General features: G+C 37.5%; 104 protein-coding genes, 3 pseudogenes and 1 other annotated feature (2 of these 108 running past the window's edge). Of the genes and pseudogenes, 89 read left to right on the plus strand and 18 right to left on the minus strand.

What is annotated here, in order from left to right; all coding sequences use genetic code 11:
- From xseA to MHH33_RS08260, 10 genes are all read left to right on the plus strand, one after another.
- Positions 1-93: the 3' portion of an exodeoxyribonuclease VII large subunit gene (xseA, locus tag MHH33_RS08215; protein WP_342543510.1), read on the plus strand. Its footprint begins 1266 nt before the window's first position; only the last 93 of its 1359 coding nucleotides appear in the window; the start codon falls outside the window, past its left edge; its stop codon occupies positions 91-93.
- The gene (locus MHH33_RS08220; protein WP_016426974.1) at positions 90-332 is read left to right on the plus strand and encodes an exodeoxyribonuclease VII small subunit; all 243 of its coding nucleotides are present in this window, start codon (positions 90-92) and stop codon (positions 330-332) included. Before xseA ends, MHH33_RS08220 begins: the two co-directional genes overlap by 4 nt.
- A complete protein-coding gene (locus tag MHH33_RS08225; protein WP_342543511.1) occupies positions 329-1210 on the plus strand; it encodes a polyprenyl synthetase family protein in 882 nt (293 codons plus the stop codon). The genes MHH33_RS08220 and MHH33_RS08225 overlap by 4 nt, the downstream gene beginning before the upstream one ends.
- 79 nt (positions 1211-1289) lie before the next feature.
- Positions 1290-3194: a 1-deoxy-D-xylulose-5-phosphate synthase gene (gene dxs, locus MHH33_RS08230; protein ID WP_342543512.1), complete on the plus strand. Its 1905-nt coding sequence runs from the start codon at positions 1290-1292 to the stop codon at positions 3192-3194.
- On the plus strand, positions 3191-4009 hold the full coding sequence (locus tag MHH33_RS08235) for a TlyA family RNA methyltransferase (RefSeq protein WP_342543513.1): 819 nt from the start codon (positions 3191-3193) through the stop codon (positions 4007-4009). Before dxs ends, MHH33_RS08235 begins: the two co-directional genes overlap by 4 nt.
- A gap of 101 nt (positions 4010-4110) precedes the next feature.
- Complete coding sequence (gene argR, locus MHH33_RS08240; RefSeq protein ID WP_016426978.1) at positions 4111-4560, plus strand: transcriptional regulator ArgR; 450 nt, start codon at positions 4111-4113, stop codon at positions 4558-4560.
- Between the two features lie 15 nt (positions 4561-4575).
- Positions 4576-6270 (plus strand): DNA repair protein RecN, encoded by a 1695-nt coding sequence (gene recN / locus MHH33_RS08245; protein WP_342543515.1) that lies wholly within the window; start codon positions 4576-4578, stop codon positions 6268-6270.
- Between the two features lie 112 nt (positions 6271-6382).
- Entirely contained in the window at positions 6383-7342 is a 960-nt protein-coding gene (locus MHH33_RS08250; protein WP_016426980.1) for a SpoIVB peptidase S55 domain-containing protein, read from the plus strand.
- A gap of 260 nt (positions 7343-7602) precedes the next feature.
- Positions 7603-8394, plus strand: a complete 792-nt coding sequence (spo0A, locus tag MHH33_RS08255) for a sporulation transcription factor Spo0A (protein ID WP_342543519.1) — start codon at positions 7603-7605, stop codon at positions 8392-8394.
- Positions 8395-8835: 441 nt separating this feature from the next.
- Positions 8836-9561, plus strand: coding sequence for a glycerophosphodiester phosphodiesterase family protein (locus MHH33_RS08260; protein WP_342543520.1), 726 nt, complete (start codon positions 8836-8838; stop codon positions 9559-9561).
- 44 nt (positions 9562-9605) lie between these two features.
- Here MHH33_RS08260 and MHH33_RS08265 read toward each other — a convergent pair whose 3' ends face one another.
- A complete protein-coding gene (locus MHH33_RS08265; RefSeq protein ID WP_342543521.1) occupies positions 9606-9854 on the minus strand; it encodes a DUF2627 domain-containing protein in 249 nt (82 codons plus the stop codon).
- A 267-nt stretch (positions 9855-10121) separates the two neighbouring features.
- On the opposite strand from MHH33_RS08265, the gene MHH33_RS08270 reads away from it, so the two are divergent.
- The 13 genes from MHH33_RS08270 to MHH33_RS08330 all read left to right on the plus strand — a co-directional run bounded on the left by MHH33_RS08270 (position 10122) and on the right by MHH33_RS08330 (position 27356).
- Positions 10122-12173: a sigma-54-dependent Fis family transcriptional regulator gene (locus tag MHH33_RS08270; RefSeq protein ID WP_342543522.1), complete on the plus strand. Its 2052-nt coding sequence runs from the start codon at positions 10122-10124 to the stop codon at positions 12171-12173.
- A gap of 135 nt (positions 12174-12308) precedes the next feature.
- Positions 12309-13214, plus strand: a complete 906-nt coding sequence (gene yqiS, locus MHH33_RS08275; protein WP_342543745.1) for a phosphate butyryltransferase — start codon at positions 12309-12311, stop codon at positions 13212-13214.
- Between the two features lie 30 nt (positions 13215-13244).
- A complete protein-coding gene (gene bcd, locus MHH33_RS08280) occupies positions 13245-14339 on the plus strand; it encodes a branched-chain amino acid dehydrogenase (RefSeq protein WP_016426986.1) in 1095 nt (364 codons plus the stop codon).
- Positions 14340-14640: 301 nt separating this feature from the next.
- A complete protein-coding gene (gene buk, locus MHH33_RS08285; protein ID WP_342543523.1) occupies positions 14641-15729 on the plus strand; it encodes a butyrate kinase in 1089 nt (362 codons plus the stop codon).
- A gap of 16 nt (positions 15730-15745) precedes the next feature.
- Positions 15746-17176 carry a dihydrolipoyl dehydrogenase gene (gene lpdA / locus MHH33_RS08290; RefSeq protein ID WP_342543524.1) on the plus strand — a complete coding sequence of 477 codons (1431 nt, stop codon included), beginning with the start codon at positions 15746-15748 and terminating at the stop codon, positions 17174-17176.
- Positions 17177-17205: 29 nt separating this feature from the next.
- Positions 17206-18216, plus strand: a complete 1011-nt coding sequence (locus tag MHH33_RS08295; RefSeq protein WP_016426989.1) for a thiamine pyrophosphate-dependent dehydrogenase E1 component subunit alpha — start codon at positions 17206-17208, stop codon at positions 18214-18216.
- Positions 18216-19199 (plus strand): alpha-ketoacid dehydrogenase subunit beta, encoded by a 984-nt coding sequence (locus MHH33_RS08300; RefSeq protein ID WP_016426990.1) that lies wholly within the window; start codon positions 18216-18218, stop codon positions 19197-19199. Before MHH33_RS08295 ends, MHH33_RS08300 begins: the two co-directional genes overlap by 1 nt.
- A 20-nt stretch (positions 19200-19219) precedes the next feature.
- Positions 19220-20536 carry a dihydrolipoamide acetyltransferase family protein gene (locus MHH33_RS08305; protein ID WP_342543525.1) on the plus strand — a complete coding sequence of 439 codons (1317 nt, stop codon included), beginning with the start codon at positions 19220-19222 and terminating at the stop codon, positions 20534-20536.
- Positions 20537-20804: 268 nt separating this feature from the next.
- On the plus strand, positions 20805-22460 hold the full coding sequence (locus MHH33_RS08310; protein WP_342543526.1) for a methylmalonyl-CoA mutase family protein: 1656 nt from the start codon (positions 20805-20807) through the stop codon (positions 22458-22460).
- Entirely contained in the window at positions 22450-24603 is a 2154-nt protein-coding gene (gene scpA / locus MHH33_RS08315; protein WP_342543527.1) for a methylmalonyl-CoA mutase, read from the plus strand. Before MHH33_RS08310 ends, scpA begins: the two co-directional genes overlap by 11 nt.
- Positions 24603-25697: a methylmalonyl Co-A mutase-associated GTPase MeaB gene (gene meaB / locus MHH33_RS08320; RefSeq protein ID WP_342543528.1), complete on the plus strand. Its 1095-nt coding sequence runs from the start codon at positions 24603-24605 to the stop codon at positions 25695-25697. Before scpA ends, meaB begins: the two co-directional genes overlap by 1 nt.
- 62 nt (positions 25698-25759) lie before the next feature.
- A complete protein-coding gene (locus MHH33_RS08325; protein WP_342543529.1) occupies positions 25760-26200 on the plus strand; it encodes a BrxA/BrxB family bacilliredoxin in 441 nt (146 codons plus the stop codon).
- A gap of 166 nt (positions 26201-26366) precedes the next feature.
- Positions 26367-27356 carry an aromatic acid exporter family protein gene (locus MHH33_RS08330; RefSeq protein ID WP_036659647.1) on the plus strand — a complete coding sequence of 330 codons (990 nt, stop codon included), beginning with the start codon at positions 26367-26369 and terminating at the stop codon, positions 27354-27356.
- 24 nt (positions 27357-27380) lie between these two features.
- Here MHH33_RS08330 and prli42 read toward each other — a convergent pair whose 3' ends face one another.
- A complete protein-coding gene (prli42, locus tag MHH33_RS08335; RefSeq protein ID WP_016426997.1) occupies positions 27381-27476 on the minus strand; it encodes a stressosome-associated protein Prli42 in 96 nt (31 codons plus the stop codon).
- 126 nt (positions 27477-27602) lie between these two features.
- Here prli42 and mce point away from each other — a divergent pair, with 126 nt between their 5' ends.
- The 5 genes from mce to rnz all read left to right on the plus strand — a co-directional run bounded on the left by mce (position 27603) and on the right by rnz (position 33005).
- The gene (gene mce, locus MHH33_RS08340; RefSeq protein WP_342543746.1) at positions 27603-28013 is read left to right on the plus strand and encodes a methylmalonyl-CoA epimerase; all 411 of its coding nucleotides are present in this window, start codon (positions 27603-27605) and stop codon (positions 28011-28013) included.
- Between the two features lie 5 nt (positions 28014-28018).
- On the plus strand, positions 28019-29566 hold the full coding sequence (locus MHH33_RS08345) for a carboxyl transferase domain-containing protein (RefSeq protein ID WP_342543530.1): 1548 nt from the start codon (positions 28019-28021) through the stop codon (positions 29564-29566).
- 12 nt (positions 29567-29578) lie between these two features.
- Positions 29579-30703 carry a M20/M25/M40 family metallo-hydrolase gene (locus MHH33_RS08350; RefSeq protein WP_342543531.1) on the plus strand — a complete coding sequence of 375 codons (1125 nt, stop codon included), beginning with the start codon at positions 29579-29581 and terminating at the stop codon, positions 30701-30703.
- An 87-nt stretch (positions 30704-30790) separates the two neighbouring features.
- On the plus strand, positions 30791-32056 hold the full coding sequence (locus tag MHH33_RS08355) for a DNA polymerase IV (protein ID WP_342543532.1): 1266 nt from the start codon (positions 30791-30793) through the stop codon (positions 32054-32056).
- Position 32057: 1 nt separating this feature from the next.
- Positions 32058-33005, plus strand: a complete 948-nt coding sequence (gene rnz / locus MHH33_RS08360) for a ribonuclease Z (RefSeq protein WP_342543533.1) — start codon at positions 32058-32060, stop codon at positions 33003-33005.
- Positions 33006-33054: 49 nt separating this feature from the next.
- On the opposite strand, the gene MHH33_RS08365 is transcribed toward rnz, so the two are convergent.
- Positions 33055-33732, minus strand: a complete 678-nt coding sequence (locus MHH33_RS08365; protein ID WP_342543534.1) for a YdeI/OmpD-associated family protein — start codon at positions 33730-33732, stop codon at positions 33055-33057.
- A 172-nt stretch (positions 33733-33904) separates the two neighbouring features.
- Here MHH33_RS08365 and MHH33_RS08370 point away from each other — a divergent pair, with 172 nt between their 5' ends.
- The 6 genes from MHH33_RS08370 to MHH33_RS08395 all read left to right on the plus strand — a co-directional run bounded on the left by MHH33_RS08370 (position 33905) and on the right by MHH33_RS08395 (position 37578).
- On the plus strand, positions 33905-34090 hold the full coding sequence (locus tag MHH33_RS08370) for a hypothetical protein (protein WP_342543535.1): 186 nt from the start codon (positions 33905-33907) through the stop codon (positions 34088-34090).
- A gap of 105 nt (positions 34091-34195) precedes the next feature.
- Positions 34196-34606 (plus strand): hypothetical protein, encoded by a 411-nt coding sequence (locus tag MHH33_RS08375; protein WP_342543537.1) that lies wholly within the window; start codon positions 34196-34198, stop codon positions 34604-34606.
- Between the two features lie 38 nt (positions 34607-34644).
- A complete protein-coding gene (locus MHH33_RS08380) occupies positions 34645-35178 on the plus strand; it encodes a GrpB family protein (protein WP_342543747.1) in 534 nt (177 codons plus the stop codon).
- 17 nt (positions 35179-35195) lie between these two features.
- Positions 35196-35486 (plus strand): hypothetical protein, encoded by a 291-nt coding sequence (locus MHH33_RS08385; protein ID WP_342543538.1) that lies wholly within the window; start codon positions 35196-35198, stop codon positions 35484-35486.
- 119 nt (positions 35487-35605) lie between these two features.
- Positions 35606-37042: an FAD-binding oxidoreductase gene (locus MHH33_RS08390; protein ID WP_342543539.1), complete on the plus strand. Its 1437-nt coding sequence runs from the start codon at positions 35606-35608 to the stop codon at positions 37040-37042.
- Complete coding sequence (locus MHH33_RS08395) at positions 37039-37578, plus strand: MFS transporter (protein ID WP_342543540.1); 540 nt, start codon at positions 37039-37041, stop codon at positions 37576-37578. Before MHH33_RS08390 ends, MHH33_RS08395 begins: the two co-directional genes overlap by 4 nt.
- 134 nt (positions 37579-37712) lie before the next feature.
- Here MHH33_RS08395 and MHH33_RS08400 read toward each other — a convergent pair whose 3' ends face one another.
- On the minus strand, positions 37713-38105 hold the full coding sequence (locus tag MHH33_RS08400) for a DUF4181 domain-containing protein (RefSeq protein WP_342543541.1): 393 nt from the start codon (positions 38103-38105) through the stop codon (positions 37713-37715).
- A gap of 166 nt (positions 38106-38271) precedes the next feature.
- Here MHH33_RS08400 and MHH33_RS08405 point away from each other — a divergent pair, with 166 nt between their 5' ends.
- Positions 38272-38454, plus strand: coding sequence for a hypothetical protein (locus MHH33_RS08405; protein WP_342543542.1), 183 nt, complete (start codon positions 38272-38274; stop codon positions 38452-38454).
- A 217-nt stretch (positions 38455-38671) separates the two neighbouring features.
- Here the strand turns inward: MHH33_RS08405 and MHH33_RS08410 are convergent, their stop codons facing one another.
- Positions 38672-39928, minus strand: coding sequence for a TolB domain-containing protein (locus tag MHH33_RS08410; RefSeq protein ID WP_342543543.1), 1257 nt, complete (start codon positions 39926-39928; stop codon positions 38672-38674).
- Between the two features lie 280 nt (positions 39929-40208).
- Between MHH33_RS08410 and speD the strand changes: the two genes are divergently transcribed.
- The 6 genes from speD to tatC all read left to right on the plus strand — a co-directional run bounded on the left by speD (position 40209) and on the right by tatC (position 44939).
- Entirely contained in the window at positions 40209-41015 is an 807-nt protein-coding gene (speD, locus tag MHH33_RS08415; protein ID WP_016427012.1) for an adenosylmethionine decarboxylase, read from the plus strand.
- Positions 41016-41476: 461 nt separating this feature from the next.
- Positions 41477-42493: a multicopper oxidase domain-containing protein gene (locus MHH33_RS08420; protein WP_016427013.1), complete on the plus strand. Its 1017-nt coding sequence runs from the start codon at positions 41477-41479 to the stop codon at positions 42491-42493.
- Positions 42494-42507: 14 nt separating this feature from the next.
- A complete protein-coding gene (locus MHH33_RS08425) occupies positions 42508-43677 on the plus strand; it encodes a ZIP family metal transporter (RefSeq protein ID WP_342543544.1) in 1170 nt (389 codons plus the stop codon).
- Positions 43678-43697: 20 nt separating this feature from the next.
- Entirely contained in the window at positions 43698-43922 is a 225-nt protein-coding gene (locus MHH33_RS08430; protein WP_342543545.1) for a helix-turn-helix transcriptional regulator, read from the plus strand.
- Between the two features lie 59 nt (positions 43923-43981).
- Positions 43982-44173, plus strand: coding sequence for a twin-arginine translocase TatA/TatE family subunit (locus MHH33_RS08435; RefSeq protein WP_016427016.1), 192 nt, complete (start codon positions 43982-43984; stop codon positions 44171-44173).
- A gap of 37 nt (positions 44174-44210) precedes the next feature.
- Complete coding sequence (gene tatC / locus MHH33_RS08440; protein WP_342543546.1) at positions 44211-44939, plus strand: twin-arginine translocase subunit TatC; 729 nt, start codon at positions 44211-44213, stop codon at positions 44937-44939.
- A 312-nt stretch (positions 44940-45251) separates the two neighbouring features.
- Here tatC and MHH33_RS08445 read toward each other — a convergent pair whose 3' ends face one another.
- The gene (locus MHH33_RS08445; protein WP_342543547.1) at positions 45252-47360 is read right to left on the minus strand and encodes a heavy metal translocating P-type ATPase; all 2109 of its coding nucleotides are present in this window, start codon (positions 47358-47360) and stop codon (positions 45252-45254) included.
- Positions 47357-47734 carry a metalloregulator ArsR/SmtB family transcription factor gene (locus MHH33_RS08450; protein ID WP_016427019.1) on the minus strand — a complete coding sequence of 126 codons (378 nt, stop codon included), beginning with the start codon at positions 47732-47734 and terminating at the stop codon, positions 47357-47359. The genes MHH33_RS08445 and MHH33_RS08450 overlap by 4 nt, the downstream gene beginning before the upstream one ends.
- A 149-nt stretch (positions 47735-47883) precedes the next feature.
- On the opposite strand from MHH33_RS08450, the gene MHH33_RS08455 reads away from it, so the two are divergent.
- From MHH33_RS08455 to MHH33_RS08480, 6 genes and pseudogenes are all read left to right on the plus strand, one after another.
- Positions 47884-48429, plus strand: coding sequence for a copper resistance CopC family protein (locus MHH33_RS08455; RefSeq protein ID WP_342543548.1), 546 nt, complete (start codon positions 47884-47886; stop codon positions 48427-48429).
- Positions 48426-49523: a CopD family protein gene (locus MHH33_RS08460; protein WP_342543549.1), complete on the plus strand. Its 1098-nt coding sequence runs from the start codon at positions 48426-48428 to the stop codon at positions 49521-49523. The genes MHH33_RS08455 and MHH33_RS08460 overlap by 4 nt, the downstream gene beginning before the upstream one ends.
- Before the next feature lie 462 nt (positions 49524-49985).
- Positions 49986-50516, plus strand: a complete 531-nt coding sequence (locus MHH33_RS08465) for an HAD family hydrolase (RefSeq protein ID WP_342543550.1) — start codon at positions 49986-49988, stop codon at positions 50514-50516.
- Positions 50517-50542: 26 nt separating this feature from the next.
- A pseudogene (locus MHH33_RS08470) lies at positions 50543-50748 on the plus strand (TIGR03943 family protein); the annotation flags it as partial.
- A gap of 669 nt (positions 50749-51417) precedes the next feature.
- Positions 51418-51609 (plus strand): hypothetical protein, encoded by a 192-nt coding sequence (locus MHH33_RS08475; protein WP_342543551.1) that lies wholly within the window; start codon positions 51418-51420, stop codon positions 51607-51609.
- A 61-nt stretch (positions 51610-51670) separates the two neighbouring features.
- Positions 51671-51880, plus strand: a complete 210-nt coding sequence (locus MHH33_RS08480; RefSeq protein WP_342543552.1) for a hypothetical protein — start codon at positions 51671-51673, stop codon at positions 51878-51880.
- A gap of 119 nt (positions 51881-51999) precedes the next feature.
- On the opposite strand, the gene MHH33_RS08485 is transcribed toward MHH33_RS08480, so the two are convergent.
- Entirely contained in the window at positions 52000-52458 is a 459-nt protein-coding gene (locus MHH33_RS08485) for a hypothetical protein (RefSeq protein WP_342543553.1), read from the minus strand.
- 315 nt (positions 52459-52773) lie between these two features.
- Here MHH33_RS08485 and MHH33_RS08490 point away from each other — a divergent pair, with 315 nt between their 5' ends.
- From MHH33_RS08490 to MHH33_RS08500, 3 genes are all read left to right on the plus strand, one after another.
- The gene (locus MHH33_RS08490; RefSeq protein WP_342543554.1) at positions 52774-53238 is read left to right on the plus strand and encodes a DUF523 domain-containing protein; all 465 of its coding nucleotides are present in this window, start codon (positions 52774-52776) and stop codon (positions 53236-53238) included.
- A gap of 541 nt (positions 53239-53779) precedes the next feature.
- Positions 53780-54205, plus strand: coding sequence for a hypothetical protein (locus MHH33_RS08495; protein WP_342543555.1), 426 nt, complete (start codon positions 53780-53782; stop codon positions 54203-54205).
- 130 nt (positions 54206-54335) lie between these two features.
- Positions 54336-54767 (plus strand): hypothetical protein, encoded by a 432-nt coding sequence (locus tag MHH33_RS08500; protein WP_342543556.1) that lies wholly within the window; start codon positions 54336-54338, stop codon positions 54765-54767.
- A gap of 255 nt (positions 54768-55022) precedes the next feature.
- Here the strand turns inward: MHH33_RS08500 and MHH33_RS08505 are convergent, their stop codons facing one another.
- Positions 55023-55604, minus strand: a complete 582-nt coding sequence (locus tag MHH33_RS08505) for a TIGR00730 family Rossman fold protein (protein ID WP_342543557.1) — start codon at positions 55602-55604, stop codon at positions 55023-55025.
- 95 nt (positions 55605-55699) lie between these two features.
- On the opposite strand from MHH33_RS08505, the gene MHH33_RS08510 reads away from it, so the two are divergent.
- From MHH33_RS08510 to MHH33_RS08540, 7 genes are all read left to right on the plus strand, one after another.
- A complete protein-coding gene (locus tag MHH33_RS08510; protein ID WP_053589111.1) occupies positions 55700-56020 on the plus strand; it encodes a MazG-like family protein in 321 nt (106 codons plus the stop codon).
- A gap of 321 nt (positions 56021-56341) precedes the next feature.
- On the plus strand, positions 56342-57619 hold the full coding sequence (locus MHH33_RS08515) for an IS110 family transposase (protein WP_342541766.1): 1278 nt from the start codon (positions 56342-56344) through the stop codon (positions 57617-57619).
- A gap of 418 nt (positions 57620-58037) precedes the next feature.
- On the plus strand, positions 58038-58310 hold the full coding sequence (locus MHH33_RS08520; RefSeq protein ID WP_342543558.1) for a hypothetical protein: 273 nt from the start codon (positions 58038-58040) through the stop codon (positions 58308-58310).
- Positions 58311-58949: 639 nt separating this feature from the next.
- Complete coding sequence (locus MHH33_RS08525) at positions 58950-59459, plus strand: hypothetical protein (RefSeq protein WP_342543559.1); 510 nt, start codon at positions 58950-58952, stop codon at positions 59457-59459.
- A 141-nt stretch (positions 59460-59600) separates the two neighbouring features.
- On the plus strand, positions 59601-59933 hold the full coding sequence (locus MHH33_RS08530) for a hypothetical protein (RefSeq protein WP_342543748.1): 333 nt from the start codon (positions 59601-59603) through the stop codon (positions 59931-59933).
- 596 nt (positions 59934-60529) lie between these two features.
- A complete protein-coding gene (locus tag MHH33_RS08535; RefSeq protein ID WP_342543749.1) occupies positions 60530-62011 on the plus strand; it encodes a PLP-dependent aminotransferase family protein in 1482 nt (493 codons plus the stop codon).
- Positions 62008-62922: a D-alanine--D-alanine ligase gene (locus tag MHH33_RS08540; RefSeq protein ID WP_342543560.1), complete on the plus strand. Its 915-nt coding sequence runs from the start codon at positions 62008-62010 to the stop codon at positions 62920-62922. The genes MHH33_RS08535 and MHH33_RS08540 overlap by 4 nt, the downstream gene beginning before the upstream one ends.
- A 188-nt stretch (positions 62923-63110) precedes the next feature.
- On the opposite strand, the pseudogene MHH33_RS08545 reads toward MHH33_RS08540, so the two are convergent.
- Positions 63111-63317: pseudogene (locus MHH33_RS08545) on the minus strand (hypothetical protein); the annotation flags it as partial.
- Between the two features lie 451 nt (positions 63318-63768).
- Between MHH33_RS08545 and MHH33_RS08550 the strand changes: the two are divergent.
- The 8 genes from MHH33_RS08550 to MHH33_RS08585 all read left to right on the plus strand — a co-directional run bounded on the left by MHH33_RS08550 (position 63769) and on the right by MHH33_RS08585 (position 71139).
- A complete protein-coding gene (locus MHH33_RS08550) occupies positions 63769-64008 on the plus strand; it encodes a hypothetical protein (protein WP_342543561.1) in 240 nt (79 codons plus the stop codon).
- A gap of 417 nt (positions 64009-64425) precedes the next feature.
- Complete coding sequence (locus MHH33_RS08555) at positions 64426-65178, plus strand: hypothetical protein (protein WP_342543562.1); 753 nt, start codon at positions 64426-64428, stop codon at positions 65176-65178.
- A 153-nt stretch (positions 65179-65331) separates the two neighbouring features.
- Positions 65332-66198 carry a hypothetical protein gene (locus MHH33_RS08560; RefSeq protein WP_342543563.1) on the plus strand — a complete coding sequence of 289 codons (867 nt, stop codon included), beginning with the start codon at positions 65332-65334 and terminating at the stop codon, positions 66196-66198.
- A 321-nt stretch (positions 66199-66519) separates the two neighbouring features.
- Positions 66520-66870 (plus strand): hypothetical protein, encoded by a 351-nt coding sequence (locus tag MHH33_RS08565; RefSeq protein WP_342543564.1) that lies wholly within the window; start codon positions 66520-66522, stop codon positions 66868-66870.
- A 443-nt stretch (positions 66871-67313) separates the two neighbouring features.
- Positions 67314-67634: a hypothetical protein gene (locus MHH33_RS08570; RefSeq protein ID WP_342543565.1), complete on the plus strand. Its 321-nt coding sequence runs from the start codon at positions 67314-67316 to the stop codon at positions 67632-67634.
- A gap of 238 nt (positions 67635-67872) precedes the next feature.
- On the plus strand, positions 67873-68775 hold the full coding sequence (locus MHH33_RS08575) for a DMT family transporter (protein WP_342543566.1): 903 nt from the start codon (positions 67873-67875) through the stop codon (positions 68773-68775).
- A gap of 781 nt (positions 68776-69556) precedes the next feature.
- Entirely contained in the window at positions 69557-70114 is a 558-nt protein-coding gene (locus tag MHH33_RS08580) for a sigma-70 family RNA polymerase sigma factor (protein WP_342543567.1), read from the plus strand.
- On the plus strand, positions 70111-71139 hold the full coding sequence (locus MHH33_RS08585) for a DUF4179 domain-containing protein (protein WP_342543568.1): 1029 nt from the start codon (positions 70111-70113) through the stop codon (positions 71137-71139). The genes MHH33_RS08580 and MHH33_RS08585 overlap by 4 nt, the downstream gene beginning before the upstream one ends.
- A gap of 938 nt (positions 71140-72077) precedes the next feature.
- Here MHH33_RS08585 and MHH33_RS08590 read toward each other — a convergent pair.
- The 4 genes from MHH33_RS08590 to MHH33_RS08605 all read right to left on the minus strand — a co-directional run bounded on the left by MHH33_RS08590 (position 72078) and on the right by MHH33_RS08605 (position 75320).
- Positions 72078-72719 (minus strand): cupin domain-containing protein, encoded by a 642-nt coding sequence (locus MHH33_RS08590; RefSeq protein WP_342543569.1) that lies wholly within the window; start codon positions 72717-72719, stop codon positions 72078-72080.
- Positions 72720-73057: 338 nt separating this feature from the next.
- Complete coding sequence (gene namA, locus MHH33_RS08595) at positions 73058-74080, minus strand: NADPH dehydrogenase NamA (RefSeq protein ID WP_342543570.1); 1023 nt, start codon at positions 74078-74080, stop codon at positions 73058-73060.
- Between the two features lie 50 nt (positions 74081-74130).
- Entirely contained in the window at positions 74131-74943 is an 813-nt protein-coding gene (gene proC, locus MHH33_RS08600; protein ID WP_342543571.1) for a pyrroline-5-carboxylate reductase, read from the minus strand.
- A gap of 45 nt (positions 74944-74988) precedes the next feature.
- Positions 74989-75199: a binding site (T-box leader), on the minus strand.
- On the minus strand, positions 75174-75320 hold the full coding sequence (locus MHH33_RS08605; RefSeq protein WP_342543572.1) for a hypothetical protein: 147 nt from the start codon (positions 75318-75320) through the stop codon (positions 75174-75176). Its footprint overlaps the feature before it by 26 nt.
- A gap of 113 nt (positions 75321-75433) precedes the next feature.
- On the opposite strand from MHH33_RS08605, the gene MHH33_RS08610 reads away from it, so the two are divergent.
- The 17 genes from MHH33_RS08610 to MHH33_RS08690 all read left to right on the plus strand — a co-directional run bounded on the left by MHH33_RS08610 (position 75434) and on the right by MHH33_RS08690 (position 97355).
- Complete coding sequence (locus MHH33_RS08610) at positions 75434-76378, plus strand: MBL fold metallo-hydrolase (RefSeq protein WP_342543573.1); 945 nt, start codon at positions 75434-75436, stop codon at positions 76376-76378.
- On the plus strand, positions 76365-77117 hold the full coding sequence (locus tag MHH33_RS08615; protein WP_342543574.1) for an SDR family NAD(P)-dependent oxidoreductase: 753 nt from the start codon (positions 76365-76367) through the stop codon (positions 77115-77117). Before MHH33_RS08610 ends, MHH33_RS08615 begins: the two co-directional genes overlap by 14 nt.
- A gap of 559 nt (positions 77118-77676) precedes the next feature.
- Entirely contained in the window at positions 77677-78885 is a 1209-nt protein-coding gene (locus tag MHH33_RS08620) for an argininosuccinate synthase (protein ID WP_016427040.1), read from the plus strand.
- Positions 78882-80252, plus strand: a complete 1371-nt coding sequence (gene argH, locus MHH33_RS08625) for an argininosuccinate lyase (protein WP_342543575.1) — start codon at positions 78882-78884, stop codon at positions 80250-80252. Before MHH33_RS08620 ends, argH begins: the two co-directional genes overlap by 4 nt.
- 165 nt (positions 80253-80417) lie before the next feature.
- Complete coding sequence (locus MHH33_RS08630; protein WP_342543576.1) at positions 80418-80645, plus strand: DNA-binding protein; 228 nt, start codon at positions 80418-80420, stop codon at positions 80643-80645.
- A 120-nt stretch (positions 80646-80765) separates the two neighbouring features.
- A complete protein-coding gene (gene lepB / locus MHH33_RS08635) occupies positions 80766-81326 on the plus strand; it encodes a signal peptidase I (protein ID WP_342543577.1) in 561 nt (186 codons plus the stop codon).
- 26 nt (positions 81327-81352) lie between these two features.
- Positions 81353-81865: a hypothetical protein gene (locus MHH33_RS08640; protein WP_342543578.1), complete on the plus strand. Its 513-nt coding sequence runs from the start codon at positions 81353-81355 to the stop codon at positions 81863-81865.
- 83 nt (positions 81866-81948) lie between these two features.
- Positions 81949-82473, plus strand: coding sequence for a GrpB family protein (locus MHH33_RS08645; protein WP_342543579.1), 525 nt, complete (start codon positions 81949-81951; stop codon positions 82471-82473).
- Positions 82474-82643: 170 nt separating this feature from the next.
- Positions 82644-83510 carry an ABC transporter permease subunit gene (locus MHH33_RS08650; RefSeq protein WP_342543580.1) on the plus strand — a complete coding sequence of 289 codons (867 nt, stop codon included), beginning with the start codon at positions 82644-82646 and terminating at the stop codon, positions 83508-83510.
- A gap of 4 nt (positions 83511-83514) precedes the next feature.
- Entirely contained in the window at positions 83515-84576 is a 1062-nt protein-coding gene (locus MHH33_RS08655) for an ABC transporter permease subunit (RefSeq protein WP_342543581.1), read from the plus strand.
- On the plus strand, positions 84573-84737 hold the full coding sequence (locus MHH33_RS08660) for a hypothetical protein (RefSeq protein WP_342543582.1): 165 nt from the start codon (positions 84573-84575) through the stop codon (positions 84735-84737). The genes MHH33_RS08655 and MHH33_RS08660 overlap by 4 nt, the downstream gene beginning before the upstream one ends.
- 118 nt (positions 84738-84855) lie before the next feature.
- Positions 84856-85821 carry a DUF4362 domain-containing protein gene (locus MHH33_RS08665; protein WP_342543583.1) on the plus strand — a complete coding sequence of 322 codons (966 nt, stop codon included), beginning with the start codon at positions 84856-84858 and terminating at the stop codon, positions 85819-85821.
- Complete coding sequence (locus MHH33_RS08670) at positions 85788-85985, plus strand: hypothetical protein (RefSeq protein ID WP_342543584.1); 198 nt, start codon at positions 85788-85790, stop codon at positions 85983-85985. Before MHH33_RS08665 ends, MHH33_RS08670 begins: the two co-directional genes overlap by 34 nt.
- A 68-nt stretch (positions 85986-86053) precedes the next feature.
- A complete protein-coding gene (locus MHH33_RS08675) occupies positions 86054-86578 on the plus strand; it encodes a GNAT family protein (RefSeq protein WP_016427050.1) in 525 nt (174 codons plus the stop codon).
- Between the two features lie 318 nt (positions 86579-86896).
- A complete protein-coding gene (locus MHH33_RS08680; RefSeq protein ID WP_016427052.1) occupies positions 86897-87175 on the plus strand; it encodes a hypothetical protein in 279 nt (92 codons plus the stop codon).
- 1197 nt (positions 87176-88372) lie between these two features.
- Complete coding sequence (locus MHH33_RS08685) at positions 88373-92554, plus strand: S8 family serine peptidase (protein ID WP_342543585.1); 4182 nt, start codon at positions 88373-88375, stop codon at positions 92552-92554.
- A gap of 628 nt (positions 92555-93182) precedes the next feature.
- The gene (locus tag MHH33_RS08690; RefSeq protein ID WP_342543586.1) at positions 93183-97355 is read left to right on the plus strand and encodes a S8 family serine peptidase; all 4173 of its coding nucleotides are present in this window, start codon (positions 93183-93185) and stop codon (positions 97353-97355) included.
- Positions 97356-97979: 624 nt separating this feature from the next.
- On the opposite strand, the gene MHH33_RS08695 is transcribed toward MHH33_RS08690, so the two are convergent.
- Together MHH33_RS08695 and MHH33_RS08700 are read right to left on the minus strand one after the other, a co-directional pair.
- Positions 97980-99455, minus strand: coding sequence for a HAMP domain-containing sensor histidine kinase (locus MHH33_RS08695; RefSeq protein WP_016427056.1), 1476 nt, complete (start codon positions 99453-99455; stop codon positions 97980-97982).
- The gene (locus MHH33_RS08700; protein ID WP_016427057.1) at positions 99445-100122 is read right to left on the minus strand and encodes a response regulator transcription factor; all 678 of its coding nucleotides are present in this window, start codon (positions 100120-100122) and stop codon (positions 99445-99447) included. The genes MHH33_RS08695 and MHH33_RS08700 overlap by 11 nt, the downstream gene beginning before the upstream one ends.
- Positions 100123-100371: 249 nt before the next feature.
- Between MHH33_RS08700 and MHH33_RS08705 the strand changes: the two genes are divergently transcribed.
- The 3 genes and pseudogenes from MHH33_RS08705 to MHH33_RS08715 all read left to right on the plus strand — a co-directional run.
- The gene (locus MHH33_RS08705; RefSeq protein WP_342543587.1) at positions 100372-100707 is read left to right on the plus strand and encodes a hypothetical protein; all 336 of its coding nucleotides are present in this window, start codon (positions 100372-100374) and stop codon (positions 100705-100707) included.
- A 1254-nt stretch (positions 100708-101961) separates the two neighbouring features.
- Positions 101962-105777, plus strand: a complete 3816-nt coding sequence (locus MHH33_RS08710; protein WP_342543588.1) for a S8 family serine peptidase — start codon at positions 101962-101964, stop codon at positions 105775-105777.
- Between the two features lie 207 nt (positions 105778-105984).
- Positions 105985-106862: pseudogene (locus tag MHH33_RS08715) on the plus strand (IS3 family transposase); the annotation flags it as partial.
- 20 nt (positions 106863-106882) lie between these two features.
- Here the strand turns inward: MHH33_RS08715 and MHH33_RS08720 are convergent.
- Positions 106883-108073, minus strand: coding sequence for a HAMP domain-containing sensor histidine kinase (locus tag MHH33_RS08720; protein WP_342543589.1), 1191 nt, complete (start codon positions 108071-108073; stop codon positions 106883-106885).
- A complete protein-coding gene (locus tag MHH33_RS08725; RefSeq protein WP_342543590.1) occupies positions 108060-108749 on the minus strand; it encodes a response regulator transcription factor in 690 nt (229 codons plus the stop codon). The genes MHH33_RS08720 and MHH33_RS08725 overlap by 14 nt, the downstream gene beginning before the upstream one ends.
- A 197-nt stretch (positions 108750-108946) precedes the next feature.
- Here MHH33_RS08725 and MHH33_RS08730 point away from each other — a divergent pair, with 197 nt between their 5' ends.
- The 4 genes from MHH33_RS08730 to MHH33_RS08745 form a co-directional block, all read left to right on the plus strand.
- On the plus strand, positions 108947-110869 hold the full coding sequence (locus MHH33_RS08730) for an ABC transporter ATP-binding protein (protein ID WP_342543591.1): 1923 nt from the start codon (positions 108947-108949) through the stop codon (positions 110867-110869).
- Positions 110869-112665 carry an ABC transporter ATP-binding protein/permease gene (locus MHH33_RS08735; RefSeq protein ID WP_342543592.1) on the plus strand — a complete coding sequence of 599 codons (1797 nt, stop codon included), beginning with the start codon at positions 110869-110871 and terminating at the stop codon, positions 112663-112665. The genes MHH33_RS08730 and MHH33_RS08735 overlap by 1 nt, the downstream gene beginning before the upstream one ends.
- Before the next feature lie 577 nt (positions 112666-113242).
- Positions 113243-114487, plus strand: coding sequence for a helix-turn-helix domain-containing protein (locus MHH33_RS08740; protein WP_342543593.1), 1245 nt, complete (start codon positions 113243-113245; stop codon positions 114485-114487).
- Positions 114488-115082: 595 nt separating this feature from the next.
- Positions 115083-115343 carry the 5' end (the start) of a S8 family serine peptidase gene (locus MHH33_RS08745; RefSeq protein WP_342543594.1) on the plus strand. Its footprint extends 3462 nt past the window's final position, so 261 of the gene's 3723 nt are visible here — the first part of the coding sequence; its start codon is at positions 115083-115085; its stop codon lies beyond the right edge, outside the window.

The raw sequence follows: 115343 nt of genomic DNA on the forward strand, positions 1-115343 counted from the left end.
CCAGATCAACCACTTCATATCAAATTACAAGATGGAGTCATAATCGCATCTATAGACTCTATAAACAAACAGTCTAAAGGAGAATCATCATGACAAAAACCAACGTATCTTTTGACCAAGCAATTCAACAATTAGAGGAAATTGTACGTCAGCTGGAGCAAGGCGATGTTCCTCTTGAGGATGCTATTTCACTTTATAAAAAGGGAATGGAAATGTCGACGGTATGCCACGAGAAATTGCACAATGCAGAAAAACAATTGATTTCAATCATGGATGACAGCGGTGAAAAAGTGCCATTTGAAGCCATCGAAAAAGAGGATGCATCACAATGACTTGTTTGCAAAATTTTACTGAACTGAATATTCCAGAAATAGACCGTCAATTGACCGAGCAAGTTCAGTCGATCAATGCACCTGAAATTTTGAAAGAAGCGATGAATTATTCATTGGCTGCAGGAGGCAAAAGGGTAAGGCCATTATTTTTACTGGCTGTCTTAGACTTTTTACAAGTTAAACATTCAGAAGCCTCTACAGTTGGAGCAGCTATTGAAATGGTTCATACCTATTCTCTAATCCATGATGACCTACCGAGCATGGATAATGATGATTACCGCCGTGGGAAATTAACTAACCATAAAGTTTATGGGGACGCGTTGGCGATTTTAGCTGGAGATGGATTGTTAACATATAGTTTTGGCGTACTTTCTCGTTTGAAAACAGTACCCGCAGAAGACAAACTGGAACTTATACAATTGATGAGCGAGGCTGCAGGAGCTGAAGGTATGGTTGGCGGACAAGTTTTGGATATTGAAAGCGAAAGAAAAATCATTTCTGTAGAAGAATTGGAAACCATACATATCAATAAAACGGGTGCTTTATTATCCTTTAGCATTTTAGCAGGTGCGATTTTGGCTTCGGCGGATGCCAGTACTAGAAAGGCGTTGCAAGATTTTGGTTTCCATATCGGACTGGCATTTCAAATTCAGGATGATATTTTGGATATAGAAGGAACCACAGAGTCATTAGGAAAAACTGCAGGAAAAGATGTTGCGAGTGAAAAAAATACGTACCCTGCATTATTAACACTGGATGGAGCGAAAATAAAACGTGATTGGCACTATAACCAATCTATCGAATCACTTCGCCACATTTCAAGTGAGCCTGGTCTATTGGATGAATTGGCTGCTTACATCGTTAATCGCAGCAAATAGTTAATGTTTGTACATTCGTACGACATTGATATAATGAAAGATAATAATCGCAAGTATTGTGTAAAGGTGTGTGATGTCGGTGGATTTAAATACAATTACAAGTCCATCCTTTATTAAAGAATTATCTCAAGATGAACTATTGACTTTAAGTGAAGATATTCGTTCGTTTTTAATTGAAAAATTATCGGTCACTGGTGGACATATTGGTCCTAACTTGGGTGTGGTCGAACTGACTGTATCTCTTCACCGTATTTTTAATAGTCCAGATGATAAATTTATATGGGATGTAGGACATCAAGCGTATGTCCATAAAATTTTGACTGGTCGTGCAAATCAATTTGATACATTACGTCAATATAAAGGGTTGTGCGGTTTTCCAAAGCGCAATGAAAGTGAACATGATGTTTGGGAAACAGGTCACAGCTCAACTTCGTTGTCTGCTGCGATGGGTATGGCAGCTGCACGTGATATTAAAAAAGATAAAAACCATATCATTCCCATTATCGGGGATGGAGCTCTTACAGGTGGAATGGCTTTAGAAGCACTGAATCACATTGGACATGAAAAGACCAATATGATTGTTATTTTGAATGATAATGAAATGTCAATCGCGCCTAACGTTGGCGCACTCCATACAGTATTAGGAAAACTTCGCACAGCCGGTAAATATAAAAAGGCTAAAGACGAACTGGAATATTTGTTGAAAAAAATCCCGGCAGTCGGTGGAAAACTGGCAGCTACGGCGGAACGGGTTAAAGACAGTTTAAAATATTTACTAGTTTCAGGTGTGTTTTTCGAAGAACTTGGATTTACGTATTTAGGTCCTATTGACGGACATAATTACGAAGATTTGCAAGAGAATTTGTTATACGCGAAAAAAATGAAGGGACCAGTATTGGTTCATGTCATCACGAAAAAAGGCAAAGGGTACCGCCCGGCAGAAGAAGATAAAATTGGTACTTGGCATGGGACAGGTCCTTATAAAATGGAGACCGGTGCATTCGTAAAGTCTTCGACTAAAGCACCTTCATGGAGTGGATTGGTCGCTGAAACCGTGCGTAAACTTGCACGTGAAGATGAGCGGATTGTAGCTATAACACCTGCTATGCCAGTTGGTTCGAAATTAGAAGGCTTTGCGTCTGAATTCCCTGAACGCATGTATGACGTCGGCATTGCTGAACAACATGCAGCCACTATGGCGGCTGGCCTTGCCACACAAGACATGAAACCGTTTTTAGCCATCTACTCAACTTTCCTGCAACGCGCATATGACCAAGTTTTACATGATATTTGTCGTCAAAATTTAAATGTCTTCATCGGAATTGACCGTTCAGGGCTTGTTGGCGCTGACGGGGAAACCCATCAAGGCGTATTCGATATTTCATTCCTACGTCATTTGCCAAATATGGTGATCATGATGCCTAAAGATGAAAATGAAGGCCAGCATATGGTGAAAACCGCCATCGATTATAATGATGGTCCAATTGCATTGCGCTACCCTAGAGGGAATGGGCTCGGTGTTCCGATGGATGCAGAATTACATTCCATACCGATTGGTTCATGGGAAGTTTTAAGAAAAGGTTCGGATGCGGCAATTTTAACATTCGGTACCACAATCCCAATGGCTATGGAAGCGGCAGAACGCTTGGCACTTGAAGGTATCCAAGCAGAAGTAATCAATGCAAGGTTCATTAAACCACTTGATGAGGGTATGCTGCATAAATTAGTGGAACGTAATCTTCCAATATTTACTGTGGAAGAAGCGATTTTACAAGGCGGATTTGGAAGCAGCATATTGGAATTTATGCAAGACCATGAGTATACGGGCGTTTCCGTTAGTCGAATGGGCATTCCAGACCAATTTATTGAACACGGAAACGTTGATGAACTGTTAAATGAAATACATTTAAATTCGGCTGAATTAATCACCCGGATACAAAATAAAATGAATAAGATCGGTAAGGCTGGTACTCACGTATTATGATAAAAACCCCAAAAGAAAGAGTCGATGTCCTTCTAGTGGAACGTGGACTTTGTGAAACAAGAGAAAAAGCAAAACGTGCAATTATGGCGGGAACCGTATATACGAATGAACTTCGTTTGGAAAAGCCAGGTGAAAAAATCGCAATGGATTCACCTTTGCAGGTAAAAGGTAATGAATTGCGCTATGTCAGCAGAGGCGGCTTGAAGCTTGAAAAGGCATTGGAATTCTTTCAAGTGAATGTTAAAGACAAACTGATGCTCGATATTGGAGCTTCAACTGGCGGTTTCACGGATTGTGCCCTGCAAAACGGAGCGCGCCACTGTTATGCGCTGGATGTTGGCTATAATCAGCTTGCATGGAAAATCCGACAAGATGAACGTGTCACGGTTATGGAACGTACCAATTTCCGATATGTAACGGCTGCCGACCTTGCAGAAGGGATGCCTGAATTCGCGACAATCGACGTTTCATTTATATCATTGAAGCTAATTCTGCCTGTATTAAAAACTTTGCTTGTACCTGGCAGTGATGTTATTGCGCTGGTAAAGCCTCAATTTGAAGCAGGAAAAGCAAATGTCGGAAAAAAAGGTGTCGTCCGCGATCCAAAAGTCCACATAAATGTGCTTGAAACAATCGCGAACTTTGCACAACAAACTGGTTTTACTCTAAAAAATGCTTCTTTTTCTCCGATTACGGGTGGGGAAGGGAATATAGAATTCCTTTTCCATTTAATAGCGACGGAAGAAAATGAAACAACCTTTACAGAGGAACATTTAAAAGAAATTGTGCGTGAAGCACATTCACAACTATCATGACACGGCCTACATTGTAGGTCGTGTTTTTCTTGTACGCAAGAGCCGTAAATGGTACGATATGAATAATTAAGCATATTTATTCATTTTAGGAGTGACCATTGATGAACAAGGGGCAACGACATATACGAATTCGGGATATAATAGCCAATCACGAAATTGAAACACAGGATGATTTAGTGGAAATCCTTAAAAATGCCGGATACAATGTGACGCAAGCAACTGTTTCCAGGGACATAAAAGAGTTACATTTAGTCAAAGTACCACTGCAGGATGGTCGATACAAATATAGCCTACCTGCGGATCAGCGTTTTAATCCAATGCAAAAACTGCATCGTGCGTTAACTGATGCTTTCGTCAGTATCGATGGAGCAAGTCATTTTCTAGTAATGAAAACGTTGCCAGGGAATGCACATGCAATTGGCTCATTGATTGATCATTTAGATTGGAAAGAAATCCTGGGTACAATTTGTGGCGATGACACGTGTTTGATTATTTGTAAAGATACCGATCAGCGGGATATCATTCGGACAAGACTACTCGAAATGCTTTAAAAGAGGTGATGCATTGTGCTAAAAGAATTATCAATTAAAAACTTTGCCATTATTGAAGAGGTATCGGTGAGCTTTACTGATGGTTTGACGGTGCTGACCGGGGAAACAGGAGCGGGTAAATCCATCATTATTGATGCGGTGCACCTGCTGGCCGGTGGAAGAGGTTCACAGGAATTTATACGCCACGGTGCTAAAAAAGCAGAGCTTGAAGGCTTGTTTTTTATACAAAATCCACAACATCCCGTATTTCAAAAGCTTCAGGAAGTCGGAATCGAAGTAGACGATGATTCTGTTATTTTGAGAAGAGATATTAATGATCATGGGAAAAGCGTCTGTCGAGTAAATGGCAAATTGGTGACTATAGCCATTTTAAGAGAAATTGGTGGCTCGTTGATTGATATTCATGGACAACACGAAAGTCAGGAATTAATGGACGAGCGTTTCCATATTTCCTTGCTCGATCAATTTGCGGGAAGTAAACTTCACCGAGCGAAAGAAAGTTATAACGGTCTTTACCAGACGTACATAAAGTTAAAAAAAGAATTGGCTTCTGTCAGTGACAATGAACAACAAATTGCACAGAGGATCGATTTGTATCAATATCAAATTAATGAAATTGATGCGATGCAGTTAATTGAAAATGAAGATGAAGATCTTCAACTCGAACGCAAGAAATTTCAAAACTTCCATAAGACATTCGAACGTATTTCTGCGGCATATGAAGCCTTAAACGGCGAGTCTAAAGGCTTGGACTGGATTGGAAATGCCATGAGCGAACTTGAAGATATTGCTTCATTTGACGATACGTACAAAGAGCAGGCTGAGCTTGTATCGAATTCTTTCTATTCCCTACAGGAAATGTCCTACCAACTAAAGAATGTGATGGACGAATCGGAATTTGATGAAGAACGATTAAATGTCATTGAAGAAAGATTAGCTGCCATTCAGTCATTAAAAAGAAAATATGGGAACTCAATTGAAGAAATACTTTTATATCGACAAAAAATTGGCGATGAACTGGATGGTCTCGTGAATCGCGATGAACGAATTCAACAACGTCAAAAAGCACTGGATCGAGTGGAAAAAGACTTGGAAGTGGAATCGAAAGAACTAACGTTAATTAGAAAAAAAGCAGCGAAAAAGCTGAGCGAAGCAATTGTGATTCAACTTCGTGAATTATTTATGGAAAAGGCTACTTTTGAAGTGATTTTTAAAACACTGAACATGTTTGATAAAAACGGAAAAGATGATGTATCTTTTTATATGTCAACCAATGTTGGTGAACCTGCCAAACCGATTTCCAAAATTGCTTCGGGCGGGGAATTGTCTAGAATGATGCTTGCCCTAAAAGGAATTTTTTCAAAACATCAAGGCATTACATCCATTATTTTTGATGAAGTGGATACAGGTGTCAGTGGACGAGTTGCTCAGGCTATTGCCGAAAAAATTGCCAACATTTCTCGTTCTTCACAAGTATTGTGTATTACACATTTGCCACAAGTAGCTGCAATGGCCGATCAACAATTATTGATTGAAAAACAAGTGATGGGCGAACGGACCATGACGAAGTTAACGGAAGTTACTGGCAAAGATCGTGTCCAGGAGTTAAGCCGTATGATGTCCGGTGCAGAAATTACATCATTGACTTTAGACCATGCAACAGAATTATTGTCGATTGCCGAGCAACGAAAAAAAATATCATATGTATAGAATCGTGAAGCACTGCTGCTACAGCATGTGCTTTTTTTTTTCGAAAATTTACCGTTCATAACAATGCTGTTCAGACACATAGTAAGAACATCCCGTTAAATGGAGGTGAAATATGCGATGTGTTGCGAATAAAAGGATTGTTACCATGTTTTTGGGATTTTTGATTCTCTTCCCGGCTCATTCATGGGCTGAGAAAAATGACAATGCTTTAATCCCGCTTGGACAGTCTATTGGTGTGCAATTGAAGTTAGAAAAACCTACATTTGTTCATGATGTACTGATTAATGACAAGTGGTGGTTTAAAAGTGGAGACCAAATAGTCTCATTTAATGAAAATTCCATCGGCTCAATTGACGATTGGAAAAAAATGAGTAAAAATGCGAATGAAGCACAAGTATCCATTGAAATTCTTCGTGAAAATAAAAGAAAATCTGTATTAGTATCAACAGATCAGTTAGAAAGTATGCTTCCTTTCATTCGCGATCACACTGAAGGAATTGGTACTATCACATACGTTGACCCAAAAACCCAAGAATATGGTGCATTGGGACATCAAATAGTGGATCAGCAAATTTCTGAAACACCACCATTTTTAGGTGGATCAATTTTTTTATCAGATATAGCCCGCATACACAAAAGCACTCCCGGTAATCCAGGATACAAAATCGCCAAACAGGCATCTGTTCATGTTCAAGCAGGAGACGTGAAAGAAAATACTGTATATGGTGTCTTTGGGGAATTGCTTGAATCGGACTTGCAAACTGGAGACGCAATTCCAACGCTAACAGCGAAACATATCAAGAAAGGATATGCTGAGCTATTAACGGCAATCGATGGAAATGACGTTAATTCTTATGATATCGAAATCATCAAAGTGGAAGAAACAACATTCCAGTTTATCGTCACTGATAAAGAATTGATTAAAAAGACTGGCGGCATTTTGCAAGGAATGAGCGGATCTCCGATTATTCAAGATGGAAAATTTGCTGGAGCCATTACACATATGGTGGTGGACAATCCTGTAAAAGGAGCAGCCATCCCAATACAAGAAATGATGAAAAAACATCCATGAAAAAATTTTTTACCACACTGTAAAAAGTGTGGTATTTTTTTGCGTATTTGTTATGATGTATATAACGATTATTCGACATTTTGTTAGAAAAACTTGACAATAGACGAAAAATGTCTAAATCATCAGACTATGTGCTCCTTTTTCAAATCTTAAAAGGATTTACTAACAATATGTCGAATTAACTTTGCAGTGTGAAATTGGGAGAATGTGCCGTAAAAACAAACATCCATGTTCGCGAGACGTTTAAGGGGGAAATACTAATGGAAAAAATTAAAGTAGCAATCGCAGATGATAACAAAGAATTAGTAAAAACACTAGAATCTTATTTATCAAGTCATCCTCAAATTGAAGTAATTACAACAGCTCCAAATGGAAAAGTCATTCTTACCATGATGGAAAATGACTTACCAGATGTATTGTTGCTAGATATTATCATGCCTCACTTGGATGGATTGGCTGTACTGGAAATGATGCAGGCAAACGAAAATTTTGCTAAAGTACAAGTGATTATGCTGACTGCTTTCGGTCAAGAAGATGTAATGAAACAAGCAGTGGAATTAGGTGCTTCCTACTTTATGTTGAAGCCATTTGAATTTGATCGCTTAGTCAATCAAATTCTTCAAGTAGCGGGCCATAAGACAGAAAGTGCTCCACGTACGAGCGTTCTTCAGAGCCAACCACAGCAAAAAGTGAATCAAAAAATGATTGATACAACGATTACAGCAGTTATTAAAGAAATTGGTGTACCTGCTCATATCAAAGGTTACGCGTACTTACGTGAAGCTATTCACATGGTATATGAAGATATCGAATTATTGGGTTCAATCACAAAAGTCTTGTACCCTGAGATTGCGATTAAATTTAACACAACGTCATCTCGTGTAGAACGGGCAATCCGTCATGCTATTGAAGTCGCTTGGAACCGCGGAAACTATGAGTCCATCTCGAAAACATTCGGTTATACTGTTCATCACTTGAAGAGCAAACCGACAAATTCTGAGTTCATAGCAATGATTGCTGATAAAATCCGCTTGGAAAACATGGCGAGTTAATCATTGAGATGACTAGGTTTGCGGACATTCGTAAGCCAACCAATGTAACTAAAATCCGATTCAAAACCAAAATACTTTTACTAAAATGACCGATGAATTTTATTATTCATTGGTTTTTTTTATTATATCGAAAAGTATGTCATATAAAGTCAACTAGAATTTTTCTAACAAAACCGCTTAGCTCAGTTCTCAGATCTAGCAATCCATGTCATAGTGTTATTTCTTTGGTAACTAATTCACGGAAAATTCATTAATCAAAGGAGTGCTGTTAAGTGAACTTGGTATAATATGTAAAGAGGAGATGGTGATTTGAATAAGCTATTAGAAAAAATATGGCTGGTAAATAATAAATTATTTACCTCAGTTCCATGGAAAAAGATGCATATATTAGTGAAGATAGGGTAAAGAAAACTATACATACAGATAAGGTGTTGACGATAGATGATGAGAGTACCAATATACGCACATCGTGGTGCATCTGCGTATGCACTTGAAAATTCATCTGCGGCTTTTGCAAAAGCGATTGAACTGGGAGCGGATGGGTTAGAGATCGATTTACAGTTAACAAAAGATTTAGTACCTATTGTAACCCATGATTTGGACTTTTGGCGCTTAGCCAAGACTCGTAGGGATGTTTCGTCAATGTATTATGAAGAAGTGAAAAAATTAAAATTAGGAACCTCTTTCTGGCGATTAGTAAATGGGGAATCTATACAAACTTTTGAGGAAGTGCTGGCTTTTGCTGCGAAAAATGGACTGGCATTGAATGTAGAATTAAAAGAAACGTTTGTGAATGCTCCAGAACAAATTGACCTATTGTTTAAACGGACATATTCACATTTGAATATTCATTTTTCATCGTTTCATTACGATGTTTTGGAACGAATTAAAAAATGTAATCCGATGTTACAGACTGCTTATATCGGGACGAAAAAAACAAATTGGGAAGAGCTTGGTCGATTAACTGCAGCAGATGCACTTCATATGCACAAAAGGCATTATTCGAAGAGGAAGTTGGATTTGGCCTATAAAGCTAACATGCCACTAAGATTTTATGGTATTGATGGAAATGAAAAATATTTAGTTGATCCTCACCCGGTAGTTTTGGGGTGGATCACCGATTATCCCGATAAAGTATTAATGAAACAATTGAAAAAGGAATCCTGATGTCGAAATCGGGATTCCTTTTTTAGTGGCTAACGCAATTAAAGTTAATTCTTCGTTTTTCCTTTAGCGAATTTAGCTTGTACTTTACCATTTTTCCGATCTCTATGTAGTAAGAAACCTGCAAAAAATCCAAATCCGATAACTAATAAAACAATACCTATCAGGAATTGTAGCCATAAAAATGGGATGGATCCAATTAATTTTCCGAATAGGGTATCACGTATAAGTTTAATTCCACCCGCCGCCATCAATCCAGGAATCAATAACACAAGAAAAGCTAACATTCGTGCCAATAGTATTCATCTCCTACTGCATTAAATTAAATTACTAAATTAAAGAAAGCTGTTAATTATTCAGCCGTGCATGCCGTAAGGGTGCAGATTTACGATAAACAATAGCATTTTTAACAGAGCCAATTAAATTATAATCTAGTCTAGTTTAACACGGAATATCATTTTCGTTCCATTGCACTACCCTAGAATAATTGTCAGGTCAAACTCAATGAGGTATGATAGAGGAAGGTTTTGCAATATATTGCACACGACGAAAGAGGGATGTGAATGTCCTTGCAAAATGTTTTAATCATTGGAGGCGGCGTTGGCGGAACCGCGATTTTGAAATTATTATTATCAGCTGAATTTTTTCATGTAAAACGAGTAGTTGATATTGATGAACGAGCACCTGCCATTCAGATTGCAAAACAGCATAACATTCCAGCAAGTGCGGAATGGAAGCCTTTTTTAACTGATGATTTACATATGATTTTTGATTTGACTGGTCAGCCTGAAATTTTTGATGAACTTTTAATGGAAAGACCCTCACAAACCGTCTTAATACCTGGGTCAGTGGCGAATATACTGATTCGCTTGATAAGAGAAAAGGACCAATTTATTCAAACGATTCGTGAAGAAACACATAAACAACAATTGATTTTTAATTCGATTGAAGAAGGTATGATAGGTATTGATGCCAATGGAAACGTCAACTTCTTCAATAAAAGTGCTGAGAGAATGACTGATATTTTAATGGACCAAGCTCTTGGTAAGCCAATTTATGATGTCATTGCTTCCAGTGAATTACCCCGAACTTTTGAAACCGGCAGAACAGAAGTGAATCGCGAATTAGTACTGAGTAATGGTACGAAAATTGTCACTTCAAGATTTCCCGTCATAGATGAAAAAGGTGTCCGTATCGGGGCATTTTCAGTTTTCAAGGATATTACGGAAGTCGTTAGTTTAGCAGGTGAAATAACCAATTTAAAAGAAATACAGACCATGCTTCAAGCTATCATCCAGTCAAGTGATGATGCCATTTCCGTTGTGGATGAAGAAGGGAAGGGTATTTTGATTAACCCTGCCTATACGAGAATTACGGGTCTGGAAACAGATGATATTATCGGAAAGCCAGCAACTGCAGATATTAGTGAAGGCGAGAGTATGCATTTGAAAGTGCTGCAACTGCGTAAGCCTATCCGTGGTGTCAATATGCGTGTTGGTCCGTTGAAACGTGAAGTCATCGTGAATGTGGCACCAATCATTGTCAACAATCGATTGAAAGGAAGCGTCGGTGTCATTCATGATATGACTGAAATCCGTTCATTGATGAAAGAACTTAATCGCGCCAGAAGTATCATTCGTACACTTGAATCGAAGTACACTTTTGACGACATCATTGGTGATTCACACGAAATGAGAATTTCAATTGAACAGGCTAAGCTGGCTGCTAAAACGCCTGTTACCGTGCTATTACGAGGCGAATCAGGAACAGGGAAAGAACTTTTTGCCCATGCCATTCATAGTTCCAGTGATCGGAAGTACAATAAGTTCATTCGTGTCAATTGTGCAGCCATCGCGGAGCATCTGCTTGAAAGTGAATTGTTCGGTTACGAAGAAGATGCTTTTGTTGGGGCAAAACTCGGTGGTAAACGAGGATTATTTGAAGAAGCGAACCATGGCAGTATTTTTTTGGATGAAATTGGTGAACTTTCGAGCAACACGCAAGCAAAATTGCTTCGCGTCTTGCAAGAGAATGAAATCGTTCGAGTTGGTGGTACGAAATCCATCACGATAGATGTAAGAGTAATTGCTGCAACCAATATCCATATGGAAAAAGCAATGCTAGAAGGTAAGTTCAGAGAAGATCTCTATTATCGATTGAACCGCATGCCCATTCAAATTCCGCCGTTACGCAATCACAAACAAGATATTCCAGCTATTGCGGAACGACTGTTGGTTAAGCTTAATCAAGAATATGGTCGAAACGTCGAACGGATATCCGAAGTGGCCATGCAAAGGCTGGTCGTTTATTCTTGGCCAGGAAACGTGCGGGAACTTGAAAATATTATCAGTAGGGGCATGATTTTTATGAGGCCAACTGAATCGATTTTAGATGACCATCATCTTCCATTGTCGATGTTGGAACACCAGGAACCAGACTCCAAAAAACCATTACAAGAGATATTGCCGCTTGCCGATCAAATGGAGCGTATGGAAAAAGAGATTTTATCATCAACTCTGAAAATGATGAATGGCAATAAATCTAAAACAGCTAAACATTTGGGGATTTCTCTTCGTACGCTTTATTATAAATTAGAAAAATATGAGCTAGAATAACAATGTATGCAAATAATTGCATGGTTTGCAATCATTTGCATACCGAAAAGTACGAAATCTTGCCAAATAAAGCGTTTTCATTATTGTTATCAAGGTGCTTTTTATGCTTAAATTATGAATGTTGAGGTGATTTCATTGAATCTAAACGATTTAATACGACAAGCTTCTTCTTCAGATGATAATGTAGTTGCGGTTGCATCTGCTGCTAATCTGGAAGTGCTTGAAGCGGTTAACTTGGCCATTGAGCATGACATGGCGAGTTTTCGTCTATATGATGACGAACACAAATTAAAAGAAATGATAGTCATGCACTATCCTCACTTGTTAAATCATCCGAAAATTTATACACAACACGTAAAGGATGATCAACAAGCAGCGATTGCAGCTGTCAAAGCCGTCCATTTAAATGAAGCGAACGTATTAATGAAAGGGCATATTCCAACCGCTCTTATCCTAAAAGCTGTTTTGAACCCAGACTTTGGATTGCGAACGGGAAGCGTCCTGTCTCATGTAGCTGCATTTGAAATTAATGGTTTTGATCGTTTGATTTTTGTTACGGATGCGGCTATGAACATTGCACCTGATTTAAAGCAAAAAGCGCAAATTGTGCAAAATGCCGTTAAGGTAGCTCACGCCGTGGGAGTCGAAACTCCTGTAGTTGCACCATTGGCTGCAGTTGAAACCGTCAACCCATCGATGCAACCAACTCTTGATGCAGCTGCTCTGGTTGCGATGAATACAAGAGGACAAATAAAAGGTTGCGTGATTGATGGTCCAGTTGCTCTGGATAATGCCATTTCAGTTGATGCGGCTCATCACAAAGGTTTGACAGGTCCACATGCTGGACAAGCAGATATTTTGCTTGTACCGAATATAGAATCAGGCAATATTTTATACAAATCACTTGTTTACTTTGCACATGCAAAAGTAGGGGCAGTGATTGTAGGGGCTAAAGCACCTATTGTCCTAACTTCTCGTTCAGACAGCGCAGAAAGTAAATTAAACTCTTTAGCATTAGCAATTTGCTCATCTAAGAATTAATGAACAACCAAATCAAAGGAGGAATTTAAAATGGAAATTTTTAAATATATGGAGACTTATGATTACGAACAATTGGTGTTTTGCCAAGATAAAACTTCAGGCTTAAAAGCAATCATCGCGATTCATGATACTACTTTAGGACCAGCATTGGGTGGAACACGCATGTGGACTTACGCTTCTGAAGAAGCTGCAATTGAAGATGCACTTCGTCTAGCTAAAGGAATGACTTACAAAAATGCTGCTGCCGGTTTAAACCTTGGTGGTGGTAAAACGGTTATTATTGGCGATCCATTAAAAGATAAAAACGAAGAAATGTTCCGCGCGTTCGGTCGTTTCATCCAAGGCTTGAACGGTCGTTACATTACAGCTGAAGATGTTGGTACAACTGTAGCTGATATGGACTTAATCCATGAAGAAACAAACTATGTAACAGGTATCTCACCTGCATTTGGTTCTTCAGGTAACCCATCTCCAGTAACTGCCTACGGCGTATACCGTGGTATGAAAGCTGCTGCAATGGAAGCTTTCGGTAGCGATTCACTTGAAGGCAAACGCATCGCTGTTCAAGGTGTTGGTAACGTTGCATACAACTTATGCCGTCACTTACATGAAGAAGGCGCGAAATTAATTGTTACGGATATCAATAAAGCAGCTGTTGATCGTGTAGTAGAAGAGTTCGGTGCTACTGCAGTGAACACGGATGAAATCTACTCTCAAGATGTAGACATCTTTGCTCCATGTGCTCTAGGCGCAATCATTAACGACGAAACAATTCCACAATTGAAAGCAAAAGTTGTTGCAGGAGCTGCAAACAACCAATTAAAAGAAACAAAACATGGCGATCAATTGCACGAACTTGGAATCGTATATGCACCTGATTATGTAATCAATGCTGGTGGCGTAATAAACGTTGCTGATGAACTATATGGCTACAACCGTGAACGTGCAATGAAACGAGTAGAAACAGTCTATGACAACATTGCTAAAGTAATGGAAATTTCACGTACACAAGGAATTCCTACATACGTTGCAGCTGACCGTTTAGCTGAAGAACGTATCGCTCGTGTTGGAAAATCACGCAGCAATTTTCTACTTAACGAAAAACATATTTTAAGCGGAAGATAATACATTGCTCTGACAACGATTTTGTAGATAGCGAGGGAATAAGCGACAAAACCTGTGCTCCTGTTTCTGCGCTAGAATCGTCGCAAAGAATTAGGTCAAACTAAAGCTTTGACCAAATTCTTTCCTGCGGAAAAACGGGCTTGCAAGTTCGTCCGAGGAAAGGGAGCTAATTCCCTCTGTTGTTAAAAAAATCGACATAATAAAGTTAACAGAGCTTGATTAAAGAAAAGAAAAGGACAGATACTTTCATTTATGTTTGTATCTGTTCTTATCTTTAAAGACATTTTTGGGAGGAATCATTGTGCAAGAACATTCATATCGCATTCTTGTCATCAACCCGGGTTCCACATCTACAAAAATTGGTGTTTTTGAAAACGATGTTTTATTGATGGAAAAAACGATCCGACACTCTTCTGAGGAAATCGGCAAATTTTCTTCTATCATTGATCAATACGAATTTCGTAAGCAAACCATTTTAGAAGCAATGGATGAAGAAGGAATCAACATTTCGAAATTGTCAGCTATCTGTGGCAGAGGCGGACTCCTTCGTCCAATTGAAGGCGGAACTTATGCGGTAAATGACGCAATGTTAGTAGATTTAAAAAAAGGTTTTTCAGGTCAACACGCTTCAAACTTAGGTGGGATTTTAGCATTTGAAATTGCAACAGGTTTAAATATTCCTTCTTACATTGTCGATCCAGTGGTCGTCGATGAGTTGGCTCCGATTGCACGCATTTCAGGATTCTCGTTAATCGAACGAAAATCGATTTTCCATGCATTAAATCAAAAAGCTGTTGCACGACGATATGCTAAAAAGTGCGGCAAAGCCTATGAAGACATGAGACTGATTGTAACCCATATGGGTGGCGGTATTACAATTGGTGTTCATGAGAATGGGCGGGTAATTGAAGTAAACAATGGTTTACACGGTGAAGGTCCATTCAGTCCGGAAAGAGCGGGAACAGTTCCTGCAGGCGACTTAATCGATATTTGTTTTTCTGGTGAATACTACCGTCACGAAATTATGAAGAAATTAGTCGGTCAAGGCGGATTAGTAAGCTATCTTGGAACCAATGACGCAGTGGCGGTTGAAAAACGTATTGCAAAAGGTGACAAAGAAGCTGAACTTGTTTACGAGGCAATGGCATATCAAGTTGCCCGTGAAATTGGCTCAGCTAGTGCCGTGCTTGAAGGTAAGATTGACGCTATCATATTAACTGGTGGATTAGCATATGGGAAAGATTTTGTTGAATCCATTTCAAAAAGAATCAACTGGATCGCTGATGTAGTAGTCCAACCCGGAGAGAACGAATTGCAAGCATTATCTGAAGGTGCAATTCGCGTATTAAATGGGGAAGAAAAAGCAAAAGTATATCCGAACCTCAAATAAAAGGAGGCCGAAAGTTATGGCTCATAATTACGATATCGTTATTCTTGGAGGCGGAACAGGCGGGTATGTAGCAGCAATCCGCGCGGCTCAATTAGGACTTAAAACAGCAATCGTTGAAAAAGGTAACTTAGGTGGAACTTGCCTACATAAAGGATGTATTCCAAGCAAAGCCCTACTTCGCAGTGCAGAAGTATATTCGACGACAAAAAATCATGCAGCTGACTTTGGCGTAAATACTGGAGAAGTTTCATTGGATTTCTCCCGTGTACAAGCCCGTAAAGAAAGCATTGTTTCCCAACTTCATCAAGGCGTTCAAGGATTAATGAAAAAAGGGAAAATTGATGTATATGAAGGTACTGGCAGAATGTTAGGACCATCAATCTTCTCGCCATCTCCAGGTGGAACGGTTTCTGTTGAAATGAACAATGGCGATGAGAATGAAATGCTAATCCCTAAAAACGTGATCATCGCAACTGGATCACGTCCACGTACATTGCCTGGTTTAACAATCGATGGAACACACGTTATGAGTTCGGACGAAGCATTGGCTATGACCGAATTGCCAAAATCAATTTTGATTGTTGGTGGCGGTGTCATTGGGATTGAATGGGCTTCAATGTTGAATGATTTTGGTGTTGAAGTAACAGTAGTTGAATATGCTGATCGCATTATTCCTACTGAGGACGCTGACATTTCAAAAGAAATGCAGAAGCTATTAGCGAAAAAAGGCATTACATTTGCGACAAGTGCAAAAGTTTTACCAGAAACATTGGAAACAGCTGAAGGAAGTGTAACAATTTCTGCCGAATTCAAAGGAGAAACAAAAACCTTTACTGCTGAAAAAATGTTGGTTTCGGTTGGCCGTCAAGCAAATGTAGAAGGCATCGGAATCGAAAATACGGATATTGTGGTTGAAAAAGGATTTATTCATGTAAAAGACACGTTCCAAACAAAAGAATCTCATATTTATGCTATTGGTGATGTAATCGGAGGATTACAATTGGCACATGTTGCTTCTCATGAAGGTATTACAGCAGTGGAACACATTGCTGGTCAAAAAACTCATGCGATTGATTACAACTTGGTGTCACGTTGTATCTACTCAAATCCAGAAGCAGCAAGCGTTGGAATTACACAACAGCAAGCTAAAGATCAAGGGTTTGATGTGAAAGTTGGTAAATTCTCATTTAAAGCCATTGGTAAAGCGCTTGTTTATGGTGAATCAGACGGCTTCGTGAAAATTATTGCCGATAAGAAAACGAATGATATTTTAGGTGTACACATGATTGGACCACACGTTACAGATATGATTTCTGAAGCGGGTCTGGCAATGGTACTAGATGCAACACCATGGGAAGTTGCTAGTACAATTCATCCGCATCCTACACTTTCAGAAGTAATGGGCGAAGCGGCGTTGGCTGTTGAAGGTAAAGCAATTCACATGTAAAAAAATCAGATTAAAAGGGGGATGTTCAGATGGTGAAAAATCGTCATGAAGAACTAGGGTTATCAAACGATGACGTACTGAAAATTTTTGAAACGATGCTTATGGCACGTCGAGTGGATGAGCGTATGTGGTTATTGAACCGTGCAGGAAAAATTCCTTTCGTTATTTCTTGTCAAGGTCAGGAAGCAACACAAGTAGGTGCTGCTTTCGCACTTGATAACACGAAAGATTATATCGCTCCTTACTACCGTGATATGGGTGTTGTTTTACACTTTGGTATGACAGCTCGTGATTTGATGCTTTCAGCTTTTGCAAAAGCTGAAGATCCAAACTCAGGTGGACGTCAAATGCCTGGTCACTTTGGACAAAAGAAAAATCGTATTTTGACAGGTTCTTCACCTGTTACTACACAACTTCCACATGCTGTTGGTGTGGCATTAGCTGGTAAAATTCAACAAAAAGACTTCATCACTTTTGTAACACTTGGTGAAGGTTCATCTAACCAAGGGGACTTCCACGAAGGATTGAACTTTGCAGGCGTTCATAAATTACCATGTATCACAATGGTAGAAAACAATAAATATGCGATTTCAGTTCCTTACGACAGACAGGTAGCAGCTAAAAACGTTTCAGACCGTGCAATTGGTTACGGCATGCCTGGATTCACTGTTGATGGAACAGATCCTTTAGAAGTTTATAAAGTAGTGAAAGAAGCTGCAGACCGCGCACGTAACGGAGAAGGCCCAAGCCTTATCGAAGCAGTATCGCATCGTTTGACAGCTCACTCATCTGATGATGATCAACGTCAATATCGTACAGCGGAAGACCTTGCTGAAGGGCAAGCTGCTGATCCAATCGGCAAATTCGCAGCCTATTTGACAGAGTTGAACATTTTGACTGAAGAAATCGAAAAAGAACTGAATGACCGTATTATGAAGGAAGTAAATGAAGCAACGGATTATGCAGAAAATGCTCCTTATGCTGCACCTGAAGATGCTTTAAAATACGTCTATGCTGAAAAAGACGGGGGGAACGCATAATGGCAGTTATGTCTTATATTGACGCGATTACACTCGCAATGAAAGAAGAGATGGAACGTGATGAAAACGTATTCGTCCTTGGTGAAGACGTAGGTCGTAAAGGCGGCGTTTTCAAAGCTACTCAAGGTTTATACGATCAATTTGGAGAACACCGTGTAATGGATACTCCATTAGCAGAATCTGCTATTGCCGGCGTTGGAATCGGTGCAGCAATGTATGGAATGCGTCCAATTGCAGAAATGCAATTTGCTGACTTTATCATGCCAGCTGTTAACCAAATCATTTCTGAAGCTTCCCGTATTCGTTACCGTTCAAATAATGACTGGTCTTGTCCAATCGTTTTCCGTGCACCTTTTGGTGGGGGAATTCATGGAGCTCTTTACCATTCACAATCTGTTGAAGCGATTTTTGCTAACCAACCAGGTTTGAAAATCGTTATTCCTTCAACACCATACGATGCTAAAGGATTATTGAAAGCTGCTATCCGTGATGAAGATCCAGTAATGTTCTTCGAGCACAAACGCGCTTACCGTTTAATCAAAGGCGAAGTGCCTGAAGATGATTACACAATCGAAATCGGAAAAGCAGACGTCAAACGTGAAGGTGAAGACATCACTGTTATCACTTACGGTCTTGCTGTCCACTTTGCACTTCAAGCTGCTGAGCGTTTAGAGCAGGATGGTATTTCTGCTCACATTCTTGATTTACGCACGATTTATCCATTGGATAAAGAAGCAATTATTGAAGCTGCTTCAAAAACAGGAAAAGTTCTTCTTGTTACTGAAGATAATATGGAAGGTAGCATCATGGGTGAAGTTGCAGCAATCATTGCTGAAAACTGCCTGTTTGATCTAGATGCACCAATTAAACGTTTGGCTGGTCCTGATGTACCGGCAATGCCTTATGCACCGACAATGGAGAAATTCTTTATGATCAATCCAGATAAAGTCGAAAAAGCAATGCGTGAACTTGCGGAATTTTAACCTGAAAGGAGGAGTTACAATTGGCAATCGAACAAATTAAAATGCCCCAGCTTGGTGAATCCGTAACAGAAGGAACAATCGAAAAATGGTTGGTTCAACCGGGTGACAAAGTGAATAAGTACGATTCACTTGCTGAAGTGAATACAGATAAAGTAACAGCTGAAATTCCTTCTTCATTTACAGGTGTAATTAAAGAACTGATCGCTACTGAAGGTCAAACTTTGGAAGTTGGCGCAGTTGTTTGTACAATCGAAACAGAAGGTGGTGCATCTTCAGAAGAATCAACATCTGAAGAAACTCCTACAGAAAAAGCAACAGCTGCAGAAATGCCTGCTGCTGAATCGAAGAAGGCTGCAGCACCGACTCCAGTTCGTGAAAAAGGTGCGAAAGCCCGTTATTCACCTGCGGTTCTGAAACTTGCTCAAGAAAACGATATCGACTTATCACTAGTGGACGGAACGGGTAATGAAGGTCGTATTACGCGTAAAGACTTACTTGCGATTATCGAAAGCGGTAATATCCCGACGGCAAAAGCAGAACAAGCTGCTCCTAAAGCAGAAACTGCTGCGCCTGCTCAAAACACAGCTCAAGCTTCTAAACCAGCTGCGGCTCGTGTCAATGTACCAGTAGCTGTAGGTGATATCGAAATTCCGGTTACAGGAATTCGTAAAGCCATCGCTGCCAACATGTTGCGCAGTAAACATGAAGCACCACATGCGTGGACAATGATTGAAGTAGATGTAACAAACCTAGTTCAATACCGCGATTCCATCAAAAATGAATTCAAGAAAAAAGAAGGATTCAATGTGACGTATTTCGCATTCTTCGTAAAAGCTGTTTCTCAAGCTTTAAAAGAATTCCCAATGATGAACTCAATGTGGGCTGGTGACAAAATCGTACAGAAAAAAGACATCAACATTTCAATCGCTGTTGCGACGGAAGATGCTTTATTCGTACCGGTAATTAAAAATGCTGATGAAAAAACAATCAAAGGTATCGGTCGTGAAATCAATGAATTGGCAGGCAAAGTACGTGCTGGTAAATTGAAATCTGATGAAATGCAAGGTGGTACATTCACAGTAAATAACACCGGTTCATTCGGTTCAATTCAATCAATGGGCATCATCAATTACCCACAAGCAGCAATTCTACAAGTAGAATCAATCGTTAAACGTCCAGTAATCATGGATGGCGGAATGATTGCAGCTCGCGACATGGTTAATTTATGTTTATCTCTTGATCACCGTGTATTGGATGGCTTGGTTTGCGGACGCTTCTTAGCTCGCGTAAAAGAAATCCTTGAAAACATGACGAAAGAAAACACTTCAGTTTATTAAAAGAAAAGTGTAAAGCGCAACTCGAGTTCGACACCGGCGCTTGAAAGGTTCCCTTTGCGACGAGTAACCGCAGGAGCAGGACCGAATTGAAAACCTGTTTTCGCATGAGGTACTGAAGCTTAGGTGCGAACTTGCGCTTGAAACTGGACAAAAAAATTACCCGATACCGAAACTCGGTCATCGGGTTTTTTGTGCTTTTATCATGGCCCAAACTCAGTTAGACTAAGAGTGAGTAACAGATTCGAAGGAGGGAAGCGAAAGCGACCACATGACAATCGAACAAATGAAACAGGCAACTTTTCCTAAAGCGAATTTTGAAAATTGGCAAGAAGAAGCTGTTCGTACTTTAAAAGGCAAACCGTATGAACAATTGATTACACCGACTTTTGAAGGTATCGACCTCGAACCACTTTATACGGCTGAACATTTACATAAAACATTGAATCATTCCGCCGTCATTTCGCATGCGAAAAAAGAATCGACTTGGCTTGTTGCCCAAACGACAAATGCCGGTTCGGCTTCAGAATTTCTACATAAAGCAAAAAAACAATTAAATCTAGGTAACGACATGATTGTCTACAAAGCTACAGTGCCTTCATGGGCTTGGTCAGCTACTGAAATAGAGGACTTGGCTAAATTGTTGAATAGCCACCCATTCCTTTTATCAATTAAAGACTCTGACGATCAAATCATGCAAGTCTTTGACAGAATGACTAAGCAGCAGTTAGATGAACTGAATGGATACATTGAAGGTCCCGTCTCAGTTCAGTCACTTAGCAGAAATATTTCAACCAGTGCTATTCACTACGCTGGTGGTACTGCCGTTCATGAACTTGCCTATGCATTGTTGGCACTATCGAAACAAGCAGAAGAGCAAGCTGAATTAACAAAGGTCGCGACACAATTTGAAATCGACACGAACTTCTTTATGGAAATAGCTAAATTACGTGCATTCCGCGTATTATGGAAAGCGTTTTCAAGTGCATATAACCAAAAGGAAGAAGCAATTAACGTTATTGCTAATACTTCATTGAGATCATACTCGAAATTAGATCCGACTGTTAATTTATTACGAGCCGGAAATGCAGCTTTTTCAGCCGTACTAGGCGGCTCAGACATCCTATCGGTTTCACCTCATGATGCATTGACAGGCACATCTCCAACGTCAGAGCGAATTGCACGCAATGTACAACTGGTCATTCGCGAAGAGACGATGGTTAATAAAATGATTGATCCTTCAGCAGGTTCATTTTATGTCGAATCATTAACTGCAGACCTTGTCAGACAATCATGGGATTTGTTCCTGAAAACATTGGATATGAATCCAGCGGAACAAGAAAATTATTTGATGTCACTGGCTAAAAACGTCCACTCATCAAGAATACAAGCAATCGCAAAACGCAAAGCTTCATTAATCGGGACGAATGTTTATGCCAATCCGTCAGATTCGATTGTTACAACTGACACTGCAAAAGAATACGGACGCTTAGCAGTTCCTTTCGAACAGCTTCGAAAACATTTCGGTGAGTTTCCACTTTCAACTGCCGTTGTGTTGTTTGGCGTTTTGAAAGACGTTAAACCGAGAGCTGATTTTGTCCAAGGTTTCCTGCAAGCTGGAGGATTAAATCCAGTCATGAGCCCAGTATTCTCTGATGCTCAATCTGCATGGCATTGGGTAAAATCTAACCAGATGGAATATGTGGTATTTGCAGCTAAGGATGAAATGACGAACGAAATTCTGCCACAGTTCTTAAATATTGCCGATCAACAAACAATAATTGATGTTGCGGGTAGACATACTGAAGAAAACAAATGGCGCGAGCAAGGTCTGAATGGTTCTATTTTTGCAGGCCAGGATGTCATTGCCAAAATGCAGCAATTGATTGATGTTAAAAAGAATGGGGGCCATGGTAATGAAGCCTGATTTCAAAGCAGTTCAACTGGAACAGTTTGTAACGCAACAACATGACTCACAAAAAGCTGACGAATCCTATTTAACGAATGAAGGTATTCGACTGGCTTCTAGATATACAAAAGAAGATGTAGAAAAACTTGATCATATGTCGGATTTTCCAGGTATTGCACCAAACACACGAGGACCTTATCCCACGATGTATGTGTCACGTCCATGGACTGTACGACAATATGCAGGATTTTCAACTGCGGAAGAAAGTAATGCCTTTTATCGCCGAAACTTGGCAATGGGACAGAAAGGGCTTTCAGTAGCCTTTGATTTGGCTACCCATCGAGGATACGATTCTGACCATGAACGGGTAACAGGCGATGTTGGGAAAGCTGGAGTAGCAATTGATTCGATAGAAGACATGAAAATTTTGTTCGATGGCATTCCTTTAGATCAAATGTCAGTATCAATGACCATGAACGGGGCGGTATTGCCGATCTTGGCCTTTTATATTGTGACAGCGGAAGAACAGGGTGTTACGCATGAGCAATTAACGGGAACTATTCAAAATGACATTTTGAAAGAATACATGGTACGTAACACGTACATTTATCCACCGAAAATGTCGATGAAAATCATTGCGGATATTTTTGAATACACGTCGAAGTTTATGCCAAAATTCAATTCGATTTCGATTTCTGGTTACCATATGCAAGAAGCAGGTGCAACTGCTGATATCGAACTTGCTTATACATTGGCAGATGGATTGGAATATGTGAGAACTGGTTTGAAAGCAGGAATCGACATTGATTCATTTGCACCCCGATTGTCGTTTTTCTGGGCAATTGGCATGAATTATTTCATGGAAGTAGCGAAAATGCGTGCTGCTAGAAGAATATGGGCGCAAATGATGCAGACGTTTGATCCGAAGAATTCGAAATCTTTGGCACTCCGAACACATTCTCAAACGTCAGGATGGAGTTTAACGGAGCAAGATCCATTCAACAATGTGACACGTACATTAATTGAAGCAAATGCGTCAGCTATGGGGCATACGCAGTCCCTGCATACCAATGCATTGGATGAAGCAATTGCGTTACCGACGGATTTCTCAGCGCGAATTGCACGTAATACGCAGTTGTTCCTACAGGAAGAAACGATGATGACTAAAGTGATCGATCCGTGGGGAGGTTCTTATGCTGTCGAGAAATTGACGGATGAATTGATGCAAAAAGCATGGGCATTGATTGAAGAAATCGAAGAACTTGGCGGAATGGCGAAAGCGATTGAAACGGGATTACCGAAAATGAAAATCGAAGAAGCTGCTGCTAAGAAACAAGCACAAATTGACTCAGGTAAAGAAATCATCATCGGTGTCAACAAATTCCGACTTGCTGAAGAAGAACCGATTGATATCTTGAATATTGACAATACGGTCGTGCGTCAAAAACAAATCGACCGTCTTGAAAAAATGAAACAAACGCGAAATGAAGAAGACTTGCAATTGGCATTGACTGCTCTTACAAAAGCGGCTGAAACTGGGGAAGACAATTTGCTGGCATGTGCAGTTCAAGCGGCGCGTGTTCGTGCTACTCTTGGCGAAATTTCAGATGCGATTGAAAGAGTATCAGGTCGACATAAGGCGGTGATTCGTTCCGTGAGTGGCGTATACAGTTCAAACTTCTCAAATGAAGAAGAAATCCAGGCAGTAAAAGACATGACGGAAGACTTTAAAGAAAACGAGGGTCGCCGTCCACGTATTATAATCGCGAAAATGGGGCAGGACGGACACGATCGTGGTGCCAAAGTCATCGCGACGGCATTTGCCGATTTAGGTTTTGACGTGGATATTGGTCCGTTATTCCAAACACCAGAAGAAACAGCAAAACAAGCGGTCGAAAACGATGTGCACGTAATTGGAGTGAGTTCACTTGCAGCTGGACATATGACCTTAGTGCCTGCACTTCAAAGTGAACTGAAGAAAATGAATCGTGAAGATATTCTCATTGTGGTTGGAGGCGTCATTCCAGCTCAAGATTATGCGTTTTTACGTGAAAATGGAGCTGCTGCAATCTTTGGGCCAGGAACTGTCATTCCGGTGGCAGCTGCGAAAGTGATAGAAGAAATCTATAGACGTCTTGGGTATGAGGAAGTGAAGGAATAATGGAAGGTCAAGAGAACCAGCAGAAAAGTGCAATGCATGTGATGGGTGGACTAAAGTCTACTCATGACGGCATGGGGCAAACGTCTCGAAAGCAATTTCGACGATCTCACAAAAAAGAGATTTCTGTCGATGATTTTTCGCGTGAAATTCGTCAAGGTTCCAGGCTCCATTTAGCTAAAGCCATCACTTTGCTTGAAAGTACCGTGATGGACGATAAACGTACTGGTCAACAGTTACTGCAGGAATTGCTGCCTCATACGGGAAATAGTATTCGTATCGGCATCACGGGTGTTCCAGGTGCGGGGAAAAGTACGTTTATCGAAGCGTTCGGGAAATATTTGTGTGACATTGGATTTAAAGTGGCTGTACTCGCCATTGATCCGAGCTCAAGCCTTACAGGTGGCAGTATTTTAGGGGATAAAACTCGAATGGAAGAACTCGTTCGACACGAAAATGCTTTCATTCGACCATCTCCTTCTGCAGGGACACTCGGTGGCGTTCACAAAAAAACGCGAGAAACGATGTTGCTTTGTGAAGCTGCAGGTTACGATGTTATCTTGATTGAAACGGTCGGTGTTGGGCAAAGTGAAACGATTGTACGCGGCATGGTCGATTTCTTTATGTTACTCGTTTTAACAGGCGCGGGGGACGAACTTCAAGGAATGAAGAAAGGCATTATGGAACTGGCCGATTTGCTGATTGTGCATAAAGCGGATGGAGACAATCTGAAAATGTCGAAAAAGACCGTTGCCGAATATGAGCAAATTCTTCATTTCCTACAACCTGCCAGTCTAGGCTGGACGACAAAAGCTATGCCTGTCTCTTCTATTGAAAAAATGGGAATACGCGAAGTTTGGAAAGTAATCGGTTCTTTTAAAGAAACGTTGACTGAATCAGGCGTTTTTGATGAACGCCGCCAGTCACAGACAAAAGAGTGGTTTCGTACGATGATTTTAGATCGTCTAATGGATGAATTTTATGGAACCCCACAGACGAAATCGCAAGTGAAATCGCTGGAAAAAGAAATTTTACAAGGTGATTTGACCGTTTCACAGGCAGTTGAGCAATTATTTACAAACACGTCCAAAACCTAGATTTTGCGTGTCTATTAATGACCTGCTATTATTAATGGTGAAGTTTGAGAGGAGTTTTACAAATGAACATGGATTTTAACATATTGATGAATGATATAGTACGTCAGGCACGTGGTGAGATGGAGGCAAGTGGTTATGAGCAATTGACTTCTGCAGAAGATGTTGAACAAGCATTCTCCCGTCCAGGTACGTCTTTAGTGATGATTAACTCTGTATGTGGTTGTGCAGGCGGCATTGCTCGCCCTGCAGCAGCGAATGCAGTACATTACGACAAACGACCAAATCATTTAGTAACAGTATTTGCAGGACAAGATAAAGAAGCAACTGCTCAAGCTCGTATGTTGTTTGGGGATGACCATTTGCCATCTTCACCTTCATTTGTTCTATTAAAAGATGGACAAGCTGTTGCTGATATCGGTCGCCACGAAATCGAAGGACATGACCCAATGTCAGTCATCACACACATTCAAGCGCTGTTTGAAGAACATTGTGACGAGCTATAAGGAAAGGAAGAGCACTTAGTTGGTGCTCTTTTTTCTTCTTTATTTATTGACTCTACACTTGTGGGTCTCACTCTTCACGTATATAGCTAGAAGATTATATTTGGTTACTCTAAATGCATGTTAAGAATTGTTGATTTTCACTTTTCTTGCGAAAGTTGGTGTACTCATGAATTTCCGACGATTTAAAATTGGTTATCGGACATTAAAAACGGCAGTTGGCGCGAGTATAGCCATGCTTATTGCCATGTTTTTGAATTTGGATTATTATAGTTCCGCCTTCATTTTGACCGTTTTGTGCATTCAACCCACTAAACGGAAGTCACTACGTGCAGTTTATTCACGTATCATTGCCAGCATCATCGGGGTGGGGTTCGCTTTCGTATTTTTTGAAGGAATCGCGTATCATCCACTAGTTTTCGGCCTTATTTTAATATTATTTATTCCAACGCTTGTATCCTTAAGATTTCAGGATGGCTTTGTTTCTAGCGTTGTCATCCTCCTGCATTTATTTGATGCTAAAGATATGTCATGGTCACTGTTGTGGAATGAAGTTCAATTGATGATTGTCGGATTTGGTGTGGCATTGTTAGTTAACTTATATATGCCTTCAATCGAGAAGGATTTAAAAAAATATCGTTTGGATCTCGAGTCCTTGTATTCGAAGATTTTTCATGAAATTACTTCGTATTTACGAAACGGAGAATCGGATTGGGATGGAAAAGAACTTGTTGAAGCCTCTGAAGTGATTGAAAAAGGAAAAGCTCTTGCTTATCAGGATGTCGAAAACCATTTAAACCGCAGACAAAATCTGCATTACCTATATTTCGATATGCGCGAACAACAGTTCGAAATTATTGAGAGAGTTTTACCGAAAATAACTGCGTTGCCAGTTAATATTTCTCATTGTTACATTGTCGCTGACTTTATGGAAGAATTGGCGAATCACGTACATTCCGGAAATACGGCTCATAAGTTTATATCGAAGCTAGATGAGGTTAAAGAAGACTTTGCTAAGATGCCTCTTCCGAAAGATCATGAAAACTTTCTGGCGATGGCGGCACTTTATCAATTCATCGAAGAGATGGAACAGTATTTACGTATCAAACGTAGCTTTGTTGGATTTAATATGAAAAAAAAGACAGCTTCGAAGGAGTAATAAGATTCCCTTCGAAGCTGTTTTTTAAAAGAACAAGCTTAATCCAAACAAGATACTTGATAAAGCCATCATGATGATCATTAAATAGATGACAAACTTGCGGAAATTAGCATTACGCATGCGAGACAACTCCTTTAACTAGCTATTCTTAAGTTTAGTAGAAACTGAAAAAATTCTCAAGAGGTAGAGTTTTCAAAAAGAAATCGGTACAATAGAGGATGGAGAAAACAGAAGGGTGTGGCTATTTTGAAAAAGGTCGATCATATCGGCATCGCCGTTAAAAGTCTAGATGAAACAATCCCTTATTATACAGAAACATTAGGTTTAACAGTTTTGAAAATCGAAGAAGTAGCTTCTGAATCAGTACGTGTGGCATTCATTGATGCAGGTAACGTCAAACTTGAGTTACTGGAGCCAATGTCTGAACAAAGTGCCATTCACTCTTTCATTGAAAAAAAAGGGGAAGGCATTCATCACATTGCTTTTGGAGTAGAGGGCATCGACGAACGCATGATTGAACTTCGTGAAAAAGGCGTACGAATATTAAATGAACAGCCGAAGATTGGAGCGGGTGGTGCTCAAGTTGCCTTCTTGCATCCAAAGTCTTCTTTCGGTGTACTTTATGAATTGTGTGATAAAAGCGGGTTAAAGGGGTAATATACATGGACATTTATGAAAAAATCAATGATTTATACGATCGCAAGCGTGAAATAGAACTGGGCGGCGGAGACGATAGAATTGAAAAACAGCACGCTAAAGGAAAATTGACAGCACGTGAACGCATCGATTTATTGGTCGATCCAGGAACGTTCGTTGAATTGAATCCATTCATTGAACACCGTACGGTCGACTTTGGCATGGACACTCAAAAAGGGCCAGGGGATGGAGTCGTTACAGGATACGGGAAAGTAAATGGTCGTGCGATTTATTTATTCTCTCAGGACTTCACAGTATTTGGCGGAGCACTTGGTGAGATGCATGCGATGAAAATTGCCAATGTCATGGACTTGGCAGCCAAAAATGGCGCACCGTTCATTGGGTTAAATGATTCTGGTGGTGCACGTATTCAAGAGGGCGTTGTGTCTCTTGATGGATATGGCCATATTTTCTATCGTAATACCATTTATTCAGGCGTCATTCCGCAAATCTCGGTCATTATGGGACCATGTGCCGGTGGGGCAGTCTATTCTCCAGCAATCACGGATTTTGTCTTTATGGTCGATAAAACAAGCCAAATGTTTATTACCGGTCCAAAAGTTATTGAAACAGTTACAGGAGAAAAAATATCTTCTGAGGACTTGGGCGGTTCAAAAGTACATAATGCCATCAGTGGAAATGCTCATTTCCGTGCTGAAACAGAGCAGGAAATACTTCAGCAGGTTAGAGATTTACTAAGTTTCTTGCCACAAAATAACGATGAGAAACCACCTCGTCTGGAAGCTGACCAAATGGATGATTATCGACCTGAATTAACGGATGTTGTACCGTTTGATGCAATTCGTCCTTACGACATTCGTAAAGTTATCGAACAAGTGGTGGACCAGGATTCATTCATGGAAGTACAGAAAGAGTTTGCACGTAATATTGTAATTGGTCTGGCTCGTATTAAAGGGGAAGTCGTAGGTTTGGTGTGTAACCAGCCGAAAGTAATGGCTGGGGGTCTCGACATCAATTCTTCGGATAAAGCAGCACGTTTTATTCGATTCTGTGACTCATTCAATATTCCAATCATTACGTTTGAAGATGTAACCGGATTTTTCCCGGGAATTAAACAAGAACATGGTGGAATCATTCGTCACGGGGCAAAGATTTTATATGCGTATTCTGAAGCAACTGTTCCGAAGATGACAGTCATTTTAAGAAAAGCATATGGTGGAGCATATGTAGCACTAAACTCTAAATCCATCGGTGCTGATCTGGTGTTCTCTTGGCCAAACGCAGAAATTGCAGTAATGGGTCCACAAGGGGCAGCAAACGTAATCTTTTCCCGGGAAATCGCGCAAAGCGACAATCCTGAACAAACGCGTGCGACAAAAATCGAGGAATATCGCGAAAAATTTGCAAACCCTTATGTAGCTGCTGCACGAGGTATGGTGGATGATGTAATCGATCCACGCGAAACGCGTATTAAACTCATTCAGGCTCTAGATATGATGCGTAATAAGAAAGAAACCCGACCTACCAAAAAACATGGCAATATCCCATTATAAAGGAGTTTTAATATGACAAACCAACGTTTAATTGATGAGTTTTTGGAACTCGTACAAATAGATTCAGAAACAAAACATGAGCAAATAATTGCACCTATCTTAAAAAGCAAAATGGAAGACCTGGGTTTTGACGTAATTGAAGACGACTCGGCTGCCCGAAGTGGCCATGGTGCTGGAAATTTAATCGCCACTTTAAAAGGAACTCTCGCAGATGTGGACACAATATATTTCACGACTCATATGGATACTGTAGTTCCCGGGAAAGGGATTAAACCTGAACTTCGCGAAGACGGCTATATTTATTCCGACGGCACAACGATTTTAGGTGCAGATGATAAAGCAGGCATTGCGGCGTTATTCGACATGATTAAACGCCTAAAAGAAGAATCAGTTGAGCATGGGGACATTCAATTCATTATTACTGCTGGTGAAGAAAGTGGACTTGCAGGTGCAAAACAATTAGATGCTTCTCTAATCACTGCCAAATATGGATTTGCAGTCGATTCAGATGGGAAAGTCGGTGGAATCGTTACGGCAGCCCCTTACCAAGCAAAAATTGGAGCGAAGATTTTGGGCAAAACTGCACATGCAGGCGTTGCACCAGAAAAAGGAATTTCTGCCATTAACATTGCTGCAAAATCAATAGCGAAAATGACATTAGGTCGTATCGATGAAGAAACGACTGCCAATATCGGACGTTTTGAAGGTGGCGGTGCAACGAATATCGTATGCGATGAAGTGAATATTCTAGCTGAAGCACGTTCGATTGTGCCGGATAAATTGGACATTCAAACTGCGCATATGAAAACGGTATTTGAAGAGACCTCTGCTGCAATGGGTGGAAAAGCCGAAATCGATATTCAGTTAATGTATCCTGGCTTCCGTTTTGATGAAGATGAACATGTGACGCAAGTAGCCATTCAAGCAGTCAAGAACATTGGACGCACACCAAACCTTGGAACAAGTGGTGGCGGAAGTGATGCAAACATCATTGCAGGCTTCGGCATTCCTACGGTGAATTTGTCTGTTGGATATGAAGAGATTCACACGAAAAATGAACGCATGCCTGTAGAAGAACTTGAGAAATTGTCAGATTTACTCGTTGAAATTGTTAAGGTTTCCGCAAAACAAGCTTAATACATGGCTAAAGTCGAGATTTCAGGTTAACCTGATGTCTCGATTTTTGTTATGATTATGTTCAGTACATGAAGAGGCGATGAGGATATGATGGATATAAAACGCAATAAATCTCGTATTATTTTTCATATTGATATGAATAGTTTTTATGCGTCAGTTGAGCAATCGTATGATCCTACTTTAAAAGGGAAAGCGATTGCCATTGCCGGAAATCCAAAAGAACGAAGAGGTATTCTCGTAACTTGTTCATATGAGGCGCGTGCCCGTGGAGTCTATACAACGATGAGTGTGTGGGAAGCAAAGCGAAAATGTCCCGAACTAACATTGTTGCCTCCAAATTTCGAGCGTTATCGAATTGCATCTCGAGCGATGTTTGATTTATTAAGAACGTATACAAAACAAGTAGAACCAGTATCGATAGATGAAGGTTATATGGATGTCACAGAAATTGATAGCCCTATGTCACCCTTACAAATTGCAGCGGACATTCAGACAAGGTTAGTACAGGAGCTGGATTTGCCTTGTTCGATTGGCATTGCGCCAAATAAATTTTTAGCAAAAACGGCGTCGAATTTGAAGAAACCCATGGGGATTACGGTCCTGCGAAAGCGGGATATAGATAAAGTTTTATGGCCACTACCAGTATTGGAAATGCATGGGGTAGGCGAAAGCACTGCGAAAAAATTGAACAGTATCGGTTTGAAAACGATTGGCGATATTGCCAACGCTGAAGAAGGTTTATTGAAAGAAGCACTTGGGAAGAATGGCATTCGACTGAAAAATCGAGCTAATGGACAAGATGAACGGTTTGTCGACCCAGATTCCGTTTATGATACAAAAAGTGTAGGAAACTCCACGACATTGCCGAGTGACGAAACCGATTTACATGAACTGCGAAAAGTCTTTCAAAACTTGAGTTCGAGAGTGGCAAACCGTTTGGAAGCAAAGCGACTCGCCGGTCCAACCGTGTCCATTCAAATTAGGGATGCGGATTGGAGAAATTCATCACGCAGTCAATCGTTTCGCAATCTGCTTTATGAAAAGGATAAGATTTTTGAAGTGGCATGGTCATTGTTTACGAAAAATTGGGATGGCCAAGCTATTAGACTGCTTGGCGTGACTGTCAGTAACGTTGTAGACCGTGTAGACTTCACCGAACAATTATCCATATACAATTTTGAGGAACATGCAAAAGAAGAGCCTATATTGAAGCTGGTAGAATCTCTACAATCAAAATTCGGCAAAGATATGATTACAAGAGGACATACACAAGCTAGGAAACCGACGTATGAATCCAAGACAAGTTTCAGTAAAGATTTTTTAGATGATCACAAAGATAGGGAGAACACCTGATATGGAATTGCAATTTTTAGGCACAGGCGCAGGCATGCCTTCCAAACAACGAAATACAAGCGCACTCGTATTGAAACTGATGCAGGAAAGAGGCACTTTTTGGTTGTTTGATTGTGGTGAAGCGACGCAGCACCAAATGCTGCACACGACCTTAAAGCCCAGAAAGCTTGAAAAAATATTCATTACCCATTTGCATGGGGACCATATTTTCGGTTTGCCTGGCTTACTGGGTTCTCGTTCTTTTATGGACGGGAAAGAACCTTTGACCATTTATGGACCTATCGGTATTGAAGAGTGGATTACTACGACCCTTCGTATATCGCGAACCGTTTTACAATATAAAGTGAACTTTGTTGAGATAGAAGAAGGCGTAATTTTCGAAGATGAGCAATTTACTGTTGAGGCTAAATTGTTGCAACATGTTATTCCTTGTTTTGGCTATCGAGTCATTCAAAAACCTTTACCACCACAATTACTGATTGAAAAGGCCATTCAACTAGGAGTACCGAAAGGACCTTTGTTGGCAAAACTAAAAAAAGGGCAGGATGTAGTTTTAGAAAATGGTCAAAGTGTGTTAAGTCAAGATGTAACAGCTGGACCGGTAAATGGATTCTCTATAAGTATTCTCGGAGATACGCGTTATTGCCAGGCGTCAATTGAATTAAGCAGGGACGTTGATATTGTCGTCCATGAAGCGACATTTGATGCAGGTACAGAGGAACTTGCGAAACCTTATGGCCATTCAACAATTACACAGGCAGCACAAGTTGCGAAAGAAAGTGGAGCCAAACATCTCATCGTTCAACATATCAGCGCCAGATTTTTACCCAGCCAAGCAGAAGAACTGCGAAAACAAGGATTATCCGTATTTCCTTCCATTACTGTAGCGGAAGATTTTGCAGAATATGAATGGAAGCAAGATGAATTGAAAAGAATCAAAAATAAATAAGCGTATCTGAATGAATTCAGGTACGCTTATTTTTCTTTTGTAAGACCATTTACTTTTTCTTTCTTCGAAACAAATCCATGGATTTGAAGCCTTCCCCTAGAATGGTTTCCATTTCAAGTAAGCGTTTTTCCTGAGTTTCAAGTTTCTTCGCACTATACACATATCGTGCCCAATCTTTTTGATAGCCGAAAGTCAATTTATTATAAGCTTCCAGTAAATCTTCATTGCGACTCAAATATTCTTTGATGTGTTCTACATACTCAATATAGTCATCGGCGCATTGGCTATTTTTTATGCTGTCTGTTTTTTTAGGTTTCTTAGGCAACGATTTCAATCCCACAATTGTAAAGGTTTCATTCAGACTGACCATGCGCGAAAATTTCAGCTGACTGTTTCGAACATAACCATCTTCATCAACTGATAAATCTTCATACAATCGATCACGTTCAATAAATTCTTTATAGGTCGGATTCTTCTTTTTGGGATATGCAAAATACAGATAGCCATTGTCTTCTATCAGATTCTTGTCAATGATTGTGTTCAGTTGTTGTGTGAAATCTTCCAGTGTGAAAGTGAAGACAAATACGAACTGGTAACGAGTATCCTTTATGGTCGTATCATAGTGTAAATCTTCAAAATCATGGACTGTTTCTGGTTTATTTAAGATTAATTTGGTGGAGTAGTTATGTATGCCTAATTTTTCAATGACAGTTTTCGTAGAATTCATTCTTCATTCTCCTCTGGTACTTCAATAATATTATTATATATGAAAAATCAAATGAGCTAAAACGTAATCGTATCGGCTCATACATTTCCATAAAATGCAAAAAAACTATGATATCATCTACTTGTCTTGTTATTTAGAATAAACAAAATTTTCTGTATGGGGGAATCATGAGTTGGAAAATGAGAGTAAATCGAACAAGGAACCACATCGTAGACCCATGATTGATTTTGCAGACGCTGTTAACCGATCCATGGTTGGTGATTTAGGGGCTCTATCTAAAGGAGGTTGTTGGTCAACAATCATGATGGTGCCTGTGGTCATTGTAGTAATATTTCTATTGTCAAAATGTTCTTCATAACCGCACCTCACTTTTTGGAACCTGTTTCTTGGAAATCCGTTATGTACAATAAATGCAATTAAAGGAGAGATGATTATCAAGAAGAGTCTAATAGGATTTTTCGTTTTGTCATTCATTTTGTTTAGTGTTGTTGGCTGTAGTAATGAAGGTTCGCCTACATTAACCAGAGTCTATTATGATATCGTCAACTCTGAGGAAAATACTGAAGGAACCTGGATGATTATTGATGAACAAAGTTTGACTGATATCGATCAAGCGTTCAAAGAAATTAAGTGGGACCCGAATACGATGCCATCTATGTCTCGTGAGGAAGTCGTCAAAGTAACATTGTTTCGGGAAACTGATAAGAATCTACCAGAACGTTTGGATTACTACAGCATTTGGTTCAATGCCGATGAGACGGCGACGATTATCAGTGAGAACGAAAGTGAAGGTTTTGGAAATTTGGAGCAGGAACAGACTCAGATTCTGAAAGAATATTTATTAAATACAACGGATAGAACCCTAGCTCCATAACACATTGGTAATCATGAGAAAAGAGGGGGAGTATGGATTTGAAACTGGGATTGAAAAAAGATGAGATCATATTAGCACCTCATTCAAATGAATGGGATACGGAATTTCTTAAGACAAAACATGAAATACAAAATCACACCAAGCTTGAAAGTAGCAGGATTGAACACATCGGCAGTACATCCATTAAAGGGCTAATGGCAAAACCAATAGTGGATATTGTCGTTGGTCTTGATGAAATAAAACAAATCGATAAATCATTTTCAGAAGGTCTTAAAAAAGCAGGCTTTTTAAGATTAGGTGTGGAACGACCATCAGAAGTGGTTTTTGCGAAATTTACAGATGACACATATGATATGAAAACGCATTTTATCCATTTGGTTGAATATAAAAAAGAACTATGGAATAACTTAATTTTCTTCAGAGATTATTTAAACTCGCACGAAGCAACTAGAAAAGAATATGAGCAACTCAAATTGGAATATGTAAAAGAGAGCAATAGTGGCATTCTGGAATACACGAATCATAAGGAAGAATTCGTCAAACGCATTTGTGCCATGAGATTGAATGGTTGAGATGGGAGTGAAAGTGAATGACAAGAACGATACGCATCGCCTTGCTACTTGTATTGTCTCTACTAGTCATTTCTTTCATATCCAATCCAAGTAATCAAGAATACCAGGAATTCAGTGAAGAAACGACCGGTATTAAGATTTCAGAAGATATAGAATTAGAAAGAATAAACTTTTATCTATTTTCCACTTATTCGGTGCAAGCATTGCCTTATGAACATGGAATAGTTCACTTAGGATTCATGGGGAAATTCTTTCAAATTTCGAATGGGCAGTATGATTATCCAAGTTGGTTGGAATTTTTCAATTGATGGGGAAGAAATAGCTTTCAATATGTTGTCAGGAAGAGGAAAATAGAGATAAATGTATAGTTCACTATCATGGTTGCTTAGGCAGCCTATTTCTTTTTATAGACCTTTGGAGGTTAAGAATGATCAAAATTCGATATTTAGCAATCGTAATATATGCGGTAGTATTGGCTTCTTCCTTTACCATGTATCAGTCTCAACAAGTCAATCTGACACAAGAAGACAGAGGACGTCTGTTACCTGTCAAAATGAAGTCCGTGAAATCAACCGATAGTGAAGATGAAATCCAAAGTATTGTTCGTAACGCGGATCTGAAGGACGAGAAGATTTCGATAGCAGGTATGCAACACAGTCAAGGTGGTCAAACCCTTTATCCAGGGGGGATAATGCTCGACATGAAGCAATATAATAAAATTCTCAACCTGGATGAAAAAAATAAGCTCATTACAGTACAAAGTGGCGTGACATGGGCTGATATTCAATCTTACATAAATCCGTACGGTCTAGCTTTAAAAGTCAGTCAATCGCAAAACATTTTCACTGTTGGGGGGTCAATGAGCGTGAATGTTCATGGCCGTGATATCCGCCATCATACGCTGATTGAAACGATAGAATCATTTCGGTTACTTAATGCTGAAGGACAAATAATCAATGTGAGCCGGAATGAAAATGCAGAGTTGTTTAAACTAGTAATCGGTGGCTACGGGCTTTTCGGAGTTATCTTAGATGTGACCTTGGAATTGACAGAAGACGAACTTTATCAAGTACATACAGAATCAATTTCTTACGATGAATACACATCGTATTTCACAAAAAATGTTTTGCAAAATGATGATGTAAAAATGCATCTTGCCAGAATCTCAGTAGCACCAGATAGCTTTTTAACGGATATGTATGTAACTGATTTTTCTACTGCTTCTGATCAATCAAATTTAGAAGATTACACTTCGTTGAAACGGGAAAGTATCATTGCCATCCCTAAATTTTTCCTTGGTCTTTCGCGTCTGAGTGGTTGGGGTAAAAATACGTTCTGGAATATCCAAGAAGGATATAATGACCGGTTGGAGCATTCATATATGTCCAGAAATAATGTTATGCGGTCTGAGACAACTTTTATGGATTATGATAATGCTACAAACACAGAAGTGCTACAGGAATATTTTGTTCCGATTGATCAGTATTCTTCGTATATCGATGATTTGAGAAAATTGCTGAAAGATGAAAAAGAGATAAACTTATTGAACATCACAGTGCGCTACGTGGGGCAAAATGAAGAATCTGTCATGTCTTACACAAAAGATGACATGTTTGCACTCGTGATTCTTATTAATCAAGGCAAGAGTGAAGAGAGTATAGAATCCACAGGTCAAATCATCAGAAAAATGATTGATGTAACGCTGGACCATGATGGGAGCTATTATTTGCCTTATTATCACTATCCGACCAGGAAACAGCTGGAAAAAGCATATCCGAGAACAAATGAATTCTTCGAGATGAAAGAAAAATACGATCCAGAAGAGCGCTTCATGAATCTTTTCTATGAGGAGTATCACAAATGAATGCAAGAAAATTTATACTTTATCAAGGTACAGTTGGAATGGCAGCAAGCATGATTTTTCCGTTTTATATATTGCTGCTAAAAAATGTGGGGAACAGCTACGTCCAGTTCGGATGGGCTTATGGGCTTTTCGCATTAACTGCTGCGCTAAGTTATCCTGTAATAGGGAAATTCGCTGACAAAGCAGGAGACAAAATTCTTTTAATGATTTATTCATGGGGGATGGCATTGATTTTGCTGGTGTTCCCATTGGCTTTTGAAATCTGGCATATCTACGTACTTCAAATAATCATGGGTTTACTAGGTGCCGTCCAAAAAAACTCTGAAAAAACGATTCTGGCACGTACCGTTCAAAAAGAAACGGCTGGGAAGGAAATCGGTCGTTATCATGTTTGGACCTCTATAGGAGCTGCCGTTGCCGTGATTGGAACAGGCTATTTAGTCGATTTTCTGACGATTGGCAGTATCTTTTATCTGGCATCAATCGTTTTTGCATGGAGCGGGTTTTATGTGATGAGGCTTGATACGAAGGTTTAAACTTGGATTTTACAAACACTGGGGTCTCGCTCCGGTGTTTGTTTTTTTTGATGTCAATTCATTCAGAATAAAAAAATTAATTACTGTTCTTTTCTTACTGTGTTTTATATAAAATACACATAGTAGGTCTTAGATTATGCTTGTTGTCCTATGAAGATAATTAAAAATATTACTAAAATCAAAATTGAACCTAACCATTCATAATAGTAAGCCTTTTCTTCCCGATGTAAAAGCCATTCCTCAAATCCGCGAGTTATCCCCAGTAAAAAAAACAGAGCAAACATGGGAGTAGTCAAAATTAATCCTAAATTTGTTTGATTGGATGTCTTCTCAGCCAAGCTCATCATACTTGCAAAAAATAAAAAACAAATAACAAACTCGAAAGCAAGTATATAACGGTTTCTATCTTGAGAAATCATTCCTCTCCATTTGCTTTTTATATTCAGTCTTTTTTTAAAGTAAAATTGGGTAATAAATAGATAACTGGCAAAGGCAATGAATAACCCTGTTAACGTAAAAGCATCCATGAAGCACCTCCTAATATTTGTAATTGTCACTATAATATTCTTCATCCCTATTCAACAATCCTGCAAACTTAAATGTATTTTAAATTTGTACTGCATCACAGCGGTTGAAAATAGAAGCAGTATGGATTTGTATTTATTTTTCCAAAAATGAAGGGAAGGGATTAAATTGGGTTGGTTTTTTGGAGTTATATTAGGTTTGCTTTTCGGCATGGGCGTTTACATTGACTGGAAAAGAAAGAAAATCAATAATTATCCACTTCGATTAACACACCCACATGCAAAGCCAGGGGATGATTCGAATTACCGGATGGGTGATAACAACAACTATACTGGTGGCGGGATGGATTGATACCTTTAGATTTATAGGAAGGAAGTGAATTTATGTGGTGGTTATTAATCGTACCTATTTTTTATCGCATTCATAGACGACTTCATGTAATGGAAGAAGAAGTAGCAAGATTGGATCAATTAAAGAAATCTATATTAATAAAATAATTAAAAAAACCATCCGCATGGATGGTTTTTTTATGTTTCCAGAGTTGGCTTTCACTTTGTTAAGCTAACCATCATTTTGAAGGATAAAAGGAGTACGGTCCGATATCTTGTATCCATATTTGTGCATTTTCCCCATTCGGTTCGGCTACCCACAAATCCCCTTTGGTAGAAGCGATATCGATTTGTCTTACCCAAGTGATTTTGTTTATCAAGGGCAGGAATTGTGGGTTATAATCTCCTTGATCTTTAGAAGGCATTGTTATTTGGATTTGTTTCTGACTGTCTAGAGTTACAAAATATAATGTTGGTTTGGGTCGTTTTTTAGGGTCATTTGACCAGTCAGTTTCTTTTACTCTGGATACGATAAGAGAACGGTCGTTGACCCATGTAAATCCCATGTCTGCATAGTTTTTGGGAGTAAGGGTCAAAGTATGGTATGCAGGGAGTTCAGTTACTTTTAAATCTTTATCTTTGAAACCAAATACGATTCGTCCTCCGCCTGCGATATAACCGAGTAAACTGTCCTTAAATGACCACTTCGACTGGAACTCGAGGATTACCTCATCGAGTACGGTGAATTCTTTCCCTTCTGCAGAAATTACACAAAGCATATCACTGTCCATAGAAAAGGAAGCAGTTGGTGACACAATAAAAGATATCCATTTGTTATTTGGTGAATAAGCAAACGATTGGGCATTGATTGAAGGGATTTTTACATCATTTTTCTTAAGTTCTTTTGGAATAACTAAAAATTTTTTCACGTGTTTTGTTAAGTCGCTGATGTTTTGATAACCACCCTTTAATGAAATGGTATAGAGGATTGGATGTGTCCATCCATCTGGCCTCAAGGAAGCACTTGATGATGCGATAAAGCCCTTTCCATTCGGCTGCCATTCATAAGCGTCGACTCCTAGAGCGATATTATAAAAACTGGTTAAGTCAGATATATTTAAAACACCGCCACTTTGAAAAGCCACAATATTTTCTGTTGGCGACCATTTTGGATCGTGTCCATCATAAAAAATTTTACGGTGCTTTTTGGTTTGTAAATCATAGACCCACAATTCATTTTCAGTACCTTGACTTTCATTAATGGTAGCCCGTACTTCTTTTTGATAAAGAAGCATTTTACCATCAAAAGACCATTGTGGGGGATAAGGATAATTTGATTTTTGATCTGTCACTTTTTTGTCTAAACCTTTATCGTTTATCCACAAAAAGCCGTCCTTAATGTAGGCGACTTTAACTGTAGAATCAGTTGGTGTCGCATTCGATATAGAAGGAGATAAAAAACAGAATATCACTAACATATGAATAAGTTTAACCATACAATCACCTCTTAGTTCATATATTGTGCCTTATTAAAAAACTTACACTTAAGTAAATGGGAAAGTTTTTCACGTTTTCTATACTATTATGCCGTGACTTAAAGAATATAAAATGATTGAATTTGCCATTTTGTAAAAAGTGATATAATTGACTGTATGTTTCACAATAATGAATTCTTTAAAAATATAGCATGTGAAAAATATGGCTTTTTTCACAAAAAAATTTTTAATTACTGTGCAAAATTTGTCTAAAATTTAGTTGAGAAGGGGATTACATAATATGAGTTTAACGCCAAATGAAAGAATTAAATTACATGGTTTTAACAATCTAACCAAAACATTAAGTTTTAACATGTACGATATATGCTACACAAGAACTAAGGAAGAGCGCGAGGCTTATATCAACTATATTGACGAACAATATAATGCAGAGCGTCTTACGAACATCTTGACCAACGTGTCAGATATGATTGAGGCAACCATTTTAAATATTGCGCAACAAGATTATGAGCCTCAAGGTGCGAGTGTGACGATTCTTGTTTCTGAAGGACCGGTCGATGAATCACCATTGGAATCATTCAAGCAATCTCCTGGGCCGTTTCCTGATACAGTAGTAGGTCATTTGGACAAAAGTCATATAACGGTTCACACATATCCTGAGTACCATCCTGACGAAGGAATCAGTACATTCCGTGCAGATATCGATATTTCAACATGTGGAGAGATTTCTCCTCTTAAAGCTCTGAACTATTTGATTCACTCTTTTGAAACAGACGTAATGGTCATGGATTACCGCGTGCGTGGCTTTACGAGAGACGTGAAAGGTCATAAACTTTTCATAGACCATGACATCAATTCCATTCAAAATTTCATTCCTAAAAGCGTTCAGGACGTTTTCCAAATGATCGATGTGAATGTCTATCAGGAAAACATTTTCCATACAAAATGTAAACTGAAGAAATTCGACCTTAACAATTACTTATTCGGGTACAAGGAAGATGAGTTATCTGAAGAAGAAAAGATTGAGATTACGAAGAAACTGAAAAAAGAAATGGATGAAATCTTCTACGCGAAAAATATGTCTTAAATAGACAAAAAAAGGTCCCCCAAAAAGGGTACCGTGTTCCGTATTGATGTACAAAAGAAGAACTAACATATTAAAACGTTAATCAAATAACAACAAAAAGCACTGCAATTCAAATTGCAGTGCTTTTTTATTTTTATGCGACTCGATTTCTACAAGGTAAATTGGACTAAGAGCTCTCGTGGGTTTGGCATCCAATAAATCCGACTGAATTGATAACAGTATCTTCAAACTAACAATCCAAATTATTGGAGGTTAAAAAATAGGACAAGTTTCACTCTTAATTAAGTTGGGTGCTTTTTCTTCTGCTCAAGAATATAACAAAATAACAACCTTGCAATCATAAAACATTTTTTTATTTAATAAAAAAAAATAGTCATTGACAAAAAGATTACTTCAGGAATAAAGTATGTGTAATAACAATAAACTTTCCTAAGGGAAACTTTTTTGAGGAGGGTCAAACAATGAGCGAAGAAAACAACGTTTCTAGACGCGACATCTTAAAGTTGGGATCTGCCGGGGTCATTGGGGTAGCAGGCAGTTATTTGTTAAGTACAATGACTGGATTAAATCCCGTCATTAAAGCAGCTACACACAGTGGTAATAAGCACGGCAACATGAATCACAGTAATACAATGACGGATGTTTCAAAAAGCGAAGGCTATAAGATGGCTGAAAAAGCACTTACAACGTTTGATTATGGCACAGTGAGTGTGCTACCAAATGGGCAAACGTTACGTGTTTATGAAGTTGAAGCTATTGATAAAGAAATAGAAATTGCAAAAGGGATAAAATTTCCTGGTTGGACGTATAACGGAACGATTCCTGGACCGACGTTTCGTTGTACAGAGGGTGATCTTTTACGTTTCAACTTTATTAATAAAGGCAGTCATCCTCACTCGATTCATTTTCATGGAATTCACCCACCAGAAATGGATGGATTGGAGTCTATATATCCCGGACAGACATTCACGTATGAATTTGAAGCAAAACCATATGGATTACAAATTTACCATTGCCATGTCATGCCTTTAGCTCGACATATTCATAAAGGGTTATATGGTAATTTTATTATCGATCCAAAAAAGCCAAGAGAACCGGCGTTAGAATTGAACATGGTCATGAATGGATTTGATTTGGATTTAGACGGCGAAAACGAATTTTATACGGTGAATGGATATGCGAATGCATTTATGAACCATCCGATTAAAATCAAGAAAGATCAACTTGTCCGAATATACTTAAGTAATTTAACTGAATTCGACTTATTAAATTCTTTCCACTTGCATGCTAATTACTTTACGTATTATCCAACAGGTCGAAATGATAACCCTTCACAGTTTACAGATACAATTATGCAATGTCAGGGTGAGCGAGGGATTCTGGAAGTGCGTTTTCCGTATAAAGGGAAATATATGTTTCATGCTCATGTAAGTGAGTTCGCTGAGTTAGGCTGGATGGGATTTTTCGAAGTAGAGTAAAGGAGGGTTAATAGATGAAAGTTAAATGGATTATATCGGGATTAGTACCCCTATTGTTACTTGTGGCAGTAGTTGCTTGGGTGATGATCAATGGTGCTGGTATTGAGAAAGACCCTGCCGCCCCAATCGAAGTACTAAATATTGAACGAATTAACACAACATACAGTGGGTTTGAAATATCAATCAGTAATACTGGGCCAGAGCCCCTAACGATATCTCAAGTAATAGTGAATGATTCGATATGGAATTTTGGTGTCTCTCCATCAGAAACATTAAAACGATTTGAAGAAGGGGAAATTACGATTAATTACCCTTGGGTGCAAGGCGATCCACATGTAATTAAGATAATTACTGAAAATGGAATTATTACAGAAGGTGAAATTGCAGCTGCGACACTCACTCCAGAAAGAAGCTGGAGCAATTTTCTTAATTACGGGTTTATAGGGTTTTATGTTGGTATCGTACCCATTACATTAGGTTTATTGTGGTATCCATTCATGAAACGTTTCTCACGAAAATGGATTAACGCTATTCTTGCTCTTACCGTTGGGTTACTTCTATTCTTATTTATTGGTACATTGGCTGATGGCTTTGAAATGGGTGCTGAAGCGCCTGCAGTCTTGCAAGGTACTATGGTGGTAGTGCTAGGTGCAGTTCTTACTTTCTTATTATTAATTGGATTTGACCAGTATTCACAGAAAAAACAAGCATTGAAAGTTTCTTCTCCTTTTAATATCGCTTTATTAATGGCTGTCGGAATCGGGCTCCATAACTTTGGGGAAGGGCTGGCTATCGGTACTTCGTTCTCTCTTGGCGAAGCTGCACTAGGCACATTCTTAGTCATTGGCTTTACTCTTCATAACATTACTGAAGGTATAGGAATAGCAGCTCCCTTGTTGAAGATTAAACCTAGAATAAGAGACTTTGTATTATTAGGCGTAATAGCAGGTGCTCCAGCAATTATTGGTACCTGGGTTGGTGGCTTCATTTTCTCTCCGATTCTCGGCGCATTGTTCTTAGGGATTGGTGCAGGTGCCATCTTACAAGTAATTTATGTCATCACTAAAATGTTAATTAACGATCATAAGAAACATTTGGAACCTACTGTTTCTTGGTTAAACTTCAGTGGTTTCACAATCGGTCTGCTAATCATGTATCTTACAGCCTTTTTCGTTAAATATTAAATTTTTCTGAGGTGAAGACGTTGCAAAAGGACCTTAATAATAACAGGAGTAATTTTGGTGCTTGGCTCGATAAACAAGAAGATATAAATATTTATTCGTTAGAAAAAGCATCAAACATCGGTTATGCAACCATTAAAAAATTATGTAACAACCAAAACTACTCACCTAGATTTTCAACCATTGCGAAAATAAATCATGGCTTAAAAATGCTCGGAAAGAATATTGAAGTGAATGATTATCTTTGAGTACCTTTACCTTGCTTAGATACAGCTATTCAAAACATAACAATTAATAGGAGGAAATCATGATGCAAAATATAGGAATTCCAGGATTGATTTTGGTATTGGTTATTGCTCTTATCATTTTCGGACCATCTAAATTGCCTGAAATCGGAAAAGCTTTCGGTTCCACATTAAGAGAGTTCAAGAATTCAACTAAGGATCTTTTATCAGAAGAAAAAAGCGCGACTCCCAAAGAACAAGTAAATAAAGAGTAAATATTAGATAATGAAGTACGTTTAAGGAGGATTGTAGATGAAAGGTCAAAGCATGAATGTTGTTCAACATTTAGAAGAATTACGCAAGGCAATTATGATTACTCTAGGAATTTTTCTACTGTTTTTTGTGCTGGCCTTCATTTACGTTCAGGATATATATCACTTGCTGGTCAAAGACTTGCCATTTAAGCTAGCTTTATTGGGTCCAAGCGATATATTGATGGTTTATTTAATGATTTCAAGTGTTGTCGCGTTAGCTGCTACTATGCCTGCTGCTGCACATCAAGTTTGGCGATATATTAGTCCAGGTTTGACAGAGAAGGAGCGTAAAGTGTCGCTTGCGTATGTACCGGCACTATTTATTCTATTTATAATAGGTATCAGTTTTGGGTACTTTATTTTATTTCCTCTAGTGATGAGTTTTTTAATGTCATTGTCCAATGACATGTTTACTACTTTTTTCACAACAGAAAAATATTTCCGGTTTTTGTTGAATATGACTTTACCTTTTGGGTTTCTATTTGAACTGCCAGTCGTGATAATGTTTTTAACAAGTTTAGGAATAATTAATCCGTATGTTTTACAAAAAATAAGAAAGTATGCTTATTTTGTGTTGATTGTTACTTCCGTATTGATTACACCACCAGATTTCTTGTCAGATATTCTTGTGATTATTCCTTTACTCCTGTTATATGAAAGCAGTATCACATTGTCTAAATTTGTGATTAAACGACAACAAAAAATGTTAGATAAATTAGTTACGTAAGAACACACTTTTCACTAAAAGTCTAATTACCATTTCATATTTCACCCAGTAAACAAGAAAAGCCCTCAGAAAGAATTCTGTTGGCTGTGAATTTATCGCTTTTGGTTAAGTCGATCTTACTTTACATGTAATCTTATTACTTTTCACCAATTTAACCGTGAAAAAAAGTGACACAGTTTATAGTTTATATGTGAAGTGAGCCACTCTAAATTAATGGGAAAATATTTATTCATCATAATGTAATAGAGCCATTATCAATAACCCCCTGAGTAAAAGGTATTGGTAATGGCTCTTTTTATCTTCTCAAATATTTTAATATTTTGTTCGGATCAGTCTTAATGAATTGAGTACTACAATTAACGTTGCACCCATATCTGCAAAAATTGCCATCCATAACGTTAACCAACCCGGAATAATTAACACGAGGGCCAATACTTTTAACCCAAAGGCAAATGCAACATTTTGGTAGATGATGTTCAACGTTTTTCTGCTTAATGCAATGGTATATGGGAGTTTCTCTAAATCATCGGCCATTAAAGCGATATCAGCTGTTTCGAGCGCCGTATCGGTTCCAGCACCTCCCATTGCGATTCCAACAGTTGCACTTGCTAAAGCAGGAGCGTCATTTACTCCATCTCCAACCATAGCAACTTTACCATGCTCTTCTCTGAGTGATTTAATCACACTTAATTTGTCTTGTGGCATCAATTCAGCTCTGACATCAGTTAATTCCAGTTGCTTACCAATAGCACTGCCTGTTGCCTGATTATCGCCCGTTAACATAATAGTCTTTTGAATACCCAATTTGTGAAGTTTTTTGATGACATTTAGGCTGTTTTCTCTCACTTGATCAGCTACTGCAATGAGTCCTTTGAGTTCATATTCAGTGCCCAGTAACATGACCGTCTTCCCGTCCATTTGAAGAGCTTTAACTTGGGCTTCAATTGTGCTTAATATAGAGTGAGTTTCTCTAAATAAATTTGGACTTCCAATATAGATAACCTGGTCATCAATCGTCGCTTTGGCACCTTTTCCTGTGATCGATTGGAAATCCACAACCGGTACCAATTCGATTTTTTGTTTTTCAGCTTCTTTCATGATGGCTGATGCAAGTGGGTGTTGAGAAAACTTTTCGATGGATGCTGAAAGCTGCAGAATTTCCGAAATGTTCATTTCTGATAGGGAAACAACGGACGTTACTTCAGGTGTTCCTTTTGTCAGAGTTCCAGTTTTATCGAATGCAACAACCTTCAAGCGACCGGCTTCTTCTAAATGGATACCGCCTTTAATTAACACACCATTTCTTGCGGCGTTTCCAATGGCAGTTACAATGGCTACTGGAGTTGATACTACTAAAGCACACGGGCATCCAACCACCAAGACTGCCAAGCCACGATAAATCCACTCACTCCAATCTCCACCGAGGAATAGGGGAGGGAACACAGCAACTAATAATGAAATTAACATAATGGCTGGTGTGTAATATTTAGCAAACTTATCAACAAATTGTTGAGATGGCGCTTTTTCAGCCTGAGCTTCTTCGACCAAATGAATAATCTTGGCAATTGTAGTATCTTCTACACGTTTTGTTACACGAACCTCTAATGAACCTTCTTCATTCAACGTTCCTGCATATACTTCGTCTCCGATCATTTTGTGAACCGGAACAGATTCTCCCGTAATTGATGCTTGATTAATGGATGATTGGCCAAGAATGACCTCTCCATCCATGGCAATTTTTTGACCCGGCTTCAGAATCATGACATCGCCAATTTGAATGTCTTCAACCGCCACGTCGAACTCGTTCTTTCCGCGTTTGATAATCGCAGTATTTGGTGCAATATCCATTAGAGTGCGAATAGATTGTCGTGCTTTATCCATCGAATAGCTTTCCAATGCCTCACTTATCGCAAAGAGAAAGACGACGACAGCTCCTTCTCCCCATTCACCGATAATAGCTGCACCAATCACGGCAATGGTCATCAATGTTTTCATATCAAATTGAAGTTTTGTTAAATTGACCAAACCTACTTTAATGAGATTGTAGCCACCAATTAAGATTGATAATCCGAAAATAAAGATGGTTTGATTACTCTCTTCATCATATATTACTGAAGATATGTATCCCAGAAGAAGGAGTAACGCAGAAATAAACGTCCTTTGATTCTCTCTTTTTTTCCAGATCGACTCTCTTTTCTCTTGTACTTTCTGGTTTGCCGGAACTACTTTAATACCATCAAATGCACCTGCTTTTTCTAATTCTTCTATCGAAGCATTCCCGAGAACAGTCAGTTTTGAGGCACCAAAGTTTAACTGTACATCGTTGACCGTTTCGATATCCCGTAGGTTCTTTTCAAACTTGGCAGCACAATTTGTACAAGATAGTCCCTGCAATCTGTATACATTTTTGTCTTCACTCATTTGTTCCAACCTTCTTTCGAATGATCAAGTGCAATACGAACCAACTGTAGGACGTGATTGTCGACAACTGAATAAAAAACGAGTTTTCCTTCTTTTCGATATTTAGCTAATCCCATATCACGTAAATAGCGTAAATGATGAGAGGCAGTAGCTGTCGAAGTTCCAATAATATTTGCCACGTCGCAAACACACAGTTCTTTTTCAATAGTCAATGCATACGTGATTTTTAATCTTGTTGCATCAGAAAGTGCTTTAAATATTAACTCGACATTGTTGATTTCTTCAATTCTAGGTTTAACTCGCTTTATTACGTCTGTATCAAAACAAGTCGTTTCACATATATCTTTTGGACTTGTTTTCACTAATTTAGTCATTATACCCACCTCATTCAAATATCTGTTTGATTGTTACTGCTAGTGTATGCAAGGGACAGTAAATTGTCAATAATGATATTCAAATGTTTGTTTGAATATGAAATTTTTCTTGTTACAATCATGGAAAGAGACATTAGGAGGAATTAGAGTTGAAAAAATTAATCATCTTAACATTATTATTTCTTTTTATATTTAGTCCTTCTGCTTTGGGACATTCTGGACTTTCAAGTTCTACCCCTGCAAATGGAGAGGTCGTTAAAGAAGAATTATCAAGCATAACCTTACTGTTTAACACAACAGTTGAGAATACAAGTATTCTTAAAGTAATCAATGAAGATGGGGGAGAGGTACATATTGAAGAACTCTTAATAAAACAGAATGAAATGATCGGTAGGTTTTCGGAACCTTTAGAAGAAGGAGAGTTCACTGTTAACTGGAAAATAATCGGGGCAGATGGGCACCCAATTGAAAATACCTTCTCATTTAGAGTGGAGCTCCCGAAGGAAACAGATTCTGAAGTTCCCAATCAACAGAGCCCTGAAGAGATTATTTCTCCCCCTAGTGACGTTAATGATCAAAAATTAGTTAAAGAGGCGAAAGACTCAAATAACATAATGATTAGCGCGGCTTTGTTATTGGTATTGATAGCAATTTGCACAACTTTTTGGTTGTTGAGAAAGGAAGAAAGTAAATGATTTTAATTTATTTATCTGAGACGCTATTATATTTGTGTTTTTCACTGATAACGGGTTCACTCATCTTGTCACTTATACCCGGTAGTAGAAAACCGGAAATAACCATTCGAAAACGATGGATTCAGATTTCTATTTTAGGAATTGTGATCTTTTCCCTCTTTCCGGTAATACGACTCGTACTCTTTCTTTACGAGGACATTGGGTTATGGGTAACCATACAAAATGTAATTTCTACATTTGAAGTCGGGCAAGCATGGTCATTTACGCTGTTTGTATCAATTGCATTTTATCTGTATGTTTCCATCTTCTCGATTTTCACTAAAAAAATTCACACGGTCATTTCATTGTCCTTCACCTTTGTTCTTCTCTTAGCGTTGGGATGGGCGAGTCATTCAGCCTCTCTGAACGAGTGGAGTGGATTTGTAGCGCATTGCATCCATTTCCTAGCGGTAACAATTTGGGTCGGCATATTGATAGTAGTCAGCTGGTTTTCGGTGAATTCTGCAAACTGGTTAACATTTTTAAAATGGTTTACGCCCGTAGCCATAAGCTGCTTATTGGTAGTAGCTGCGTCAGGGTACTTTCTGATGACTTTAGTTATTGATTTGAACAATTATGCAGATACTTGGATTCTCCCATATGGACAATCTTTGCTTATTAAGCACTTAATACTTATTCCCATAATCTTTTTTGCAATTATCAACGGAATTTGGATGAAGCGAAAAATTCAAAAGGACTCAACTATTAATCCACGTAATTGGGTTAAAGCGGAGAGTTTTACTCTACTATTAATTTTCTCGGCGACAGCTGTCCTTGCACAACAAGAAGCACCACATGACATTGACTCAGTAGCTGCCAGTAATGGAATGGCGAGATTATTTAGTACAGTTTACTCCGAATCTATTTCTTTACCCATCGATGCTTCCATGGATTTAAACATGTTAGGCATTCTCTTTTTTGGACTATCCATCTGTTTCTTATCCTTTGCTTGGTTTGCGACGGTGAAAAAGTTCTCGCCTCTTATAGCCTTTAGTATGAGCATTTTATGTATGATTTCCATGTATTTAGGGTTAATGAACAGTGTAGTTTTCTAATTAAAGTATATAGCAGTGTTGAACTTAAAGAATTCCAATATGAAGTTTGCAGTAATCGAAACAATTGTTGCGGTAGCCTTACTGGCTGTGATTGTAGTTATGAGTTGCAATAAAAGTCAGGAACAAGTCTCGCGATATATAATTGATGTAATACAAAAAAGGCATGGATATTTTCATTGAAAATTGTAAAGTTTAAAGAGAACAAACCGAGGAAAAACTGCAAAGACAGTATATTCTCGGTTTTTCTATAGACAATGTATATTTCAAACTTAATAGCAATTTCATTCCTAAACTGAATCCAGAAATGAAACAATTCGCAAAATTAATGGAAGGTAATAAAATAGAAGATTGAAAAAGCAGTTCATCAAAAAAGTGTTGGTCGTAATTTTGAAGATATACCTCAAATACGCATAAGCCTGTCTTTATTGAACGAGGTTTAATACATGTAAAGGTGTGATTTTAATGAAGAAGGCTATATTTTTGGATCGTGACGGAGTTATTAATGAAGTGCTAACGGATAGAGTTAAATTTGTAAATAAGCCACATGAGCTATACTTCTTACCTGGTGTTCCAGAAGCCATTAAAAAATTGAATCCTTTCTTTGATTTCATATTTGTAGTAACTAATCAAGGCGGTGTTGGATTGGGATTCATGAAGGAAACTGAGCTCAATAAAATACATGACCATATGATTTCTGAATTAAAGAAGGAAGGGGCCGTTATTCATGACGTGGCTTATTGTCCTCATAAACCAAAATCGGGCTGTGCCTGTCGTAAGCCAAATAGCAAATTAATTATAGATCTCAGTAAAAAGTATGATATTGATTTAATTCAATCCTACATGGTGGGAGACACCGATACAGATATTATTGCAGGGAAAAAGGCAGGGACAAAGGGAGTATTCTTGGGTAAGAGTGATCCGCTAGCAGATGCTGTTTTCCCGGACTTAATAAGTGCTGTGGATTGGATTATAGAAGATGCCACTTCGAAGTAAAACATGCTTGTTAGACGCTTTAAGAAGATAGTGTCCGCTTTAGGCAACTGTTTGTTCTTCGATTCGGTATCATATATTGTGTAGCAGATTTAGGTGTTTTCGGGATGTTAGGTGAATTTCTTGAGGATATGAAAATTGAAGATTACGGATGGATACATGTTAAAGGAACGCTTTCGTCGTCTATTATCAGCCTTTTATATCAACAATCCCTGTGTTAACTGTAAAAGGTTGAAAAAAAACAACAGATCCGAAAGACCAATATGTATATAGTACATATTAATTTTTTGTGAAAAGAAACGTAGCTACTTATAAAGTTTCCATTACCACTTGTAATAAAATAGAAGAAAAAGGTGGACTTTTCAGATTATTACGTTGTTATGATAAATACGGATGGAAAAATAAATCAAGATAAGATAGATGAGAACTTCATGAAAATAATTAACTCAAAGAAAATCTTGCTATGGATTCAAAAATGACTGCCTTTAATGGGCAGTCATTTCAGACTGTAGACAAACAAAAAAATGAGTGAATATAAATGTATACTATTGAAAAAGAGCCTATGCAAGTAAATGTTGATTTCCATTGCGGCAGTAGCTTTGAAATAAAGTTTGATAATTTAAAACAAAGTCCGATAATTTCTAAAAAAGTTTGATCATTTATTAATAAAGTTTGATTAAAATTATCTCACCTCTATCGTTTCTTAGAATTGAGGTGATTTTTTGTTGGATATTTATGTTAATTTCACTATAAAGATTGTGAAAAAATGTACTTAAACTAACGGAGCAGGTAAGTTCAATAAGAAGGCTTTTTTGGAACGCCGTTGAATAAGTTAATATATGTAAATTTTCGAACAAAAGGGGAAGGTGTTTTAAGGAGTGCTTTATATCAAGGGGGAAATGGAGTGGATATTAATATCTTAATCTTACCAATGATTAGTACACTGTTAGGTTTGTATTTAGTTTGTCTGGGACTTTGGGAATTAAGAGTTGGTTTAGATAGAAAAAGATTTATAACCTTCTCGTTTACAGGGCTATTTTTAATCTTCTTATTGCCTGATATTTTTGGGCTACAATTGATTTATAACCCTCAATAAGGGGGTTGGTTTCTAATTGGTAAATTATGTTATAATTTATTAATAACGGGGGGGTTGAGTGATGAGAACTAAGATTTTTGAATGGATTGGTTTCATTATCGTTTGCGTCTCGATATATGCTAATGCATCTTTTCGTGCAGATGGTACTAACACGGGGACAGGAATAAACTTAACAGTAATCGGGATGATTATGGGTGCAGTTCTTACTTTTACTTTTTTCTATATTAGGAAGTTTGGAAATAAAGGGGTACATAATAAGTCGACAAATTAACCTGCTATTTTATCTCAACTTCTTTAACTAACGGGGCAGGTTAGTTCAATAAGAGATATTAAATGATGATTAAAAAAATCAATATTAAAACCACCAAGTCCGATGGTGGTTTAGTTTGTTTATTTGTAAGGATTTTTGTACAAATGATAATGATTTCCACCAAGCAGTACCTTTTTGGTTTCGGCGTCAATCACTACATATTTATGCCATTCTTCTTTTTCATTTTGTTGAAAAGATGCCATAAAATATACTTGTCGGTTGGGATGAACATCAGTCTGATGTTTAAGATTCATTTTTTCACTTATAAAATTTGTCTTTTGGTTGAAAGTGAATTCTGCATCAGGAACATCTTTAAAAGAGAGTTTTTGACGTATACTAAATGCAGCATTCTTATATTCTTGATAGATATTTTTATCTACCTCGTTATAAAATTCATCTTCAACAATAAAAGACATACTTTGATTATCCAGGTACTCTAACTTTGGATATGTTAAATCAGATGTTGATGCTTCAGAGATAGGTGTTGGTTGAAAGAGAACGTTAGAAAGAACAGCTAAAGTCAGTAATATTATTTTCATTTTCTCACCTCCTTTGTATTCACCTTATAATTCCCAGGCTTTTGTTGTTTATGCTAATGAACACAGGCTTTTAATTGAATACATTGAGTTGCTTGATCGTTTTTTTATTCAACTAACGGGTGCTTTAGTTGAATAAGAAAAAAGAAAAATGTAGAGTGACAATAAAGTTATTTAATTTATAATAAAGTTTTTTAAAAAGATAGTGTTAAGTTGGATTTTTATACTATCTTTTCTCATTTTTTTATATAATAACAGTATGATTATTTCGATATTCGTATAGTATAGGGCAAAATTTGCTTAGATGGAGTGTGTAACGTGATTTTAGTTAGTTCTTGCTTAGCTGGCAATCCAGTAAGATATAATGGTACTTCTTGTTCAGATAGTACGATACAAAGATTAATTGATGAAAAGAAAGCAATCCCTATTTGCCCTGAGCTTTTAGGTGGGTTCGTTACACCTAGAGAACCTGCTGAAATTGTAGGGGGAAATGGATTGGATGTTTTAGTAGGCACAGCAAAAGTTATTGAACGATCAGGAAATGATGTGACGGAATTATATCTAATCGGTGCTAAAAAGACTTTAGAGATAGCAAAAGAAATGAACGTTAAATATGTAGTGTTAAAAGAGTATAGTCCATCTTGTGGCAGTAAAGAAATTTATAATGGTGCGTTTATTGGAGAAAAAATAGATGGAATGGGCGTAACAACCGCCTTATTAGAAAGCAATGGCATCAAAGTTATATCTGAACTAGAATTAGCAAATTTAAAAGATGAAATTTAGGGGGCTATGTTAAATTATTAGTCGTCCAAAATTAATCAACTTTATTATCCTTAAAAAGTCATAAAGCGAATGAAAAATTGAATTTTTTAAACAGTTCTAATAACCATCTATCATTTTATCAGATAGATGGTTATTGCTTTTTTTGGAACAAAATTAAACGACTTTATAATCTCTAGATAAAAAAGCTAACGTCTGAGAAAAGACGTTAGCTTTCAGTATTTACAGGTATGCTCCGCATGTACCGTTTTAACGCAAATAACCCACCATTCCTGTAACGCCCAAAACCCTTGATATTAAAGGTTTTAGGCGTTTTTTGTTTAGGTGTTAAGGTTATAGAAAGAAGGATTAACGCTTTTTTTATTGAACTTATTGTACTAACAGGGCAGGTTAGTTCAATAAGCAGGTATATTTAGAAGTACGCCGAAATAGGTAACATAAGGGGATTAGATTGAATTGAAGAATATTTCTATGTGCATTTTTATCATATGTTTAAAGAATAAACAGACGAAATAAAGGAGGAAATGTCATTTCAATTATTCGATTGAAGAGAATAAGTTTTCTGTTGCTTGTCTTAGTTTTATTACTTTTAGGATGTACAGAAGAAAAAGCTAATGATGGAGATTGGAATCTAAGTCCTACATTCAATGTCGATAATCTAACTTTGCATGGAACTGAAGGGAAATTTGGTGTTATTAAAGTAAATGGAGAAAGCAATGAACCTGAGTTTCCAGCAAAACAAGGAAGACTTTATGCAGTTTATTTCTTGGATAGTCTCGAAGAAAATGGAAAAAAATATAAAATGACAGCTACACATAAAAAAACTGGTGAATCTGTCAAACTTCATGAAAAAAATATTGAAAAGGAACAAAATGGAGCGAAATTCGGATTTGACAAATTAGGGTTATGGAAAATTGATGTAACTATTGATGAAAAGCCTTATACAAGTTTTGTTGTGGAAGCGAAATAAGGGATTGTGTTATTCAGCTAACGGATGCTTTAGTTAAAGATCATCGTGCCACTTAGCCAACTCTATATCTTATTGAACTAACGAGGCAGTTTAATTCAATAAGCATAAAACAATAAGAGGGGCTGAAAAATTGGGGGACCATGAGAAATATATTAGTGAAAGGTTCATAGAAATTATTCGTCAACTTGCAGCAGGCGCTTTAGAGCAGGTAAAGTCCGAAATGCCAGGTTGTATAACCTGTGATTTACTTGTTGATTTTGAATCTTGGTATGAAGATTTCATTAAAATTAACACTTCAACATTATCTGAGAAACAAATGTACTTACTTAATGAGATTAATCGCGTTTTTGATGAGATGCTTAAGGATGATGCCTTCAAGTGTTTGTACATTTATTCTGAAGAGGAAATAAAACAAAGCAACTATAAAGAAATATTAGAGTCTGTTAATTGGAGAACAATAAGATCATTGGCTAATGACTTGCTAATTACATTGGGGGAAGAAAATAAAAAGTTGCAGCAATTTGTCCAGATTAGTGACAATGTTTGGAGAAAAACAGAATAGACAATGATTTTCTTCTTCAACTAACGGGGCAGGTTAGTTGAAGAAGAGGAATGAAAATCCCTTTTTTAATGTCGCATTTGACACATTTAGCGTCGTTATGGGACCTGTAGGTATTTAGATACCTTTGTACCGGGCGCTTTCCTTTAGGAATGTGTCTTTTACTTTTTGACCAGAATAGGAAATGGATTTAAGGAAAAACTCATTTTAAATAGGGAAACAGACCAAGGGTAATGACTCGGTCTGTTTTTTTAACTATCAGATCTGTTTTTCAGTAATGTAAGTTTTTACAGTTGGTGGTTCATATGTATTGAATTTATCAAGAATCCCTTTTGGTTCACTATCGACTAATGCCATGTTACGGTACTTTTCATGTAAAAACTGTTCCTCTGACATATGATTAAATACCGCAATAAGAGGATCATAATAATGATTTATATTTAAGAGACCACATGGTTTATGATGGAGCCCTAACTGAGCCCAAGTAAAAATTTCAAAGAACTCTTCTAAAGTTCCTGGCCCACCAGGCAAAGCTATAAATCCATCAGCAAGCTCTGCCATTTTCGCTTTTCTCTCATGCATTGAATCTACGATGATCAGCTCTGACAAGTTTTTATGAGCTATCTCTCTATTATCTAGAAAACTTGGCATAACACCAATTACGTATCCTCCTTCATTCAGAACTGAATCTGCAACAGCACCCATAATTCCAACACTTGCTCCACCATAAACAAGTGCAATATTTCGTTTAGCTAGTTCTTTACCAAGTTTTTTCGCACCTTCTATATAGACATCAGATGCTCCGTTACTCGATCCACAAAATACGGCTAACTTTTTCAATATATTCGCCTCCTAAAGAAACACACCATTAAAGATTATATAATACTTTCATTTTTTTGATAAACTTAAAGTATTGAATTGGAGGTTAGATGAAAATGAATGTAACTGAATTTCAACAATGGGTAAAGGATTATTATGAAAGTAGGGGCTGGTCTGAGTTAGACATATTTATTCGTATTGGCTTTTTAGCAGAAGAAACGGGCGAGGTTGCACGAGCTATAAGAGCTCTTGAGATTGGTAGGGATAGGCCTGATGAAATAAGGGGCTCTTATGAGGAAAATAAACAGGAGTTAACTGAAGAGTTAGGAGATGTACTGGGTAATTTAATTGTGATTGCAAACAAGTACAATATCCCACTAGAAGAAGTGTTTCAGTCACATAAAAAGAAACTCTCAGATCGTTATTCTAATGATTAGGAAAATAAACCTTTTTTCAACAATAGGGCGCATTTCTTGAGTAAGTGCGTCTTTTTGAATTTGGCCAGATAATTTAATAACACTTGGAAGATAATTTGGATACTTATGTTTAAAAGTAGAGATTGTGAAGAAATGTACTTAAACTAACGGGTGCTTTAGTTAAAGATCATCGGGCTGATTATTCAGCCCTTTTTCTTATTGAACTAACGGGGCAGCATTCCTGTTTGAAGGATTTGTGCCATCTTGAAAGAAAAAAAGCCCTCTAGTATGATGTGAGTGTCAACGACCATTGACCCATCAGCTAACTAGGAGGACTTCTCTATGCAGTTTAAATGCAATGAAAAAATTAATCAAGTGACTGAAAATACACTCGTTGTCGGTATGGATATTGCCAAGCGTGTTCATTATGCGTGCTTTGTCGATGAACGAGGGCGTGTGATTGAAAAATCCTTTGCAGTAAATCAATCAAAAGAAGGCTTTGAAAGTTTGTATGAAAAGATTCGTCAAACCATGAAGGAAGCTAAGAAAACAGACGTTATCGTTGGAATTGAGCCTACAGGCCACTATTGGATGAACTTGGCTTATTTCTTAGGTAACTATGGCATTCCACTCGTCATGGTAAATCCAATGCACGTCAAACGTTCGAAGGAACTGGACGATAATTTACAAACAAAGAACGACAAAAAAGATGCGTTGGTCATCGCACGCTTATTGAAGGATGGCCGTTTTAGTTATCCACGTTTGTTAAAAGAGGTAGAAGCTGAACTTCGTATCGGATCTACTCTCCGTTCAAAGTTAACGGAAGATTTAGCGAGTATTAAAAATCGAATCGTCCGTTGGCTTGATCGCTATTTTCCAGAGTTTACTCAAGTCTTTCCGTCTTTTGGAAAGATGGCGTTGGCGGCATTGGAAATGACTCCATTTCCACAGGATATTGAAGGGAAAACAGCTGAGGAGTTGGTTTTTCTATACCGTGAGGTAGAGGGTATGAGAACGCCACAGTTGCCGAAAGCAAAGCTTCTCATTGAAGCTTCGACTAACTCAATCGGCCTGAAAGAAGGAGAAAAGATGGCCCGACATGAAATCGCCACGCTCCTACGTCAGTATCGCTTATTAGAAACCGAAATTGCCTCTGTAAATAATCAATTAGCCGAAATGGCACAAACAACAATGGAATATGAGTTACTCAGTTCCGTTCCTGGTTTAGGAGATGCGACGATTGTTGATTTACTTTCTGAAGTAGGGAGCTTTTCACTTTATGAAAATCCACGCCAACTTATCAAACTAGCGGGATTAACACTACGTGAAAACTCGTCTGGTCAACATAAGGGACAAAAACATATCTCGAAAAGAGGGCGAAAGAAACTCAGATATATCCTCTTCAAAGTAATAGTTCCACTCATACGTCATAACGCGGCGTTTAAACAGCTTCATGAATACTACACAACACGCAAACAAAATCCCTTACGGGGTAAGCAATCAATGGTGGTCTTGTGCGGTAAATTACTGAAAGTATTACATGGCATATGTAAAAAGAAAGTCCATTTTAATGAGCAGTATATGATGAAGGATCTTTACTGCCTCTCAGAGGCAGCGTAAACATTTCGATGATCGATTTATGACAAGAAGGATGACACGGAGAAGCCAGCAACATAACTAAACTAAGACCATGAGTCCCCGGGGCAGCTTAGCAGGCCTCTGCCTTATGAATAGACCAAACGAAGGAATGTAAGCGCACTGACGCTAAGAGACATGGGAGGGTCCGTCATCATAAGTTTCGCAGAGATCCATTGTGCATCACATAATGGCAAAGAAAAGCTAATGATTTCCATTAGTTTTAGCGAAGCGTACTCTTAAGTTGGTAATAAAAACTATATATTCAAATCTATGTTTATTGAAACCGTCAAAAATATTTTTCCTCACATCACGAAGTGATGTAAACCGTTGATACATCAATGTTTATAGAGGGAGGTTAGTTCAAGATGAACAAAATTAAACGTAATTGAGGGAGAGAAAGATGAACCTATTCGAAGATGATTTAATCAAGGAATACCAAGAATGGAAATTAGCAAATCCAAATTCATTTAATTGGTGGAGTTACGTTAATCTAAAAGCTGATTTACAAACTGCTTTGGCATTTGCTAAATTCTTTTCTCCTGAACTTATTGAAAAAGAAGACTGTTTAATATTAAAAGAAAGATATAAAGAAGGACTGTTTAACAGCTGGATGGAAGATTGCCAAGGGAACAAAACTGAAATAGAAAAAATGATGAAGAAGAAATTCAATTAAGGGCATTAGGGGAAGTTCTTAAACATTTTTGGTCAATGACATTTAAACTGAACTATCCTAACAGAAATATTGTAATTGAGGTATTTGAAGAATATGACGAACAACTTTTCATCACTGTTTTTGAACAGTTATAACTTCTTTCTTATTCAACTAACGGGTGCTTTAGTAAAAATCATCGGGCTGCTTAGGCAGCTTTTTTTCTTATTGAACTAACGTGGCAGTTTAGTTGAATAAGAAGGTTTTTTTTCGAATGTGTTGAATAAGTTAATAAATGTAAATTATTGAACAAAAGGGTGCATTACTTCAAGTCTGGGGAGTAGCACTTTTTCTTGAACTAACGGGGCAGGCTATGGCATTGGTTTTAAATTTCAGGATAGAAGTAGTGGTATAACCTATTCGGGACATAAGGGTAGTGCTTGGATGTATTTCACATGGTATAGTGGCACTCCTTACGGGTATGCGATGAATTACCGTTCAGTATATGCCCACACATGGAAAACCACATCACTCACGGGATTCGAGATAGGTCAAGAATCATTTGGCTTGACTTGGACATCTAAGGATTATAGATTTCCTAAAGAGGTGTACAGCGTGGTACAATATTGGAATAAAAAGGTAGGATATGAGGTGTAGTATATCATGAATAAGAAAACGAAAACGATTAGTTTAATTATTCTTTTGCCGATTATTATTATCCTCTCTTTTTCAATCAAAAATCAAACTAAAGCAGATAATGATGACTCTGTAGAGTATCAGGTATCTGAAATGCTTAATGAAAATATAAAGACCGATGACCTAATTGTGATTTCTGCCGAAAAGGACAAAAATACGTTTGTATATTTAGATTCCAATTTACGAACAATTCACATTTTTGACTTTGTGGGAAACACTATGGAATATCATTCAAGTATTAGCTATGATGTATGGGATACTGATGAATATGATGGCGATAAGTTCGAATGGAGATACCATGAACCAAATGGTGGTAGTACTAGTTTACTTTGGGCAATATCTCCGACTGATGGTATTGTTAAAGTAAAAGGAAAATCCTATGAACAAGAAAATGTAAAACTAGAAAATGGATTGAATGTGTTTTTTATTAAAAACAAAACAACTCTTGACCATCCTTTAGAGGTGGAACTGGAATAAAATGAGTGACCTTATAGGATACATGATATTGATCCTGCCGGTGCAGGGTGCGAGGGAGAGCAAAAAATGCTCTCTCTTTTTTGTGCATATTTATATCAATATTAGGATTAGCGGAGTAGGAAAAGGACATAACGTGACCGGATAGATCAATCAAAACAATGTTTAGTTGTTAGAGATCAAAAAGGGAAGATTATTGGATTTGGATTATCCATATTAGGACCCATAAATCTAATATTAGGACCAATTGTAGCACCAGATTCCCAAACAGCAGCATTAATAATCAATATGTTAGCTCTTAATCATCAAGGAAAGTTAAGGATTGATGTGCCATCCAGTAATAACGAGTTAATGTTATTATTGGATAAAAATGGATTTGAAAAAGTTAGTGAGCCTCCCATCATGATGAAAAACTCAGTAAATATGCCATTCAGAAACAAAGAATTATTCGCAATTGCTGCCCAAGTTTTTGCGTAGGGATAATTAAATCCTTATTAAACTAACGGGTGCTTTAGTTGAAGTTTCGATTTCCGAAATAATAAAATATTTTTATAAAAGTGAATAGCAATAAACAGGTAAAACCTTGTATTTTGATCAAACTTTGTTCAAAATACGAGGTTTATTTTTCACCTAAAAATTGAGGATTCTCGCTAAATTTTAATCAATCTTTATTCAAAGGTTACATTGACGCCATCTAGCTCGAAGATAATAGATCACTCTCCATTTCTCGAATTTAACTTAGAGTATTGCAAGTGTAAATTTGAAATAAAGTTGTACTGTTTATAAAAAAGTCACACCGTTTTAAAGAAATTTTAACTGTTTGTAAAAAAGTTGTACCGTTTTGCTTTTTTTGATTATAAGATTCTAAATAGGTTTAACCAATTTTTTTTGTAGTTTGGACTTATAGCATATTGCAACAGAACCTTAATTATTATTGGATAAGAGGGTGAAGGGAATTTAAACTTACCACGTTATTGATATCAAAGTTGTATGAATGGTGCCTAAAACCATACCGCTGGTTAAAGAAAATACATACGTTGTGGACCTTTTGGGATAGATATAGTTATGTAAAAATGATAGCAAGGGGGGGCAAGGAAGTGTTTAATGATTTTAAGCTTGTGTATGATCGTCCGGTTTATATTCAATTAAAGGATCATTTTAAAAAAATGATAATGAAAGGACATCTGCTGGAGCACCAGAAGCTTCCATCTACCCGGGAACTTAGTAAATTATTATCGGTCAGCAGGACTACCGTTCTCACTGCTTACGCGGATTTAGAACAAGAAGGTCTAATCTATGCAATAAAGGGAAAAGGAAATTTTGTAGGGAAAGTCGAAACATCTAAAACTCCTTCCATTCAACTAAACTGGAAAGAAAAGCTCAATGAAGTTTCCTTGCTAGCCGATGAATTAGACTTAATGAAGCACGGTGTTCGCTGGAAAAAAGGCATGATTTCATTCAATAGCATTGCCCCAGACGAAAAGCTTTTTGATGTTGAAAATTTTAAAAGAGCTTTTTTGACCCGGATGTCCATTGAAGGAGATATCGTTTTGAACTACGGATATGCAAAAGGTTATAAACCCCTAATTGATTACCTTCTTCACTATATGGAAATGAAAGGAGTAGATATTTCCAATAAGGATATTCTTATCACTAATGGATTCACCGAGGGTCTTGATATTTTATTGTCTGCCTTATCTAAAAAATCCGGGCGTATTATTTGCGAAAATCCTACCCATCATGCCGCATTAAACCTTTTTCGATTACATGGATTTGACATCCACGGGATAGAAATGAGGGATGATGGTATCGATATTTGTCAAGTTGAGAAAAGCTTATCCGAAACGGAGTTTGATTTTGCATATCTAATCCCGTCTTATCATAATCCTACCGGGATTGTCACCTCCTCTAAAAAAAGGACTGAAATCATGAAACTTTTTTCAAAATATCAAATTCCTATCGTGGAGGATGGATTTAATGAGGAATTACGTTATTCAGGTTCCCATTTAGCACCGTTATTGACTTTCGCGGGACCTGGAAACAATGTTATCTATATCAGCAGCTTTTCAAAAATTCTTTTTCCAGGCTTACGTGTTGGTTGGATTTTAGCAGATAAGGAATTAATCCACTGCTTGGAAAGTATGAAAAGGGCACGGACTATGCATACATCTACACTGGATCAGGCAGTGTTTTATCAATATTTGCATGATGGTTATTTCGAAAAATATTTAAAAAAGGCCAAGTCAGTTTATAAGAAAAAATATGAACTAGCCCTTCATGCTTGCAATCAATACATTCTTTTTAAAAGAATGACAGGGGATGGCGGACTTCATCTTTTTATAGAGTTAGAAAAAGGAATTAATACCCGTACACTTTTGAAAAAATGCTATCAAAAGGGAGTTGTTTTTTCTCCTGGGGATGTTTTTTACACGGATGGAGGGGGAAGTAATACGTTTCGATTAGGATTTTCCCGGTTAAAAGAAGAGGATATTGTCCATGGAATTAGGATAATTGGGGATACCTTGAAAAATGAAAATTTGGAGTTGAAAAAATGAGAGTTGGCGTTATTATGGGAGGAGTGTCCTCCGAAAAACAAGTGTCCCTCATGACAGGGGAAGAAATGATTGCACATTTGGATAAGAATAAGTACGAAGTTGTGCCTATTAAACTAAATGACAAAAAAGAGCTTGTTGAAAAGACAAGAAATCTTGATATTGCCTTGTTAGCGCTTCACGGAAAATACGGGGAGGACGGCACGATTCAAGGTACACTGGAAACCCTTGGCATTCCATATACCGGAAGCGTCATGCTATCAAGCGGTATTTGTATGGATAAAAACATTTCGAAAAAAATTATTCGTTATGAAGGCATTCAAACACCGGATTGGATTCATCTTTCGAATATGGAAGAGCTTCAGTTGGATGAATTAGACAAAATGGGGTATCCGTTAGTGGTAAAACCAAATTCGGGTGGTTCCAGTGTAGGGGTAAAAATAGTATACGATAAGGATTCTTTATTATCCTCGCTTGCGGATGTATTCGAATGGGATTCTGAAATAGTTATTGAAAAGTATATAAAGGGCGAAGAAATTACGTGTTCTATTTTTGATGGAAAGCTTTTACCAATCATTTCGATTCAACATGCGGCTGAGTTTTTTGACTATAATGCGAAATACGATAATGCCGCTACGATTGAAGAGGTTGTAGAACTTCCAGTTGCAATACATGAACGTGTCACCGAGGCTGCAATGGCCTGCTATAGAGCATTAAAATGCAGTGTTTATGCTAGAATTGATATGATCGTAAAGGATGAAATCCCATATGTCATGGAGGTTAATACATTGCCGGGGATGACAAAAAATAGCTTACTGCCAAAAAGCGCTCATGCGGCGGGAATCACCTATAGCAAGCTATTGGATATGATTATTGAAACCTCCTTACAGGTTAGGAGAAGTGAAGGCTTTTAATAGAAACATAATTAAATGCAGCGTTAAAATTTATTGTTAATTCAGAGAATTTAGATCTAGTGGAACCGTAGCTGCTCTAGTCTATCTGATATTTTAATAGTATGGGAAAATATGATTTCGGACAAAGAACACTATGTCTTATATTCTTTCCAAGAATCATTCGTTTGTTTCAAGTGCCTTCGAATTCACACATTTAATTCAATTCCATATTAATGCACCTAACGCATGATAGCTGTATGAGCAATAAATAGCCAGCGTTCTTCCATCATTTCCACCAAGTCACGAAAACTTAAATTGTACCATAGGTACCATCTCAAAACTAATAAAATTATACCAGGCTGATAATGTTTCCATAGAAGAATATTATCTAAGCATTTGCAACTAGGAGTTCTAATCAAACATTTTTATAAATAATTCATCATGGTGCGATGTAGAGGACCCATTTTGACCAATCTTTTTTCAAAATGGGTTTTTATATTTGCTATTAAATGAGGGTTATGGTGAAGTTTTTAATCAGTCTCGGCCAGGAAAATAAAAAAAGTTAAGGTATGTTTTTTCATATTGAACTAACGGGGGCTTTACTTCAATAAGGAGTGAAGCCTTTTTTCTTATTGAACTAACGGGGCAGGTTAGTTGAAAAGCGTAGTATGGTCGCACTGCGCTTTAACCGTTTGCTTAATGTGTTTTGATCCCAGTATGTGATACTATCATCTAGTACATATTGAAAGGAATTTTGCCATGAATTTATTAATCAAGTTGATCAGCTCTATACCGAGCTTGTAGGGAGTGCCGCTACATCCCTTGATGCTCCTTGCAAGCTCGGGTTTCTCAAGGGAGCTGATTCACATGAAAAAACGCAACAAAGCCTATACTCGCCAACAGCGAGAGCGAATCATTCAAAAAAAGTGGTCGATTTTAAAAACTGTCTTTCAATGGGAAGACGACAGCATGCCGGTGCGTGGAAAATTAAGTAAAGGAAAAATTCACTGTTCTTGCAGGATGTGTCGATATCAACAGTATCACGCAATCCCAAAAGATAAACATAAAGCAAAATGGAAAGCGATGCAGAAGGAAATAGACGATTAAGTCTATTTTTTATATCGCTTTATGTGTCTTTTGCTTAATATTACCTGCATGTTCGACTAGGCAGAGCTGTTATAATATTTCATTGAAGAAGGTTGTACGTTCCACTTAAACCAAACTGTTGACAATTAGATAACCAAAGAATGGTATCGAAGTCGTAAAATTAAAAGCGTACTAAAGAGTCTGCTGATCACAGGCTCTTTTATTTTTGTTAACTTGACTAAATGGACCTACAAATAAGTAGGTGAGCTGCAATGAAGAATAAAGTATATATAATTTTTTACATATTATTTTTTATGAATAATCCAGTACGAATGTTAGATAAGACCATTAGATTCCTTGTTAAACTAACGGGTGCTTTAGTTGAAGAAGGACTTATATAATATGCTGAATAATAATTTATGAAAAGGTGTTCTAACAATGGATAAAAGAATTCAAGCAGATGTTTTATGTGATTTTCACTCTGGAAAAATTAGTGACGTTAGCGAAACGGATAACGGCATAATGCTTACGATAGTTATGTTCGAATATTACACTTATCCATACACTGTCTTAAAATGCGAATTAATAAATTGCCGGGAGTTCTTATTAGAGCTTGAGGGTGGCGTGTATATAAAAGATTTGCATGAGTTTAAGAAATATGAGATTGAAATGCAAAATGCCGAAATCAGAAACAGTAAGCTTGTTGTTAGCTGTGAAGTAGAAGGAAAATGGTCAAGCATTCATATAGAAACTGAAACCATAAAGGTTTATGACGAATTAAACACTGAAATTTCTCCCTTGGATCTTTATATTTTAACTGGAGATAGTAACGGGATAGACTTCCATATTAGAGAAAAAACAAAAAAACGGACAAGTTATACAGGGGAGTCCGTAAAATTTGATGAAAGAGTGATGGATGATCTTCGGGATAAGGAACAGTATTGGCCACGATATGAGCAAAAGGGACCGAAAAAACCCGTTGATTTACTTATTGGATTAGATGAATATGGAGTAAAAATGTTTTATGAGCAAGAAATAAAGCAGTTAATAAACATTTGTGATGGTTTATTAAGTACATACATAACGGACAGTTTGTATGACCAAAAAATAAGATATTTTGCTGAAGAGTTAAAAAAACTTTGCGAACAAGCAGTACTGAATCACAAGTGGGTAGAAGCAATAGGAGATTGAGGGATTAATTTTTTTTTGTTTTCTTATTGAACTAACGGTGCTTTACATCAATAAGGGGTAAAGCCTTTTTCTTATTCAACTAACGGGGCAGGATAGTTGAAGAAGGAATGATATAATCTTATTAATAAAAATTAAGGAAAAGTAGGATAGAAAATGAAGAATTTAAAAAAATTAATTCAAATCATCTTAGTAAGTACAACATTACTAATTCTTAGTGGATGTTCTGACTTCTCAAAAGAAGATTTAAAAAAACCTATTCAAGATTATTTGAAAACTAACTATGGTATAAAAGATGAGTTTACTATTGTATATACAGATGATAATTGGTTTGAAGGGATTGACCATCAGACTACAATAGAAATTAAAAAACCATATCATGCTTATCCGTATTTACTAATCGAAAGAGATACTTTGAGAATTCTGGGTGATGAAAGTGACGATATCTATTTAGAACTATTTAAAGGTGCATATATCAAGCAACATCCAGAAGTAGTTCGGGTAGTTAAACAAATAATAAAAAATTACGGGTTAGTGAAATATCCTGGTAAAGTTGTCATGGATGCTGATGGACCTACATATATGTTTCCTTACGATAACATTCAGCTAAATATGATTTATTCACTAGAATTATTGGATGAGTTTAAAGAGACTCAAAAGATTGATACTATTGCTCTTTTACCTACATTAAAACCAAGTGACCCTAGAAATAATAACGCTAGATATTTAGGAGTGGTGAATTTTTCATTTGAATTTGACATTAATAAAAATAAACATCCTATTCCTAATGGGAAAGACATAATATCTGATTTTCAAAAAAGTGGTGTATTAAAGAAAGGGATTTATAATATCGACATTTATGTATACAGTTCAAATTATGATGATTATGTAGATGAAGATAAACATACGTCGGCTTTATTCGAGGTAGATGAAAAAGGGAGATATACAATAATTGCGACACCTAAATGGGATGAATTAGACGATTCTTATTTTTATGGTGATTATGCTGGAAAGTTCCATTAAAGGTATTAGTACGGATAAAACAATTGCTGTTGAAGATAACGGTAAATATATAAAGGCAAATAGGAACGGAAAATACGGAGAAAAGTGATTTTTCTTATTCAACTAACCGGTGCTTTAGCAAAGAACAATGAGTTGCGTAGGCAACTCATTTTGATTATTGAACTAACGGGCTTCCCCTGGCTTCGTGTGTCGCTTGCTTAGATAAAAAGGATTAAAAGCGTGTGAATTTAACGTGGTTTAATGAAACCCAAATCATTTAACTGTTTATTTTTACCTATATTCTTAATAGAAAAGGAAAATAATAAGTAATGGAGGATGAAAATGAAAAAATTAGTTTCTGTTATTTTTATTTTGGTCTTTTTTGTTGCGGCAGGCGGTTACTATTATACAAGTGTAGATAACAATTATACTGTTTTAAAAGAATTTTATGATTTCCCTATCCCAAAAGATGCAAAACCTGAAAGTGAAAGTTCAAAAGGAAAAGGTTTTACTTGGGGAAAATCCAAAGGAACAGAAATACCACTTAGTTATGGTTTGGTAATTATTAAATCGGGGTGGGACCAGGTGGAAATAGACGGTCATAATGTTGTCTATGAAAAGGATGGCAAATTAATTAATCTTACACTTGCTCCAAAGTATTTAGGTATATTAGAGGTTGAAGATTTAAAGTAAATTGATTTTTACAGTCTTATTAAACATTCCATAATCAAAAGGCACTTCCATTAAGAAATGGTTTAATTAAAACCATTAGAATTACGGGGAGTGTCTTTTTTTATTCACTTCTATTAAAACAGTCTGAAAATAAATTCATTCGCTTAACTGTTTTTGAAATGCTAGATTATTATGCTGAAAAATTAAGGTTAAATAGACAAAATATCAAAGAAGATTCTATTTCACCAGCTCCTTGGGGACCTGAATTGAGTCCACAGTGAATAAACTTTCGAGAAGATCCTTATTAAACTAACAGGTGCTTTAGTTATAGTCCATCTGGCTGTTTACGCAGCCCTTTTCTTATTGAACTAACGGGGCAGGTTAGTTGAATAAGAAGGAAGTATTAAGAGAGTGCCAAATTGGTGTAAATGTAAATAATAGTTTTCGAATGGGGGGCTTTAATCTTGAAAAAAGATTATAAGAAAATTGGGTTAGGTTCGATTTCATTATTGCTATTTATAATTGGAATATTATTTTCCATTTCATTCGGTAATCGAGAGTCCTATGGAGATGGTTTATTAAGATTTTTAGGGTTAAATCCTTGGTCAAACGGTGACAATGGATTGCATTATACAATATTTTATTCACTTATTTTCTATATACCAGCATTGATTCTGGGTTACAAGTTCAAAAATGACTTTGGAGCAAAATTAGGTAAAAACTTATCTTTGAGTTTGATTATCTTAATCTTAATTTTAGCCCTGTTGTTTTTTATAGGGGTTTAGTTCAACAGAAGTTTAAGTTGTTCAACTAACGGGTGCTTTAATTAAAGATGATCGGGCTGTTTAAACAGCCCTTTTTCTTTTTTGAACTAACGGGGCAGGTTAACTCAATAAGGAAATTAATCAATAAATGGTTAATTTAATCAATTAAATAAGAACATAAACTCGTGAGTTTTGTTACAATTACTTACTTGAGCAGTTGATTAACATAGCAAGTTAAACAGCAGAAAGAGGCAATGCAATGACAAAGTTTATGTATATATTTTGCTTAATCGTGTGGGGACTTAATTTTATTGCGGTGAAAATCCAAGGAACACCTGTCAGTTTGGAATTATCCTTAACCTATCGTTTAATTATTACAGCCTTATTATTTTTAGTTCTTGTATGGTTCCTTAGACCAAAGGGGAGACCAAAAAGAAAAGATATCCCGTTTGTAATAGTGTTCGGTATATGTAACTTTGCATTAAGCTACCTGTGCTTTTATTACGCCACCATTTTGAGTTCTGCGGCAATAGTAACATTGGTCTTCTCGTTAAAAGTGATACTGACTCCAATCGCTCTCCGAGTTTTTTTAAAAGAAAAATTACATTCACGCGTTTTAATTGGGGGGGTTTTTGGGGTATTGGGCGTATGTATTCTCATTTATCCCACATTGAACAATTTTCAAGGGTTTAATGAGATAAAAGGAATTGTGGTTGCTTTCATAGGTACGCTTCTTACAGCAGTTGGTGACGCCAGCTCGGCAAGAAATGCCAGTAGGAGGGTTGATCCTATCTATGCGAATGCCATTGGATTTACAGTAGCCAGTATATTAATGGGGTCCATTGTATTGATTCAAGGACAAGAAATAACAATTCCAACGTCTGTTTCATACGTATCCGCGTTGCTTTATTTAACCCTGGTTGCTTCGTTCGCTGCCTGGTTGTTCTACTTAAAGCTTATAGAAACAATTGGGGGATCTCAAAGTGGTTATATGGTCGCCCTTTTCCCGGTCATTGGAGGAATAGCTTCTGTATTAATCGGTGAATCAGATCCGTCATTGTTTTTGTTTGCTGGTTGTCTGTTTAGTTGCATTGGGGCTGCCATTGCTTTAGGTTTTGGAATTCGACGTCAGAATGTTAAGTTGCCTGTAAATGCTGATTAAGAATGGGCTTATTTATAAAAATCTTAAAAAGCTAACGGGTGCTTTAGTTAAAGATCGCTATTTTTCTTATTGAACTAACGGAGCAGGTTAGTTGAACCATGGAAGCGGTCAGGAAGAAATTACATGAGGTTATAACCTAAAAATAGAAGTATTCTATAAAGGATATATTAATAGCCATCGAATAGGAGTAATCACCTTTGAATTATGTTAGATTTTTTATTTATCAATTCATCATATTTTCAGCACTTTTTGCTATCAACATTCCCTTTGATAAATACATAAGTAAACCATTTACATTTGTTGATTTTATAGCAATATGTATAAAGTTACTTCTCATAGTAGTCGTTTATCGAGTATTAAAAAATATATATAGACAATTCGATAATATTAGATTACGGAATAAAATATTAATTTCAATACCAATTGTAATATTGTCAATCCTGTTTATAGGGTTACTGGAGCAACTGTTCGTTTAGTTTTCTTGTTCAACTAACGGGTGCTTTAGTTCAATAAGAACCAAGAAAATAATCAAACTTTTTTATAAAAACTTTATATTAAAATTACAAGAAAGAATCCATTTTGTTAAATCTTTTTTCAAAATGGATTCTTTTTATTATTTTTAAATATTGAAGTTCTGTTTGAACTTTCGCTCATTCTTTATTTGAAAGTTACACTAAAGAGTAAATAACAAAAAATTCTAGAAATTTTTTGAGAATAAAATGTAAGACTGTTCGTTGTACATTATGAAAAAGCTTTTTCAATCACATAAGGAGCGAAGCAAATGAAAAGTTCATCGACCAACAATAGATTAAAAAAACAAAAAGAAGATGCACTGGAGTATATCATTGATGCCTATATGCCACTCGTGAAAACGATTGCTTCAAAAATTTTACACAATATGAAGCGACCAGATATTGATGAATGTATCAATGATGTTTTTCTAACGGTATGGCAAAATGCTCATCAGTTTCAAGGTGATACACTAGACTTTAAAAAATGGATTGGCATGATTACGAAATACAAAGCAATCGATCGATATCGGCACGCTGAAAAACAAATCGCACATGAACAATCTGATGCACCACTCGAACAAAAAGCAAGCTCCCTACAAACAGATATATCCGTCTTGCAACGAGAAGAAAAAAATGAATTACTACTGGCAATCAGTCAACTAGAGGAAATTGATCGAGATATTTTTATGATGAAATATTATATGGAGCTACCAAACAGTGAAATTGCCAATGCACTCCGGCTAACGAAAGCTGCTGTTGATAACCGCCTATATCGAGGTAAGAAGATACTAGCTAAAAACATGAATCTAAAGGAGCGATTCGTATGAGCATGAAAGAATGGATTGATTTAGATATCGATAAACTTGAGCTACTAGAGGTGACAGATATCGAGAAAGCACGAGTTAAACAAAATGTACTTAATAAGCGTAAAAAAGCACCAGTTTGGCGTCATATTGCAGTCGCTGCAGTTATGATTGTTGGTGCCACAACGGCAACCGGTTTTGCATTCCCGTCTTTTGCATCACAAATTCCATTTATGGACAATGTCGTTAGTTATTTTAATAACGAAGAGCAAGACTACAAAAATTCCGAGTCCTTCTCTACTGATATTGGTCTTGCGCAGACGAGTAATGGTGTTACCGTCATGATTGATAATGCGGTATATGACGGCACGAACATTACAGTTTCTTTTGCGATTGAAACTAATCATGATTTTGGAAAAGCGATGCATATGAGTGCTCCAAATTGGTTTAATGCTGTCGGTGCAACCAGTACTAGTGGTGGCAGTAGTCAAATTACAAAGATTAGTGATACACGCTATGTGGGCATATCAACATTAACCCCAAGCTTCAAAAATGATGTATATCCTGAAAATGTAGAAGTCACTTGGACGCCTCATGCCTTTTATAGTATGTCTAATGATTTAGAGGTTGAGGGAGATTGGTCGTTCGCCTTTTCATTAAAGCGTTTAGAAGGAGATATACAGCTCGTGAATAAAACTGTACAGCAAAAAGACGTGAGCTTCACGCTTCAATCTGTTGAATTTACAGATGTTTCAACCGTTATTTTATACGAACAAGTGGTAACTGATGAACTGTTAAAAGAGTGGCCAAGTGTGTCACCTGTTTTCTATGTAACCGATGATCTCGGTCATGTGTATTTGAATGGCTCGGGTGGTTCAGGTATGTCACCTGATAGTGGAAAAACATTTAACGGAACGACCGCACTTGGCGCTATCCAAGAAGGTGCTAGCCAGCTCATCATTCAGCCTGTTGAAATTGCGAGTCTCATGTCCGGAAAAGGTCATATCGAAATTAAGCTTGATCCGATTATCGTTGACTTAAAAAAATAACAGCGAAAGCCCCCGTAGAAATTCGGCTGTTGTCTAACATTTACAGGGGCTTTTTTGCAATGAACTTCCACTATTAGAATCTGTTTTTGGTATAGAAAATGCAGGTGGCTTATTCAACTAACGGGTGCTTTAGTTGAAGATTCGATTTCCGAAATAATCAATCTTTTTTATAAAAGTAAATAGCAATGAACAGGTGAAACCTCTTATTTTGATCAAACTTTGTTCAAAATAAGAGGTTTGTTTTTCACCAAAAAATTGAGGATTCTCGCTAAATTTCTATCAATCTTTATTCAAAGGTTACAGTGGCGGACGCGTTTCGCGGGCACGGCTTCAGTCTCCTCGTCACTAGAAAAACCGGTGCTCCTGCATCGCTTCGCTTGCTTCGTCGCAAACGAATAGTGCAAACTTACATTTGCACTATCCGTTTCCTGCGGGGTCTTCAGCTTGTGCTGTTCCCGCTGAAAAGATTGGGTCCAATGGCAATTTGTTCCTAATCTTTGCGACGAGTAACCGCAGGAGCAGTTGTTTTCCGCCGCAACCACTCCAATCAAAAGAAATTGCTTCTGTAAGCGTGTCTCTGCAAAATATTTAAGTTGGAAGGTGGTTGGCTATTTCTGAAGACTCCTGCGGAAAAACGAAACAAGCTAGACCCCACAGGCTCAGCTGTCATAGACACCTGAGCCGAGGAGGCTAGCGTTCAGTCCGCGGAAATTTCGATAGAGTGCAAAAATAAGAACTCAATTTTTATACTTTTATATTAATTATTATTCTTTTGTCAACAAGCTGAAATGACTGCCTGAAATCGGCAGTCATTTTTTGTTTGAGGGATTTTTGCAGATAATAGAATCCCCATGCACGTCTTCAATATATTGATAAGTTTCTATAGGTTGACCAATTAAGTATACAATCTTCTTTTGCCATGGAATTAAATGACTCCTTTAATGATTGGGGTAGGGATTATTATTGGGATTATATTCTTGCGTTGGAAATACACGGCTATCGTATTGATTAATGTTACATGAATAAAGCGCATTGCTTTCTTCAGTCTTTATGCAGCTCGTAGGTGGTCCGATATAAGTAGGGGGATCAAGAGGGGCGATGGCTTTTTTCCATTCCCTTTTATCCAAGCAATAGGTATGTGCCATAATACTTGCAGGTGTCAGCTTCAAAATATCGGAACCAAGAATTACTTGAGGCGTTGGGGCATCAAAGATTGCAAGTATATGTGTGGAATCCTCTGTGGCAAATTCATAATGCCACCAGCCTTGGGGGATGTTGACAACTTCCCCTGGAGTAATTGAATAATTTTGAAATTGCCTAGTAAATGGATTTAGTAATGAAACAGCCACTGCTCCAGAAATGCAATAAACAAGCTCTTCAGCATTAGGGTGATAATGTGGCTCGACGACATTAGTGGCACTAAGGTAGATATCAAGTAAAGATAAATTCTTCAAAGTATTTAATTGCTGTTTTCCTAAAATATTTATTAAGTTTTGGTTATCTTTTTTAAAGAAAGGACTTTTATTAACATCAAAAGCAAACTGCGTATTTTTTGAGGTGTAATCAATTGGTGAACTCATAAGTCGACCTACCTTTAAACTATTGTAATATGCAGATTAAGCACATTCTTCGCATGATATGTTTTAAATTGAATTGTTGTGTAGTACGAACGAAAATTTCACAAAAAAAGAAGAAGTATTATTAACAATAAAACTAAGGCCGGGTAGAGTACCAATTCTTTTTGATTTACCTTTTGGTTGTCTAGAGATGAGAATTTTACAGAATAAACGTAATAATAAAAAATAAGGGTTATCAATTCATATAGGAATTGATAACCCTTTTGCATTGCTTCTTATTTAAATTTTTGTATTTCGAAAATGAATCCGTTAGCAAAAGGTCCTTTTGCTATTCCATAATCTTATAGCCAGCCACGTTCGTATTGGATCGGTGATTTGATTTCCGTACGCAGTTCTTTTGCTGCACGATATGGCCAGTATGGATCGCGTAATAATTCACGTGCCAAAAAGATTAAATCAGCACGATTATTCTTCAGGATTTCCTCAGCTTGAAGTGGAGAAGTAATCATCCCGACTGCACCTGTATCAATCGGAGTCCCATGTTTAATCGTTTCAGCAAACGTAACTTGGTAGCCAGGGAATGAATCGATGGATGCAGGAACGTTTGCTCCCGAACTTACGTCAACCAAATCAACGTCTTGCTCTTTCATCCACTTGGTCATCGTTACATACGCTTCTGGTGTCATGCCGCCTTCCGTATAATCATGTGCGGAAATGCGGACAAACAATGGACCTTCCCAAATGCTACGAACTGCGTCAATCACTTCGCGAAGCAAGCGGTAGCGGTTTTCGTCACTGCCCCCATATTCATCCGAACGTTTATTTGTTAATGGAGATAAAAATTCATTGATTAAGTACCCATGTGCACCGTGCAGTTCAATGACTTCGAATCCAGCTTCTTTGGCACGAATTGCCCCTGCCTTAAAAGCATTGACTGTATTAGCAATATCATCTTTTGACATCTCAACTGGTGTTTTATATTGGTCATTAAATGCAAGAGGGGAAGGGGCGAAAATGTCACCATCCACCGTTGATTTACGACCGGCATGTGCGAGCTGGATGCCCGTTTTCGCGCCATGTAATTTCATGGATTGAACAAGTTCAGTCAAACCTGCTGTGTGCTCATCACTCCATATGCCTAAATCCTTTACAGAAATTCGACCTTCGGGTAAGACTGCCGTTGCTTCTAGAATAATCAATCCTACTTGGCCAACTGCACGTGTTGGGTAATGGACGTGATGCCAATCTTCAACATGCCCATTTTGATTATGACTTGAATACTGGCACATCGGTGCCATCACGATTCTATTTTTGAATGTTACATTTTTGATTGAATATTCTTCGAATAATTTAGCTTTTGCCATAAAATGCTATTCCTCCTTTTATGTATATGAGGTAGTATAGCAAATTTATCCTAAATATAGCGCTTCCCAAGCTCACGGGAACGTGTTTCGGCTTCGTTCAAACAACTTCCAAGCATGTCGATAAATCCTTTTTCCTGTAAAGCTTGGATTCCGGCTTCTGTTGTCCCTCCTGGACTTGTTACATGTTCTCGAAGCGTAGCTGGTGAATCGGTTGACTGTTTTAACATTTCTGCTGAACCAGCCAAAGTTTGGACAAGTAAGTTACGTGCAACATGTGGGGCAAGCCCACTTGCGACCGCCGCTTTTTCAAAGGCTTCCACAAAATAATAGACATAAGCAGGACCGCTGCCTGATAAAGCCGTAATGACATGCAGCTGATCTTCTTCCACTTCAATGACGGAGCCAATAGTACTCAGCAGTTGCATAATTTCCTCTTTATCAGTTTGATTCATTTGTTCATTCCAGGCCACAGCACTTGCAGACATCCCGATGGTTGCGGAAGTGTTCGGCATACAACGGGCAAGTGGACGTTCGCCCAGACCTTGCTCGATTGTCGCCATTGGAACTCCTGCTAGAATCGATAACACAACAGCAGTCTTCGAAAGGTAAGGGGCAACTGCCTGCATGCCCGCCTGGACGTCTTTCGGTTTCATTGCCAAGATAATCAAATCGGCCGTTTTCAAAATTTCCTTGTCATCACAAACGAGTTGTACTCCGTATGTTTCATGAAGGGAAGTCAACTTCTTGCGATCGGATTTGTTCATAACAAATACGTTCTGCGGGGCAACAGTTGCCTCTTTCATCCAGCCATGAATCATCGCTTGGGCCATCGAACCTGCTCCAACAAATACAATCGTTTTCATTGTTACTCCTCCTTTTTTGTATAAAAAAATGCGCTCCCGTCCTAATGAAAGGACGAAAACGCATGTTTCCGCGGTACCACCTTGTTTTGCCCCACATGGAACACAACTTGTTCCTTCTTATCGCGAAGGCACGGCCATGTTTGCATGGCGGCTCCAAAGTAGGTTCATCCTGTGAGAGGGAAGTGTGTCTTTCAGCCGGTGAACACACTCTCTACATTCCTTCAACATGATTACTGTTCTTTATCAAAGCCTGAACGTTCTAAATTATTGAAATTATAGGCTTGCTTACGAAGAGTTGTCAACTGATGAATAAAAATTCGAAAGATAATTATTTCATTGTATGCAGAGTTGGGTGCAACTTTTCCATTTTTGTTCAACTTTCGTGATTTCGTTGTTACTCCTCATTTTTCTCACTAATCTTAAAAGTGACGCGAACTTGTAAAAATTGTACAATAGAGTGAATAGTGATTCATTTTAAGGAGAATGCCATATGATCCACAAACTTATATTGCCTACACCTTTTGCTGTAGGGGACGTTAATGCTTATCTTTTAAAAGGAGATACGCTTTCATTAATTGATGCAGGTCCAAAAACACCCGAAGCTTATATTGCACTTGAACGAGGGATAAAAGAAGCAGGCTATTCGTTCAATGACGTCGAACAAGTTTTCTTGACGCACCATCACCCTGACCATGCAGGCTGGATTGACGCTTTTCCTAATGCAAAAGTATATGGGCATGTCTATAATGACCTTTGGTTGACTCGAGATCCAGCTTTTTTTGCCTATCATGATGAGTTTTATTTGGAACGTTTAATTGAGGAAGGTGTTCCAGAGAAATATCATGCGTGGGTGGAGAAAATGAAACGTCCAGTTGCTTTCATGGGCAATCGTCCACTTGATGTGACAGTGGAGGAAGGCGATGTACTTCCTGGACATCCTGGTTGGACGGTCGTTGAAACGCTTGGTCATGCACAGAGTCATGTTTCTTTTTGGCATGCTGAGAGCAAAGAGATGATTGGCGGGGACCATATATTAGAAAAAATCTCATCAAATCCTTTAATTGAGCCTCCACTTGATCCAAGTGCTAGACGTCCACAAGCCATGATTCAATACAACGAATCATTGAGAAAAGTCCTGACCATGCCAGTAGAGAAAATTTACAGTGGACATGGCAATGAAGTATTCAATGTCCATGCATTGATTGCACATCGCTTAGAAAAACAACATGACCGTGCGATGAAAGTCCACGCGATGCTTGCTGAAGAACAGCTTACTATTTTCGAAATCACACAAAAATTATTTCCATTTGTCTATGAGAAAGAACTGGGTCTGACACTTTCTGAAACCATCGGACAAGTAGACTATTTGCTTGCTGAAGAACTTGCCATCGAGTCACGCGACCAAAATGGGGTATTCACTTATGGACAAGCCTAAAACGGTTTTGATCACAGGAGCGACAAGTGGTGTAGGGCTACAGGTTGCAAAAGATTTATGCCAACAAGGATACACTGTGTATGCAACAGGTCGTTCTAAATCTGCTCTCGATGATCTTAGATCTCACGGAATTCATGCAATTGAAGCTGACTTGCTGACAGATCAAGGTCTAGAAACTGTATTGAGTCAATGTCCGGATCCTGAGGTTGTCGTCTTTTCCGCAGGTGTGGGAACGTTTGCTTTGGCACATGATACTTCTGACCAACAAATTGATGACATGATGCGTATTAATGTTACAGCTCCCATGAAATTGACAAGCAGGATTTTACCTTTAATGATAGCAAGGAAATCAGGACATCTTATTTATGTTGCGTCACAGGCTGGTAAAATCGCCACACCAAAAGCGTCTGTGTATGCAGCAACGAAGCACGCGCTTCTCGGTTACGCTAATGCTACACGAATGGAGGTCCAGCCACATGGGATTTACGTGACGACCATCAATCCGGGACCTATCGATACACCATTTCTGGATTTAGCGGATTCAACGGGTACATATAAAAGTTCACTTAAAAAGTTCTTGTTATCAGTCGGGGAAGTTTCAAGTGCGATTGTCAGAGTAATTGAACGTCCTGTACGTGAAGTGGATTTGCCTTGGTATATGGGCATTTCGAGTAAAGCATACAATATGGCTCCCGGGCTAATTGAACGCGTAGGACGAAATTTTTTCATGAAGAAATAAGAATGTAATCAAGAGCAACCAATGCGGTTGCTTTTTCAACTTGTTGACAAAAGAATATTAATCAATATAAAAGTATAAAAATTCGCATTCTTATCTCTTGCACTCAATCGAAAAAAATTATGGTCGGCTATTTCTTTCGCTTTCCGCGGACGAAACGCTAGCCTCCTCGGCTTAGCTTTCTATGACAGCTGAACCTGTGGGGTCTAGCTTATTTCGTTTTTCCGCAGGAGTCTTCAGAAATAGCCGACCATCTTACTAATGAAATAATATGAAGGGATACGCAAACAGAAGCGAAATCCGTTGATTGGAGTGGAGGCGTCTGAAAACATCTGCTCCTGCGGTTACTCGTCGCAAAGATTAGATTAGTATACAGTTATATTCACTCTTTTTATTTTTTGTCTACAGTCTGAAGAGCAACCATTACGGTTACTCTTTTTTTGAATAGTTAAACTTTATTAAATGTATGAGTATTCACTTGTATACATTTTTATAACATGTTATTATCTGTGTATATTAATTCATTAATTGTGAATAAACATACATTCAGGAGGAATGACAAATGAACAAAAAAGTAGTTCTCGCATACTCAGGTGGTCTAGATACATCCGTCGCAATTCCGTGGTTAAAAGAACAAGGTTACGATGTAATAGCTGTTTGTCTAGATGTAGGTGAAGGAAAAGATTTAGAGTTCATTAAAAAGAAAGCCCTGCAAGTAGGTGCTGTTGAAAGTTACATGATTGATGCAAAAGAAGAATTTGCGAACGAATATGCATTACTTTCACTTCAAGCACACACATGGTATGAAGGGAAATATCCATTGGTTTCGGCTTTATCCCGTCCGTTGATTTCAAAAAAATTGGTTGAAATCGCACACCAAACCGGAGCGGATGCCGTAGCACATGGCTGTACAGGAAAAGGCAATGATCAGGTACGTTTCGAAGTATCAATCAAAGCATTGGATCCTTCCTTGGAAGTAATCGCACCTGTTCGTGCGTGGGGTTGGTCTCGTGAAGAAGAGATAGACTATGCGAAGAAAAATAACATTCCAATTCCAATAAACTTAGATAGTCCATTTTCAATAGATCAAAACTTATGGGGTCGTGCAAACGAATGCGGTATTTTAGAAGATCCTTGGGCTAAACCACCAGAAGCTGCATATGATTTAACCGTTGCACTAGAAGATACACCAGATACAGCCGATTTGATTGAGATTACGTTTGAACAAGGTGTACCTGTTGCGTTGGACGGAGTTTCCTATCCATTGGCTGAGCTCATTTCCGAGCTGAATGTAATCGCTGGGAAACATGGAATCGGACGTATTGACCATGTCGAAAACCGTTTAGTCGGTATCAAGTCACGTGAAGTATATGAAGTGCCTGGTGCTCACACACTATTATTAGCGCATAAAGAACTTGAAGACATTACTCTTGTTAAAGAGCTGGCTCATTTCAAACCTGTTATTGAGAAAAAATTAACGGAACTGATTTATGAAGGATTGTGGTTCTCTCCATTAAAAGTGGCACTAGAATCTTTCCTTAAAGAGACGCAAGTGTATGTCAACGGTGTGGTGCGTGTGAAACTATTTAAAGGTCATGCAATTGTTGAAGGACGTAAATCGCCAAATTCACTGTATGACGAAAAACTAGCTACCTATACTACGGATGATGAATTCAACCATGAATCTGCTGTGGGCTTCATCGAGCTATGGGGACTTCCGACAAAGGTTCATGCCATGGTTAACAAAGGAAAAGAGAAGGTGTCGGAATGACCAAACTATGGGGCGGCCGTTTTCAAAAGTCTGCTGAACAATGGGTTGATGAATTTGGCGCATCCATCGGCTTTGATCAACAACTCGTCATGGAAGATTTGACGGGCAGCATGGCACATGTAAAAATGCTTGGCGACTGCGGAATTTTACCTGCTGAAGATGTTAGCAAGATTGTCGACGGTCTGGAGCAATTGAAAGTAAAAGCAACGAATGATGAGTTGGTATTTGAAGTTGCAAATGAAGACATTCATTTAAATCTTGAAAAAATGTTGATTGATTTGATCGGGCCAGTTGGTGGCAAAATGCATACTGGACGTAGTCGAAATGACCAGGTCGCAACAGATATGCATCTCTTTTTAAAAATTCGTGTACAAGAAATTATTGAGAGCATCAAAGCGTTTCAACAAGCCATACTAATGCAAGCAGAGCAACATGTTGAAACCATTGCACCTGGCTATACGCATTTGCAACGTGCGCAACCCATTTCGTTTGCTCATCATTTGATGGCATATTTCTGGATGCTTGAGCGTGATCAGGAGCGTTTGTCTGAATCACTTAAACGTATTGATATTTCACCATTAGGTGCCGGCGCACTTGCAGGTACGACTTTCCCGATTGACCGTGAAAAAGCAGCCAATACCCTTGGGTTTGAGCAAGTGTACCAAAATAGCATGGATGCCGTGAGTGACCGTGATTTCATCGTGGAATTTTTAAGTAATGCCTCACTTGTGATGATGCACTTATCGCGTTTCGCTGAAGAAATCATCCTTTGGTCTAGCCAGGAATTTCAATTTATTGAACTCGACGATGCGTTCGCCACAGGCTCCAGCATCATGCCACAAAAGAAAAATCCTGATATGGCCGAGTTAATCCGCGGAAAGACGGGTCGTGTGTACGGGAACTTGTTTAGCCTGTTGACTACACTTAAAGGATTGCCACTCACGTATAACAAAGATATGCAAGAAGACAAAGAAGGCATGTTCGATACGGTTCAGACTTTGAATGGATCTCTTCAAATTTTTGAAGGCATGGTAAGAACCATGACTGTCCACACAAAGCGATTAAATGAAGCGGTGCATCAAGACTTTTCAAATGCTACGGAACTTGCCGATTACTTGGCGACAAAAGGTATGCCGTTCCGAGAAGCACATGAAGTCACAGGGAAGCTCGTTTTCCTATGTATCCAACGTGGCATTTACTTGTTGGACCTTACGATAGAAGACTTGCAGGAAGCCAGTAGTTTAATTCAACCCGATATCTACGATGTACTGTCACCCGAAGCGGCAGTTAAGCGAAGAAATTCGCTTGGGGGAACTGGTTTTGACCAAGTCCGTATGCAAATTAAAAAAGCAAAATCATTAGTATGAAAACATCCCGCTTGTTAAGCAGTAGCTGACAGGTGGGATGTTTTTTTTAGTTTTGTATTGCTCGTAGTTTTGAAAAGGGGGGAAAGAAGGACATAAGTGGATGATTATAGAAATTAATCCTTAACAATTTTATTTTGAATAATCATTCAAGAAAGGTGAGAAGTAATGACGAAAAATAATAGTAGTTTAATAAGTGACATTCCAACTTCTATAGGCGCACCAGCACGACGTGCACTGGTTGGAGCTGGATATCTCCAGCTTGAGCAATTAACCAAAGTTAGTGAGGCTGAGGTTTTGAAATTACATGGAATGGGTCCGAAAGCGCTTGATATAATCCGACGCGCATTAATTGAAAAAGGATTAACTTTCGCAAATGGTTCTGAGAATAAATGACTCAATATTGATTTGAAACTTTTACTTTTTACTTTTCGTCTTCGTAGTAAGTGAAATAAAAAAATCATGTAATGGAATAGAAACGAACAAATATTGTTTTAGATGCCAGGAGGCCAAAGGATGGAACAAGTTAAAAAAGAAAAAAATGAGGTCTGGGAGTGGGCAAAAGCATTGCTCATTGCCTTTATTGCAGCTTGGCTAATTCGTTATTTCTTATTCACCCCGATTGTTGTCGACGGGGAATCAATGATGCCGACTCTTGAAAATGGAGAGCGGATGATTGTTAATAAAATCGGCTACGAAGTTGAAGGTCCAAATCGGTATGATATCGTAGTTTTCCACGCAACTGAAAAACAAGATTATATTAAAAGAGTGATTGGATTGCCAGGAGATCATGTCGCTTATAAAAATGATCAATTATTTATCAATGGTGAACCTCAAGAAGAACCCTATTTGGAATCAAATAAAAACGAAGTGAGCAGCGGTACTTTAACAGAGGATTTCACCCTTGAAGAACTGACAGGAGAGAAAGTGATTCCAGATGGTTACTTGTTTGTGATGGGAGACAATCGGAGTAACAGTACAGACAGCCGAATAATTGGTTTAGTCCCGATGGAGGAAGTCATAGGCAGCACAAGCGTTGCTTTTTGGCCACTAAATGAAATCGGTCGGGTTCAATAACTATATATGATAGGGAGAAATTTATAGTGAAAAGGTGGCAAAAGAATCAATGGTTTTTCCTGATTCTATCGATATTTTTGGTGGGGTGTGCTCCAGATGTTCCCGAGATCAAGGATGGAAATTCACATGTGACAGAAGAAATGGATGAAGTTATTTCGGATTATATCGTAGAAAAATACAAGGGCATATACTATCCATCAGAGAAACAATTTGAAGTCCACAGAATCTATGGGACCAGTGAAGAAAATGGAGTAATAAACGTAAACATGTGGTCATATTTCAGTGGATTCAATAAGGCAAATGGAGTCGAAAGTCAATCGGGGCACTCGCTACCTGCGTTGATACAATTGAAGAAAACTGATTCTGGTTATGAAGTTATCAAATACATTGAACCAAAGGAAGGTAATCAGTACGCTTCTTCCATAAAGAAAATGTTTCCGGAAAAATACGCAAAAATAGCAGTGCATGATGCCGAAACCATCGAGAGTTTAGAAAAAGAGATGAGTGAAAAAGTGGAAGACTGGTTAAATGAAAAATAAAGTAACGTTGTCTTTAAAAATGTAAGGCTTCTTGTTAGACGCTAGTAAACTTTTTATCGCTTAATCGAAAGGATTGAGTTCCAATGAGAAAAACTAACATACAAACCTGGACTGAAGGTTGGCAAGAAGCATACAACCGAGAAGCGGAAATCCTCTTAAAAATATTTAAAGATGAATGGGTCGATGTTTACCACATTGGAAGTACGTCTATTCCTTCAATCGGATATGCAAAACCGATTATAGACATTTTGCTCGTAGTGAAAAACGTCGAAAAAGTGGAAGACTTCAATGACAATATGGTGCTGATGGGTTATAAGCCAAGAGGTGAGAATGGCATCATGTACAGACGATACTTTACAAAAGGTAACAGTAATAGAACTCACCACTTACATATTTATCAGATAGGACATGAAAATGTCAAAAGACATCTGGATTTTAAAGCATACTTGACTGCGCACCCATTGGATGCCCAGAAATATGGAGAGCTTAAAATGAAATTAGCAGCACAGTTTCCTGATAACACATATGACTATCAGGAGGGAAAAGAAGCATTCATCAAACAATTGATAAAAAAAGTTGAAAAGTGGACGACTTCGCAACAATTCTAATCTGATTCTTGGGCTACATACGTAGCTCTTTTTCTTTTGTTCAAAATTCTTGTTGTTGAATAATAAATAATCAGAAAAGACAATTAATGTCTATTGAAATTAATGCTAGTATGGTAATGTTAACTTTAAGTGTAATTTTTTGGATTATTAACTTAAGGTGGAGAATTGATATGATTTCAAGTTTAGGAGTCTTAACACGTTTTCTTTATGTTGTACTCGGTATCGTTTTGTTGAGTGCTTTTGTAGGGTTATTTACAAATGGTATCCAACTTGATTTCATTTTGTTTCTGGACAATGTGTGGTATATCGTCACGTCTCTTATTACCCCTGAAAAATTAATCATTTTAGGACCGACCAACCATGAATATTCGATTTTCTTGAATTTTTGGGATTACTACTTTTACTCATTAACCATTTTTATTTCGGCATTATGTATAGCTATTATCTTCGGTTTATTAATTACGTACTTCACAGTCCTGCTTCCCAAAAAAATAAACGATATGGTATCTAGAATCGTATCGTTGTTGGAATCCTTACCCGACTTATTCATCATTATGACCATTCAATTTTCCGTTATTTTATATTTCAAGCAAAGCGGTCATTTGTTATTTCCTGTAGCAGGCTCATCCCAGAACCAAACTTATTTCTTACCGATTGTTACGTTGGCCTTGATTCCTGCATTCATGATTTTCAGAATCAACCTTCATTTAGTAAGCGAAGAATGGAATAAATCATACGTAGAATTGGCAAGAAGTAAAGGTTTTAATAAAACGGAAATCTTCTTTTTTCATGTGCTGAGAAATATCACACCAAGCATTTTTAGTCATAGTAAAACGATTGTTCTATATTTATTGTCCTCAATGGTAATTTTCGAGAAACTATTCAACATCTATGGAATCTTTACTTTTATAATGAGCTATCCAAATCCAAATGTGATCGCATTCACATTGATCATGTTTTTTGTTCCGATTTTCCTTATCTATGCAGTCATTACTAGCCTTATAGAAAAATATACTGGCCAAAGATTGGAATGGTGATTACGTGTTTATCATAAAAAGACTTCTTTTAAACAAGTTGTTTCTTTCTGGCTTCCTCACCATCAGTGGCCTGTTATTAGTCAGCACGCTATATTTTTTCTTCTTTAATGATCGAATTCCTACAGCTTCATTACTTTATGATAGCCAGGGGAAACCATTACCTGCACCTTACAGTTATAAAAACTTTCCACCCTTAGGAACTGACAATTTTGGACGTGATTTATTTATCGTCATGCTTGTAGGCGCAAAATATACAATTGCAGCGGCATTGATTATTACATTTCTCCGCGTTTTCCCATCCATTTGGATTGGGCTTATTATTCATTTCTTCCTTCAGAAAATTGAAAAACCCCTTAAATCAATAGCGGATGCATTTAATTACTTCCCAATGACTTTATTGGCCTTTCTACTATTGAACGGAATCTTAATTTCAGAAGTGGAGATGATTCTTGTAGATGGTGCCTTAATCAAAGGGCCGGAGCCATTGCCATATTTGAGCAGGATACTATTCTATTTCGTTATTTTTGCCCTTCTATTTATTCCAACAAATTCGATCTTGATTGCAAATGAAGTAAAGTCCATTTATAAGAAGGAATTTATCGAAAGTTCAAGGACGCTTGGTGCCAGTAATTGGCGAATTGTCACCAAACATATCAAACCTTTTTTAGTTCCTCAACTGGCGATTATTTTCTTAAGGGATTTCATTCACACGCTGATTTTGATGTCCCATTTAGCTGTTCTTGGGTTATTCATTGGAGGATATATGAGACGTGGAGATTTATTTGGCTTTACAAAACAAATCTCCAATTCAAACGAATGGGCTGGTTTGCTTGGAATGTGGTGGGAATTTTTATGGACATCCTATCCGTGGATTGCTTTCATTCCAATTCTGTTTATTTCGCTTCTAATCCTTTCTGCTAAAGGGATGATGGAAGGCTTGACGAGAGTATTAGCAGCTGTCGATAGCATGAGGGAGCCTGTTCAAAAACGAATTGAAATTGAAACCATTAAAGGTGATCGTCCATTTGAGAGGATTCATTTATCCAACGTTAAATTAATCAAATGAAGTGGTCTGAATATGATTTTATTCATAGTATCAAGGGAGACTTAGAATTTCTTTTTGAGAAGGGAACAGTTAGCACACCACAAAATATCTTGGTGAACGGGGCAATGGCGACTGTAAATTACAAAAAGGGCAAGGGTACCATTACTATGAAATATATTTAATAACAATGATACATACGCTTATTAACTAATAGGACTTTACTTCAAAAGAGGAATGTCTTTCTTTTATCTTTTGGCAGAGGTATTCATTACAAATTCGTAAAATGGATGTGAGAAGCCGATGAAGAATTTTACGTATATCAATATCCTTCTAATGTTAATTATCCTTCTAGTTGGTTGCAACACGGTCGGTAATGACAGTATCAAAGGAGGAACGCAAAAAGCTGATAGATATAAACTCGAGGTAAAGGGCGTAGATAATGTTGATGTTCTGGATACCCATGGAGGAGTTGAGGGCTGGGAACAAATGCAGGGTTTCTATGACAACATACAGAACGGGATTGCTTCAGATTTACGTATTGTCCACTACACGATTGAAGGAGCCCCAATAGTAACTGATTTAACATATAACGGAGAATCTCTTGAAGTGAAGAACGATTATAGCAGAGACACTTATGGAAGTGGCGAAATCATTACCAACAAATGTGGCAATATGGTTAAGGAAGCTAACGATACCAATCTTTCATATATCGCGATCGACTGTAATTGTATTCCTTATGGGATGGATACCATTTTACAAATAAGCTACGACAGCAGTGAGCAGGATCTTTTTGAGTTTGAGCTGATGTATGGAGAGGAGCTCGAAAATGAAATCAATACTTTAACAAAACAGGCGAAAAAAGAAATCACTGTAAATGAAACAGAAGTAATGGCCGATTTTGATTTACCACCACATATAAAGCAAGAGGTGTTTAAAAGATTAGTGTTTGCAAATTACTTAGCTGAAAAAGATCTGAAGGCGATGTGTGATATTGAGGATATAATGAACTATCAATTAAAGGTGCACATTAACAGTGGTCAACGAGTATTTCGCTGGGCTGCATGCGACCAAAGCGTGGATGGTGTGAAATTAACAGAGGTTGCAGAATACATTATCGAGCAATCTGATAAGAAGCAAAGTGTTGAACCAGAAATCAAAGTTCAAGGTTATGTCCTAGAAATGACGAAGGATACAATGTTAATAGTTGAAGAAATTAATATGCTTGATTTTGAATGGATCAAGTTGAACTGCCTCAATCAGATATGAATTCGTTTGTGTTTGACTTTACCAATTTAGAAGGCGTCAATACCACGGAGTTCAGTATTGGCGATAAAGTTCAAGCAACCTTAAAAGGAACTGTAAGAGGATCCAAACCAGGATCTGCAAATGTGAAAGAAATTAAGAAGATAGAGATAAATGCAAACGACTAATTTAGTGTCGGATTATTCTCCCTTTAAATGTAAAGGGGATTCTAGGATTAAACAAAAGGAGTGAGAGAATGTTTCCTATATTAGAAACTGAACGGTTAGTTTTGAGAGAACTCATTGAATCTGATGCATTAGATATATTAAATTGTTTCTCTAATTCAGATGTATTGCGTTATTACGGACAAAATCCATTAACAAGTGTAGATCAGGTAAAACAAATTGTCAGGAATTTTTCGAAGAATTACGATGAAAAAAGTGGTATTAAATGGGGAATTGAAATGAAAGGTACGGATGGAATTATCGGAACAATTGGGTTACAAGATTGGTCAAAAGGACATAAGCGAGCAGATATAAGCTATGCACTTTTTCCTGAACATTGGGGCAAAGGATATGCGACTGAAGCTGTTAGTAAAGTGATTTCCTATGGTTTTAAAGAACTTGGTTTAATGCGGATTGGAGCAGTTGTTTTCGTTGAAAATAAAGCATCTAATGAGCTATTAACAAAATTAGGCTTTGTAAAAGAAGGAACTTTGAGAAATTATATGTATCAAAATGATGTTCCGTTTGATACTGATATTTATTCTTTGTTAAAGTGAAAACCATTGGGAATAACAAATTGTTATAGAACAAACGAGTGCTTATGAGATTAAGAGCTATGATACAAATTCGCATTCACAAATTTTTTCGTTTGAAAAAATGAAATGGATTAATTCCTTTAAGCAGGTGGAGCAGAATGAAAACGTTATTAGAACTGCTACGTATCGTTATTATCTTTACATTTTTTGGTACTTTGGGTGGGGGTCATCAGGGCATGTCTATTTGTTGAAACAATATTTAAATGAATCTCAGAAAGTTGAATGTGTTGAGCTCTCTTTTTTGTAGATTGTGACTAATTATAAGAGGGGTAATGAATAATGAAACTTCTACTATCAATAGTGTTATTTGCACTTTTAGGTTATTTTCTATTTATTATGGGTCCGATCATTGGTGGGTGCATTGCTTTTGGAATTGTTGTTGGTTCCTTGGTTAAAGGGGTCTCCTTACTTAACGAAATTCACAAAAGACTTGGTATCCTTGCACCCACTCCTGATACAGACTCTAAAAATGTTATAGGAGATGATGGCTCATCAAATCATCTCAAAGATAAAGATGCTTATTTAAAATATCTAAAAGAAAAAAACAACCTTTCTTAAAGTAAAGAAAAGGCAAATTAGTTGAATAACAAATAAAGGGAAAATTGAGAATGTGGGCATCATTCAACTAAGTGCAGATGTTCTTGAACTAACTGATAGGTAAAAAGAGAATATACGACTTTATACACAAAATATGAGGTAACTTTTTGGGAGAGAAAATTTATAACTGTGATTATTAACGATCTAATTGATTCAAAATCAGAAGAACATGAAAGTTACGTTATCCAAGCTATTAATTTAGGGATATCAATTTAAAACTTAAGGGGCATAAAAAACTTAAACGTTTAATTCCTTATACAACTAACGAATGCGTTACTCTAACTCCTGTTTATAGAACAACTCACAGTGAAGATAGGCATCAACGGCATCTGTCTTCACTTTTCCTAAACTTAATCCTCTTGCTTTGTATGAAATCAACGGATGATAATAATTAATAAATATCCTCGTTCTTCCAAGTAATGACAACAGGAGTTTGATAATACCCTGTAACTTCTAAAACTAGTGATGGCCTCTTACCAGTCACTCTTTTCACATCCTCAAGAAACGCTTTTCAAGATAACTAAGCCCCTCAACAGTATGAGGCACTTTAAACTCTTACGATATGGTTTGCCTTTATCAAAAAAATGCTTGAACTTGACTTTCCCCTTTTGAAACATCCAGACCAACGACTGGATTCATTCTAAATCCTCCACATAAACTAGTAATTTGCCAGTAACACAGGCAGTCATTTATGCCGTACGAAATCAACTTGTTCCGTTTACTTATTTAAAAATCACTTATAAAAAAATGTCCTGTCCCTTATTATGTCACTCTTGGTATAGTACTTTTGTTTTAAGCAGGTATAGAACCAAGAACAGCACAAGATACATCCTATGTTTAATTTTCAGAAAAGTGGAAATGTGGGATGATGAGGGTTAATTGGGTGATGTTTCTGAATATTGAATAAACCCCCAGTTGATACTAGATTAGTTGAAAAATTTTAATAACTTGATGTTGAAAGACAGATCAGTGTATTAAATGTGAAGTTAAGTCATCAGCACGAAACCTTTACATTTTTACAAATATATTAATCTACTATTTAGTTAGGCAGGGGAGAGGTTTAATGAGGAAAAGGAGAAACAAAAAAATTATTATTAGAATCATTGTTTCGTAAGTCATTGCACTACATATGTAATAAAGTGACTGGGAGGAAAGAAAATGGAAAAAAAAGCAAACAACAAAAGTAAGGTCTTAAAAAGCTTAGCTGTATTTGCTCTATCATCTAGTTTTATTTTAGGTTCTATTGTACAAGTACCTACTACTGCGAAAGCGGTTAGTTATTCTAATACTGAAAATATACTTGCTAATTTAACACCAGAACAAAGAGCAGCACTTAACCAGTTGACCACAAATGAATCAACAGGTCTTCAAATTTCTTCAGATACAGATTTAAATTCAACGAAACAGACTTCTGTCATTATTGAGTTTGTAAATAAGCCTGCCAAAGTCGCACAAATTGAAGCAAGTGTAGAGGGAAAACAATTATCTGCGGAAGATGCATCAAATTTAGTTGATAAAGATCATGCTACTTTCAAAAAAGATGTCCAACAATTATTATCAGAGGATAATAATAAAAAGGTAGAATTTAAAATTAATCGTTCCTTTAAAAATGCATTTAATGGTGTTTCAATGAGTCTCCCAGCAAATCAAATTCAAAACCTATTAAAATCAAAAGTAGTAAAATCAGTTTGGAGCAACGAAACATTTACAATAGATCCACCTACCGCTGATAGCGAACAATTAAAAGCGGATGAAGCAAATGTGCCGAATTATGCGCCTTATGATGGACTAGATCGTCTACATGCAGAAGGCTTTACTGGTGAAGGAATTAAAGTCGGGATACTTGATACAGGAATGGATTACAACCATCCTGACTTAAAGGATGCCTATAAAGGCGGATTTGATTTTGTCGATGATGACAATGATCCAATGGAAACAACTTATGCCGATTGGAAAAAATCAGGTAAACCAGAAATAGGTAGTGGTCGTGCCTACTATACTGAACATGGTACACACGTTGCGGGTATTATTGGCGGCCGAGGTTTAGCTGATAGTGAATATAAAACATTAGGTGCAGCACCAGAAGCTGATCTTTATGCTTATCGTGTACTTGGTGCATATGGGTCAGGTACAACTGATGACATTTTGGCCGGAATCGATCGTGCTGTGAAGGACGGTATGGATGTTATTAATATGTCTTTAGGCAATTCTTTAAATGATCCCCTTTACGCGACTTCCATTGCTGTAAACAATGCCGTTTTAAGTGGGGTAACGACCGTTGTGGCAGCGGGGAATAGTGGAGATAAAATGTATACACTAGGTTCACCTGGAGCTGCGGCATTGGCCCTAACGGTTGGTGCATCTACTGTTGCACTTGATGTCTATCAATATGCTGGTGTACAGAATGGGGTCAATTATTCATTAAGACAGCTAGCAAGAAACTATAAAGATGATTTAACGCAATTAAAAGGAAAAACCTATCAACTTGTTGATGTTGGACTAGGTAGACCTGCTGAATTTAATGGAAAGATCTTAGATGGTAATATCGCGCTCATTAAGCGGGGCTCGATTGCCTTAATAGATAAAATTAAAAATGCAAAAGCAAAAGGTGCCATTGGGGTACTTATGTATAATGATGAAATAAATAGTGCAGAAGGTTCCATCCAGACATTTTTAGGTGAATCAGTAGATGCGGTTCCTACATTCTCTGTCACAAACACTGAAGGACTAGCTATCGTAGCAGCTGTTAAAGCGGGTAAAACAGATATTACTTTCGGCGATTATTCGAAAGTAAAAACGTCTGGCAATGAATTAGCAGCTTTCAGTTCAAGAGGTCCATCACGTGTAAATTATGATATTAAACCAGAGGTAGTAGCACCTGGTGCTGCCATTCTTTCCACTGTTCCATTTTATATAAATGATAAAACAGTCGATGGGACTAAACCAGAGGACTATAAATATGGCTACTCCCGTTTATCTGGTACGTCGATGGCAACGCCTTATGTGGCAGGTGTATCCGCGTTACTATTACAAGCGAACAACAATCTGGAACCAGCAGACATTAAATCTATTTTAATGAATACAGCTGATCCGTTATCAAAAGATTATAGTGTATTTGAAGTCGGTAGTGGTCAAGTTGATGCCTATGAAGCCGTTCACTCAAATGTTGAGATTCAAGTAGATGATCGAACAGCTACTCTTAATCATAAAAATGAGAAAACAATAAGAGAATTAACTGGTGGATTTAGCTTTGGATCGATTGGGTTTGATGACCAGGATATTTCAGAAGTTAGAAATTTTAAGTTAAATAATCGAAGTGAAAAAGCTAAAACATTTAATGTAAATGTGAAATTCCAAACTGGAATAAGAGACTCAAAGGATGCTGCTTTAAATAATGTCACATTAGATGGGCCAACTTCAGTCAATATAGAAGGAAATAGCCAGAGAGTTATCAAATTTAATCTGTCTATTCCAAAGACAGCTGAAAAAGGAACGTATGAGGGATATATCGTATTGACAAATAATGAAGATCCAACGGAAAACTACCAAATTCCATTTGGTGGTCGAGTAGTAAACGAAGGAATTGATACATTCTCGATTACTAATCCGATGTTCTCGGGTGATACAGCTTGGCCAGAAAATGCAGTGAATTACCTTGGATTTAAGTTCCAATTAAAGTCACATATGAAGACGTTAGATGTAATATTACAAGACGCCAAAACGGGTAAAGATCTTGGTTTATTAGGATCTTACAATGGGCATTTATTGCCTGAAAACCAACTATTAACTAATACAAGTGGATTTGCTGGGTCTTACTACCCGTTCACAGGTGATGCGAAAAATCCGATTAGCGATCAATTTGTCATTGCAAAGATGGGTCATTACAAAATAAAAATGGTTGGAACAAATAATGCTGGGAAAACATTCACAAAAGAAGCTCCTTTTATCTACGAGTTTGGAGCACCGACGATGACTTCCACTTTTGATTCGTTAGATCAAAAGGTGATTGAATATGATGTAAGTCAGCTTGATTCAAATGGACAAATGTTATATGACTTTAATATTCATCTTAATGATCCTGAAACAGAAGAGGCAAAAAGTTTAGGTATTCCTGTTGATCAATCAAGCAATTCCGTTGTTTCCTTTTACAATGGACCATGGCCATATGATCCAATCTATACGGATAAAAATGGGGATTACAAGGATCAAATCCTAGTCAAACAACAAGCAGCACCTTTAAAAGTTCAGTTCTATGCCATGGATGCAGCAAGAAACTTTACTGCAGATGCTGGGACAATGCTACGGGTAGCTTTTGTTACGAATACTCGCCCATACTATTATTTAAAAGCAAATAAACAATCTATTTCGAGTGGAGAAACGGTCAATTATTCTATCCGTTCGAACAATATTAAAAACTTAAAAACGGCAAAGATGACTATTCCGGTCATTAAAGACCATGGAGACTTAGGCACCATTAAAAATGTCGTTGTAAGTGATGCAGTGAAGCAATTTGGAGATGCAGAAGTCGCTGTAACCACCACATCAGATACGTTAAATACGTATTATACGATTATATTTAACTATTTAGGAACGAAGGCTTTACCAGAAGATATGCAGTTAGTAAATTTCGACTTACAAACATCTAACCTATATTCGAAAGGTACGACTACCAACTGGTTTGATATGGAGATGAAAGGAACGACCATCGATCAATCAAATGTACAAACAAACAATGTTTATACCTATATGGAGAGTTTTAAACTGAAACCAACCTACTCAAGGTTATGGGGTTCATTACAGTTTGAGGGTATGCTTAATCCTTTAACAGGCGAAAGGAATTTCGCAATAGACCACAGAACCATTGACGCAAAGGTTTCAGTCACCTCTTATGATGGAAAAACAGTTGTTGACGCTCCTATTACAAACAAAACGGGTAGTTACATTGCTGGTGGAATGAAAGCGGATAAAAATCCTTATACAGTGACGGTTGATGTACCAGGTCATTTTACGATGTCTAAGTCTATCGTTTTATCGTATGACGTTCGTGGTGAAATTATCGGAAGGGACATGAGTTATTTATTATCTCCAGGAAAAGCGGGAGATGTTAATAAAGATCATGTAATTGATGTATTAGATGCAATCGAACTTCAAAAAAATTGGGGTAAAAATACATCAGGGTCCGATTTGAACTTCGACGGCACTGTTGATAAAAAGGATATGGACTATGTAATTAAAAACTATGGATTACAAAATGACTCTGTTCCAAAACCCCCTAAAGCGAAAGAAACGTATAAAGGTGTAACGTTAGATGATGTATTAATTAAATTAGGATTAAAATAATCCTAAGCTAGTTTCTATAATCAAAGGAAGAACCATTTTATGACTTACTACACAGTAATTAAATAGGATTTTAAGTAGCCTTAACCCTTTATTTTATTGGGTTAAGGTTTTTTAATTACTTTTGAAATCAATCTCTCAGCTTTCAAAAAGCATCAGTTCCATAAGTGTGCATTTTAAATATCTTCCACAATCGGGGTTCAGTTCATTGATAGGTTTTCTCTGTTTTTTATTATTTCTATAATAGTTCTTAATTGTTCTTAAGAATATAGATCGTATTGAAAAAATATTTTATACCAAATTAACAGTATTTAATAGTTTTGTACAATATTCCCCCAAATTTAGATTCCCTTCATTCATCATTTTCACAAAATAAATAACATAATTTTGCACAACTACATCTTTACGACTAAAAAAACTGATGAAAAAAAGCTATTTTTACCATTTATTAATGAAATATTCCCCCAATTTACACAACTCAAAATATTCTCGATAATTAGCTTATGCAATTGTAATGAATCAACGAAAATAGATGAATTCTAAATAAATTCTTAAAACCTATTAGAATCATTGTTTCGTAAATCATTTCACTACATATGTATTAAAGAGACAGAGACTGGGAGGAAAGAAAATGGGGAAAAAAGCAAACAACAAAAGTAAGGTCGTGAAAAGCTTAGCTGTATTTGCTCTATCATCTAGTTTTATTTTAAGTTCTATTGTACAAGTACCAACTACTGCGAAAGCGGTTAGCTATTCGAATACTGAAAATTTACTTGCTAATTTAACACCAGAACAAAGAGCAGCACTTAACCAAATGACTACAAATGAATCAACAGGTCTTCAAATTTCTTCTGATATTGATTTAACGACAACGGAACAAACCCATGTAATTGTCGAGTTTGCAAATAAACCTGCAAAAGTTGCTAAGATTGAAGCGGCATCAGAAGGTCAACAACTATCATATTCTGAAGCATCAAATTTAGTTGATCAAGATCATGACATATTTCAAAAAGATTTAGGACAAATATTAGTTGATGAAAATAGTAAAAAAGTAAATTATAAGATTAATCGCTCATATAAAAATGCATTAAATGGTGTTTCAATGAGTCTCCCAGCAAATCAAATTCAGAATCTATTAAAATCAAAAGTTGTCAAATCAGTTTGGAGTAACGAAACGTTTACGATTGATCCGCCTGTTCAAGGAAAAGATAATGATCAATTTAAAGCAGATGAATTCAATATTGCAAATTATACACCTTATGATGGATTAAACCGTTTACATGCAGAAGGCTATACCGGTAAAGGGATTAAAATCGGTATTCTAGATACTGGAATTGATTATAACCATCCAGATTTAAAGGATGCTTATAAAGGTGGATATGATTTTGTAGATGATGATAATGATCCAATGGAAACAACTTATGCGGATTGGAAGAAATCAGGAAAACCTGAATCTAATGGATCATCGGTTTATTACACAGAACATGGTACACATGTTGCTGGGATTATTGGAAGCCGTGGAGTAACGGATAGTGAGTATACAACAATTGGAGCAGCACCAGAAGCAGATATTTATGCGTACCGAGTGCTTGGACCATATGGCAGCGGACAAGGTGACGACATAATTGCAGCTGTCGATCGAGCTGTGAAGGATGATATGGATGTTATTAATATGTCATTAGGTAATTCACTTAATGATCCATTATATGCAACTTCAATTGCTGTAAACAATGCAGTATTAAGTGGAGTAACAACCGTTGTTGCAGCGGGGAATAGTGGCGATAAAAATTATACGCTAGGTTCACCAGGTGCTGCAGCCTTAGCGTTAACTGTCGGTGCATCATCTGTTGCAATTGATATTTATCAATATGCAGGTGCACATAATGGGGAGAATTACAATTTAAGACAATTATCAAAAAACTATAAAGATGATTTATCTACATTAAAAGGAAAAACTCTCCAACTTGTTGATGTGGGGCTCGGAGATCCAACGGGTTATGCGGGAAAAGACATAAAAGGGAAATTTGTACTCATGAGCCGAGGAGTTTATACATTGGACTCTAAAATTGCGTATGCCAAGGAACAAGGTGCTGCTGGCGTTATCATGTATAATGATGAAGCAAACAAGGCCGAGGGTGCAATTCAGTCCTTTTTAGGTGAATCAGTTAATGCGATTCCTTCATTCTCTGTTTCAAATGAAGAAGGATTAACGATCTTGGAAGCATTAAAAACTGGTAAAACTGATTTCACATTTGGCGATTTTACTAAGATACAAACAGCATCCGATGAGTTAGCACCATTTAGTTCTAGAGGTCCTTCTCGTGTAAATTATGATATTAAACCAGAGGTTGTCGCACCTGGAGTATCAATCCTTTCAACCGTTCCATTTTATATAAATGATAAAACTGTTGATGGTTCAAAAGCTGAAGACTACAAGTATGCTTATCAACGATTATCAGGTACATCGATGGCAACACCTTATGTGGCAGGTGTTTCAGCATTACTATTACAATCCAATAAGAGTCTCCAGCCTGAAGACATTAAATCAATTTTAATGAATACGGCTGATCCACTTTCAAAAAATTATAGTGTATTTGAAATCGGTAGTGGACGAGTAGATGCATATGAAGCAATTCATTCGAATGTTGAATTTGAAGTAGTAGATCAAACACCTACAAGTATCAATGGAAAACAAAAGTTAATCAAAGAATTAACGGGTGGAATCAGTTTTGGTTCATATGGATTTGATGACCAAGATATTAATGATTCACGTAAGATTACAGTGAATAATAGAAGTGAACAAGCAAAAACATTTAGTGTAAATGTTAAATTCCAAACAGGATTAAGAGGTTCCAAAGATGCAGCTCAAAATGGAGTGACCTTAACAGGTCCAACTTCAGTTAAAGTAAATGGAATTAATCAAAAATCAATTAAATTTGACTTGAACATTCCGAAAACAGCCGAAAAAGGAACATATGAGGGATATATCGTCTTTACAAATAATGCAGATCCAAATGAGCAATATCAAATTCCTTTTGGTGGCCGTGTAGTGTACGAGGGAATCGATACATTAGAACTATTTAATCCAATATATTCAAACAAAATAACAAACGTAACTGCATTTGATTATCCGTTTATGGCTGGTTCATTATCATTAAAATCACATATGAAAACATTAGATGTTGTCATTCAAGATCCAAAGACAGGTGAAGATTTAGGGTTAATTGGAACATTCAATACAGGCGTAATGAATGAAAATCAAGTATATACTCTTTCAAGACTAGTAGGTGCGATTTACTTCCCGTTTACAGGTGATTCAAAAAATCCGATCAGTAGTGATTATAAATTAATTAGACCTGGTCATTATAAATTGAAACTAGTAGGAACAAGTGAAAGTGGAAAAACATTCTCTAAGGCACAAGATTTTATGCTGGAGTATGGAACACCAAATTTTACATCTAGCTTTGATTCGTTAGACCAAAAGGTAATAGAGTATAGTGACAGCGATCTAGATTCAAAGGGACAAATGTTATATGACTTTAAGCTCAACATAAATGATCCTGAAATCGATGAGGCGATAAAGTACGGTATTCCCGTTGATCAATCAAGTAATTCATTTGGTTATTCGTATGCATCACCACTTCCTTCAAAACCTATTCGTGTTGATAAAAATGGTAACTATTCAGATCAAATTTTAGTTGATAGTAAATATGCAAAATTACCGATAGTGTTCTATGCTTTAGATGCTGCAAGGAATGCTTCTTCCTTCAAACACGTTGTATTTACAAAAAATACAACACCTTACTATTATTTGAAAGCAAATAAACAAAGTATAACTACTGGAGAGACGATAAATTATACAGTTCGTTCAAATAATGTTAAAAACCTAAAAACGACAAAATTAACAATGCAAGTAGAAAAGAATCAAGGTGCAATTGAAAATGTAATTGTTAACGATTCGGTTAAACAATATGGCGACGCACAAGTTTCAGTAACAACTGCACCAACAACTTGGGAAAACAAATTACAATATACGTTTACATTTACGTATTTAGGTGATAAAACATTACCTGAGGACCTACAGTTATTTAATTTTGACGTAAAAAGTCTAGATAAAAGCTATACTACAGAACCTTCAATTGGATGGGATTTCTATGGAACGACTATTGACCAATCAAATGTAGAAATGAAAAATGTTTTCACTTATATAGATAATTATTTTGTAAATGCAAAAGTTTCAAGATTAACTGGTTCAGTACAAATAGAAGGTGCGAAAAATCCAACTACAGGCGAATCGAATTATGCAATTGATCACAGGACATTAGGAACGAAAGTAACATTAACATCATTTGATGGAAAAGCTATACTTGAAGCACCAATTACATCAAAACAAGGTGATTATGTTTTTGATGGTATTAAGGCAGATACAAAGCCGTATACGATTAAAGTAGATGTTCCTGGACACTTTACAATGTATGAAACAGTAGACTACCTATTTGATGACATTCGTGGAGAATTAATAGGTAGATATTTCAGAGATTCTTTAAATGTTGCACCAGCTGGTGATGTTAATAAGGATGATGTAATCGATGTATTAGACGCAATCGAGTTACAAAAACATTGGGGAACTAATAATGTAGCTACAGATTTTAACTTCGATAAGATTGTTGATAAAAAGGATATGGATCTTCTTATTAATAACTATGAATTACAAAATAGTACAGTTCCAAATCCACCTAAAGCGAAAACTTCGTATAAAGGTTCTACATTAGATACTGTGTTAATTCAGTTAGGATTAAAATAATCCTAAGCTAGTTTCTATAATCAAATGAAGAACCATAATATGACTTACTATAGTAATTAAATAGGATCTTACGAAGCCTTAGCCCTGTATTTTATTGGGTTAAGGTTTTTTATTTACTTTTGAAATCAATCTCTCTGCGTTCAGAAAGTATCAATTCCATAAGGGGACATTTTAAATATCTGACTGACTTAAATACGATCGGGGGCTTTTCTGGATTATCCATGCAGTGCGGATGTTCCATGACGAGCTTCTTCAGGAATGAGAAATGCGCTTTTTATTTAACTAAAAGGAATTTAATAGAGGCCGGGAATTTATGAAGGGTTTACTATTAGCTATTCTAGGTGCTTTTGCTAGTTGGGTGATTTGTGGTGGTAAAAAAAGGCATATCACTTATTATAAGTGACACGCCTTTTATTCAGGATTGATTAGTAATTCCGCCATTATTAAAGCTTTATTAGTTTGATTTATTTTAATGTAATAGTTAAACAATTCTTTTATCAACAATGCAGCATTAAAAAGAGGCATACCAGTTATTGCCGGAGAAAATGCATGGTAACAACAAAACTTTTAAAAGCCTATTACCTCCATCTGATCCAACACTGACTAAAATATATACTTAATTGTTCATTCAATAGGTAACATGAGACGAAATATAGTTTCATGCGGTGAGGTTGATACCAAGAACAATTCACAATTATTAGCTTCAGCAAGTAATCGACTTAATGGTAACCCAAGTCCTAATCCCTGCTTCTTCTTTCTTTTACTGTCTCCTCGATAATATCGTTCGAAAATATAAGGAATTTCTGGTTCTGCAATCCCTTTACCATTATCTAATATATCAAGGTATAGCTTTTTGTCTTCAATAGTCATGCTTAAGGTGATTTTAGTAGTTTCTGCTCCTGCACTATTCATTAAGAGATTAAGTAGAATTTGCTTAATTTGACCTCTATCTGCTACTATTTTCAGTGGTTTGATTAAAGGAGAGGCATCAAAGTCTATATCTTTAAAACCTTCTATAGAATGAACCTGTTGCATTACCTCTTCTATTACCTCCCAGAGAGGGAATAATACAAACTCTCCATGAACAGTGCTGGATTCTAATGACGCAAAATCTAATAAATCTTCTACCATTTTTTGCATTCTCTTAGCTTCTTCTAACGTTGTTAATAAAAATTGATCTGCTGTTTCCCCTGTGACAATGCCTCCTTGGACGGCTTGAATCATCCCACGAATCGAAGTAACAGGGGTTCTTAATTCATGAGAAACGCCTGCAAGTAAATCAGTTCTCATTTGTTCAAGTTGTTGCAAACGCTTTGTCATTATCTTAAAAGAAGAAAATAGTTGTTGTAATTCAGCCTCTTTTACTTTCGATGCTGAAGGAAGATTCGGTGAGTAATCTCCTTCTGAAACTTTTCTCGCAGCTTCAGTTAATTGATGTAAGGGAAGTATTAATTTTCTAGAAAGATGATATATTACAAGCCAACCTCCAAATGCGACACCTAAAATAATAAGTACAAGAAGTCCATAAGTTTCTATATTTTCCGAAAACAATTCTGGTGAAGGGGTACTTAAATATAAAGCACCAATAACATTCCCATCTATACTTAGAGGCATGCCAACACGGAGCCATGTAACATCTTTATATTCAATTTTTTCTTTAGTTTTTTTACCGCTTAGAACACTTTCTATAGTAGGTGGTGTTTTAGCAAGAGTCTCGGATATTGATATATCTAGACTCGAAAAGTTAACAAGATTATGACCCTCTTCATTAAAAATTTGCATAAAATCTTGAGCAACAGGACGGACTACTTCCGTTGGTAAAGCAGGTATAGGAACGGGAGTGGAAGGTACGCTAGGTATTTGACCTTGGTGAAAACTGGGTTGTGATTGCACCATATTGGTAGCGTGTATGTATGAAGCGCTAAGTTGTTCAGCTCTCGCCTGGAGTATTTGAAAACTTTGTTGATTTTGATTTACTTTTAGCAATACACCAGCGATAATCCCTAAAATGATAAGAATGGCTATTAGTACACCCGCATATCTTCGAGTCCAAAAACGAAGTAAAGGGATACTTTTATCAGACTGTAAGCTAGTTAACACGTATCATATACCCCGTTCCACGTACTGTTTTAATTTCGCCCTCATCTGAAGACCAATCACACAAGTGTTGACGAATTCTTTTAATTGAAGCATCTACAGCTCTATCTGCACCGTTATAATTCATACCCCAAACATAATCCAAGAGTTGATCACGAGTAAAGCATTGATTTGGGTGTTTTCCTAGGAAAGCAAGCAGTCCCCAATCACGTGGTGACAAAGGAATTAATTCATCATAAAAAGAGGCAGTATGAGTTGTAAGATTTATTACAAGATGGCCTAATCTAATTAATTCATTATCTTCTAAATGTGAGGAACGGCGTAATACAGCTTGAACTCGAGCCACAACTTCCTCAGGATCGAATGGTTTTGTGATATAATCATCAGCCCCTTGTCCAAGCCCTGCTAGTCTTTCGGGCACACTACCTCTAGCTGTTAGGATAATGACAGGACAACTACCATATTGACGGATTTGTTTTAGAATCTCTAGCCCATCATTTTGAGGCAACATCAAATCCAAAAGTACCAATGAAGGTTTATAATTTAAAAAAAATTGAACTACATTACCTTCGCCTGAATGGGAAGCAACCGAAAAATCCTTTCTTTCCAAATATACTTTTAATATCTGAACAATTGGTAACTCGTCCTCAATAAGTAAGATGCGCTTCACTACAAAACATCCTTTCTACGATACTTTGAAAAAAAAGCTAAGTCGTTAGTGTATAGCTTGAATATGTCGGTAAAATGACAACGCTTCATTATTTTCTATCTAAGCAATTGATTTAACTGTAGGTTACTGCCCGTGTGTCAGGGTGATACACTACATTTTTTACATCGTCATATTGTTGTCACATTAATTAGATAAATTTGAAGTGTGGGAAACAACATCCCATACTAAAAATAAGGAGGAATTATTAAAATGAAAAAAATTCTATTATTAGGCGCAACGACATTAGCAGTTTCAGTATTTGCAGGATCGGCTTTAGCTTCTCCACTTTTTGAAAAGGAATCGACACCAGCCGTAGAATCGACACCAGCAGTAAAAGTGACACCAAAAGAAGAAAAGACAACAAAAGAGGAATCGACACCAACAGTTGAATCCACACCAGCAGCAGTAGTGACACCAGCAGTAAAAGTGACACCAAAAGAAGAAAAGAACACAAAAGAGGGATCGACACCAACAGTTGAATCTACACCAGCAGCAGTAGTGACACCAGCATTTGAAGCGACAAAAAAAGAAACTGTAACAAAGTAGAAATCCAAATCAAAAAATTTTAGTGATCAGAGCTTTAAAGAGTATCCTTAACTTGGTTGCAGGTACAGAACCTCAACCAACAAAAGAAATTCGGTGCATCTAGTTAGAAACTAATCCGAATCAGCTCACTCTTTATCTGTTCAACGAAGTAGAAGTAACTGATTAGATAGTACTTTATCAACTCTTACATTAGTTGAAGACAATTCCAACTGATTGCCATGTCCTAAAAAAAACTAATTAAAGTATAGAGCAAAGCGCCCATGTGAAAACTTGGGCGCTATTTGACATTTACGAAGAAATGATTCACTACGGCTCTTAGTCATGTACATGTTTTGATCACGACCCACTTTTTAAGATGACATGAAAGCAAGTTCCGTTACTTTCATTGTCAGTAACATTAATCGTACCGTTATGCTTGTTGATAATGCTGTCAACAATTGAATGACCTAAGCCTGAACCACCCAGTTGACGGGAGCGTGATTTGTCAACACGATAAAAAGATTCAAATATTTTCTGTTTGTATTTGTCGGCATGCCGATGCCTGTATCTATAATTTTGATTGAAACCTGTTCCTTACTTAATCTGTTTACAATAACCTCAACTGTTCCGCAGTCAATATTGTACTTAATTCCGTTTTCCACCAAGGTTAAAAAGCACGATACAATAGGTCAGTGTTTCCAAAAACAACACTATATTCACAATCTAAGGTCATTGTAACATTCTTATCTTTAGTGATACGAGAAAGCTCGGAAATAATATCCTCAAAAAATCCTTTACGTAAATGCGCTGTAGCTTTAAGGTGAATAGCTTTTTCTTTTGACCATCTGTTTGATCGACTTTTACATAGTCCAAATATCTTGTCTGTAATTATTTCTTCACTTGCTCTTAAAAAATCCTCGTTCTTCGATGTTAGGACGACAGGAGTTTGATAATGTCCTGACTCTTATTATGTCACTCTTGGTATAGCACTTTTGTTTTATATAGGTATAGTACCAATGACAACAAAAGTTACTACCTAAGTTTAATTTTCAGAAAAGTAGAAATGTGGGATGATGAAATTAATTGATTGATAGTTCTGAATATTTAATAACTGGTTAATAAACTCAGTAGATGCTAGATTAGTTGAAAAATTTTAATAACCTGATGTTGAAAGACAGATCAGTGTACTAAATGTGAAGTTAAGTCATACACGAAACCACCACATTTTTACAAATATATTAATCTACTATTTAGTAAGGAAAAGGGGGAAATTTTATGAGAAAGAGGAGAAACAAAAAAATTGTTAATGTAATGACCGCAGGATTGGTATCTGCAGTACTTTTGTCTACAAGTACTGTTCACTCATTTGCTTATGATGCCACCACCTCCAAAACGCCGGCCAACCAGGCGTCCAAGCAACTGCAGAACAACATGGTTGTCGACTCGCACACTGTTACCCTTATCACGGGCGAAGTTGTGACGCTGGAAAAAAACGCCGACGGCTTGCAATCAGCAACGCTTGCTCCAAACCCTGATGGAACCGAAGTAGGTGTAACCACGTTGAGTCTGGGAGACGATTTCTACCTCATCCCGGATAAGGCACAACCGTACCTAGCAGCAAATGAGCTTGACCGCGAGTTGTTTAATATCACCAAGTTGGTCGAGTACGGCTACGACGACGCTCACGTCTCCGATATCCCGTTGATCGCGACTTACTCAGGCACAGAAAGTCATACGGACGAAGCGTTAGAACAGGCTGCTCCGGCAGGTTCAAAAAAGGACAAGGTATTAGATAGCGCTAATGGTGTGGCGCTAAAGGCGAGCAAATCGATGTCGGCGAAGTTCTGGGAAGCGGTAGACGATGACAGCGCCAAAGCTGCGACCGCACCGAAACTTGCCGATGGCATAAACAAGTTGTGGCTTGACAAACCGGTGCAAGTGATGTTGGACAAGAGTGTTCCACAAATTGGAGCACCTACAGCATGGGCAGCAGGGTATGATGGCACAGGTGTGAAAGTGGCTATCTTAGATACTGGGATCGATCCGAATCATGCTGATGTTAAAAATGCTATCGCTGAAGCGAAGAGTTTCGTACCGGGTGAAGATTATGTAGATCACCACGGGCACGGTACGCATGTTGCTTCGACTGTCGCGGGATCAGGCGCTGCTTCTGGAGGTAAATATAAGGGCGTAGCTCCTGGTGCAAAACTTCTAATTGGGAAGGTGCTTAGCAACGCAGGATCAGGTTCTACATCTAGTATCATCGAAGCAATGCAGTGGGCAGTTCAGGAAAAGGCCGATGTTGTCAGTATGAGCCTTGGTTCGGATGAACCAAGCGACGGAACAGATCCACTGAGTCAAGCGGTCAACAATTTGAGTGATACAAGCAACACACTATTTGTTATTGCTGCAGGTAATGCGGGTCCAGATAAGAGTACCATTGGTGCGCCAGGGGTAGCCGAAAAAGCATTGACCGTTGGGGCAGTTGACAAAAGCGCAAACGAATTTTTGGCTAATTTCTCAAGTCGCGGTCCTGTTATCAATAATTTCAGAGCTAAACCTGAGATTACGGCACCAGGAGTAGCAATCGTAGCTGCTCGTGCAGCAGGAACCACTATGGGTACGGCCGTTGATAACTACTACACTAGTGCCAATGGTACATCAATGGCTACACCACATGTTTCCGGTGCTGCAGCCATTCTGAAACAAAGACACCCTGATTGGTCAGGAGACCATATTAAGCAGGTATTAACTGGTACTGCAGTAGCAAATACCCGCTACTCAGCTAATCAACAAGGTGGCGGACGTGTAGATATCACGAAAGCCTTAGAGGCTAACGTGTATAGCAGTCCTGCAGTTGTCAGTATGGGAGCCGGGTTTGTTGATACTAAACTAATAGAAAAGACATATAATTATGTCAACCCAACTGACAGTGATATGACATTGAATCTCGTCATGACAGCCAAGAATGAGAATCAAACAGCGGCACCGGCTGGAATGTTCACACTCAGCAAGTCAGTGGTCACTGTCCCAGCACATGGCAACAGTGAGATGAAGGTAACATTTGATACATCGCTTGGCACTATTGCAGATTATCAAGCAGTGGTAAAAGCTACTTCAAGTGACGGTAAAATCATTAACACGACTATTGGTGGAACAAAAACAGAACCGTTAGTTGATTTAGTAATTAATGAGATCGATCGCAACGGAAAACCGGCTGGAGGCGATATGGTGTGGTTCAACCATGACACGGGGGTTGGTAAACAGGTATATCCTAATAGCAGCGGGAAGACCAGATTATCCTTGCAGCCGGGACGTTACGCGGTAATTAGTACACTAAACACAAATGACGAGGCCGGAATACCTCAGAACTATACCCTAGCCTCAGTGCCTATGATAGAGCTAAAGAGTAATGAGAAGCAAGAGATCACGTTTGATGCCCGATTAGCCAAGGAGATCAAAGTTACAACGCCTAAGGAGTCCGAAAAGCACGGTTGGAAATTCGGAGTCCGCGAGCGGATGGACACAAACCACTTCGGATTTGACTACATGAGGAATTTTATTGGCGAAACTCACGCCTACGTGTTACCAGTCAAGGCGCCAAATAATGTTGGTTTGTTCGAGTTCAACTTCCATTCGCGCAACTACGCCCCTGCTATCAAGGCAACCTATGATGACAATATGAACGAGTCGATTCCGCTTCTGCCAGTGCACTTTGCGCCTAAGTTGGACGGCGATAAGACACTCCAAGCGGTCAACGTCGGCGTGGCACTACCAGCGGATCTCAGCGGCATAGACATCCATGGAAAGCTAGCGGTCATCACCAGCGATTCGAAACAGAATCCGAGAGACCAAATAAAAGCAGTGATGGGTGCTGGCGCCGCAGGAGTGATCGTCGTCAATAACAACGGGGAGAGGTTCAATCTAGGTGTATATATAATTGACAACGTCGTCATCCCGGCCTATACTCTTGGCCAAAGCGACGGAGAAGTGCTCTTCAACAGAATCGCCAATGGTCCTACCTGGATCAAGCTTCATGGAATCGCCAACAGTCCGTACGTGTACAATTATGCGTTGATGATTAATGGTGAAATTCCGGATAATCCTGTCGACGCGGTGACAGAAGAAAACTCTACCGTTGTGAAGGCCCACTACCGCGGGCCAAATGGCTGGTTGAAGTCTGGCGACTGGGCCGTGGCATTACGTAAGGACGAAGGTGGCTTTTTTGCATTCCTTGATAAATTCGAGGAAAAAACACCGGACCGGGAAGAGTGGTACTCCACAGGCAACAAAACCGATATAAAGATTTTCAGATGGGCCCATCAGTTCTATCCAGACGTTACTGATCTTACGGGTAACATGAAGGACTCATATCGCATCTACTCGCCGGGCGACAAGAAAGAAGAGACTTGGATGGGCGCGGCGAACGCTCCATCTGGACCGGAGAATACCTCGGCGTATCGCGAGGGAGACACCTTAAACCTAAACATGAATGATTTCGGTGATAGCGAGGCGGGGCACTACGGCTGGTTTTATTCAAATAGTAAAAACAAGGTCACTTGGAGGTTGTACCAAGACGGGAATCTCAGCTCTCAGTTAGCGGACCAAAGTTTGCGTAAGTTTGCGGTCAGCTCAAACCCGGCGACTTATAAGATCACAGCGGACACATCGCACCCAGAATGGTTCGGGTTCTCTCTGGCTACAACGACCAGCACAGCTTGGACATTCAAGTCCCAGCGACCAACAGATGGGCAAGAAAACCTTGCGCTACTGTGGCCGAGGTATAACATTGGCCTAGATAATGAGAACCAGGCAAAGGGTGGCATTACCGACCACTTTGACCTGTCATTCGTCACTCAATCAGGTGCTACTCCAGACATTCAAGGGGTAGAGGTCGAAGTATCTACGGACGACGGCAACACATGGAGCAAAACAAAAGTGGATAACAGGAAAGATGGCCACTACAAAGTGTGGGTGAAAAACCCAGACACTGGCTACGTTTCGCTTCGCGTCAAGGCATGGGACGCAAACGGTAGCCAGATCGAACAGACTATAATTAAGACCTACGCTGTGGGCAAACACAAGCGGTAGTTACAATAGTTTTGCATAAAGTTCAGTGGCTTTATATAAAAAGCTACCAAGTAAATACCGGTTGCTTTAGTTAAAGATCGTGGAGTTGCTTTGGCAACTCCTTTTCTTATTGAACTCCCATATGGGTGCTCCATTATTCAACAAATGAGTAGTAGCATAGTCTTTTATATGCAATATTTAAAAGTAGAAGTGGAAAACCGTTAGATTGAGGTTTTAAAAAGTACGCAGAGTTGGAGAGGAAGTGGTTGAAGAAGTAGCTGGACAGTTAGTAGAGACACTGAAAGAAACGATGTGTGTGAAGAATATATGTACACACTTAGGGATTGCACGATCTACCTACTATCGTTGGAAACAGGCATCTACTGATGCAAGATCTCGTCAGGCAATTGAGCGACGTATTGATGAACTTTGCCGAGAACATAAATTTCAATATGGTTATCGGAAAATTACTGCACTCTTACGTCAAGAAATACGCGTGAATCATAAAGTCATACAACGCATCATGCAAAAATATGGTTGGCAGTGTCGAGTGAAAATGAAAAAACGTAAACTAACTAGACAACCCTACTATTTCGAAGCTAATTTATTGAACCGTAATTTTGAAGCAACTGCACCTTTACATAAGCTCGTAATAGACATTACTTACTTGTCATTTGGTCAGAAACAGTTGTATCTTTTAAGTATCCAAGATTTATATAATGGCGAGATTATCGCCTATTCGATTGGTGATTGCCAAGATACTGATTTTGTGTTGAATACCTTGCCCCAATTAGATAATTTGCCCGAAGGGTGTACGCCGTACAGTGACCAAGGTTCGGTTTACACATCTTATCGATATCAACAAGCTGTTAAAGCAAAAGACATTATCATGAGCTTGTCCCATAAAAGTATGCCCGCTGATAATGCCCCCATCGAATCGTTTCATTCAGCATTAAAGTCTGAAACGTTCTACTTTGACAGTTTGTTCTACGAAGGCAATCGTAGAACAAACTGTCAAAGACTATTTAAAGTATTATAACTATATCCGAATACCAACGAAACTAAACAACCAGTCGCCGGTACATCACCGACAACTGGTTGGATAAATGCTTTTTTGACCTCTGTCTTAAATACAGGGGTCAGTCCTTTTTTTTTGTAAAGACTCACTATTTAAGATGACATGAAAGCAAGTTCCGTTACTTTCATTGTCGGTAACAGTAATCGTACCGTTATTCTTTTTGAGAATACTGTCAACAGTTGAAAGACCTAAGCCTGTACCACCCAGTTGGCGGGAGCGTGATTTGTCAACACGATAAAAAGGTTCAAATATTTTATTTTTGTCTTTGTCGGCAATGCCGATACCAGTATCTATAATCTTGATTGAAACCTGTTCCTTACTTAATCTGTTTACAAGTACTTCAACAGTGCCGCCGTCAATATTGTACTTAATTCCGTTTTCCACAAGGTTGTAAAAAGCACGATACAATAGGTCAGTGTTTCCAAAAACAACGCTATTATCACAATCTAAGGTCATTGTAACATTCTTATCTTTCGTGATAAGAGAAAGCTCGGAAATAATATCCTCAAAAATATCTTTTAAGCAAATGCTGCGTTGCTCACGCTTATCGTCCAAATTCGTCATATCTAAAAGGCTAGAGACGAGTCCTCTCAAGCGCTTTGTCTGCTTCTCAATAACGTAAATAAGAGCATCGTATTCCTCGGTTGTATGTGTTTTTTTCTTCTTAAATACATCAACTTTTGTTTGTAACACAGCAAGAGGTGTTCTAAGCTCGTGGGCGGCACTTAGGGAAAATCTTTGTTGCATCATAAAAGAATCATTCAATTTATCCGTCATTTCATTAAATGTACTAGTAAGCTCAGCAATTTCATCATTTGTAGGCGGCACGGACAATGTTTCAAATAAATTATGCACATTTATGTTTTTTACTTGATCATTTAGCGTATCAAGTGGCTTCAATGCCTTCCCCGAAAGATAGTAGGTTGAAAATCCCCCGCTAATAATAACTAAAAGCATATAAATAATACTTTCAATTCTAAAATCTATTTTTGCTTTTTGGGAAACCTCTGATGAAACGGAAGGGGTCATACTGCTAGACGCTGCTGGAGTGCTTTCATGAATCCATCCTTCTTCGCCGACTTCTTGTGCCGGTAATACGGCACTTGCATCAATTATTGTAGCCATTTTAATAGCAGAATAATTTAATATTAAAGTAATTCCTACACAACAGACAGTTAAAAGAGCAACGGTCATAACAGTAAGTCGTAATCGAATGGGCATTTTTTTAAGCATTTTCATTACCACTCTTTTCTAATAAAAAGTAACCTTCACCGATTTTCGTTCCAATGGGGTCATAGTTTAATACAGCTTTTAGCTTCTTTCGGAGAGTTGCAATATGAACCCGAATAGCACCACTAAAGATATCTGCATTCTGATCCCAAACATGTTCAATCAGTTCTTCTTGGCTAACCACTCTATCTTTATGAAGCAAAAGATATTCAAACAATGCAAATTCTTTTTTTGTAAGTGCTATTTCATTGTCGTTAACAACTGCAATACGCTTTGATAAATTGACCTTAATTACATCGAATGAAAGCATACTATTTTCTTGTGCAAATTTTCGTCTTAACAAGTTTCGTATTCTTGCCTCCAACTCGGCAAAATCAAATGGCTTCGCCAAATAATCATTTCCACCTATGTCTAAGCCCTTCACTTTGTCATTAACACTACTTCTTGCACTGAGAATAAGTACCTTTAATTCAGGCTTTTCATCTCGTATCTTTTCTAAAACCTCTAGCCCATCCATTTGCGGGAGGTTTAAGTCAAGTACAACCAAATCGTAATTCACTTCATATAAAAGCTCGTAAGCATCTTCACCGTTGTCACAGGTATCAACTGCATATCCATCTATTCTAAGCCCATCTGCAATTGCTTCCTGCAAATCAAGCTCGTCTTCTACAACTAGTATTCTCATCCAAAAACACCTCTTATTCTATTGTACTGTAAGTATGCGTTAAATCTATGTTAAGCGAACATCACTTAACAAGGATTTAACGTCCATTGATATACAATAGTGATACAAGTTCAGTTGAACAAAAAATGTATGTTCAAGAAAACGTAATTAATAAGATTGATTAATTAAAAACTAACATAGTAGATAGGAGTAAACAGATGTTTGAAATTAAGAATGTATCGAAACAATACAACGGCGAATTCGCTTTGAATAATATTTCCTTTACGATGGGAAAAGGGCTGAATTTTATAGTTGGTGCATCGGGTAGTGGTAAAACGACTCTTTTGAAAATCATCAGCGGTATGGAACAAGATTTTGATGGAGAAGTTTACTATTGCGGAAAGAATATTAAAGAATTAACATCTAATGAAAAAAGCTATTTTTACAACAATACCTTTGGATTTGTTTGGCAGGACTTTAATTTGCTCGAAGATTTATCGGTTTTAGACAATGTGTTGATACCACAGTATTTAAAAAATAAACAAAATCATAAGAACGCGGAAAAGGTTTTAAAAGAACTCAAAATATTTGACCTTGCACAACGAAAAGTGAACTCTCTTTCGGGCGGTCAAAAACAGCGTGTTGCCATCGCAAGAGAGCTTATGAAAAACCCAAAGGTTATTATCGCTGACGAGCCAACAAGTGCACTGGATGAAAAAAACTCAGAAACAACAATGGATATTCTGAAAGCTATTTCTAAAAACAGGACAGTTATCGTTGTAACCCACGATGTCAACTTAATTGACAGTAATTCAAACGTAATAGATTTAGATGAGGGAGAATTTGTAGCATTACCACAAAAAAATGTAACGAAAACAGAAAAACTCACATATGGTGAAAGTCATCGCTTATCGATTAAAAATGCTTTTTCAATGACCAAATCGAATGTTAAAAGTAAATTTGGCCGATTTTTAGTATCAGCCCTTTCTCTAATGATTGCAGGTATCCTTTTGCTTACAACTGTAAGTGGGACAATCGAGAGCAGCAGCCAAGGTGATTTTGACGAGCTGATTGATACTTATGGTGATGGACTTAAAGATATTAGTATAGTTGGTAGCTTTACCAGTGCAGAAGGCGCAGGCGATAATCAGGAAGAAAAGCCGAACGCTGATATATCACAGGATATTGGTGGCTTATATGATCAATATGTAGGCGATGAGCGCGTTGATTTTACTGCTTTTTTACAAGCATTTGATAATATAAAAGTAACTGTTAGCGGGAAAGAATATCAAATACAAGGATCAGGTACTGTTCCGACAATCAATAAGTTAGTAGCAGGAAATATGCCGACAGGCAAAGACAATGAGGTTGTTGTTCCAAAAAGTTTTGTTAAAATGTTGGGCATATCAAACGAGCAAGCAATCGGCAAAGAAATTGATTTTAGCAGCGGTATTTTCAATTGGGACACAGGTGAGCCTGTTATAAAAGACGCATCCATTACCGCAACAATCGTAGGTGTTGCAGATAATACTGTCTCTTCTGAGTTTACTGTTGACGACTCTTTCTTCTTCAGCAAAGCTGCACTTGATGATTTGAGAAGACAAGCAGGAATTGAAAATAACGCAATGAATTTTCTTATTCGAGCGAAGACGCCAACTGATATGATTTCCATAAAAGATGAGCTTAACGCACAAGGCATTGTACCTCTTGGTCAATTTGAACTTGTCGAGGATATTGTTAGATTAAATGAGCAAACAACCGAACAGTCAGGCTCAGCAAGTATGTTCATAGGGATTTTGGCTGTCGTTATGGTTATTGCTATTTCTCTGATCACAGGTTTTATGAGACAGAGAGAATTTGCAATTTATAAAGTCAGCGGCTTTAATAGTGCTCATTTTAGTCTGCTTAACTTGACAGAAAAGATAACGGAAATCATGACAGCAATTTTGTTAATGCTTGTTACATCACCCCTTATCAATATAGCTACTAAAGGCTTGTTTAGCGCAAGTATTTTAAATTCTAAGATGTTGATTTCGGGCGTGATATTCATTGCTTTAGTAGGGGCTGCAGCTTTCTTTACAACGGCTATTTCCTTCATAATGACCAAGACAGCAATAGCTTTGAAGACAGGTGACAGATAGTGATACAGATAAATAAACTTACAAAACGATATGATCATTCACTTATTTTGGAGGATACAAGTTTTAACTTTCCAAGCCAAGGACTTGTTTGTCTTTTAGGAGCATCGGGTTCCGGTAAAAGCACTCTGCTTAATTTGGTTGCAGGCTTCGACAGTGATTACAGTGGTGATATTACGGTTTGTGGTACTTCTATCAGCAAGATGCATGCCGATGAATTGTGTGCGTATCGCAGAGAAAATATCGGGTTTATCTTTCAAAACTACCATCTTTTAAGAGGATATACCGTTCTTGAAAACATCTTGCTTTCTTGTGAGCTAAATACTGCAAGTGAAGAAGAAAATAGAGAAAATGCCAAAGAGCTGCTAAATAAACTGGGATTATCACAAAAGACTAATGAAAAAATCGAAAATCTTTCAGGCGGTCAAAAGCAACGAGTTGCTTTTGCAAGAGCGTTGATTAGTAATCCTCGTATTATCTTGGCGGATGAGCCGACAGGAGCATTAGACCGTAGAAACTCCAGTGAAATTATGGGACTTTTAAAAGAGATTTCAAAAGAACGTTTGGTGATTGTGATTACGCATGACCAAAAGATTTGTAGTTTTGCAGATGAAGTCGTTCATATTGAGAAAGGGAAAATTATTGCAAAAAATACCAACACTCAAAAAGCTGTTGCTTGTGATGATAAACTCAGTTTAAATAACGCTAGTAAAGTATCTGCTTTCAAGCGGGGGCTTAAGAACTTCAAAGTGAATATTACACGCTATATGGCTGTCAGTTTGGCAATTTCCATCGGTATCCTTGTATTTATGTTGTCTTTATCTTCCGGGAATATAATGGACAAGAATATTGCGCATTTTCAAGATAAAAACACTGCCTTTAACAACGGTTATATTAAAGGTGAGGATGATGGAACAGTTATTGAATTGTTGAAATCCGATGAGCGTATCGAAAATGTGTATTACCAATACAAAATAACGGATATTACTTTAAGGATAGGCGATAAAACTGAAGCTTTAGCAGAAAAATACCCAATGGCAAAGGCTACTGAAAAGATGTCATATGGTGCTATGCCTAAAACAGGCAAAAAAGAAATAGCACTTAGTCCGAGCCTTGCTAAAAAATTTGAAAATGATATTAGTAGTTTGCTTGGTAAAGAAGTTACCTTAAATTATGGAGATAAAGAATACACGCTTACGATAAGCGGCGTCTTTAACGCAGACTACGATGATTTCTTTGTAAGCTCCGATATCGAACAGGAATTTTACCAAAATGTGAAAAACGAAAAAAACTACTCCATCAGTTATGATGTAAAGAACTTTGAAGATATTGTGCCAGTCAGTCAAATGCTAGTTGACAAAAAAATCGACAGTAAAACTGCAGCCAAAGAAGTAGAATTTTTGCAAAATACATTTAACAATCTTAGCCGTTTGTTCTTAATCGTTTCTATTTTAATCTTAGCAATTGGTTTGTTTATCAGTTCCGTATTACTGATCAAACTGCAAAATTCAAGATACAAGGAAATAGGGCTACTGTCCGCTTTGGGATATAATAAAGGAACAATACGGAAAATGATTGTCAGTGAAAATTTACTTTTAGCAACAATGTCAGCTCTATCTCAAGCTGTCCTTATTGGCTGTACGTATTTAGTCGGCATGATTTTCAATTTGGCAATTATCATCAACCCAGTACAAATCGTACTATCAATACTTTCCACAGGCGTTGTTGTAATTGTAATTAGCATGATAGCAAGCCACAAGTTAATTTCTACAGAGCCTGCAGTAGCGTTGAGAAAGTAATGTATTTTAGTTAATCAAAATGAATTGTTAATTTCACCTAGTGTTTTAAAACTATCTTATTGTAAATCTATATTCTCGAATACAACAGCCTTTTGGGTTGTGGTATTTTTGTGCGCACAGCAGGAAATAGTGGGTGTAATAGAAGAACACCCTACTAAAGACAATCAACAGTATTATCTTTCAAAGAGACTGACTTATTAATATCTTCTTCAACTAACGGGTGCTTTAGTTGAAGAAGGAGCAAGAAAAACAAGTGTATTAGTTGAAGAGAAGCTATCCTATGAGGATAGCTTTTTCTTATTACCCACAAGAGGTCGTTAAAGTGTGGTTTACAAAGAGAACGTTCATAAAAAGATATTATAGTTTTGCGAACTATATAAATGACTAAATAGGGGCACTTCAAAGCAGTTCGTAAAAGTGTACTTTTCCGAACATCGCATTGGGGGTAGGTTATATTTTAATTAAAAATTAGAAGAGTAATTTTCATTCTCATCAGACATCCTTCCTCCCTTCTTCCATAGACTAAAGAGATATACTTCCCTATAATAAATAGAAAATTGATTACCTGGGGTGTATTATGATTGAAGGAAAATTAATAAAATTCTATCGCGAAGAGTCAGGGCTAACTCAAGGCCTACTTGCTCAAGGAATTTGTTCCGTCACACATCTTAGCAAAATAGAACGCGGGATTACGGAGTATTCTCATGAAATTACGGATTTACTTGCAAAAAAACTTGGGATAACAATGAATATTGAACGCTCTCGCTATTTTTTCCTAAAAGAAAAACTGTTCAAATGGAATAACGCATTGATTATGATAGACTCAAAAGAAATCTATCAACTTAAAGAAGAAATAGAAAACGAATCTTTAAGATTTCTAGCTGACTTTAAAAATCAATACTATCTAATATTGGCAAGGTATTATTTATTTGTAAATGAAAAGCCTAAAACAAAAAAAATCATAGAAACGATGAGGAATCAGTACAATGACCTTGATTCTGATGAACAAAATTTCTTAAACCACATAGACGGTATCTACATGTTTCTGACAGGTAATTTCAAGTCTTGCATTGAAACATTAAAGAAAATTGATAACAATTATTCAAACTTAGAATACTATTATCATTTGGCAATAGCCTACCATTCAATTCAATCAACTATCTTTTCCTATTTTTATGGACAAAAGGCTTTACAATTTTTCAAAAGCACATTAAATATCTTAAGAATTATTGATACAGAAACCCTACTTTTAGTCCAGCTTAATTCCAAGGAACCTTATGATATGGATGAAACCAAACAACAATACGAAAAGTTGCTGAAAGTCTGTGAATCAGTCAACTGTATTGATAGAGCGTCTAAAGTCTATCACAATATAGCATTTGAATATTTTAGAAGAAAACGATACTCCGAGGCTAAACAGTCGTATGAAAAAGCATTGGAACTAATAACTGAAAAGACACCTCATTATCTAACATCACTTAATGGGTATATTTCTACCTGCTATGAAGGGAGGCTCCTTCCCGAAGAAGAGCTTATCGAACTTTCGAAAAAAGGATTAAAATTAACAAAGCAAAATCAAGATCCTAGACAAATGGATTTTGAAATCCAACTTCATACTATCTATCAAAATGAAAAGGAGCTATATGAGTATATTGAGAAAACAGCCATTCCCATTCTCATCGCCAACGGAAATCAGTTTGTAAAACTACATTATGAAAAAAAACTGTTTTTGTATTATGTTAAATCGAACCAAAAAGAAAAAGCCTTTCAACTAGCATCCGATAAAATGACAAGTGAAAAAAGTTATTATCATTTTGAATGAAGATATTAATGATAATGAACTACTGATAGAAAGTTGTATACCTGATCCATACATAGAATAGTTAAACACCACGTTTTGCTGATTCACAGTCCGTTAAAACAAAAGCCGATTATTCCTACGCTAAGGAGTAATCGGCTTTTTATCTAGAAATCTACTTAACGTATGTTTCATCATCTTGTTGGTAGGCCACTTTGACCGAAATGATTTTAATGGTTTAGGAAAATAAATAGTCAAAAGACCCTGTAAAAAAACCCCTTTTATAGTAGTTCGGATATAGACGTCAACTTTTTTAAAAAATAAAAGCTGTTTTTGATAAAATTATTAGTCCTAAAACCCTCTTAAATAACCCCCATCGACTGCTTAAATCAAGAGGTATAGAATTCTATTAAATTCAGTGCCTATTAAATATCAACTGATCCTTCATCTAGAACAACATACTCCTGTTCAGAATCTTTAATTGGCCAAAGGAGGTTTTTTCTTTCCACATACTAGCAAACTATTAACTCCCGTATTTGTTTTAACAGTGAGTTCCCTACATCAAGACAGATCTTACTAGATGCATTTGTTTTATAAATTGCTTTTTTAGGAGGAAAATATGTTGAAAAAAAAGAACATGAAGACAGTTATAGCAACCTCTTTATCTACAGTTATGCTTGCCTCAACCTTTTATAACGTTAAAGCAATTGATAAAACATCGCTTGAAAAGACACTTGAAACCTCTTCTATTGTAAACAGTATCAATGGCGCAGATGAAAAAAAGATCACGCTTATTACAGGTGATGTCGTGACCATTAAAAAGATTGAAGGCGGTAAAAGCGTAATTAACGTGGAACCTGTTGATCGGAATGGTGCAGGT

The sequence above is a fragment of the Paenisporosarcina sp. FSL H8-0542 genome (genome assembly GCF_038632915.1).
In the GTDB taxonomy this organism is placed as follows: domain Bacteria; phylum Bacillota; class Bacilli; order Bacillales_A; family Planococcaceae; genus Paenisporosarcina.

Bases quoted from the DNA above. Each gene is read 5' to 3' on its own strand.
- MHH33_RS08345 (WP_342543530.1), top strand. From the start codon at position 28,019: ATGGACATTTATGAAAAAATCAATGATTTATACGATCGCAAGCGTGAA.
- MHH33_RS08445 (WP_342543547.1), bottom strand. From the start codon at position 47,360: ATGAGTGAAGACAAAAATGTATACAGATTGCAGGGACTATCTTGTACA.
- MHH33_RS08270 (WP_342543522.1), top strand. From the start codon at position 10,122: ATGTCCTTGCAAAATGTTTTAATCATTGGAGGCGGCGTTGGCGGAACC.
- MHH33_RS08720 (WP_342543589.1), bottom strand. From the start codon at position 108,073: ATGAAAATGCTTAAAAAAATGCCCATTCGATTACGACTTACTGTTATG.
- MHH33_RS08585 (WP_342543568.1), top strand. From the start codon at position 70,111: ATGAGCATGAAAGAATGGATTGATTTAGATATCGATAAACTTGAGCTA.
- MHH33_RS08395 (WP_342543540.1), top strand. From the start codon at position 37,039: ATGAATGCAAGAAAATTTATACTTTATCAAGGTACAGTTGGAATGGCA.
- MHH33_RS08685 (WP_342543585.1), top strand. From the start codon at position 88,373: ATGGAAAAAAAAGCAAACAACAAAAGTAAGGTCTTAAAAAGCTTAGCT.
- namA (WP_342543570.1), bottom strand. From the start codon at position 74,080: ATGGCAAAAGCTAAATTATTCGAAGAATATTCAATCAAAAATGTAACA.
- MHH33_RS08390 (WP_342543539.1), top strand. From the start codon at position 35,606: ATGATCAAAATTCGATATTTAGCAATCGTAATATATGCGGTAGTATTG.
- MHH33_RS08690 (WP_342543586.1), top strand. From the start codon at position 93,183: ATGGGGAAAAAAGCAAACAACAAAAGTAAGGTCGTGAAAAGCTTAGCT.
- MHH33_RS08650 (WP_342543580.1), top strand. From the start codon at position 82,644: ATGATTTCAAGTTTAGGAGTCTTAACACGTTTTCTTTATGTTGTACTC.
- MHH33_RS08435 (WP_016427016.1), top strand. From the start codon at position 43,982: ATGATGCAAAATATAGGAATTCCAGGATTGATTTTGGTATTGGTTATT.
- MHH33_RS08515 (WP_342541766.1), top strand. From the start codon at position 56,342: ATGCAGTTTAAATGCAATGAAAAAATTAATCAAGTGACTGAAAATACA.
- MHH33_RS08590 (WP_342543569.1), bottom strand. From the start codon at position 72,719: ATGAGTTCACCAATTGATTACACCTCAAAAAATACGCAGTTTGCTTTT.
- prli42 (WP_016426997.1), bottom strand. From the start codon at position 27,476: ATGCGTAATGCTAATTTCCGCAAGTTTGTCATCTATTTAATGATCATC.
- MHH33_RS08565 (WP_342543564.1), top strand. From the start codon at position 66,520: ATGAAAAAATTAGTTTCTGTTATTTTTATTTTGGTCTTTTTTGTTGCG.
- MHH33_RS08420 (WP_016427013.1), top strand. From the start codon at position 41,477: ATGAGCGAAGAAAACAACGTTTCTAGACGCGACATCTTAAAGTTGGGA.
- MHH33_RS08400 (WP_342543541.1), bottom strand. From the start codon at position 38,105: ATGGATGCTTTTACGTTAACAGGGTTATTCATTGCCTTTGCCAGTTAT.
- MHH33_RS08350 (WP_342543531.1), top strand. From the start codon at position 29,579: ATGACAAACCAACGTTTAATTGATGAGTTTTTGGAACTCGTACAAATA.
- MHH33_RS08225 (WP_342543511.1), top strand. From the start codon at position 329: ATGACTTGTTTGCAAAATTTTACTGAACTGAATATTCCAGAAATAGAC.
- MHH33_RS08560 (WP_342543563.1), top strand. From the start codon at position 65,332: ATGAAGAATTTAAAAAAATTAATTCAAATCATCTTAGTAAGTACAACA.
- MHH33_RS08725 (WP_342543590.1), bottom strand. From the start codon at position 108,749: ATGAGAATACTAGTTGTAGAAGACGAGCTTGATTTGCAGGAAGCAATT.
- MHH33_RS08705 (WP_342543587.1), top strand. From the start codon at position 100,372: ATGAAAAAAATTCTATTATTAGGCGCAACGACATTAGCAGTTTCAGTA.
- tatC (WP_342543546.1), top strand. From the start codon at position 44,211: ATGAAAGGTCAAAGCATGAATGTTGTTCAACATTTAGAAGAATTACGC.
- argH (WP_342543575.1), top strand. From the start codon at position 78,882: ATGACCAAACTATGGGGCGGCCGTTTTCAAAAGTCTGCTGAACAATGG.
- MHH33_RS08710 (WP_342543588.1), top strand. From the start codon at position 101,962: ATGAGAAAGAGGAGAAACAAAAAAATTGTTAATGTAATGACCGCAGGA.
- MHH33_RS08540 (WP_342543560.1), top strand. From the start codon at position 62,008: ATGAGAGTTGGCGTTATTATGGGAGGAGTGTCCTCCGAAAAACAAGTG.
- MHH33_RS08520 (WP_342543558.1), top strand. From the start codon at position 58,038: ATGAACCTATTCGAAGATGATTTAATCAAGGAATACCAAGAATGGAAA.
- MHH33_RS08620 (WP_016427040.1), top strand. From the start codon at position 77,677: ATGAACAAAAAAGTAGTTCTCGCATACTCAGGTGGTCTAGATACATCC.
- speD (WP_016427012.1), top strand. From the start codon at position 40,209: ATGAGTTTAACGCCAAATGAAAGAATTAAATTACATGGTTTTAACAAT.
- spo0A (WP_342543519.1), top strand. From the start codon at position 7,603: ATGGAAAAAATTAAAGTAGCAATCGCAGATGATAACAAAGAATTAGTA.
- lepB (WP_342543577.1), top strand. From the start codon at position 80,766: ATGGAACAAGTTAAAAAAGAAAAAAATGAGGTCTGGGAGTGGGCAAAA.
- MHH33_RS08295 (WP_016426989.1), top strand. From the start codon at position 17,206: ATGGTGAAAAATCGTCATGAAGAACTAGGGTTATCAAACGATGACGTA.
- MHH33_RS08260 (WP_342543520.1), top strand. From the start codon at position 8,836: ATGATGAGAGTACCAATATACGCACATCGTGGTGCATCTGCGTATGCA.
- MHH33_RS08670 (WP_342543584.1), top strand. From the start codon at position 85,788: ATGGATCAAGTTGAACTGCCTCAATCAGATATGAATTCGTTTGTGTTT.
- MHH33_RS08250 (WP_016426980.1), top strand. From the start codon at position 6,383: ATGCGATGTGTTGCGAATAAAAGGATTGTTACCATGTTTTTGGGATTT.
- argR (WP_016426978.1), top strand. From the start codon at position 4,111: ATGAACAAGGGGCAACGACATATACGAATTCGGGATATAATAGCCAAT.
- MHH33_RS08630 (WP_342543576.1), top strand. From the start codon at position 80,418: ATGACGAAAAATAATAGTAGTTTAATAAGTGACATTCCAACTTCTATA.
- MHH33_RS08220 (WP_016426974.1), top strand. From the start codon at position 90: ATGACAAAAACCAACGTATCTTTTGACCAAGCAATTCAACAATTAGAG.
- MHH33_RS08645 (WP_342543579.1), top strand. From the start codon at position 81,949: ATGAGAAAAACTAACATACAAACCTGGACTGAAGGTTGGCAAGAAGCA.
- MHH33_RS08325 (WP_342543529.1), top strand. From the start codon at position 25,760: ATGAACATGGATTTTAACATATTGATGAATGATATAGTACGTCAGGCA.
- MHH33_RS08665 (WP_342543583.1), top strand. From the start codon at position 84,856: ATGAAGAATTTTACGTATATCAATATCCTTCTAATGTTAATTATCCTT.
- MHH33_RS08680 (WP_016427052.1), top strand. From the start codon at position 86,897: ATGAAACTTCTACTATCAATAGTGTTATTTGCACTTTTAGGTTATTTT.
- MHH33_RS08740 (WP_342543593.1), top strand. From the start codon at position 113,243: ATGATTGAAGGAAAATTAATAAAATTCTATCGCGAAGAGTCAGGGCTA.
- MHH33_RS08550 (WP_342543561.1), top strand. From the start codon at position 63,769: ATGAAAAAACGCAACAAAGCCTATACTCGCCAACAGCGAGAGCGAATC.
- MHH33_RS08460 (WP_342543549.1), top strand. From the start codon at position 48,426: ATGATTTTAATTTATTTATCTGAGACGCTATTATATTTGTGTTTTTCA.
- MHH33_RS08660 (WP_342543582.1), top strand. From the start codon at position 84,573: ATGAAGTGGTCTGAATATGATTTTATTCATAGTATCAAGGGAGACTTA.
- MHH33_RS08555 (WP_342543562.1), top strand. From the start codon at position 64,426: ATGGATAAAAGAATTCAAGCAGATGTTTTATGTGATTTTCACTCTGGA.
- MHH33_RS08610 (WP_342543573.1), top strand. From the start codon at position 75,434: ATGATCCACAAACTTATATTGCCTACACCTTTTGCTGTAGGGGACGTT.
- MHH33_RS08525 (WP_342543559.1), top strand. From the start codon at position 58,950: ATGAATAAGAAAACGAAAACGATTAGTTTAATTATTCTTTTGCCGATT.
- MHH33_RS08330 (WP_036659647.1), top strand. From the start codon at position 26,367: ATGAATTTCCGACGATTTAAAATTGGTTATCGGACATTAAAAACGGCA.
- MHH33_RS08465 (WP_342543550.1), top strand. From the start codon at position 49,986: ATGAAGAAGGCTATATTTTTGGATCGTGACGGAGTTATTAATGAAGTG.
- MHH33_RS08365 (WP_342543534.1), bottom strand. From the start codon at position 33,732: ATGAATTCTACGAAAACTGTCATTGAAAAATTAGGCATACATAACTAC.
- meaB (WP_342543528.1), top strand. From the start codon at position 24,603: ATGGAAGGTCAAGAGAACCAGCAGAAAAGTGCAATGCATGTGATGGGT.
- rnz (WP_342543533.1), top strand. From the start codon at position 32,058: ATGGAATTGCAATTTTTAGGCACAGGCGCAGGCATGCCTTCCAAACAA.
- scpA (WP_342543527.1), top strand. From the start codon at position 22,450: ATGAAGCCTGATTTCAAAGCAGTTCAACTGGAACAGTTTGTAACGCAA.
- MHH33_RS08580 (WP_342543567.1), top strand. From the start codon at position 69,557: ATGAAAAGTTCATCGACCAACAATAGATTAAAAAAACAAAAAGAAGAT.
- proC (WP_342543571.1), bottom strand. From the start codon at position 74,943: ATGAAAACGATTGTATTTGTTGGAGCAGGTTCGATGGCCCAAGCGATG.
- MHH33_RS08385 (WP_342543538.1), top strand. From the start codon at position 35,196: ATGACAAGAACGATACGCATCGCCTTGCTACTTGTATTGTCTCTACTA.
- MHH33_RS08235 (WP_342543513.1), top strand. From the start codon at position 3,191: ATGATAAAAACCCCAAAAGAAAGAGTCGATGTCCTTCTAGTGGAACGT.
- MHH33_RS08425 (WP_342543544.1), top strand. From the start codon at position 42,508: ATGAAAGTTAAATGGATTATATCGGGATTAGTACCCCTATTGTTACTT.
- MHH33_RS08615 (WP_342543574.1), top strand. From the start codon at position 76,365: ATGGACAAGCCTAAAACGGTTTTGATCACAGGAGCGACAAGTGGTGTA.
- MHH33_RS08355 (WP_342543532.1), top strand. From the start codon at position 30,791: ATGATGGATATAAAACGCAATAAATCTCGTATTATTTTTCATATTGAT.
- MHH33_RS08675 (WP_016427050.1), top strand. From the start codon at position 86,054: ATGTTTCCTATATTAGAAACTGAACGGTTAGTTTTGAGAGAACTCATT.
- bcd (WP_016426986.1), top strand. From the start codon at position 13,245: ATGGAAATTTTTAAATATATGGAGACTTATGATTACGAACAATTGGTG.
- MHH33_RS08410 (WP_342543543.1), bottom strand. From the start codon at position 39,928: ATGGTTAAACTTATTCATATGTTAGTGATATTCTGTTTTTTATCTCCT.
- MHH33_RS08310 (WP_342543526.1), top strand. From the start codon at position 20,805: ATGACAATCGAACAAATGAAACAGGCAACTTTTCCTAAAGCGAATTTT.
- MHH33_RS08300 (WP_016426990.1), top strand. From the start codon at position 18,216: ATGGCAGTTATGTCTTATATTGACGCGATTACACTCGCAATGAAAGAA.
- MHH33_RS08575 (WP_342543566.1), top strand. From the start codon at position 67,873: ATGACAAAGTTTATGTATATATTTTGCTTAATCGTGTGGGGACTTAAT.
- MHH33_RS08480 (WP_342543552.1), top strand. From the start codon at position 51,671: ATGAGAACTAAGATTTTTGAATGGATTGGTTTCATTATCGTTTGCGTC.
- MHH33_RS08535 (WP_342543749.1), top strand. From the start codon at position 60,530: ATGATAGCAAGGGGGGGCAAGGAAGTGTTTAATGATTTTAAGCTTGTG.
- MHH33_RS08730 (WP_342543591.1), top strand. From the start codon at position 108,947: ATGTTTGAAATTAAGAATGTATCGAAACAATACAACGGCGAATTCGCT.
- MHH33_RS08450 (WP_016427019.1), bottom strand. From the start codon at position 47,734: ATGACTAAATTAGTGAAAACAAGTCCAAAAGATATATGTGAAACGACT.
- MHH33_RS08510 (WP_053589111.1), top strand. From the start codon at position 55,700: ATGAATGTAACTGAATTTCAACAATGGGTAAAGGATTATTATGAAAGT.
- MHH33_RS08485 (WP_342543553.1), bottom strand. From the start codon at position 52,458: ATGAAAATAATATTACTGACTTTAGCTGTTCTTTCTAACGTTCTCTTT.
- lpdA (WP_342543524.1), top strand. From the start codon at position 15,746: ATGGCTCATAATTACGATATCGTTATTCTTGGAGGCGGAACAGGCGGG.